Genomic DNA, 111,615 nt, shown 5'->3' on the forward strand with positions numbered 1-111,615 from the left:
GGGCGACGGCAGGCCGGAGCCGTTGCCGAAGCAGAAGATCCGGCTGTGCTCCAGGAAGCGCCCGACGATCGACTTCACGCGGATGTTGTCCGACAGGCCCGCGACGCGCGGGCGCAGGCAGCAGATGCCGCGCACCACGAGGTCGATCTCGACCCCCGCCTGGCTCGCCCGGTACAGCGCGTCGATGATCTTCGGATCGACCAGCGAGTTCATCTTCATCCAGATCTGGCCCGGGCGCCCGGCGCGCTCGTGCACGATCTCGTTCTCGATGAGCTCCAGGATGCGCTTCCTCAGCGTCAGCGGCGAGACAGCGAGCTTGCGCAGGTCGGACGGCTCGGCATAGCCGGTGATGTAGTTGAAGACGAGCGAGACGTCGTGCGCGATGTCCGGATCGGCGGTGAAGTAGCTGAGGTCCGTGTAGATCTTCGCCGTGATCGGATGGTAGTTGCCCGTGCCGATGTGGACGAAGCTCGCCATGCGGTTGTCCTCGCGGCGCACCACGAGGCTGAGCTTGGCATGGGTCTTCTTCTCGATGAAGCCGAAGACGACCTGGACGCCGGCGCGCTCCAGGTCGCGCGCCCACTTGATGTTGGCCTCCTCGTCGAAGCGGGCCTTCAGCTCGACCAGCGCCGTCACCGACTTGCCGGCCTCGGCCGCGTCGATGAGGGCGCGCACGATCGGCGAGTCGTTCGAGGTGCGGTAGAGCGTCTGCTTGATCGCCACGACGTTCGGGTCGGAAGCCGCCTGCCGCAGGAACTGCACCACCACGTCGAAGGACTCGTAGGGGTGGTGGACGATGATGTCCTTCTCGCGGATCGCCGCGAAGCAGTCGCCGTTGTGCTCGCGGATGCGCTCGGGAAAGCGCGGGATGAAGGGCGTGAACTTCAGGTCGTCGCGCGGCGCCTTGCAGATCTGCGAGACGGAATCGAGCGCCAGCATGCCGTCCATCACCGAGACGCGGGCTTCCGGCACCTCGAGCTCGCCGGCGACGAAGTTGCGCAGTGATTCCGGCATCACCGAATCGAACTCGATGCGGATCACCGAGCCGCGCCGCCGACGCTTCAGCGCCGACTGGAACATGCGCACGAGATCCTCGGCTTCTTCCTCCACCTCGATGTCCGAATCGCGGATGATGCGGAACGTGCCCGCGCCGCGCACGCGGTAGCCCGGGAAGAGCCGGCCGATGAACAGCGCGACGACGCTCTCCAGCGGCACGTAGCGCAGGTGCCCGTCGGCGCTGGCCGGCAGCTCGATGAAGCGCTGGAGAGCGGTCGGCAGGCGCAGCAGCGCGTTCATCTTCTGCGAATCGCGCTCGCGGATGAGCGCCAGCGCCATGGAGAAGCCGAGGTTCGGGATGAACGGGAAGGGATGCGCCGGATCGACCGACAGCGGCGTCAGGACGGGGAAGATCGTCTCGTCGAAGTGATTGGCGAGCCAGTTGCGCTCGTCGCGCTTCAGGTCGCCAGCCCCGACGATGTGGATGTTCTCCAGCCGCAGTTCCTTCACGAGCTCGGCCAGCGCGCCCTGCTGCTCGGCCTGCAGCGTCGACACGTCTTCGAGGATGCGGTCGAGCTGGCCCTGCGGGGTCAGCCCGTCCTCCGAGCGCAGCGTCAGCTTGGCGCGCACCTGCGCGGCGAGGCCCGCGACGCGCACCATGAAGAACTCGTCGAGGTTGCCGGCCGAGATCGACAGGAAGCGCACGCGCTCGAGAAGCGGATGCGCGCGGTTCTGCGCTTCCTGAAGGACGCGGCGGTTGAACTGCAGCCAGGAGATCTCGCGGTTGATGTACCTGTCGGCCGGCAGCTCGGCCGGCTTCTCCGCGGCCGGCGCGGGCTCCGGCCCTCCGATGATGACGGGCGGCGATTCGAGGATGACGGCCGCTTCCATCGCACCCGATTCGGCGATCGGGTCGGCCACGATGATTTCCGCCGCGAGCGGATGCTCGGCAGCGTTCCCGTCCGGCGCGGCGCTCGCCGCCGCCTGGGGCTCGACCTTGGGATGCGCCGCGCGCCGCGACGTGCGCTTCGCACCGCCGCCGGCCTTCGGCGTGACGCCGCCCTTGGATGCGGGCTCGACCTTCTGGGAATCAGACACGGGCGTCCTCGTCCTCCTTCGTCCGATCAGTCGTGCAAAGGCGCACGTCGTTCGCCTTTGCTCATAACGGCAGCCGGCTGACGGTCAAGCACCCGCTTGACGAGCGACAGGTTTACCCCGGACTTGGTGGAGAGCGCCTCCCGGTCAACCGCGTCGACCAGATGAACCGCCTCGGCGAGCGAGCGCTCCATGCGGGCGGCCAGAAACGTCAGGATGCGGTCCTCGACGAGGAGCTGCCGGTCGGCGAAGAGCTTGGCGAGGACGCCGATCAGGAGCTCGTCGTCGGGCGCCCGGATCGGCACCACGGTGGCCGCGCGCAGGCGCGAGGCGAGGTCGGGCAGGCGCACCGGCATCGCCGCCGGCATCTGCCGGGCGGTGGCGAAGACGGTGCCCTGCCCCAGCCGCGCCGCGTTGAGGATCGCGAAGAGCTGCGCCTCGCTGAACCGGCCGGAATCGACGTCGTCGAGCGTGGCCGCGAACGGCCCGGCGGCGAGCACGACGTCGACCGCGTCCGGCGTCAGGACGACCGCCTGCGCATGCTCTGTGAAGACCTCGGCGAGATGCGTCTTGCCCGATCCTTCCGGCCCCACCGCCACCACCACCGGGTGCGGCCAGGCGGGCCAGGAATCCACCGCGCCGACGGCGAGGCGGTTGGCCTCCGACACGACGAGGTCGTCGCGGGAGTTCGAGGGGCTGTGCGGCAGGTCGAGCGGGAGCTGGCGCGGGGTCATGATCATGCGGTCCGTCAGACGGGGTCGCCGCCGAGTCTCGGATCCTCCGGCGACGGAGACAGGTCGGCCTCCGCGATCGCCGGCGGCGCGGGGCGCCGCGCGGTCTCGATCCCGGTCCGGCCGAAATACATCTCGCTTTCGAGATACTTCACGATCGCGAAGCGGACGAGGACGCCGATCGCGGCCGAGGCCGGGACCGCGATCAGCAGCCCGACGAAGCCGAACAGCGCGCCGAAGGCGAAGAGCGCGAACATCAGCCAGACCGGGTGGAGTCCGACCGAGGCGCCGACCAGCTTGGGCTGGAGGATGTTGCCCTCGATGAACTGGCCGCTGAAGAACACGGCCGCAACCGCCACGATCCAGGGCCAGTCCGGCCAGAACTGCACCATCGCCACGCCGAGCGCGAGCACCAGCCCGACAAACGAGCCGACATAGGGAATGAACGAGATCAGCCCGGCGAAGAGGCCGATGAGGAGGCCGAAGTTCAGCCCGACCAGCGACAGCCCGACGGCGTAGTAGGTGCCCAGGATCAGGCAGAGGCTGCCCTGCCCGCGCAGGAAGCCGGCCACCGACCGGTCGATCTCGCGCGCCAGCCGCCGGACCGTCTGCGTGTGCTGGCGGGGCGTGAGGCCGTCGATCCCGGAGATCATCCGGTCCCAGTCGAGCAGGAGATAGAAGGCGACCACCGGCGTGACGACGAAGAGCGAGACGAAGTTGACCACTGCCAGCGACGAGGTCCACAGCCCCGCCACGAAGGTCGTGATCATGCCCGTGCCCTGCGAGACGAATCCCGTCACGTCCTCGCGCAGCGTCGTCTCGTTGTTCTCGAACAGGAAGGCCAGCGGCCCGGTGCGCAGGCCCGCCGCGAGAAGCTGCAGCCGATCGAGATAGTCCGGCAGCCGCGCGGCGAAGCTCGCCACCTGCGAGACGATCACGGGCACGAGCACCAGGATCACCGTCAGGATCAGGACGATGAAGATGAACAGGATCAGGATGCTGGCCGTCAGGCGCGACAGCCCGCGCCGTTCCAGCCAGTCGGCCACCGGATCGAGGAAGTAGGCGATCACCATGCCCAGCACGAAGGGCAGGAGAATGGAGGAGAACAGCCAGACGAAGGCCGCGAGGCCGACCGCGGCGGCGCTCCAGAAGGTCAGCTGCCGGCGAAGCAGCCGGCCGCGATCCCGAGTTCTCATGCCCGCTCGCCCTCTGCCGCCGCCTTCGATGCGCGGCACCCGTCGAGATAGGCGGCGGGTGCTCGGGCCGTCAAGCGCTTGCGCCGCTCGGCGCCCTTGCAGGTGCGGGCGGAACATGGCAGTCCGCCCGGCAAACCCTCGAACGGAAGCCCAGTGCTATGACCGACGAAGCCGAGACGAGCGGGCGCAACGGCCTCACCTACGCGGATGCAGGGGTCGACATCGACGCGGGCAACGAGCTCGTCCGGCGCATCAAGCCGCATGTGCGCTCGACCATGCGCCCCGGCGCGGACGGCGAGATCGGCGGCTTCGGCGGCCTCTTCGACCTCAAGGCCGCGGGCTTCACGGACCCCGTCCTCGTCGCGGCCAACGACGGCGTCGGCACCAAGCTGCGCGTCGCCATCGAGACCGGCCTTCACGACCGCATCGGCATCGATCTCGTCGCCATGTGCGTCAACGACCTCGTGGTGCAGGGCGCCGAGCCCCTCTTCTTTCTCGACTACTTCGCGACCGGCAAGCTCGATCCCACGCAGGGCGAGGACATCGTCAAGGGCATCGCGGCGGGCTGCCTCCAGGCCGGCTGCGCGCTGATCGGCGGCGAGACCGCCGAGATGCCGGGTCTCTACGCCGACAAGGACTACGATCTCGCGGGCTTCGCCGTCGGCGCGGCCGAGCGCGGGCGCCTCCTGCCCTCCGCCGACATCCAGCCGGGCGACGTCCTTCTCGGCCTCGCCTCCTCGGGTCCGCATTCCAACGGCTACTCGCTGATCCGCCGCATCGTCGAGCTGTCGGGCCTGTCCTACGACGCGCCCGCGCCCTTCGATGCGGACCGGACGCTGGGCGAAGCGCTGATCGAGCCGACGCGCATCTACGTCAAGCCCATCCTCCAGGCGATCCGCGAAACGGCCGGCATCAAGGCCCTCGCCCACATCACCGGCGGCGGCTTCACCGAGAACATCCCGCGCGTCCTGCCCGAGCGCCTGCGCGCCGACATCGACCTCTTCGCCGTCCCCGTGCCGCCCGTCTTCCGCTGGCTGGCGCAGACCGGGGGCGTCGCGCAGAGCGAGATGCTGCGCACCTTCAACTGCGGGATCGGCATGGTGGTGGTCGCGAGCGAAGCCGACGCCGCGACGGTCGGCGCCGTGCTCCAGTCGGCCGGCGAGACCGTGGTTCCGCTCGGCCGCGTCCTCGACCGCGGCGAGAACCCCGCCGTCACCTTCAACGGCGACCTCTTCGCCAAATGAGCGCGGCTCCGCGAAAGCGCGTCGCCGTTCTCCTGTCCGGCCGCGGCTCCAACATGGCCGCGCTTCTCGACGCGGCGAAGGACCCGGCCTACCCGGCCGAGATCGCCGCGGTCCTGTCCAATCGCCCCGATGCCGGCGGCCTCGACACGGCGCGCGCCGCCGGCATCGAGGCGGTCGCGATCGACCACAAGCTCTTCGCCTCCCGCGCCGCGCACGAGGCGGCGGTCGCGGCCGAACTGACCCGCATCGCGCCCGACATCGTCTGCCTCGCCGGCTACATGCGGCTGCTGAGCCAGGACTTCACGGATCGCTTTCGCGGCCGGATGATCAACATCCATCCGTCGCTGCTGCCGCTGTTTCCCGGCCTCCACACCCACGAGCGGGTGCTCGCCGCCGGCATGCGCGTTCACGGCTGCACCGTCCACTTCGTCACCGAGGTCATGGACGAAGGGCCGATCATCGCACAGGCGGCCATCGCCGTTCTGCCCGGCGACACGCCGGACGCGCTGGCCGCCCGCCTCATCCGGGCCGAGCACCGCCTCTATGCCGAGGCGCTCCGCCTCGTCGCGTCGGGGCGCGCGCGCATGAGCGGGGACCGCGCGGTCCTCTCCGCTCCCGAGACGCAGAGCGGACCGGGTGACATTCTGCTTGCCTCCGACGCGGGTCGCATCGTCGCCCTTTGACTTACCGTCAGGCCGCCTCAACTTGGCCGAGCGGGTCGGTCACAATAGCTCGGCGTGATTCGCAGCGAACAGCAAGGGAAAGCTCCAGCATGCGCCTGACGACGCTCCGCCGATCGACCGCCCTCGCCTTGACCTTGGCCTTCGCCCTGCCCGGCGCATCTGCGGTCTTCGCCCAGTCGCTGGACAAGAAGCCGGCCATCGCCGACCCGCTGGACCAAGACGAGGCGCCCGCCATCGCGCCGCCTGCGCCTCCCGCCCCGCCGGCTCCTCCTGCGCCCGCCGCGGCCGCAGCGCCGACCGCGCCCGTGCCGCCCCCGACCGACCCGGAGGCTCTCGCGTTCTACGAAGCCCTCGCGCCCTATGTCAGCCAGCAGCTCCTCGACAAGGGCGTCATCACCGTCGCCAAGGAGGGCTCGGGCTTCCGCATCGGCATCGACGCGGGGCGGCTCCTGGCGGACGTCGATCCGAGCTTCGGGCAGTTCACGATCTCGCCCTACACCATCCTGGTGGCCGAGCGGGCGGACGGCGACTGGGACGTTTCCGCCAACGATCCGCTGCGCATCGACGCCGCGGCCGTGGTCGAAGGCCAGCGCAACAGCCTCTTCTACGACATTCCCGAGAGCACCTTCACCGGCGTCTGGTCGCCCGCGCTCGGCACCTTCACCAGCGGCCAGGGCCGCGCCGGCGGCGGCACCGTGCGCCAGGACGATCCGACGGGGAAGAGCGACGCCACCTTCGGCGCGATCACCTACACGACCGAGGCCCGGCCGACCGGCGTCGGCGAAGCGGACCTGCGCACCGACCAGACGATCGCGTCGATGAAGCAGACGATCGAGACCCAGCCCGATCCCGCGACCGGCATGCCCGCCATGACGATCGGCATGGACATGGGCGAGGTCAAGCTCGCCGCGGATGCCAAGGCGACGCGCACCCGCGCCATCCTCGACCTCTGGGCCTTCGCGGTCAGCCGCATCGACTCCACCGGCGACAAGTTCAAGGCCGATCAGGAGGATCTGCGCCGCCATCTCCAGGCCGTGCTGCCGCTCTGGCGCAACCTGTCGGGCGACTACGTGGTGCGCGACCTCAAGGTCACCACGCCTTTCGGCGCGGGCGACATGCGCTCAGCCGGCCAGACCTTCTCCTTCGACGGCATTTCGGGCGGCGGCAGCTACACCTGGCGCTTCGACGTCGAGGGCCTGAACGTGTCCTCGCCCATGGCGCCGGACTGGGCCATCGCGCTCCTGCCGCAGGATCTGCGCATGTCCTTCACGGTGCGCGACGTCGACCTGAAGACGCCGGTGGACATCGCCATCCGCGAGTTCGACCTGAACAATCCCGACATCTTCCCGGCCTCCGCCACGGAAGCCATGTCGGCGAGCTTCGCGAACAACCTGCCGACCATCCTCGTCGATCCCGGGCACGTGCGCGGCAAGGACTACGAGATCACCTACGAGAGCACGATCGAGATCACCGGCCCCGAAGAGGCCGAGACGCGCTCGATCGTGACGGCCCGCGGCATCGACGTGATCATCGCCAATCTCCAGAAGGTCGGCACTAACGAGGCCTACAGCGCCGTCGGCGGACTGAACTTCGCCAAGGGCTTCGCGGAGACCCTGCCGGACGGTCGCCTGCGCTGGAACGTCGAGACCAAGGCCGACGGCGCCGTTCTGGTCAACGGCAACCAGGTCGTTCCGCCGGATACGGCTGCGACGGACGACGGCGCGGCCGATCCTTACGCCGACGACGGCATGACGCTCGATCCGCAACAGGATGGCGGCGCGACGCAACAGGACGACGGCGCGCCCCAGCAGCCCTGAGCCCGATCGGCGGGAGGGCCGAGGGACATGCCCCCTCACCCCTCCCGTCGCATCCAGACCTTGTTGTCGTGGAACGCCGCGCCCCCAAAGGGCGCGACCGGGTCAGCGCCCGTCAGAACGTTGATGCCTTCCCCGTCGAGGAAGTCGCCGTTCGCCCAAAGCCCCTCGTGGATCACGACGCCGGGCTTGGCGACGTCCGTCACCTTCGCGTGCAGGCGCACGCTGCCGCGCGCGTTGCCGAGCGCCACCACGTCGCCCTCGGCGATCCCCAGCCGCTCCGCGTCCTCGACGTGGATCATCGCCTCCGGACGGCCCTCCCGCGTCCTCGACCCCTTGGTTTCCGCGAAGGTCGAGTTCAGGAACTGGCGCGCTGGCGAGGTCGCGAGGCGGAACGGATGCTCGGCATCCGTTTCCTCGATGACGGCCAGGTGGTCGGGAAAGCCGCCGAGCCGGTCGTGCGGTCCCTGGAGGCCCATCGAGGGCGGCGGCCGGTTCGGCGCGGCCATGCCGGCCCAGTCCGGCTTGAAGCGGAACTTCCCGTCCGTCCAGGCGAAGCCGTTCAGGAAGTGCGCGTCGGCGAAGTCCGGCTGGCAGTCGATCCAGCGCCCCGCTTCCAGCTCCGCCAGCGTCCCGCGCCCGCTCGTCAGCAGCATCGCGTCGATCAGCTCGCGCTCCGTCCTGCCGAAGCCCGGCCGGTCCGCGACGCCGAGGCGCTTGGCCAGTTCCTCCACCACGAAGTGGTTGGTGCGAACCGTTTCCGGCGGCTCGACCACCTTGGGGCCGAGGAGGATGTGGTTCTGCCCGCCGCCGCGATAGATGTCGTCGTGCTCGGGGAACATGGTGGCGGGCAGGACGAGGTCGGCGAGCTTGGCCGTATCCGTCATGAACTGCTCGTGAACGCAGACGAAGAGGTCGTCGCGCATCAGTCCCGCCCGCACCTTGCGCTGCTCGGGGCAGACATTGGCCGGGTTGGTGTTCTGCACCAGCATCGCCGTGACGGGCGGCCCGCCGAACAGCGCGTCCGGCTCGTTCGTCAGCACCGGTCCGAGCCGGCTCTGGTCGAGGTGGCGCACGCCCGGATCGCGGTCGAGCGCGCCCATGATCTCCGACTTGTCGAGCCGGAAGATGTCGGAGTTCGAGTGGAACGCCCCGCCCCCCTCGTGCCGCCAGGAGCCGAGCACGGCGGGAAGCGACAGCGCCGCGTGCATGGCCGGGGCGCCGTTGCGCTGGCGCGTGAAGCCGTAGCCGAGGCGGAAGAAGGTGCGCGGCGTCGTGCCGACCAACCGCGCGAAGGCTTCGATCTCGTCGACCGACAGGCCGGTGATCCCCGCCGCCCAGGCCGGATCGCGGCTCGCCAGATGCGCCTCGAGCCCCGCCGGATCGTCGGTGTAGGTCGCAAGATAGTCGCGGTCCGCATGGCCGTCGCGGAAGGCGACGTGCATCGCCGCGCAGGCGAGCGCCCCGTCCGTGCCCGGCCGCAGCTTCAGCGCCATGTCGGCCTGGCGCATCGTCGCGTTGTCGTAGATGTCGATCGCGACGATCCTGGCCCCGCGCTCCTTCCGGGCCCGCACGGCGTGGGTCATCACGTTGACCTGCGTCGCCACCGCGTTGGTGCCCCAGATGACGATGCAGTCGCTCGAGGCCATTTCGCGCGGGTCGCTGCCGCGCAGCGTGCCGGCGCCCGCCACCCAGCCCGTCCAGGCCATGTTGGTGCAGATCGAGTCGAACTGGCCGGAATAGCGCTTGGCGTGGCGCAGGCGGTTGATGCCGTCGCGCTGCACGAGGCCCATCGTCCCGGCGTAGAAATAGGGCCAGACGGCCTCCGCCCCGTGCCGCTGCTCGGCTGCGACGAACCTCTCCGCCACAAGGTCGAGCGCGTCCTCCCAGGAAATCTCGCCCCAGGCGCCCTCGCCCTTGGCGCCCAGCCGCCGCATCGGCTTCAGGAGCCGGCCGGGATGGTGCAGCCGCTCGGCGTAGCGCGCGACCTTGGCGCAGATGACGCCGGCCGTGTAGCTGTTCTCCTCCGCCCCGCGCACCCGGCCGATCCGATCCGCCGCCAGCACCTCGATGTCGAGCGCGCAGGTCGAGGGGCAGTCGTGCGGGCAGGCCGAATGGGCGGTGTGCGGAAAGAAGGGCTTGTTCATGGAACTCTTCTAGCCCCGCCGGCGAAAACGCAAAAGGCCGGGCGTCGAGCCCGGCCTTCTTGTTCGATCCGATCGAGACGCCTCAGGCGGCCTCGGCCTGGCGCTTCTCCTCGTCCGTCAGCGCGGGATAGTCGATGTAGCCCTTCTCGTCGCCGCCGTAGAAGGTCGCCTTGTCGCCCTCCGCCAGCGGCGCGCCGATGCGAAGGCGGGTGACGAGGTCGGGATTGGCGATGAAGGGCCGGCCGAAGCAGACGAGGTCGGCCTCGCCGGCTTCCAGCTCCTTCTCCGCCAGTTCCCGCGTCAGACCGTTGTTCGACATGTAGACGCCGCCGAAGGCCTGGCGGAGCTTGGCGTAATCGAAGGGCAGGTCGCGCGAGCCGCCGGTCTGGCCCTCCACGACGTGGAGATACATGAGCTTGCGCTTGCCGAGCTCCTCCACGAAGCGGTCGAAGACCAGCTGCGGGTACGAGTCCGTCAGGTCGTTGGCCGGCGTCACCGGCGAGATGCGGATGCCGACGTGCTGCGCGTCCCAGGCCGCGATCACCGCGTCGACCACCTCCAGCGGGAAGCGGATGCGGTTCTCGATCGAGCCTCCGTAGTCGTCGGTGCGCTTGTTGGCGCCGTCGCGCAGGAACTGGTCGAGGAGGTAGCCGTTCGCGGCGTGCACCTCGACGCCGTCGAAGCCGGCGGCCTTGGCGTTCTTCGTCGCCTTCACGTAGTCGGCGACGACGCGCGGCAGCTCGTCGCGCTCCAGCGCTCGCGGCTCCTCGTGCGGCTTGAAGCCCTCTTCGGTGAAGGCCTGGCCCTTCGGCGTCACCGCGGACGGCGCGACGGGCTTGGCGCCGTTCTCCTGAAGGTCGGGATGCGAGATGCGGCCGACGTGCCAGAGCTGCAGCACGATCTTGCCGCCCTTGGCATGGACGGCATCCGTCACCTTGCGCCAGGCCGCGACCTGCTCCTCGGTGTAGATGCCGGGCGTCCAGGCATAGCCGCGGCCCTCGACCGTGATATTGGTCGCCTCGGTGACGATCAGCCCGGCCTCGGCACGCTGCGCGTAGTAGGTGACGTGCATGTCCTTGACGACGCCGTCGCTCGTCGCGCGCGAGCGGGTCAGCGGCGCCATGACGATGCGGTTGGCGAGGCGGATCGGGCCGAGGTCGAAGGGTTCGAAGAGTTTGGAATGGGTCACTCGAACAAGTCCTCTGGGAAGGCCGGCCGGCTTCGCGGCGCAGCAAATTCATGTGCGGCCTGCGAGATGGGCTGCGGGCGGGCGGTCGTAAAGGCGATGAACGCAGTGTTTTCGATGCCGACACCGCGACGGACCGTTCGATGAACTATCGCCACGCCTTCCACGCGGGAAACTTCGCCGACGTCGTCAAGCACGCGCTGGTGTGCCTCATCGTCGACTACCTCAAGCGCAAGGAGAAGCCGTTCCGCGTCCTCGACAGCCATGCCGGCCGCGGCTTCTACGACCTCGCCTCCGACGAGGCGCGGCGCACCGGCGAGTACCGCGAGGGCATCGCGCGCTTCCTCGCCGCGCCCGAATCGGCCGACCCGGTCTTCGCGCCCTATCGCGAGGCGCTGGGGCCGGAAGCGCTCGCCGACCCCCCTCTCGCCTATCCCGGCTCGCCGCTTCTCGTCCGGCGCCTCCTGCGCCGCCAGGACCGCCTTTCGGCCTACGAGCTGCATCCCGTTGACGCGGAAAGCCTCGCCGCCCTCTTCGCCGGCGACGTCCAGGTGAAGGCGATCGAGCTCGACGGCTGGCTGGCGCTCGGCGCCCACCTGCCGCCGAAGGAGAAGCGCGGCCTCGTTCTCGTCGACCCGCCCTTCGAGAAGCCGGGCGAGTTCGACCGCATCGCCGCCCATCTCGCCAAGGCGCAGGCGCGCTGGGCGGGCGGCATCTACGCCCTGTGGTATCCGATCAAGCGCCTGGCCGAGCGCGACGCCTTTCTCGCCGCGCTCGCCGGAAGCGGCGTTCCCGACATCGTGGCGGCCGAGTTCCTGCGCGAGGCGCCCGGCCCGGACGAGCGCTTCGTCGGCACCGGCCTCGCCGTGGTGAACCCGCCCTTCACCTTCGAAGCGGACGCGACGCGCGCCTTGCGCCTGTTTGAAGGGATTTTCGGCAACACCGGACGCGCAACGAGCAGGATCGAGCGCGTTTCGCCCGAGCGCGGCTGATGCAAAGCCGGGTGATCCGAACTATCCTGTCCGCAAATCGCGGGCGCGCGTTCCGCCAGCCCGCCGCCGATGGCTTTCGAAGGACCCGCTCCATGCGCCGCCCGATCCAGACCCTGCTCGCGAGCGCCCTCGCCGCCGTCTCGGCCTTCGTCGCGCTCGCGCCGGCCCAGGCGGCGGATCCGATCGCGCGTCGCGAGCAGCTTCGCGTGACGCAGAACCTGCCCTTCTGCGACGATGCCCGCGTGCTCGCCCAGATCGAGGATCAGTTCGAATACGGCGCGCCCAACATGCTGCGCACGCCGCTCTCGATCCTCGAGTTCAGCGACATGCGCGAGCGCGGCTACCTGCCCCGCATCGACGAGGCCCGGCCCTTCGAGCGGCGCTGGTGCCACGCCCAGGCGCTGATCTCGGACGGTCATCGCCGCCCGGTCTATTACATCATCGAATTCCCGATGGGGCTCGCCGCGATCGGCGGCTATGTCGGCCTCCTGTCGCAGACGACGCTCGGCTTCCGGGCAGAGGGCTGCGTCGTCGGCCTGGATCGCTGGCGGATCTACGGCGCCGAGTGCCAGTCGCTGCGCCGCATCGAGGATTCGGACAGCCGCCGGTTCCTGCCGCACTGAACCTCCGCTCGCTTCGCGCGGGCGGCCGGATCGGCTAAGCCTCGGCTCCGGACCCGAATCGGAGCCTCCTCATGCGTCTTCTCTACTCGCCCGCTTCCCCCTTCGCGGCCAAGGTGCGCATGGCCGCGCACCACGTCGGCATCCCGCTGGACACGACGATCGTCGACACCACGGCCGATCCCGCCGAGCTTCTCGCGGTCAACCCGCTCGGCAAGATCCCGACGCTGATCCTGGACAGCGGCGAGTCGATCTACGACAGCCGCGTCATCGTCGAGTACTTCGACCGCTTGAGCGGCAACCTCCTGATTCCCCAAACCGACGCGGAGTGGCTGAAGGCCCGCCGCATCGAGGCGACCGCCGACGGCGTCACCGACGGCGCCATCCTCACGGTGTACGAGAACCGCTTCCGCCCGGAGGACAAGCGGCACCAGCCGTGGGTCGACCGGCAGTGGGCCAAGGCGACGCGCGGCCTCGCCGTGCTCGAGCGCGAGGTTCCGACGCTCGCCCCCGAGCCCAACATCGCCCATTTCGCCGTCGCCGGCCTTCTCGGCTGGATGAGCCTGCGCTTCGCCGGCCGCTGGGAGTCGGATCACCCGGCGCTGACGACCTGGATCGGCGCGTTCGCGCAGACCTTCCCGGCCTATGCGGATCTGAAGAGCGCGGGCTGACGTCCGCTCACACGAGAACCGACGCAGACGCTGCTCCCTTCTCCCGCTGGCGGGAGAAGGTGCCGGCAGGCGGATGAGGGTGGTTCATCGCGGACGCGACGTTGATTTGTCATCGGCCGCTCATGCTGCCGACACCCGCACCCGCACCCGGTCGGCTTCGCCGCTCACCCTCTCCCGCAAGCGGGCGAGCGTTCGGCGCCCCCCCTCAGGGTCGGTCGTTCCGCCTCAGAACTTCAGCGCCACGCCCGCCCGCACCGAGTGCTCGTCGAAGCCGGACGAGATGCTCGTGTTGCCGAGATCGAAGGTCTGGTCGCCGAAGTTGGAGTAGCGGTACTCGATGCGCGAGGTGATGTTGTCGGTGATCTGCCCCTCGACGCCCGCGCCGACCGTCGCGCCGACGGCGGTCTGGGTGTCGGACGCGCCGCCGAGCGTGAGTTCCTGCTCGGACACGGCGAGACCGCCCGTGGCGAAGACGAGGAACGGATCCATCGCCACGCCCACGCGTCCGCGCAGCGAGCCGAAGATGTTGTTGTCGCCCTCGATCGGCAGGCCGAGCGCCGCGTTGTCGCCGCTGGCGTCGAAGCCGCCGCCGCCCACGTCCGCCTCGATGCCGTAGACGAAGTTGCCGTTCTGGACGTTCACGCCGCCGTAGACGCCGCCGACGAAGCCGTCCCCCTTGAAGTCCGCGCCGCCGCTCTGGTCGAACCGCGTGGAATTGTAGCCGACGAAGGCGCCGGCATAGGGGCCGGACCAGATATAGACCGGGCTCGCGCCGGTCGCCGTCGCATCCATCGGCGCCGCCGGCTCGACGAGATCGGCGGCGAGCGCCGGCGCCACCGTTCCGGCGGACAGGACCGCGAGAATGGGCAGAACCTTCAAGACACGCATCCGATGCACTCCATCACCTTTCGACCGCATCCTACACCTGTCTTCACGCGAATGCTTCAGGGCCGATACATTCGTGAGATGGTGTGATCGCCCGTCGCACAACAGGTTGAGGCTTCATCGGGTCGCAACCCCTAACGGATTCTGAAGACGCGTTGCACGCCCGCCACAGTCGGCGCGCGACCCCGTCCGGCAACGGCCGCCGCCGCGACGCGAAGGCCCGGTGCAAAGCGGCGGCGAAGAATCCTATATGGGAATCAACGGACAGGCCGGCCCGTGGCGGAGCCGGACGCAAGCATTCGAGGACGTGCCGCATGGGCCGGTCGAGGCCGCAGCGATTCTCCAGGCATAGCGGACGGGCGCTCGCCGCCCGCCCGGCCGGCGAAGACGACATTCCGGAGATCGAGGCTCCCCAGCCGGACATCGATCCGAGCTTCGACGACGAGGCCGAGGACGCCGACGACGCGGTCGCCGCCGGCGAGCCGGACGAGGCCGCCGCGCGCCTCGCCGCCATCGACTGGTCGGACGGAGGCGCAGGCGCCGAGGCGAGCAGCCTGACCGGCGCCGAGCTGATCGCGGCCTACGTGAAGAAGCTGCCCTTCCAGCCGGGCGTCTACCGCATGTTCGATCAGGCCGGCGAGGTGCTCTACGTCGGCAAGGCGAAGTCGCTGAAGAAGCGCGTCGCCAGCTACACCCGCACGACCGGCCACACCAACCGCATCGCGCGGATGATCCGCGAAACGCGGCACATGGAGTTCGTGACGACGCGCACCGAGACCGAGGCGCTTCTTCTCGAAGCCAACCTCATCAAGCGCCTGCGCCCCCGCTTCAACGTTCTGATGCGGGACGACAAGTCCTTCCCCTACATCCTGATCTCGGACGAGCACGAGGCGCCGGCGATCCTGAAGCACCGCGGCGCCCGCTCGCGCAAGGGCTCCTTCTTCGGCCCCTTCGCCTCGGCCGGCGCGGTGACGCGCACGATCAACGCGCTCCAGCGCGCCTTCCTGATCCGCACCTGCACCGACGCGGTCTATTCCACGCGCACGCGCCCCTGCCTCCTCTACCAGATCAAGCGCTGCTCGGGTCCCTGCACGCGCGAGGTCTCGCTCGACGACTACCGGACCCTCACGGAGGAAGCGAAGAGCTTCCTGTCCGGCCGCTCGACACAGGTGAAGCAGGGCATCGCCGAGGCCATGCAGGCGGCGTCCGAGGAGCTCGATTTCGAGCGCGCCGCCGTCTACCGCGACCGCCTTTCGGCGCTGGCCCACATCCAGAGCCACCAGGGCATCAACCCGCAAGGCATCGAGGAGGCCGACGTCTTCGCCATCCACGGCCAGGGCGACGCCATCTGCATCCAGGTCTTCTTCTTCCGCACCGGCCAGAACTGGGGCAACCGCGCCTACTTCCCCAAGGCCGACGTGTCGCTGGCGCTGGGCGACGTCCTCGGCGCCTTCGTCGCGCAGTTCTACGACGACAAGCCCGTGCCGCGCCTCGTCCTCCTCAGCCACGAGATCGAGGACCGCCCGCTCCTCGCCGAGGCGCTGGCGACGCGCGCCGGTCGCCGCGTCGAGATCTCCGTCCCCGCCCGCGGCGCCAAGAAGGACCTCGTCGACCACGCCGCCGGCAACGCCCGCGAGGCGCTCGGCCGCCGCCTCGCCGAGACCTCGACGCAGGGCAAGCTGCTCGAAGGCCTGAAAGAGACCTTCGGCCTGCCCCGCGCGCCCCGCCGCATCGAGATCTACGACAACTCCCACATCATGGGCACCAACGCCGTCGGCGCCATGGTGGTGGCGGGGCCGGAGGGCTTCGCCAAGAGTCAGTACCGCAAGTTCAACATCCGCGGCACCGACATCACGCCGGGCGACGACTTCGGCATGATGAAGGAGGTCATGCGCCGCCGCTTCTCGCGCCTCCTGAAGGAGCACGGCGACGCGATCGACGCCCCGGCCGAGGCCGCGGCACCCGAGGTCGACGCCGCCGCCGAGATCGAGGCGGAGACCGACGTCGCGCTCGCCGACGAGGCCATGCCGGCCTGGCCCGACCTCGTCCTCATCGACGGCGGCAAGGGCCAGATCTCGGCCGTGCGCGCGATCCTCGACGAGCTCGGCCTCGCCGAGAAGGTCATCACGATCGGCGTCGCCAAGGGCGTCGACCGCGACGCCGGCCGCGAGCGCTTCGTCGTGCCGGGCCGCGAGCCCTTCTCGCTGCCGCCGCGCGACCCCGTTCTCTACTTCATCCAGCGGATGCGCGACGAGGCGCACCGATTCGCCATCGGCTCGCACCGCGCCCGGCGCAAGAAGGAGATGGTCGCCAATCCGCTCGACGAGATCGGCGGCATCGGCCCCGCTCGCAAGCGTGCCCTCCTCCACCACTTCGGCACCGCCAAGGCCGTCGCCCGAGCCGGCCTCGCCGATCTCAAATCCGTCGAGGGCATCTCGGAAGCCATGGCGAAGTCGATCTACGACCACTTCCGCGAGGGGTGACGGGCGTGCGCCCGGTTTCCGATCAGGCGAATCGCGCCCTCGCGAAGTCCCGGGGCGCGAAAAGGTGCACCGCAGCGACGACGACCGCGGCCAGCATGCCGAGGGTGGGAACCAGAAGCATCAGCATCCCGGTGACGGCCAGGATCACCAACAGGAACCAGATGGGGAAGCCGATGCTGCGCGCCCGCTTCACCTGCAGGGCGAGGCTGGGCCAGAGCGTGACGGCGGCCACGGTCAGGTCGGCCTTGGCCATAGCGAGGCTCAGCTCGTAGCCGATCCAGTGCGTGCGATCGCCCAGATACGCATCCCTGATAATCGGCTCCAGGATCGCGGACACGAGCAGGCACAAGATGCTGCCCAGCAAATAGGGCATGCGGTCGATCCTGCCGCGGAACGAAAACAGGCACCACCAGACGTCGTTCATGCAGGACCCTCCGATGGCCGCATCCTAGCAGGCACAACGGGACGGCGAGCGCCACGATCGCGGCGATGATTAAGGAGTGCCGAAGAGGCGGGCTCCGCACTGATCCAACGACTTGTCGAGGCGGTCGCAGCGGCAGCCGGTTGACGCGAGCCCCGCCAGCGTCTTGAACAGGCGCGGCCGAGACCCCCACCGGACGACACCCTTCATGGCATCGCGCGCGTACAGCCTTCCCAACATCCTGACCTATGCGCGCATCGTCGCCGTTCCGCTCGTGGTGCTCTGCTTCTTCATCGAGGGAACGCTGCGCAGCCCGGACTATGCCCGCTGGTGGGCCTTCGGCCTGTTCGTCGCGGCCAGCGTCACCGACTGGCTCGACGGCTATCTCGCCCGCATCTGGCAGCAGACCTCGACCATCGGGCGCATGCTCGACCCGATCGCCGACAAGCTGCTGGTGGCCGCCGCGCTCCTGCTCCTCGCGGCCGAGGGCACCATTGCCGGCTGGACGCTCTGGGCCGCCATCATCATCCTGTGCCGCGAGATCCTCGTATCCGGCCTTCGCGAGTACCTCGCCGAGCTGAAGGTCTCCGTGCCGGTGACGCGCGTCGCCAAGTGGAAGACCTTCATCCAGATGCTGGCGATCGCCTTCCTGCTCGCCGGCCCCGCCGCCGACAACCTCGCGGCCCACTACTTCCTCGTCTCCGCCACGGCCACCGGCGCCGAGATCCCGATCGTCTCGCAGACGGGCCTCGTGCTCCTCTGGATCGCCGCCGTGATCACGCTCTATACCGGCTACGACTATTTCCGCGCGGGCCTGCGTCACATCGAGGACTGACGCGTTTCCCCTCCGCGCGGAAGGCATGGAGGCCAGTCCCATGAAGCTGATCTATTTCGCCTGGGTGCGCGAGCGCATCGGCCTCGCCGAGGAGGAGGTGGAGCTTCCCGCCGGCATCGAGACCGTGTCGGACCTTCTCCACTGGCTGCGCGGGCGCGGCGAGAACTACGAGTCCGCCCTTCAGGCGCAGGACATGATCCGCGTCGCGCTCGACAAGGAGCACTCCGATCATTCCGACGCGGTGGCCGGCGCCAAGGAGATCGCCCTCTTCCCGCCGATGACCGGAGGCTGAGCGTGGGCGCCGAACCGCTTGTCCGCGTCCAGGCCGGGCCGATCGACCTCGCCGCCGAGATCGCCGCGCTCGAAAGCGGCGGCGCGGCCGGCGCGCTCGTCACCTTCACGGGCACTTGCCGCGACGAGGGCGGGCGCCTCGAAGCGCTCGAGCTCGAGCACTATCCCGGCATGGCCGAGTCGGAGATCGCCCGCTTCGCGGCGGAAGCCGCGCGCCGCTGGGACCTTCTCGCCGTCGCCGCGGTCCACCGCTACGGCCGCGTGGCGCCCGGCGAGACGATCGTCTTCGTCGCCTGCGCCTCGGTTCATCGCGGCGCCGCCTTCGAGGCAGCACACTTCCTCATGGACTACATGAAGACCCGCGCCCCCTTCTGGAAGCGCGAGCATCTCAAGGACGGCACGGTCGGCGGCTGGGTCGAGTCCAAGGACACCGACGACCACGCGGTCGACCGCTGGCGTCACGTCCTCTGATCGATCACTCCTGCCCGGCCAGCGACGGCAGCGACGAGTAGCGCAGCCGCCGCCCGGCCAGCATCATCGGCACGCTGGCGAAGGACAGGATCAGCGCGATTCCCGCCAGCAGCGGGATCGAGGCGTTCTCCTCCATCGCGGTGGTGAAGAACAGGAGATACACCTCGTAGAGGAAGGCCGGCGGCGCCAGCGTGAACAGGATCGCCCCCGCCCAGCCCAGCGTCCGGAAGTTCGTGGTGACGTAGACGTCGGAAGTCGGGACCTGGGCCATGCCGCATTAAGCCTTTGTTAACAAACGAGAACGACCGCACTTGACGGCCGGCAGCTTGAACGAAGGCACCAGCCTCGGGTTTCAGTCACCGGAAAATAAAGCGGCGCGGTGGCCGGGAAGCCACCGCGCCGCGATCATGCGGACGAAAGACGCGGCCTCAGCCGACGATCTCGGTCTCCGAGAACCAGTAGGCGATCTCGACGGCCGCGGTCTCAGGCGCGTCGGAGCCGTGCACCGAGTTCTCGCCGATCGACAGGGCGTGGGTCTTGCGGATCGTGCCCTCGGCGGCCTGCGTCGGGTTGGTGGCGCCCATGATCTCGCGGTTCTTGGCGATGGCGTTCTCGCCCTGCAGGACCTGGATCACCGTCGGGCCGGCGGACATCGACTCGACCAGCTCGCCGAAGAAGGGGCGGTCCTTGTGGACGGCGTAGAAGCCCTCGGCCTCGCGGCGGCTCATCCAGACGCGGCGCGAGGCGATGACCTGGAGGCCGGCATCCTCGAGCATCTTCGTGATCGCGCCGGTGAGGTTGCGACGCGTCGCGTCGGGCTTGATCATCGAGAAGGTGCGTTCAATCGCCATCGGTTCGTCCTGCCTGGATAGAGTGTGTCGGGATGCGCGGCTCTATAGCCGCGAGGGTGCGCCGCGGCAAGGCGGGCGACCCCATTGTCAGCGCGCGGCGACCGCCACCGCGACGCCGCCCATGGTCAGGGCCGTGCCGCGTTGCATCCGCCGCACCGCCGTGGACGAGCGGAAGACGCGCCGCGCCCGGTCGGCGAGCAGCGCCACGGTCGTCAGCACCGGGACGAGGACGACCACGATCACGGCCGCCATCTCGGCGAAGGCGATCGGCCCCATGCGGTGGAGGTCGACGACGAGCGGCATGATCGACAGGAAGAACACGATCACCTTCGGATTGCCGATCGTCAGGAGATAGCTCGACAGGAAGGCACGCCCCGGCCCTTCCGGAACGGCATCGGCTGCCGCCTCCAGGGGCGCTGCCGGCGCGCGCCAGATCTTCCAGGCGAGATAGAGCAGGTAGGCCGCGCCCGCGTACTTCACGACGAGAAAGGCGCCGGCGAAGGTCTGCGCCACGAAGGCGAGCCCCGTCGCCGCGAGCACGAGCAGCGTCAGGTCGCCCAGAAGGAAGCCGAGGATGAAGAAGGGCAGCCCGTCCAGCCCCTTGGCGAGCGAGCGCGCGACGATCAGCGCGAAGCCCGGCCCCGGCGTGGCGACCGCGGCGAAGTAGACGCCGGCGAAGAGGAGGAGCGAGGCGAGGTCCATGGGCGGGTCACCGGGGGTCGAACGGTTGCGGATCGCCGAGCGGCGGCGCTATCCATGCGGCGCCCGGCAATGCGACGAGACGGCCCATGTATCACGAAACCTTCTCCATGTTCGCGGCCTACAACGCGTGGGCGAACGCCCGCCTCTACGCCGCCGCCGCGGCCCTTCCGGACGAGAGCCGGCGCGCGAACCGCGGCCTGTTCTTCGGCTCGCTGACGGGCACCCTCAACCACCTCCTCGCCACCGATCGCATCTGGATGAAGCGTTTCACCGGCTCGGGCGAGGCGCCGAACCGCCTCGACGCCATCATCCACGAGGAGTTCGGCGAGCTCTCCGCCGCCCGCCGCGCCGAGGATGAGCGCATCCGCGCCTGGATCGAGACCCTGCCCGAAGCCGCCTTTCCCGCGCCCTTCACCTACCGCCCGATCACCGATCCGCGGGAGATCACGCAGCCCCTCGCCCCGGCCCTCTTCCACCTCTTCAACCACCAGACCCACCACCGCGGCCAGTGCCACGCCGCCCTGACGGGCCTCGGCGCCGACGCGCCGTCGCTCGACATGATCCTCTTCCAGCGCGAGACCGGCCGCGGCCTCGGCCAGCCGGTTCAGGCATAGGCCCGAAGCCCGAGCTGCGCCTCCATGACGGCCATGTCGCGGTCGTTGTGGATAATCGCCGCGCCGTTCTCGATGCACCACGTCGCGATGATCACGTCGATCGTGCTGCGGATCGTGATGCCGCGCCGCCTCAGGCCTCGATAGTTGGCTGCAGCGAGAAGTCCGATCGCCGCGCCGCAGAGGCTTTCCCGCCGCAAAGCCTTGATGTCCACGAGAATGCGCGCGACCTCCTTGTCGAACCTGACACCTTGAAGAAGCTCGACCATAACGAGGTCGCCGACGATCACCTGCTCATCGTCCAGCGCTCGGCGCACGCGTTCGGCGGCGGGCGTGCCGCGACCGTTGAAGTGCTCGATCCATGCCGAGGTATCGATCAGGATCACGTCCTGTCCAGAGGCTGGTGGCGGTCGCGCCGCATCTCGTCGAGGTCGCCCTCCCACTCGATCTTGCCTGCGAGGTCGCGCAAGCGCCTCTGCGCCTCGCGCTGCCTCACCATGTCGCCGAGCGCCTTCTCGATCAGCGCGCGAGCATCGTCCGTTCGCGTCGCTTCCAAGGCCCGGCGTAGCAGGCCCTCGTCGATCTCTACGGTCATATCGGCCATAACGCCCTCTCACTTGAAACCCGCCGCCGCCTCGGTGACGAAAGGATGGCGGGAGCAACCATTCATTATGGCTTTCTTCCCCGTCTTCGCCATGCGAAAAGCCTGGCCATGCTGCAGATCAACGACCTGTCCGCCCGCGTCGCGGGACGCCTTCTCATCGAGCACGCCTCGCTGTCGCTGCCGGCCGGCACGAAGGCGGGCCTCGTCGGCCGCAACGGCGCGGGCAAGTCGACGCTGTTCCGCATCATCACCGGCGAGCTCGCCTCGGAGACCGGCGGCGTGTCGATCCCGCGGAACATGCGCATCGGTCAGGTCGCGCAGGAAGCGCCGGGCACGCAGGATTCGCTCCTGGAGATCGTGCTGCGGGCCGACGAAGAGCGCGTCGCCCTTCTCGCCGAAGCCGAGACCGCCACCGATCCGCACCGAATCGCGGAAGTCCACACCCGCCTCGCCGACATCGAGAGCCATTCGGCGGAAGCGCGCGCCAGCGCCATCCTCGACGGCCTCGGCTTCGACGCGGCTGCGCAGCAAAGGCCCGTCGCCTCCTTCTCCGGCGGCTGGCGCATGCGCGTCGCGCTCGCGGCGGTCCTCTTCTCGCGTCCGGACCTCTTGCTCCTCGACGAGCCGACGAACTATCTCGACCTCGAAGGCACGCTGTGGCTCGAGAACTTCGTGGCCCGCTATCCCTACACCGTGATCGTGATCAGCCACGACCGCGACGTCCTCAACAACGCGGTCAACGCGATCATCCACCTCGATCAGCGCAAGCTCGTCTTCTACCGCGGCGACTACGACAGCTTCGAGCGCCAGCGCGCCGAGAAGCTGGAGCTCCTCCAGAAGTCGATCGTCAAGCAGGAGGCCGCGCGCAAGCACATGGAGGCCTTCGTCGAGCGCTTCCGCGCCAAGGCGTCCAAGGCCCGGCAGGCCCAGTCGCGCCTGAAAGCCTTGGAGAAGATGAAGCCGCTCCAGGCGATCGTCGAGGAGCACGTGACGCCCTTCATCTTCCCCGCCCCGGAGAAAGTTCTGGCCTCGCCGATCATCCGCATGGAGAACGTCTCCGTCGGCTACACGCCCGAGCGCTCGATCCTGAAGGGCCTCAACCTTCGCATCGACGCCGACGACCGCATCGCGCTGCTCGGCGCCAACGGCAACGGCAAGTCGACCTTCGCCAAGCTCCTCGCCGAGCGCCTCCAGGCCCAGTCCGGCTCGATCACCCGCGCGCCGGGCCTGAAAATCGCGATGTTCGCCCAGCACCAGATCGACGACCTCCGGCCGAGCGAGACCGCCGTCCAGCACGTGCGCCGCTTCATGCCGGACGCGCCCGAGGCCAAGGTGCGCGCCCGCGTCGCCCAGATGGGCCTGCCGACGCAGAAGATGGACACGGTCGCCGACTCGCTCTCGGGCGGCGAGAAGGCGCGCCTCCTGATGGGCCTCGCCACGATCGACGCGCCCAACGTCCTGATCCTGGACGAGCCGACGAACCACCTCGACATCGAGGCGCGCGAGAGTCTCGTTCACGCGCTCAACGACTTTCCCGGCGCCGTCATCCTGATCAGCCACGACCGCCACATGGTCGAGGCGACGATGGACAGGCTGTGGATCGTCGGCGACGGGACCGTGTCGCGCTACGACGGCGACCTCGACGACTACAAGAAGCTGATCCTGTCGGGCGGCCGGGCCGGCGGGGGCAACCAGGGCGAGGCGGTCGCCGTGGTCGAGTCCGCGCCCGTCTCCAAGCTCGACCAGCGCCGCCTCGCCGCCGAGCGGCGCGAGCAGCTGAAGCCCCTGAAGAAGAAGATCTCCCAGCTCGAGATCCAGATCACGCGGCTGCAGAAGACGCTCGTCGACCTCGACGAGAAGCTGGCCGACGGCGCGATCTACCTGCGCGAGCCGGCCAAGGCGTCGGAGCTTGCCAAGCAGCGCGCGGACGCCGCCAAGACCCTCGGGGCCTGCGAAGAGGACTGGCTCGCCCTCACCGAGGAGCACGACGCGGCGATGGCGGCGGAGTAGCGCCCCGGCTTTCGCTTCGTCTTTCGCTCCGGTGCGAGGCCCTCGCGCCGGCCTGCGCCGCGAAACAAGCGCGAAACCCTTTTAACCGTCTTGTGTCGCGCTGAGGAAACGGTGCGTTTCTAAACCGTCTACCGACACGCCCGCCGGCCGAGGCCCCGGGCACCATTCGGGAGACGACCCATGCGATCCATCATCGCCGCCGCGGCCGCCCGCAGCCCGCGCCAGATCGGCCGCTTCTTTTCCGCCGTGACCCGCGCCGCCGGCCGGTCCGGCCGCAGGAGCCCGCTTCGCGACGCGGAGGGCCTGAGCGACCATCTTCTCGGCGATCTCGGCCTGGCGCCGCTCGCCCGTGCGCAGGACAGCCGCGCCCATCTGGTGCCCCGGCGAGCCCGGACGCGGGTCGGCGTCGTCCACGAGATCGACTTCGCCTATTACGGCGCTCTGACGCAAAGGAATGGCTGATCGGAGCCGCCCGGGGGCGACGCTCCGGGCGGCTCCCTTCGACTGGAGTGAAGCTTTAATCAGTGTATAAAAGCAAACGGCGCCATCGGGATCAGGGGGTCCCCGGCGCCAACGGGCCGCCGGGATGTCGAACGAGTTTCTTTCCTTTCTTCCTGCCGCCGAACCGCCCGGCCCGCAGGCCCACGCCGATCCTTGGAAGTTGGCCGTCATCGACGACGACCAGGCCGTCCACGACGGGACGCGCTTCGCCCTCAAGAACTTCTCGCTGAACGGTCGGAAGATGGAGCTTCTCGGCGCCCGCTCGGCCCGCGAAGGGCTCGACCTTCTGCGCCGTCACGACGACATCGCCGTGGTTCTCCTCGACGTCGTGATGGAGACCGAGGATGCCGGCCTCCGGCTCGCCCAGTCCATCCGCAACGATCTGAAGAACGAGCTCGTGCGCATCATCCTGCGCACCGGGCAGCCGGGCCAGGCGCCCGAGCATCGGATCGTGGTCGACTACGACATCAACGACTACAAGGCCAAGACCGAGCTCACCGCCGAGAAACTGTTCACGACGCTCACCTCGGCGCTGCGCTCCTACGAGCAGCTGAAGCGGCTCGACGACACCCGCGTCGGCCTCGAAATGATCGTCGCGAGCTCCGCGGAGCTGTTCAGCGAGCGCTCGCTCGCCACCCTCGCGCACGGCGTCCTCATCCAGCTCAACGCCCTTCTCGGCATCGACTCGGCCGGCATGCTCGTGATCCGCGAGGACGGCGCGGCCGATCATACGATTCTCGCCCGCATCGGCAGCTTCGCCGACGACGGCACGCAGGCGCTCGACTTCCACGCCCTGTTCGGCGCGGCGGCCGAGCACGGGCGGCCGCTCCACCGGGAGGGGCTGACGCACCTCTACGTGCGCACCGGCTCGGGCTCGGAGATCCTCGTCGTTCTCGACGGCTGCGCCGGCATGAGCGAGATGCAGTCCTCGCTCGTCTCGGTCTTCTCGGCCAAGCTCGCCGTCGCCTTCGACAATGCCCGCCTCCACGAGCAGCTGCGCGACGCCAACGTCGTCCTGGAGGACCGGGTGCGCGAACGCACGGCCGAGCTGGCCGCGATCAACGAGCGGCTGGAGGCGCAGAGCGCCCTTCTGCGCCGGGTGAACGCCTTCAAGAACGAAATGCTCGGCACCGTCGCCCACGACCTGAAGAACCCCCTCGCCGTGGTCCTCGGCCGCGCCGAGATGCTCTCGACGCTCGCACAGAGCGTCGACGAGCGCGTCGCCAAGCCTCTCCTCACCCAGATCGAGCACGTGCGCACCGCCGCCCAGCGCATGACGCGCATCGTCGACGTGTCGGTCGCCGACGCGCTCGCCGACGCCCTCGACATCTCGATCAACGAGCGCCAGACCGACCTCAAGGCCCTGGTCGCCGCGGCCGCGTCGATGAACACGCCGCTCGCCGAGGCGAAGGAGCAGACGCTCCACGTGGATCTCGGCGAGCCGTTGCCGGTCCGCTGCGACCCCGACCGCATGGCCGAGGCGATCGACAACCTCCTGTCCAACGCCATCAAGTACACCCCTGTCGGCGGGCGCATCGAAGTCTCGGCGCACCGGGCCGGCAGCGAGGCGCGCCTTTCGGTCTCCGATTCCGGCCCGGGCCTCAAGCCCGAGGACGTCGTGCGGCTCTTCGGCCGCTTCCAGCGCCTGTCCGCCCAGCCGACCGGCGGCGAAAGCTCCACGGGCCTGGGGCTTTCCATCGTTCAGAAAATCATCGACCTTCATCGCGGACACGTTTCCGTCCTGGAGAACGGGCCGCTCGGCGGCGCCAGCTTCGCGCTGGCACTGCCCATATCGGAGAAGAAGAGGACATGACGGAGCCGCTGGTTTTCGTCGTCGACGACGAGGCGCCGACGCGCGACATGATCGGCGACTATCTCGGCTTGAACGGGCACCGCGTCGAAACCTTCGACGGCGGCCCGTCCTTCCGCGAGGCCTTCGCGGAGCGCAAGCCCGACCTCGTCGTTCTCGACCTCAACATGCCGGGCGAGGACGGCCTGTCGATCGTGCGGTTCCTGAAGGCCGAGAGCGACGTGCCCGTCATCATGCTGACGGCCACCGCCAGCCTCGTCGACCGCGTCGTGGGCCTGGAGCTCGGCGCCGACGACTATCTCGCCAAGCCCTGCGAGCTGCGCGAGCTTCTCGCGCGCGCCCGCTCGGTGATCCGCCGCAGCACGGTGAGCCGCGCCGCGGTCGAGACGAACGGCGCCGCGCCGACGCCGGCCCATCCGCGCCGCGAGGTGCGCTTCGGCACCAAGTGGCTCGACCTCGACGCCCAGACGCTGCGCGACGAGGCGGGCGAGGAGCAGACCCTCGTCCAGAGCGAGTTCAGCCTCCTCAAGGCCTTCGCCGAGAACCCGCGCCGGGTGCTCTCGCGCGAGCGCCTCCTGGATCTGGCCAGCGCCCGCGATTCCGATCCCTTCGACCGCGCGGTGGACGTGCGCATCACCCGCATCCGCCGCAAGATCGAGCCCGATCCCGCCCATCCCACGATCATCAAGACCGTGCGCGGCGCCGGCTACATCTTCTCGCCGGAGGGGTGAGGCTCGGCCCGTCCCGTCCTCCCCGCGCAATCGACACGAAACAAAGCTCTGCCATCGGTTGAAGAGATCGGGCGCGGATGCGCTCTGCGGGAATGCGAGTGATGGCGGAAACGAGGGCGGGCGGCTCGAAAGGGCCCGCGGCAGCGAAGAAGGCAATGGAACGATGCCTCGGGCCGAGGCGTCGCGATGCGGCTTGAACCGGCCGCGTTCGGGCGTCGCGCCTTTGTCCTGCCCCATCTCTTCGAGGACATGCAGACGGCCGCGGGCGTCGCGCGGCTCTCGATCGCCAACCGCATCTTCCTTGTCGGCGCCATCCCGATCCTCGTCGCGACGATCATCGGCATCGCGTCGGTCTTTCTTCTGAACCAGGCCGACGACGGACGCCGCGGCGCCCTTGTCGTGTCCTCCGTCTACCGCAACGTCGTCGCCGCGATGAGCTCGCGCGACGCCTATGTCGAGGCGCAGCCGTCCGATCGCGGGCGCCACATGGCGGCCTTCGAGGCCTCCTTCGTCGGCGCCTACAAGGGCCTCAACACGCTCGGCCAGACGGTGGACGAGCTCGCCGCCACGGACGCCATCGCCTCCACCACGGCCTCGCTGCAGCGCTACCGCGCGGCCATGGGCGAGCTGGGCGTGGCGACCGAGAAGAACGACAAGCTCGTCGCCGACATGAACAAGCGGCTGGCGACGCTGATCGACTACACGGACGAGGCGCGGGCGCGCCAGCACGCCTCCAACATGGACGTGGTGACGACCCTCAAGGAGCGCGACGAGAGCCTGCGCCGCGCGCAGGACCTGACGGTCGCGGCCGAGGCGGCGCGCGCCTCCATGGCCGACCTCGCGCTGGAGCGCGCGGCCATCGGCTCGTCGGGGCTCCTCGCCGAGCGCGCCGCGACCTTCGAGACCGTGCGGCTCGACAACGCGGTCAACCGCTATGCCGAGAAGCTGGAGGCCGCGGGGCTTCGCGACGAGGCCTCGGCCTTCCGGGGCACCTATCGCTCCTTCCTGTCGGGCGGCGGCCACGAGGCGCTTCTCGGCTGGGTCGACCGGCGCCTGAAGATCGACGGCACCGCCGTGCGCGCCCTCCACGACCAGCTCGGCGAGCTCCTCGCCTACACGGTCCAGGCCAACGAGACCGAGCAGGCGACGCAGAACATCGCCATCGAGACGCTGAAGCTCGGCCAGTCCATGAGCCGCGCCGTCGCCACCCGCTCGATCCCCGGCATCGAGACCGTGATCGGCGACAGCCGCGACCTCGGCGATGAGATCGCCGCCCTGCCGATCTCGCCGCTCATTCAGACCGAGATGCTCGACGCGCTGAACCTTTGGCGCGAGGCGCTCGTGGTCATGAAGGACCGCCTTGCCGAGCAGAACGCCGTCCTCATGCGCATGAACGAGACCGCCGGCATCATGATCTTCGAGGTGTCGAGCCTCAACAACTCGCTTTCGCGCGACGCCGACGAAGTGTCCGAGCGCGTGCGCCTGATCCTGATCGGCGGCGCGGCGATCGCGCTTCTCGCCGCCTCGATCTGCGGCATCCTCGTCGCCCGCTCGATCACCAAGCCGCTGAAGCGCCTGGAGCGCGGCATGATCGACCGCGCCGCCAACCCGAATGCGGGTCCCCTGGTGGACAGCGGTCGGCGCGACGAGATCGGCCTCATGGCGCGCGCCACCAACTACTTCCTCGCCGAGCTGGGCAAGCGCGAGAGCGCCCTCACCAGCGCCAAGGAGCACACCGAGAAGACCCTGGAGGAGCTGAAGAAGACGCAGTCCGAGCTGATCCAGGCCGAGAAGCTCGCCTCGCTCGGACAGCTCGTCGCCGGCGTCGCGCACGAGATCAACACGCCGCTCGGCGTCGCGCTGACCACGGCCACGGTCGTCGGCGAGGAGGCCCGGCACTTCCGCGACGAGGTCGCGGGCGGGCGCGTGACGCGCGAGGCCTTCGACAGCTTCGTCGAGCGCATGAACGAGGGCGCGCGCCTCATCAACGCCAATCTCGAACGCTCGGCCCACCTCGTGCAGAGCTTCAAGCAGGTGGCGGCCGACCAGGCGAGCGGCGAGCGGCGCTCCTTCCGCATGGACGCCTTCGCCGACGAGCTCTTCACCAGCCTCGGGCCGATGAACAAGCGCGCCGGCCACCAGATCAGCGTCGAGTGCGATCCGGGCCTGGAAATGGTCTCCTATCCCGGCGCCCTCGCCCAGGTGCTCACCAACCTCCTGTCCAACGCCTATGTCCACGCCTTCGCCGGGCGCGAAGGCGGTCAGGTCGCCGTGCGCATCACCTCGCGCGGGCCCGGCTGGGTGCGGGTGCAGTTCTCCGACAACGGGCGCGGCATCCCGCCGAGGGACCGGCCGCGCATCTTCGACCCCTTCTTCACCACCGGGCGCGGTTCGGGCTCGACGGGCCTCGGGCTCCACATCGTCTTCAACCTCGTCACCGCCACGCTCGGCGGCACGATCGAGGTGGATTCGCAGCCCGGCCGCGGCACCCGCTTCGTGATCGACCTGCCGACCGAGGCGCCGGAACCGCAGCCGCCATTCGACGAGGCCGCCTGATGCGCCGACCGATCCTCGCGGCCCTCTCCGCCGCCCTTCTCCTGGCGGGCGCGCCGGTCGCGGCGGCGAAAACCCTCGTCTTCTGCTCCGAGGGCAATCCGGAATCGCTGAACCCCCAGCTCGTCACCAGCGCCACCGGCATCGATGCCGGCCGCCCGATGTTCGACTACCTCGTCGAGTTCAAGCCGGGCACGACGCAGCTCGAGCCCGCGCTCGCCGAGAGCTGGACGATCTCGGAGGACGGCCGCACCTACACCTTCAGGCTCCGCGACAACGTCCAGTTCCAGTCCAACGACGCCTTCGCCCCGACCCGGCCGCTCACCTCCGAGGACGTCGTCTTCTCGCTGGAGCGCCAGTGGAAGCCCGACCATCCCTTCCATTCCGTCGGCAACAGCCGCTTCGACTATTTTACCGACATCGGGATGGGCGAGCTCCTGGAGTCGATCGAGGCGCCGGACGAGCGAACGGTGCGCATCCGCCTGACGCGGCCCGAGGCCCCCTTCCTCGCCGACCTCGCTCTGCCCTTCAACAGCATCATGTCGGCGGAATACGCGGCGGCGATGATGAAGGCCGGCACGCCGGGCCGCGTCGACACCCAGCCCATCGGCACCGGACCCTTCCGGCTCGACAGCTACATGCCGGAGGTCGCGGTGCGCTTCCGCGCCTTCGAGGGGCATTGGCGCGGCCGTCCGGCGATCGACACGCTCGTCTTCTCCATCACGCCGACGCCCGCCGCCCGGCTCACCAAGCTGAAGTCGGGCGAGTGCCACGTTTCGGCCTTTCCAAGCCCCGCCGACGCGGCGCAGATCGAAGCCGACCCGCGCCTGCGGCTGCTGAAGGAGAACGGCTTCAACGTCGGCTATCTCGCCCTCAACACCTCGCGCCCGCCCTTCGACGACGTGCGCGTGCGCCGCGCGCTGAACTACGCGATCGACAAGGACGCGATCATCCAGGCCGTGTTCTCCGGCATGGCGACGGCCGCCAAGAACCCGATGCCGCCGACGCTCTGGGGCTATGACGACGAGATCCAGCCCTATCCCTACGATCCGGCGGCGGCCCGGCGCTTGTTCGAGGAGGCGGGCCTCACCGGCGGCGTCTCGGCGGACCTCTGGTACATCCCGATCTCGCGGCCCTACAGCCCGGATTCCAAGCGCATCGCCTCGATGATCGCCGACGATCTCGAAACGCTCGGCGTGCGCGTCGATCTGAAGACGCAGGACTGGAACACCTATCGCGAGAGCCTGATGCAGGGCGAGCCCGACGCCGCGCTCTATGGCTGGACGGGCGACACGGCCGATCCCGACAACTTCATGTCGACCCTTCTCAGCTGCACGGCGGCGCGCGTGGGCGGCAACAACATCGCCCGCTGGTGCGACAAGCGCTTCGACGCGCTGGTGACCGAGGCCAAGTCCATTCCCGACCAGGAGCGCCGGACGTTTCTCTACAAGCAGGCCCAGCGCATCTTCCACGACGAGGCGCCCTGGGTGCCGATCGCGCATTCGCTGTTTCTCGTCGCCATCCGCAAGGAGGTGGCGAACTTCACCATCGACCCGCGCGGCTATCACGACTTCTCGCGGGTCGACCTCCTCGGCGGGAACTGACGGGCCGGGTTCAGCCGGGGGACATGCCCCGCATCTTCTCGCCGCGGCGGCGGATGAGCTCCATCACCGTCAGGAGCAGGATCGACAGCGCGACGAGGATCGTGGCGAGCGCCAGGATGGTCGGGCTGATCTCCTCGCGAAGGCCGGAGAACATGCGCACCGTCATCGGCGTCTGCGCCGGGCCCGACAGGAAGGACACGACCACCACCTCGTCCAGTGAGGTGATGAAGGCGAAGAGCCCGCCCGCGATGATGCCGGGCAGGAGCAGCGGCACGATCACCTTGCGAAAGGTCGTGACGCCGTCGGCGCCGAGGCTCTGCGAGGCGCGGATCAGGCTCTGGTCGAAGTTCGACAGCGCCGCGGTCACCGTGATCACCACGAAGGGCGCGCCGAGAACGACGTGCGACATGATGATGGCGAAGAACGAGTTGCCGAGCTGGAAGCGCGCGTAGAACGCGAACAGCGCCGCCGCGGTGATGATCAGCGGCACGATCATCGGCGAGATCAGGATCGCGGTGATGAGCCCGCGCGCCGGCATCTGCGGACGCGACAGGCCGAGCGCCGCGAGCGTTCCCAGAAAGGTCGCGATGATCGAGGAGGAGGTCGCGATGAACAGCGAGTTGCGGATGGAGGACATCCAGGGCTCGCTGCCGAGCAGCGCGTTGTACCAGCGCAGCGAGTAGCCGGCCGGATCCAGCGAGAGCATCGCCTCGGTGAAGGTGAAGTAGGGCAGCGCGTTGAACGACAGCGGCACGATCACCACGATCGGAAAGATCAGGAACAGGAAGATCAGCGCGCAGATGAAGCGGAAGCCGTAGTACCAGGCGCGTTCGCCGGGGCCGGCATAGGCGGGCAGCGACATGGATCTCGTCTCCCTCGGCTCAGCCGAACTTCAGCCGGTCGACGCCGACGATCTTGTTGAACAGCCAGTAGAAGAGGAGCACCCCGACGAGCAGCAGCGTCGACAGGGCCGCCGCCAGGCGCACCTGCGCACCGGTGCCGCGCATGTTCTCGGCGATCAGGTTGGAGATGAAGATGCCGCTGTCGCCGCCGACCAGCGCGGGCGTGATGTAGTAGCCGACCGCCAGGATGAAGACGAGAAGCGTGCCGGCCGCGATGCCGGGGATCGTCATCGGCAGGTAGACCGTCACGAAGGCCCGGAAGTTGCTCGCCCCGAGCGAGCGAGCGGCCCGCATGTAGGACGGCGAGATCGTCTTCATCACGGAGTAGAGCGGCAGGATCATGAAGGGCAGGAGGACGTGCGTCATCGCCACGATCGTGCCGGTCTGATTGTAGATCATCCTCAGGCGCGAGCCGTCGCCGAGGAGCCCGGAGAAGACGAGAAGGTCGTTGATCACGCCCTGCTGCTGGAGGAGCACGATCCAGGCCGACGTTCGCACCAGGAGCGAGGTCCAGAAGGGCAGCAGCACCAGGATCATCAGGAGGTTGGACGTGCGCAGCGGCAGGCTCGCCAGGAGATAGGCGACGGGATAGCCGAGAAGGATGGTGAGGCCGGTGATGACGAGGCTCATCCAGGCCGTGCGCAGGAACAGCGGCTGATAGACCTGGTAGTTCGCCGGCCGCTTCACGATCGCGCCGTTGGAGTCGTACTCGTAGTCGAGCGCGAGAAGGTAGTAGGCCGGCGTGATCGAGCGGGTCTCGCGCTTGAGGAGGCGCCAGTAGCGCTCGTTGCCCCAGCCCTTGTTGGCCGCCAGCATCGCTTCCTTGTAGGGCGGCTGCAGCGTCGCCGCCTCGCGCGCCGTGCCCAGCATGAAGCCGCGCGCGCCCGGAATCTCGCGGTTGATGCGGGCGGTGACGCGCCCGACTGTGTTGTTCTCCTGCCCCGTCGCGAGGTCGCGCGCCATGGCCGCGAAAACCTCCTCGCCCGGCAGGCCCTCGCCGTCCCAGTCGTCGATCACGGCCGCCGTCTCGGGCGGGAACTCGGACACTTCCGGGTTCTGCACGGAGCGCGACATCATCATGGCGATGGGGATCGCGAAGGTGACGAAGATGAAGAGAAGCAGCGGCAGGACGAGAAGCACCGCCTGGAGGCGCAGCCGTCGCTGAGACCGCCGCAGGGCCGCCTTGAGCGGCAGGCCGTCGGCCGTGGTCAGCGGCGCGGCGCTCGGATCCCGGACGCGGCCGGCGTCGGCGAAGGAAGCGGGGCCGCTCATGGCCGTATCGGTCATCAGCCGATCCTCAAGTCGTCACGGACGAAGACGAACCGGGGCGGCGAGCCGCCCCGGTCTGGTCGGTTGAAGGTCAGGAGTTGACCCAGGCGTTCCAGCGCTCCTCCAGGGCGTCGCCGTAGGTCGCCCAGAAGTCGGTGTCGAAGCGCACCGCCGTCTTGAAGTTGTCCTCCTGCGTCGGCATGTGCGGCAGCATCTCCTCGCCGGTCGCCTCGTGCTTGCCCACGAGCGGGATCGAGGATTTGCGGGCCGGCGCGTAGGCGATGTACTTCGACTGGTCGGCGAGGCGCTGCGTATCGGTGGCGAAGAAGATGTAGTCCTTCACGCCCGCCTCGTTCTTGACGCCGGCCGGGATCGTCCAGCCGTCGACCTCGAACATCTGGCGATCCCACATGATCTTGAAGGGCTGCTTCTCGTCGACCTGGGCCGAGAAGATGCGGCCGTTATAGGCGGTGGCGATCGCCGCCTCGCCGTCGGCGAGGAGCTGCGGCGGCTGCGCGCCCTGCGTCCACCAGATGATGTTGGGCTTCAGCTCGTCGAGCTTCTTGAAGGCGCGGTCCTGGCCCTCTTCGGTGGCGAGCACCGTGTAGACCTCCTCGGCCGGCACGCCGTCGGCGATCAGTGCCCATTCGAGGTTCTTCTGCGGGATGTTCTCGAGGGCGCGCGTGCCGGGGAACTTCTGGACGTCCCAGATGTCCGCGATCGTCTGCGGGCCGCCGTTCGGGAAGTCGCGCGTGTCGTAGGCGAAGAGCGTGGCGTAGAGGATCTGCGGGATGAAGCACTCGCCGAGCGTGCCCTCGATGAAGTCCTGGCTGGCGGGGGTCCCGTCCGGCGCGGGGGCGAGCCACTCGTCCGGATTGATCTTCTGGAGGAGGCCCTCCTCGCAGGCGCGCTGAGCGTCCGACTGCAGCATGTCGACGATGTCCCAGGTCACCTGGCCCGCCTCGACCTGCGAGCGCACGCCGGCCAGTGCCTCGTTCGACTTGTCCTCGTTGAGGATCTTGATGCCGGTCTTGGCCGTGTAGGGCTCGCTGTAGGCCTTCTGCTGCGACATGGAATAGGCGCCGCCCCAGGACACGATGGTCAGGGGCTGCTTGTCCTGCGCGATCGCCGCGCCCGCGATGGCGACAACCGACGCGGCCGAGGCCAGAGCCAGACTTTTCAACAGTCTCATTTCGATGCGCTCCTTGGTCAAACCCGATGTTCGTTGATCAGGAGGCCCCCTCGGCCCCTTGTCTCGCCCGCTCGGCCCGGCCTCGCGCCGCGCCGAGCGGGGATCTCAGCCCACGGGGTCGAGGGCGCGGCAGTCGCGCGTGCGCCAGCCGAGCCGGACGCGCGCGCCCCGCTCGAGCGGCCGCATCTCGGCCCCGTTGGGAATCTTCACGATGAACTCGTCGTTACCGGCGACGTCCATCCGCACCCGGATGTGGTCGCCGAGATAGATCAGCTCGAGGATCACGCCGTCGAGGCCGTTGGGAACGTCGGGTCCCGGGTCCAGCACGACGCGCTCGGGCCGGATCGACAGGCTGGTGCGCGAGCCGATGCCCTGCACCGCGATCGGCACCGCGCCGACCGTTCCGCCGCCGTCGAGATCGACCCGGCAGGTGTCGCCCTCGATCGAGGCGATGCGGCCGGACAGGACGTTGTTCTCGCCGATGAACTTGGCGACGAAGGAGCTCGTCGGCGCCTCGTAGAGGTCCTTCGGGCTCGACAGCTGCTGGATTCGCCCGTCGTTGAACACGGCGACCCGGTCCGACATGGTCAGCGCCTCGGTCTGGTCGTGCGTGACGTAGACCACGGTGACGCCGAGCCGCTCCTGGATGTGCTTGACCTCGTACTGCATCTGCTCGCGCAGCTGCTTGTCGAGCGCGCCGAGCGGCTCGTCCATCAGAACGAGGTCGGGCTCGAACACGACGGCGCGGGCGACCGCCACGCGCTGCTGCTGGCCGCCCGAGAGTTGGGCCGGGCGCCGCCCCGCCATGCGCGGCAGCTCCACCATGTCGAGCGCGCGCTTCACCCGCGTCTCGATCTCGACTTTGCTCATGCCCCGCACCTTCAGCGGATAGGCGAGGTTCTCGGCTACCGTCATGTGCGGGAACAGGGCGTAGTTCTGGAACACCATGCCGATGCCGCGCTTGTGCGGCGGCAGGTTGTTGATCGGATGGCCGTTCAGGAAGATCTCGCCGTGCGTCGCCGGCTCGAACCCGGCCAGCATCATCAGGCAGGTCGTCTTGCCCGAGCCGGAGGGGCCGAGCATCGTCAGGAACTCGCCGCGCGGGATGTCGAGGTTGAGGTCCTTCACCACGAGGCTCTCGCCGTCGTAGCTTTTCTGGACGTTCTCGAAGCGCACATAGGATGCATCGCCGGCCCCGACGTTGCCATTCTGGTGGCCGTTCGGCGATGCAATCATGCGTGCTTCCCCTTATTCGCCATTCCGATCCGCGACTTAGCCGAGACTGCCGCTTTTCGTGGCCGTTTCAATGAAGCTCAGGGTATCGTCGAGGTCAACGCCGACACCGTTCCGATCACGACTTTTTTGCGCATGATCGCGTCACCGTCCCGCACTGCACAACGATCGGGCATCCTTGTGCCTGACGTTCAGTCAGCCGGCGCATTGACGCCGCTTCTCGATCCTTCGCCAAGCCCCCTCTTTGGTCGCAGCTAACTTCCAGGATCCCTTGGCGAATCATCCTCTTGCCGGCGCAGGGGGGCCGCCCGGCGCTTTGCAGCGCGCGCGCTTCGTCCTATGGATCATCGCCAACCGCCAGGGAGCAGCGTCCATGTCGCGAACCGTCTATGTCAACGGCGCCTTCGTCCCCGAAGAGGCCGCGACGATCTCCGTCTTCGACCGCGGCTTCCTGTTCGCCGACGGCGTCTACGAGGTGACCACGGTTCTCGGCGGGCGGCTGATCGATTTCGCCGGTCACATGGCCCGGCTGCGCCGCTCGCTCGCCGAACTCGCCATGGACGCGCCGGCCGACGAGGCCGAGATCCTCTCGATCCACCGCGAGCTCGTCGCCCGCAACGGGATCGAGGAGGGCATGGTCTACCTCCAGGTGACGCGCGGCGCCGCCGACCGCGACTTCGCCTTCCCGCCCGCCGGCACGAAGCCCTCGCTCGTCCTGTTCACGCAGGAAAAGGCCGTGTCGGACAATCCCGCCGCGGAAAAGGGCCTGACCGTCGTGTCCGTGCCCGACCAGCGCTGGGCGCGCCGCGACATCAAGACCGTGCAGCTGCTCTACCCCTCCCTTGCCAAGATGGAGGCGAAGGCGCGCGACGCGGACGATGCCTGGATGGTCGAGAACGGCCTCGTCACCGAGGGCACGTCCAACAATGCCTGGATCATCCTCGCCGACGGCACGATCGTCACCCGCCCGCGCTCGGAAGCCATCCTCCACGGCATCACCCGCTCGGCCGTGCTGCGCCTCGCCGAGGAGGCCGGCCACCGCTTCGTCGAGCGCCCCTTCAGCATCGAGGAAGCGAAGGGTGCGGCCGAAGCCTTCATCACCTCGGCCTCCGCCTTCGTGATGCCCGTGGTGCGCATCGACGGCGCGCCCGTCGGCGCCGGCGTTCCCGGCCCCCTCTCCCGGCGCCTGCGGCAGATCTACATCGAGGAAGCGCGGCGCACCGCGATCTGAGCCCTCTCGCGATCACGCGATCGCGTCGCCCCTCGACATGCGGCGGGGTGACGGCGCTCTTGCGACGTCCTATCCTCGATTCGGGCACCTCGGGACGATTTTGGGAGGATCGTTTTGAAGAGTTGGGTCCTTGCGGCCGTCGGCGCCGCAGCTCTGGCGCTCGGCCTCGCATCCGCGGCGCGCGCGCAGGAGCCGATCCGCGTCGGCGTCCTGCAATACGGCACCGTCAACTGGGAGCTCGACGCCATGGTGCGCAACGGGCTCGACGCGGCCAACGGGGTCGACGTCGAGATCGTGCCCTTCGCCGGCGAAGACGCGTCCAACATCGCCTTCCAGTCCGGCGACGTCGACATGATCGTGTCGGACTGGCTCTGGGTCTCGCGCGAGCGCCAGGCCGGCAGCGACTTCACCTTCGCGCCCTATTCCACCTCGGTCGGCTCCGTGATGGTGCCGCAGAGCAGCCCGATCAAAAGCCTCGCCGACCTGAAGAACAAGACGCTCGGCGTCGTCGGCGGACCGCTCGACAAGAACTGGCTCCTGATCCAGGCGCTGGCCAAGCGCGACCACGGGCTCGATCTCGCCGCCGAGGCGACGATCGTCTACGGCGCGCCGCCGCTCCTGACGGAAAAGGCGCGCTCCGGCGAGCTCGACGCCGTCCTCAACTACTGGCATTTCGCCGCGCGCCTGGAGGCCGCGGGCTTCCGGCCGCTGATCACCGGCGTCGAGGCGGAAATCGCGATGGGCACGACGGGCGCGGTCGCGGCGCTCGGCTGGGTCTTTCGCGATTCCTGGGCGACGGAGCACCCGGCCGCGATCGAGGGCTTCCTCAAGGCCGACGCCGCCGCCAAGGCGCTCCTGCGCGATTCGGACGAGGAATGGACGCGGCTCGAGCCGCTGGTGAAGCCGGGCGACGAGGCGACGCTGCACGCCCTTCGCGACCGCTATCGCGACGGCATCCCCTCCCGCGCGCCCGCCGAGGACCGGGCCGACGCCGCAAAGCTCTACGGCATCCTCGCCGAGATCGGCGGCGAGAAGCTGGTCGGGCCGGGCAAGGCCATGGCCGAGGGCACCTACTGGTCCGGCCTCGAGAATGGCACTTGAGGCGGCGGGCCTGAGCGAGGCGTCCTCGGCCCGGCCGGCGCGCCGGCCGGCCGGCACGGCGCTCCTGACGGTCCTGTCGCTCGCGGGTCTCGTCGCGCTCTGGGCGGTCGCGGCGAGCCTTGCCGACAGCCGCGTCCTTGCCTCGCCCGCGGCCGTGCTCGCCGCGGGCTGGGCGGATACGGTGACCGGCGAGCTGCCCTTCAACCTCGCCATGACGCTCGGGCGCGTCGCCGGCGCCTTCGTGATCGCCATGGTCGCCGGCACGGCCATCGGCCTCGCGATGGGCCTGCGCCCCCGCCTCAACCGCTTCTTCGATCCCTGGCTGATCCTGATCCTCAACGTGCCGGCGCTCGTCGTGATCGTGCTCGCCTATATCTGGTTCGGCCTGAACGAGGCGGCGGCGATCGGCGCGATCGCCGTCAACAAGATCCCCAACGTCGTCGTCACCATGCGCGAGGGCGCCCGCGCGCTCGACCCTCAGCTCGCCGAGATGGCGCGCGTCTACCGCTTCTCGGCGCTCGATCGCCTGCGCCATCTCATCCTGCCGCAGCTGCAGCCCTATCTCGCGGCGGCCGCGCGCTCCGGTCTCTCGCTCATCTGGAAGATCGCCCTCGTGGTCGAGCTCCTCGGCCGCTCCAACGGCGTCGGCTTCCAGATCCACCTCTACTTCCAGCTCTTCGACGTGGCGGCGATCCTCGCCTACACCCTCGCTTTCGTCGCCGTCATGCTCCTGATCGAGTTCCTGCTTGTCCAACCCCTCGAAGCCCGCGCCACCCGCTGGCGCCGGCGCCCCGCCTGAGCCCTCCGGCGCCCTGTCCGTCCGCATCGACGAGAAGCTCTTCCGCGCCGCCGACGGCGGGCTCGTGCGCGCCATCGAGAACCTCGCCTTCGAGGCGCCGAAGCACGGCTTCACCGTGCTCATCGGCCCCTCCGGCTGCGGCAAGACGACGACGCTGCGCATCATCCTCGGCCTCGATGCCGATTATCGCGGCGAGGTCCGCCTGCCCGAACGCGAAGGGCGCGTCGCCGTGGTGTTCCAGGAGCCGCGCCTCCTGCCCTGGCGCGACGTCGAGGCCAATGTCCGCCTCGCCCTCCCGCACGAGCTCAGATCGGCCGATCTCGACGCACTCTTCGCCACCCTCGGCCTCGAAACGATGCGCTCGCGCTTTCCCGGCGAGCTGTCCCTCGGCCTCGCCCGACGGGCGGCGCTCGCCCGCGCCTTCGCCACCGAGCCCTCGCTCCTCCTCCTCGACGAGCCCTTCGTTTCGCTCGACGAGATGACCGCGAGCCGCCTGCGCGCCCTTCTCGTATCCGTCTGGTCGGCCCGCCCGACTACCGCGCTGATGGTCACCCACAACCTGCGCGAGGCCGTGGAGCTCGCCGACCGCATCGTCTTCCTCACGGCCCGGCCGGGGCGCCTGCGCGGCGTCGTTGATCTCGACCGGCCCCGCGCGGCGCGCGATGCCGTCTGGCGCGAGGCGACGCTTCGCGCCATCGACGAGGCCTATCCCGGCATCCTTTGAGGCGGGCGCGGCGTCTTTCGCGCTGCACAACGCTTGACCCGGCCGCCGGCTCGGCCGAGTTTCAGCCTCATGCGAACGATTCAATCCATCTGCGTTTATTGCGGCTCGTCCCCGGGCAGCGACCCGATCTACCTCGACAGCGCCAAGGTGCTCGGCCGGGCCATCGCCCAGGCCGGCATCCGCCTCGTCTATGGCGGGGGCACGCGCGGCATCATGGGCGCGGTCTCCGACGCCGTGATCGAGGCCGGCGGCTCCGTCACCGGCATCATCCCGCGCTTCCTGATCGACATGGAGGCGACGGAAAGCGAGCTGACGCGGCTGGACGAGCTCGTCGTCACGAACGACATGCACGAGCGCAAGCACGCCATGTTCGAGCGCTCCGACGCCTTCGTGGCGCTGCCCGGCGGCATCGGCACGCTGGAGGAGCTGATCGAGATCATGACCTGGAGCCAGCTCGGCCGGCACAGGAAGCCGATCGCCATCGCCAACGTCAACGGCTTCTGGGACCCGCTCTCCGCGCTCCTCGACCACATGCGCGGCGAAGGCTTCATCCACACCGCGCACCAGGTCCGCCCGCTCGTCGTCGACGCGGTCGCCGACCTCGTCCCCGCCATCCTCGCCGCCGCCCCTCCTCCCGAGCGCGCCGAGGGCGAGGAAGCGGTGATCGAGCGGCTCTGAGATTATTGTCTCAGCCCGTCCCGCCCGCGGCCTGCACGGCCGCGGTGCGGCGGCGGCGTGCGGCGATGAGGGTCGTCGTGTAGAGGGCGAGCGCCGCCCAGATGAAGGCGAACGACACGAGCTGCGCGCCCGTGAACGGCTCGCCGAAGATGAAAACCGCGGTCAGGAACAGGAGCGTCGGAACCGCGTACTGCATGAGCCCGATCGTCGAGAAGTGCAGGAGCCGCGCTCCGGCCGCGAACAGGATCAGCGGGATCGCGGTCAACGGTCCGGCCCCCACCAGAAGCGCCGTTTCCAGCGCGTTGCGCCCGAAATGCGGCTGGGTCACGAAGACGGCCAGCACGATCAGGGCCGGCACCGCCAGGATCGCCACTTCCAGGAAGAAGCCCTCGCTCGCACCCGCCGGCACCACCTTGCGGATCAGGCCGTAGGTGCCGAAGGTCAGCGCCAGGACGAGCGAGATCCAGGGCAGCGTCCCCACGGACAGGGTGAGGATCACGACGCCGGTCGTCGCCAGCGCGATCGCGCCGAGCTGGACGCGGGTCGGCCGCTCGCCGAGAAAGATCGCCGCGAGCGCCACGTTCACCAGCGGGTTGATGTAGTAGCCGAGCGCCGCCTCCACCGCGCGGTGCTCGGCGATGGCGTAGACGTAGGTGCTCCAGTTCACCGAGATCAGCGTCGCCGTGATCGCCGCGAGCCCGAGCGTGCGCGGATCGGCGAGGAGCCCCACGGCCCGGCGCAGCAGGCCCTGGTGCCAGAGCAGCGCCACGGCGAAGGGGATCGACCAGAGGATCCGGTGCGCCACCACCTCCAGCGGCGACACGTGCCCGAGCATCTTCAGATACATCGGCAGAACCAGCCCCCACAGGAGGTAGGCCCCGCCGGCATAGAGAAAGCCGAGGCGAGGCTCCGGATCGCTGGACTGCATGGCATGGACCTTCGGGCGACGATTGCCAGCGCGGCTTAATGCATCGCGCGCGCCGCGCCCACCTGTTTCATGGTGGATGCCTCAGCCTTTGCGCACCCAGCGCCGGTCCTCGCTCTGCTGCCAATAGGCGAGGTCGTGCCCGGCCGCCTTGTCGATCGTCCAGCGCCGCCGCGCGCCGGCCAGCCGTTCCGGATCGTGCCCGTCGAACATGTAGATCGCCCGGACGTATCGCGAGAGATCCCCCGCCGGCTCCGCCCCGTCGACCAGGAAGCGCACCTGCGGGTCGTTGGCGTCCTGCGCGCCCTCGGCCGTCAGGAGGATCGGCTGCAGCGCGCCGGAGGAGTCGGCGTCCGTGCCGTGCGGCAGGAAGCTGTCGTCGCGATAGGTCCACAGATGGTGGTCCAGCGCGTCGCGCCGTTCCGGGTCGCTGGTCTGAACCACCACCCGCCAGCCGCGCGCCAGGCACTTCTCGAGGAGGTCGGGCAGCGCCTCCTCGAGCCGGCTTTCGGTCAGGTGGTAGAACAGGACCTCGGCCACGCGGCGCCTCAGCGGGTTTCGTAGCTTTCGGCGACGAAGCGGTCGAGGAGCCGCACTCCGTAGCCCGAGCCCCAGGACTGGTTGTACTCGCTCGCCGGCGAGCCCATCGCGGTTCCCGCCACGTCGAGATGCGCCCAGGGCACGTCGTTGACGAAGCGCTGCAGGAACTGCGCGCCGACGATCGAGCCGGCCGCCCGGCCGCCGCCGATGTTCTTGATGTCGGCGAACTTGCCCTCGATCATCTTGTCGTATTCCGGCCCGATCGGCAGGCGCCAGAGCTTCTCGCCGGTGGCGAGGCCCGCCGCCAGAAGCCGCTCGGCCAGCTCGTCATTGTTGGAGAAGAGGCCGGCATGGTGGTTGCCGAGCGCGACGATGATCGCGCCGGTGAGCGTCGCGAGGTTCACCATCAGCCGCGGCTTGAAGCGGTCCTGCGTGTACCAGAGCGCGTCGGCGAGAACGAGCCGCCCTTCCGCGTCGGTGTTCAGGACCTCGATCGTCGTGCCGGACATCGCCTTGACGATGTCGCCCGGCCGCTGCGCGTTGCCGTCGACGGCGTTCTCCACGAGACCGATGACGCCGATGGCGTCGACCTTGGCCTTGCGGCCCGCCAGCGCGCGCATGAGGCCGACCACGGCCGCGGCGCCGCCCATGTCGCCCTTCATCTCGTCCATGCCGGCCGCCGGCTTGATCGACACGCCGCCGGTGTCGAACACGACGCCCTTGCCGACGAAGGCGAGCGGGGCCGCGTCCCCGTCGGCGCCCGACCAGCGCATCACGACGAGCCGCGGCGGCCGGGGAGAGCCCTGCGCGACGCCGAGCAGCGCGTGCATTCCGAGCTCGCGCATCTTCGCCTCGTCCAGCACCTCGACGTCGACGCCGACCGCGGAGAGCGCCTGCGCGGCCTCGGCGAACTCGACGGGGCCGAGGACGTTGGCCGGCTCGTTGACGAGGTCGCGGGCGAGGCACGTGCCGTCCGCGATGGCGCGGGCCGCCTCGATCAGCGTCGCGGCCTGGGGCCCGTCGGTCAGGATGCGGAGGGCGGCGGGCTTGTCGGCCTCGTCCTCCTCCTCGCCGTTCCGCTTGCCACCTTTGGTTTTGTAGCGGTCAAATTCATAGCCGCGCAGCATCGCGCCGAGCGCGATCTCGGCGATCTGGGCGGCCTCGAACGGGGTGCCGTCCGGCATCACGCTCCAGAAGGCCGCCTTCTCGGCGCCCTTGGTCTTGGCCGCGATCGTGCCCCCGAGCTTCAGGAGCGAGTCGGGCGGCGTCGTCTTGCCGGGCACCGTGCCGACCAGAACGATCCGGTCGAGGTCGAGACCGGCCGGCGCGACGATGTCGAGCGTGGCGAAGGCCTTGCCCTTGAACTTGGCGATTCCCGCCGCCTTGCGGGCGAGCGTCGCCACCGCTTCCGGCAGCGTGTCCGCGACCTTGCCGTTCTCGCCGGTCGGAACGACCAGCACGCCCGATTCGGGCAGCGCGAGCGGCGAGACGTCGATGGTCGGTAGCGATGACATGGGAACTCCCGTCTGTCGCCGGCCCGCTTCGGGCCGGGTGCGTCCTCGGCCGTCCGGCCCGGTTGAGACCGGCGGCGGCGCGTTCGCGCTATGATGCCGCCCCGTGGCCATCTGGCAAGGGGCGCGCTCATCCACCGCGGCGATGCGCCGGCCGCCGCTTTTGCCCTTCTTTAGACACGTTCGTACGAAGTTTGACGACAGCACGCGGCGCCCTTACACGGCGGCTCGGGAGCGACAGAGGGGCTGCCTGGTTGAAGGACTCATGACGCTTCTCGAACGCTACATCTTCCGGCGCGCGCTGCTCTACACCTTCGGCTCCCTGCTCTCGCTCGTGACGATCGTCTGGATCGTCCAGGCCCTGTCGCGCATCGACATCGTCAAGACCAGCGTCTCGACCGTCGGCAACATCTTCTGGATCGCCTTCATGCTCCTGCCGGACCTCGCGTCCGGCGTCGTGCCCTTCGCCGTCGTGATCGGCTGCGTCCAGGCGCTCAACGCGCTGAACGCGGGCTCCGAGCGCGCGGTCATCGCCGCCTCCGGCGCCAAGCGCACGGTGATCGTCAAGCCGATCCTCATTCTCGGCCTTCTCGCCGCCGCCCTCGTCTTTCTCGTCAGCCACGTGATCGGGCCGGCCTCCTCGCGCGAGTTCCAGAACGGCATGCGCACGATCAACGCCGACGCGCTGACGCTCTTCCTCCAGCCCGGCCGCTTCGAGGAGGTCCAGGACGGCCTCGTGGTCTCGATCGCCGACGCGCGCGGCACGGAGATCACCGGCCTCTTCATCGCCGACACCCGCGACGAGGCGACGGAGCTCACCTATTTCGCCAGCCGCGGCAACGTCGTGGAGGAAGGCGCGCGCTCCTACCTCCTCCTGTCGAACGGCCAGCTCCACCGCCGCGACGCGGCGAACGGCGCCGTCTCCGTGATCCAGTTCGGCACCTACGCCTTCGACCTCGCCGATCTCCGGCCGAGCAACAACAACGACTGGACGCGCACCTCCGAGCGCTCCACCGCCAATCTCTGGGACCCGCATCCCAACGACAAGAAGGCGCAGGACGAGCCCGAGGAGCTGACGGAGGAGCTGGTGCAGCGCTTCAGCGACTTCCTCTACCCGATCGCCTTCGCTCTCTGGGCGCTCGTCGTCGCGGCCCGTCCTAGGACGAATCGTTCGGGGCCGGGCCCTGCCATGGCCTTCGGCCTCGGCGGCGCGCTGGTGCTCAAGGCGCTCGGCTTCGTCTCCCTCTCGCTGGTCGACCGCGACCAGAGCTTCGCCGTCCTGCCGATCCTGCTTCCGGTGTCGGCCATCGTCCTCAACGCCTGGATGGTCCGGCGCGACGTCGACCTCATGGAAAGCGGACCCGTGCGCGCCCTCGTCGACGCCTTCAGCAGTCTCGGCGAGCGCATCGCCGCCCTCATGCCCACGGGCTCGGCCTATTCGGGAGGGCGCGGCGCATGATGATGATGCGGCGCCCCACCCTCGACCGCTACTTCTTCCGCCTCTTCGTCGGCAGCTTCCTGTCGACGCTGGTGGCGATCTTTGCGCTCGTCTACCTCATCGACATGATCGAGATCAGCCGGCGCGGGCAGTTCGACGATTTCGGCTTCGGCACGATCGCCCTGGTATCCGCCCTGCGGGTACCGAGCTTCATCGAGCAGGCCTTTCCCTTCATCATCCTGTTCTCGTCGATCTTCACCCTCCTCACCCTCAACCGGCGGCTGGAGCTCGTGGTCGCCCGCGCCGCGGGCGTATCGGGCTGGCAGATCCTGACGCCCTTTCTCGTCGCCTCGCTCTTCCTGGGGCTCCTCGCGACCTTCGCCTACAATCCGATCTCGGCGCACGCCAAGGAGATGGCGACGCGCATGACCGGCGACCTGCGCGGCCTCGACGCCGCCGGGCAGTCCGACCGCGTCCCCTGGATCCGGCAGAGCGGCGACGGCGTCGAATCGATCATCGGCGCCAAGAGCATCGCCGAGGGCGGCCAGGCGCTTACGGGCGTCACCGCCTACATCATGCGCGGCGGCGTGCCCGCCGAGCGGATCGACGCGCCGTCCGCGCGGCTGGAAGAGAATGCCTGGGTCATCCGCGAGCCGACCGTGACGCGCGTCGGCTCTGCGCCCGAGCGGCTCGCCGAGTTCCGCGTTCCCACCTCGTTGCGCCCCGAATTCATCGAGCAACGGCTCGCCGATCCGGAAGCGATTCCGATCTGGAGCCTCGGCTCCAAGATCGGGATAGCGAGGACATTGGGTTACAATGCCGATGCTTTTTCCATGCAGTACCACACTTTGTTAGCAAAGCCGGCGCTGTTCATGGCTATGACTCTCGTTGCCGCGACCGTCGCGATGCGTTTCCAGAGGACGGGCTCGTCCGGCCGAAGCGTGTTCGGTGGTGTGGCGGCCGGTTTCGTGCTCTATGTCATTGCCTTCCTTGCAAAGGCTTTGGGGAGCAACGCGATCGTGCCGCCCATCGTGGCCGCGTGGTTTCCAGTTCTGGCGGCGGGGTCGTTCGGCGTGACGATCCTTCTGCATCAGGAGGATGGGTAGTCGATGGATTTCGAGGGGGTCGGGCGCTCGCGGAAGGGGACTCCGCAGCGCTCCTTACTGGCCGCACTGGCAGCGGGCACGGCGACGTGCGCGCTCGCCCTGGCCCTGACGACGGCGCCCGCGGCGGCGCAGGACGCCCTTGCCGAGCGGCTCGGCGGCATTGGTGCCGGCGTGCCCGACGACGCGCAGCTCTTCCTTGAGGCCGACACCGTCGTCTACGACAGCGATTCGCAGGTCGTGACGGCCAATGGCGGCGTGCGGATCGACTACGGCGGCAGCCGGCTCGTGGCCCGCCAGGTCGTCTACAACCAGGCGACCCGGCGCCTCGTCGCCAACGGCAGCGTCGAGCTCGTCCAGCCCGACGGCAACCGCATCTTCGCCGACACGGTCGACATCACCGACGACTTCCGCGAAGGCTTCGTGCGCGCCCTGCGCATCGAGACGCCCGAGAACACCCGCTTCGCCGCGGCCGACGCCGTGCGCGAGAACGGCAGCGTCACGACCTTCGAGCGCGGCGTCTACACCGCCTGCGAGGCCTGCCGCGAGAACCCGGAGCGCCCGCCGCTCTGGCAGGTGAAGGCGCGCCGCATCATCTGGGACCAGCAGGAACAGGTCGTGCGCTACTACGGCGCGCAGTTCGAGATGTTCGGCCTGCCGCTCGCCTACCTGCCCTACTTCCAATCGCCGGACCCGACGGTGAAGCGCAAGAGCGGCTTCCTCGCGCCCGACTTCCGCTCGGGCAGCGACACCGGCTTCGGCGTGCGCGTGCCCTACTTCTTCGCCATCGCCGACGACAAGGACCTCACCGTCGCCGGCACCTATTATTCCAAACAGGGCTTCCTCGCCGACGCCGAGTACCGCCAAGCCTTCGAGAACGGCGGCTTCTCCGTCACCGTCGCCGGCATCTCGCAACGCGACCCCGACGCCTTCGCCGAGAACGGCCCCTTCGACATCTTCGGCAACAGCACGAACCCGGGCGACACCGAGAATCGCGGCATGATCGGCTCGACGGGCCGCTTCGCGCTCAGCGACCAGTGGACCTTCGGCTGGGACGTCCTCGCCCAGTCCGACCAGAACTTCGCCGCCACCTACGACATCGAGAGCTACGACCAGGCGCAGCGCGTCTCGGAAGTCTACCTGTCGGGCCTCGGCGAGCGCTCCTTCTTCGACCTGCGGGCCCAGGCCTACCAGCTCCAGACCGAGAACGACTACGACCAGGACATCCAGCCGGAGATCCTGCCGCTCCTCGACTACCAGCGCATCGAGGACGTGGCCGGCGGCGAGTTGGAGGCCAACCTCAACCTGACGAACCTGCGCCGCGACCGCGCGCAGGACAACCGCCTCTGCGTCGAGAGCGTCTTCCTGTCCGACAAGGACAATGCGTGCGACGCGCCGGCGGGCTACACCGGCCTCCTGTACCGCGACGACGCCTTCCGCAATCTCGGCCTGAAGGGCGACTACACCCGCCTGTCGGGCGACGTCGAATACCGTCGCACCTACGAGACGGATTTCGGCCTTCTCCTGACGCCCTCGGGCGGCCTGCGCGGCGACGTCTACCGCGCCGACATGACCGGCGGCGGCTTCGACAATTACGGCTATGTCGGCGGCGTCCTCCAGCAGGTGATCCCGGGCTCGGAGTTCGACGTCAACGAGTCGGGCACGCGCGGCATGGCGACGGCGGCGCTCGAGGCGCGCTATCCCTGGCTGATCCAGACGGCCACGACGTCCCACGTCATCGAGCCGATCGCCCAGCTCCTGGTGCGCCCGGACGAGATGAAGGCCGGCGACCTGCCGAACGAGGACGCGCAGTCGCTCGTCTTCTCGACGGCGAACCTCTTCTCGAAGGACAAGTTCTCCGGCTACGACCGGATCGAGGGCGGCACGCGCGCCAATCTCGGCGTCGCCTATGTCGGCACCTTCGGCACCGGCTACCAGGTCGACGCGATGTTCGGCCAGTCCTACCAGCTGGCCGGCGAGAACCCCTTCGCCCAGCGCGACCTCGCCCTCACCGGCTATGATTCGGGCCTGGAAACGGACCGCTCGGACTACGTCGCCTCGCTCGCCTTCACGCTGCCGGTCGGCCTCACCCTCGGCACCGGTGCGCGCTTCGACGAGAAGACCTTCGAGGTCCGCCGCACCGACACCACCGCCGCCTTCGCCTACGAGCGGCTGGCGGTCTCGGCGACGCATTCGATCATCGACGCCCAGCCGGACCTCGGCTCCTATCGCGACCGCCAGCAGGTGCAGACCGACCTGTCGTTCCGCGTCACCGACAACTGGACGGCCTTTGGCGGCGTGTCCTACGACATCGAGAACGACGCCCTGTTCCAGAAGCGGGCGGGCATCGGCTACGCCGACGAGTGCTTCAGCCTGATCGTCCAGTACGAGGAAACGCTGGATCGCTACCAGCTCGAGCCGACCGAAACGACCTTGTCGTTCAAGATCGGTCTGCGCACGCTGGTCGACAACGCCGGCTTCGACTACGATCTCGACGACGACGGCTGAGCCGGAACGCGCCATCGACCATCCTTTCGCCAAGGATGGCTGCAAGAGCAGACGCCCGCGCCCGCCCGGACGCGGGCGCGTGTGCGTCCGGATCGCTCGGACGGCTTGCGGGACCTGGGAGCTAGATTACGACATGACGACCGCCAAACGGCTTCTCACCGGCGCGGCCTGCTTCATCGCCTTGGCCGCCGCTTTTCCCGGTCCGTCGATCATCGGCGCGACTCCGGCCCTGGCCGCCTCCGAGGTGCGCGTCGTCGTGAATCGCGAGGCGATCACGAGCTACCAGATCAACCAGCGCGCCGCCTTCCTGCGCCTGCGCCGCGAGAGCGGCAACCTGCAGCAGAAGGCGACCGACGAGCTGGTCGAGGAAGCGATCAAGAATCAGGAAGTCCGCCGCCGGGGCATCAAGATCCCCGACGAGGCGGTGGACGCGGCGTTCAACAACTTCGCCACCCAGAACAAGCTCACCGTCCAGCAGCTCGGCCAGGTCCTCGCCCAGGCCGGCTTCTCCTCCGACGCCTTCAAGGACTACATCCGCGCCCAGATGGGCTGGGGCCAGGCCGTCCAGGCCCGCCTGCGCTCCAAGCAGCGCATGAGCGAGCAGGACGTCGTGCAGCGCATGCTGGCCGAGGGCGGCAACAAGCCGACCACCACGGAATACGTCCTCCAGCAGGTGATCCTCGTGGTGCCGAAGGGCGAGCGCGGCTCGATCGCGCGGCGCGTGACCGAGGCCAACAACCTGCGCTCGCGCTTCCAGACCTGCCAGGGCACGTTCCAGCTCGCCAGCGCCCTGCGCGACGTCACCGTGCGCGATCTCGGACGCATCGCGGCGCCCGAGCTGCCGATGCTCTGGAAGGCGGACATCCAGCGCCTCCAGCCCGGCCGCACGACGCCCGCCAAGGAGACCGAGCGCGGCGTCGAGTTCATCGCCGTCTGCGACGCGCGCACCGTGTCCGACGACGTCGCCGCCGGCATGGTCTTCCAGGAACAGGACATGGCCAAACTCGGCAAGCAGGCCGAGCCGGACGCGGACTTCCTCGCCGAGCTGAAGGCGAAGGCGCAGATCAGCCGGCGATGAGGACCGGGACGGGGCCTGCGCCCCTCGCGGTCTCCGTCGGCGAGCCCTCCGGCATCGGCCCGGACGTCATCCTCATGGCGGCCGCGCGCCGCCAGGAGCCGTCCGCCCTGCCGGACTTCTTCGTCCTCGCCGACCCCGCCATGCTCGCCGCCCGTGCCCGGCGCCTGTCGCTGCCCGTGCCGCTCGCCGTGATCGACGCGGCCCGCGAGGCTCCCGAGGCGTGCCGGACCGGCGCCCTGCCCGTTCTTCCGCTCGTCAACCACCACGACGAGGCGCCAGCCAGGCTCGATCCCGTCAACGCACTCGCCACCGTCGAGGCGATCGACCGCGGAACCCGGCTCTGCCTCGAGGGCGAAGCCGCGGCGCTCGTCACCGCGCCGATCCACAAGAAGGCGCTCTACGACGCCGGCTTCCGCCATCCCGGCCACACGGAATATCTCGCCGACCTTTGCGCCGGCATCACCGGCGGCAGCTACCGCCCCGTGATGCTGCTGACGGGGCCGGACCTGTCCTGCATTCCCGTCACCATCCACGTGCCCTTCGCGCAGGTCCTCGACGACCTGACGACCGACCTCATCGTCGAGACCTGCCGCATCGCCGCGCGCGACATGCAGAAGCGCCTCGGCATCGAATCGCCCCGCCTCGCCCTGGCCGGGCTCAACCCGCATGCGGGCGAAGGGGGAGCGATCGGGCGCGAGGACATCGAGATCATCGCGCCCGCCGTCGAGATCCTGCGAAACGAGGGCATCGACGCCATCGGCCCGCTGCCGGCCGACACCATGTTCCACGCCGAGGCCCGCAGGCGCTACGACGTCGCCGTCTGCATGTACCACGATCAGGCGCTCATCCCGGCCAAGACCCTCGCCTTCGACGAGACCGTCAACGTCACGCTGGGCCTGCCGATCGTGCGGACCTCGCCGGATCACGGCACCGCCGCCGACCTCGCCGGAACGGGCCGCGCCCGGCCCGACAGCTTCGTCGCCGCCCTGCGGCTTGCCGCGCGCATGGGCGCCGCCGCCTCGTGAGCCTCGCCTTCGACGGGTTGCCCCCCTTGCGCGAGGTGCTGGCCGAGCATGGGCTCGACCCCAAGCGCAGCCTCGGCCAGAACTTCCTCCTCGACCTCAACCTCACGGGCAAGATCGCCCGCCAGGCGCTGCCGCTCGCCGGTCACGCGGTGATCGAGGTCGGCCCCGGCCCCGGCGGCCTCACGCGCGCGCTCCTCGCCGAGGGCGCCGACGACCTCACGGTGATCGAGAAGGACGAGCGCACGCTTCCCGCCCTGGAGGCCATCGCCGCCCGCTATCCCGGCCGCCTGCGCGTCCTCCACGCCGACGCTCTCACGGTCGATCCCGCCGAGCTCGCCCGCGGCAAGCCGGTGAAGATCGTCGCCAACCTCCCCTACAATGTCGGCACCCAGCTCCTGACCAACTGGGTGGCCTCGCCCTCCTGGCCGCCGCCCTGGGTCCAGGCCGTCCTGATGTTCCAGCGCGAGGTCGCCGAGCGGATCGTGGCCCGGCCCGGAACGGACCATTACGGTCGCCTCGGGGTTTTGTGCGGCTGGCGCACCCGCGCCCGCATTCTCTTCGACGTGCCGCCGCAGGCCTTCACCCCGCCGCCGAAGGTGACCTCGTCGATCGTCGACCTGCGCCCGATCGAGGCGCCGCTTTCCGCCGATCTCGCGACCCTCGAACGGGTCACCCAGGCCGCCTTCGGCCAGCGCCGCAAGATGCTGCGCCAGAGCCTGAAGGCGCTCGGCGGCGAAGCCCTCCTCGAGCGCGTCGGCATCGATCCGCAGCGGCGCGCGGAAACCCTGGACGTGTCGGAATTCGTGGCGCTGGCGAACGCGCTCTGAGCGCGCCGCCGCATGCGCGGCGGCGAGGCGGTTCGAACGGCCGCGGTCGGGTGCGGTTCTAGAACTCTTCCGCCAGAAGGCCGGCCGTGAAGTCGAACAGCCCCGGCCGGCGGTCCCGCCGCAGCCGCTCGGCCGCGATGATCGCGCGCACCGACGAGAAGGCCTGATCCAGGTCCTCGTTCACAACGACGTAGTCGTAGTCGCGCCAGCGCTGGATCTCGACCCGCGCGTTCTGCAGCCGCACGGCGATGGTGGCGGGCGAATCCTCCGCCCGGCGGAGCAGGCGCGTGCGCAACTCCTTCATCGAGGGCGGCAGGATGAAGATCGAGACGATGTCCGAGCGCGCCTGCTCCTGGAGCTGCCGGGCACCCTGCCAGTCGATGTCGAAGAGCATGTCCTGCCCGGAGCGCATCGCCTTCTCGGCCGCCGCCCGAGGCGTGCCGTAGAAGTTGCCGTGGACCTCCGCCCATTCGAGCAGCGCCCCGGCCTCGCGCAGGCGGTGGAACTCGTCCACGTCGATGAAGTGGTAATGGACGCCGTCGATCTCGCTCGGCCGGCGCTTGCGCGTCGTCACGCTCACCGACAGCGCGAAGCGCTTGTCGGTCTCGAGCAGCGTGCGGGCGATCGTGGACTTGCCGGCGCCGGAGGGCGAGGACAGGACCAGCATCAGGCCGCGGCGGGCGATGGGCTGTGACAGCTCTGCGTCGTGGATTGCGGTCATTCGACGTTCTGAACCTGCTCGCGGAACTGATCGATAACGGTTTTCAGGTCGAGCCCGATCTCGGTCAACGCCGCCGCGTTGGATTTGGAGCAGATCGTATTCGCCTCCCGGTTAAATTCCTGCGCCAGGAAGTCGAGCCGCCGACCGACCGGGCCGCCCTTGTCGAGAAGCGCGCGCGCCGCCGCCACGTGGGCGCGCAGCCGGTCGATCTCCTCGCGGATGTCGGCGCGGGTCGCGAGCAGCGCGGCCTCCGCGTGGAGCCGCGCCGGATCGAGCCCCGCTTCCGCGCCGAGAAGCTCGGCGACCTGAATTGCCAGCCGCTGGCGGATCGCCTCCGGGCGCCGCGACGGCTCGGCTTCGGCTCGGGCGACGAGCGTCTCGATCTCGTCCAGCCGCGCGGCGAAATGCGGGGCGAGCGCCGCTCCTTCCGCCGTGCGTCCGGCGACGAGCCCCTCCAGCGCCTCTTCGAACCCGGCGAACACCGCACTCCGCAGCTCCGGCTCCTCGGCGCCGCGCACTGAACCCGCGCCGTTCGCCGCGTCGGCCGGCTCGATCACGCCGCGCAGCGCCAGCAGCCCGTCGGCGCGGGGGGCCGTCGCCTCGTTCGCCGCCACCAGCCGCTGCGCCGCCTCCGCCACGAGCCGCAGCATCGCCTCGTTGACAACGTAGCCGCCCGCCGAAGCGCCGCCGGCCAGTTGGAGCGCCGCCTGGACGTTGCCGCGGGCGAGCCGCGCGCCGGCCGCGCGCCTCAGCTCCGGCTCCAGCGTTTCGAAGCCGGGCGGCAGGCGGAAGCGCAGGTCCAGACCCTTGCCGTTGACCGAGCGGATCTCCCAGGCGAAGCCTGCAGGCGCCGCCGCCTCGCTCCGGGCGAAGCCGGTCATGCTCTGGACGGGCATGGCCCGGCTCTCCTTGTTCTGCGCGCGATGCGGCGCCCGGCTACTCGACCACCGCCTCGGCCGCGCCCGTGCCGCCCGCCGGCTCGGTCGCCTGCGCCGCCTGGCTGCGTTCCCACTCGCGGTAGCGCCGGACGTTGCGGTTGTGCTCCTCCAGCGAAGACGCGAAGGCGTGGCCGCCCGTTCCGTCGGCGACGAAGTACCGGTCGTCGGTATCCAGCGGATTGGCCGTCGCTTCCAGCGCCGCGCGGCCCGGATTGGCGATCGGCCCAGGCGGCAGGCCGCGGACGCGATAGGTGTTGTAGGGCGTGTCGCTCTCGATGTCGGACTGGGTGATCGGCTTGTCGCTCGGCTTTCCCCGCCCGCCGTAGATCCCGTAAAGGAAGGTCGGATCGGACTGGAGACGCATGCCCTCGCGCAGCCGGTTCACGAACACCGAGGCGACGTGCGGCCGCTCCGAATCGACGCCCGTTTCGCGCTCCACGATCGAGGCCAGCGTCAGGAACTGGCCGATGTCGTCCACCGGCAGGTCGGGCGAGCGCTTCGCCCAGACTTCCTGGACGAGCTTGTTCTGCGCCTCTTCCATCTGCTCGATGAGCTCGGCGCGGGTCGTGCCGCGCTGGACGCGGTAGGTGTCCGGCCGCAGCGTGCCCTCGGGCTTCAGCGCCGGCAGGTCGCCGGTCAGCACCTCGTTCGCCGCCAGCCGGTCGTAGATCTGCTGGACCGTCCAGCCTTCCGGCACCGAGACCGAGTACATGATGGACTTGCCCGAGGCGAGCGTGTCCATCACCTCGCGCATCGAGACGCCCGGCGCGAAACCGTACTCGCCCGGCTTCAGCGCCGTGCTCTTGCCGGCGAGCCGCACGCCGTATTCGAAGACCTCGGCGCTGGAGATGATGCCGTGGCTTTCGAGCCCCGCCGCGGCGCTCGACCAGCCGGAGTTGCGCGGAACGACGTAGGTCGCCTCCTCGCGCAGCGGTCCCTGCCCCTCGAACTGCGACTTGCCCCAGTAGAGCACCGCGCCGACCGTCAGAAGGCCTAGAACCGCGCCCGACAGGAGCAGGTTGAAGAAGATGACGACCTGGCTGCGTGCGAGGCGGGATCGGCGACGCGGCTTGTCGCGCCGCCCGCTCCCGCCCGCGTCGCCGCTGCCGAGTGCGGTCTGGGGGCCGATCTGGCTGTCAGTCACGTCCGTTTCCCCGATTGGCTGCCTGCGGCGGTGCGCCCGCCCTCCGAACCATCATCGGAATATGGCGAAAGCCGGTTCGCCGGAGCGTCGGCGGCCTACAGGCCGCCGAGCGCCTCAGTCCTCAACGCGGCGCAGGACCAGCGAAGCGTTGGTGCCGCCGAAGCCGAAGGAGTTCGACAGGGCGACGTCGATGCGCTTCTCGCGCTTCTCGTGCGGCACGAGATCGATCTTCGTCTCGACGGAGGGGTTGTCGAGGTTCAGCGTCGGCGGGGCGACGTTGTCGCGAATCGCCAGCGCCGAGAAGATCGCCTCCACGGCACCGGCGGCGCCGAGAAGATGGCCGATGGCCGACTTGGTGGAGGACATGGTGAGCCCCGACGCCGCGTCGCCGACCAGCCGCTCGATGGCGCGCAGCTCGATCTCGTCGCCGAGCGGCGTCGAGGTGCCGTGGGCGTTGACGTAGTCGAGGTCGGACGGCTGGACGCCCGCCCGCTTCAGCGCGGCGGTCATGCAGCGGAAGGCGCCGTCGCCGTCCTCGGACGGAGCGGTGATGTGGTAGGCGTCGCCCGACAGGCCGTAGCCGATGACCTCGGCGTAGATCTTGGCGCCGCGCGCCCTGGCGTGCTCGTATTCCTCGAGCACGACGACGCCGGCACCCTCGCCCATGACGAAGCCGTCGCGGTCGCGGTCGTAGGGACGCGAGCCGCGGGTCGGCTCGTCGTTGAAGCTGGTGGACAGCGCGCGGCAGGCGGCGAAGCCGGCGAGCGCGATGCGGCAGACCGGTGATTCCGCGCCGCCGGCCACCATCACGTCGGCATCGCCGAGCGCGATCAGCCGCGACGCGTCGCCGATGGCGTGGGCGCCGGTGGAGCAGGCCGTGACGACCGAATGGTTCGGGCCCTTCAGGCCGTGACGGATCGAGACCTGCCCGCTGGCGAGATTGATCAGGCTGCCCGGGATGAAGAAGGGAGACACGCGGCGCGGCCCCTTCTCGGCGAGGATCAGCGAGGTCTTCTCGATGGTCTGGAGCCCGCCGATGCCCGAGCCGATCAGAACGCCCGAGGCGATCTGGTCCTCGTAGGTGGTGGGATGCCAGTCGGCGTCGTTCAGCGCCTCTGTGGCCGCGGCCATGGCGTAGACGATGAAGTCGTCGACCTTGCGCTGCTCCTTCGGCTCCATCCAATCGTCGGGATTGAAGGTGCCGTCGCTTCCGTCCCCGCGCGGGATCTGGAAGGCGATCTTGCAGGGAAGATCGTCCACTTCGAACGACGTGACCCGCCCGGCGCCGCTGGCGCCGGACAGGAGACGATTCCAGGTGACGTCGGCGCCGGCGCCCAAGGGGCTGACCATGCCGATGCCGGTGATGACCACGCGCCTCATGCGACGGACGGACTCAAAGGCTGGCGGAGAAATCGCCGAGCCTCAGGCCTGGTTCTTTTCGATGAAGCGGACGGCGTCGCCGACCGTGAGGATCGTCTCGGCCGCGTCGTCGGGAATCTCGACGCCGAACTCTTCCTCGAACGCCATCACGAGCTCGACCGTGTCGAGGCTGTCCGCGCCGAGATCGTCGATGAAGGAGGCGTTCTCCGTCACCTTCTCCTTCTCCACGCCCAGGTGCTCGACGACGATCTTCTTCACCCGTTCAGCGGTATCGCTCATTGCCGTTCCTTGTGTTGGCTGCGAAGGCTTTTCGCTCTCGTTAGACGGCGGCAGGCCCTGAATCAAGCCGGGGCCGGCCAAACATCGGTGGCCACCGCCGCTGCGGCGGCCGGGCCGGGGCCTCAGATCATCGCCATTCCGCCGTTGACGTGAAGGGTCTGGCCGGTGACGTAGCCCGCTTCGTTCGAGGCGAGAAACAGGACCGCGGCGGCGATTTCCGCCCCCTCGCCCATGCGCTTCATGGGAATCGCGCCCATGATGGCGTCGCGCTGCTTCTCGTTCAGCTTGTCGGTCATGGCGCTCTTGATGAAGCCGGGCGCGACGCAGTTCACGGTGACGCCGCGCGAGGCGATCTCCTGGGCGAGGCTCTTGGAGAAGCCGACCATGCCCGCCTTGGCGGCGCAGTAGTTCGCCTGCCCCGGATTGCCGGTGGTCCCGACGATCGAGGTGATGTTGACGATGCGCCCGAAGCGCTTCCTCATCATCGCGTGCGTCACCGCCCGCGTCAGCCGGAAGGCGGCCGTCAGGTTCACCTCGATGACGCGGTCCCAATCCTCGTCGGACATGCGCACGAAGAGCCCGTCCTTGGTGATTCCCGCATTGTTGACGAGGATGTCGATGCCGCCGAGCGCGGCCTCCGCGGCCTCGGCCAGCGCCTTCTGGTCGTCGCGGCTTCCAAGGTCCGCCGGCAGGACGTGGACGCGCTCGCCGCCGAGGCTCGTCGCCAGCTCCTCCAGCTTCTCGCGCCGCGTGCCGTGAAGGCCGACGGTCGCGCCCGCCTCGTGCAGCGTCCTCGCGATCGCCTCGCCGATGCCGCCCGAAGCGCCGGTGACGAGGGCCTTGCGGCCGGAAAGGTCGAACATCTCGTTGATCTCCTGAAACTTGGCGACTCAGCCGCGCACGGCTGCCAGTGCGGCTGCGATGTCGTCGGGACTCCCGACGGAAACGGTCTTCAGCGACTTGTCGATGCGCTTGGCCAATCCCGCCAGCACCTTGCCGTTCCCGACCTCGATCAGCGTGTCGACGCCGTTGGCGGCGAGGGACTCGACGCATTCGCGCCAGCGCACCTGCGCCGTCACCTGCTCGACGAGCCGGCGGCGGATCTCGCCGGGATCGGAGATGGCGGAGGCGAGGACGTTCGCCACCACCGGGCTCGACGGCTGCCGGATCGCCGCGTCCGCCAGCGCCGCGGCCATGCGATCGGCGGCCGGCTGCATCAGCGAGCAATGGAAGGGTGCCGACACCGAGAGCGGGATCGCGCGCTTGGCGCCCTTCTCCGGTGCCAGCGCCACCGCCCGCGCCACGGCCGCGGCGCTGCCCGACACGACGATCTGCCCCCCGCCATTGTCGTTGGCCGGCTCGCAGACGCCGCCTTCCGCCGCCGCCTCGCGGCAGAGCGCGGCGACCGCGTCCGAGTCGAGCCCGAGGATCGCGGCCATCGCGCCCTCGCCCGCTGGCACCGCCGCCTGCATCGCGTCGCCGCGAATCCGCAGGAGCCGCGCCGCGTCGGAGATGTCGAGCGCGCCGGCCGCGCAGAGCGCCGAATATTCGCCGAGCGAATGCCCCGCCACGAAGGCCGCCTCGCTTGTCGGAAAGCCCTCGGCCTCCAGCGCCTTCATCGCCGCCATCGAGACCGCCATCAGCGCCGGCTGCGTGTTCGCCGTCAGCGTCAGATCGGCCTCGGGACCGTCGAAGATCGTCCGGCTGAGCGCCTGCCCCAGCGCGGCGTCCACCGCCTCGAAGACCGCCCGGCTCGCGGGATAGGCGTCCGCCAGGGCCCGCCCCATGCCCACGCTCTGGCTGCCCTGCCCCGGAAACACCAACGCGAACGCCATGGCCACGCCTCCCGCTTTCTTGGTCTGTCGCGCCACGCCTACGCGTCGCGGCCCGAGCTGTCGTTGGCGCGGGTTGAAGGCGCATGCGAGGCGACGTGTCAAGGCGCAAGGCACCCAGCGGTGGTAGCGGGGGGACGCCGTCGAGACTTGCGCTTGCCCGCCATTTGCTTTATGCGCCGCCTCGTCATGCCCGGTCCTCGGCCGGTGGCTGAACGGAAGGCGACCGATTCTCCCCGGCTCGATCCGTGCCTCAAGGCGCGAAACTTCCCGTGTCTCCGCTCTCGACCGTTCCTTCGACGCGCCTTTCCCATCGGGTTAGTCGCAGAGGCTTAGCCGCCTTGGATCTCGGGCAAACGATTGGACAAGGAAAGGCGACGCCATGGCGCTCTATGAGCACGTGTTTCTCGCACGCCAGGACATCAGCAGCCAGCAGGTCGATCAGCTCGTCGAACAATATCGCGGCGTGATCGAACAGAACGGCGGCAAGGTCGGCAAGGTCGAGAATTGGGGTCTGAAGACCCTCTCCTACCGCATCAAGAAGAACCGCAAGGCGTACTACACGCTCATGAACATCGATGCCCCGGCGTCGGCGCTTCATGAGATGGAGCGTCAGATGCGCTTCAACGAAGACATCCTGCGCTACATCACCATCAAGGTCGACACCCACGAAGACGGGCAGTCCGCCATGATGCAGAAGCGCGACGATCGCGGCCCGCGCCGCGGCGAGCGTGGCGACCGCGGTGATCGCGGCGACCGCGGCCCGCGCCGTGACCGCGAGGACGATCGCGGCCCCCGCCGCCCCCGCGCCACCGACAGCGATTCGGAGTAAGCCACAATGGTCGACATCGCACAGCTCCCGACGCGCCGGCCCTTCCATCGCCGCCGCAAGTCCGACCCGTTCGCCGGCTCCGACGCGCCGAAGATCGACTACAAGGACGTCCGCCTCCTGCAGCGCTACATCTCCGAGCGCGGCAAGATCGTGCCCTCGCGCATCACGGCGGTCTCCCAGAAGAACCAGCGCGCCCTCGCCCAGGCGATCAAGCGCGCCCGCTTCCTGGGCCTCCTGCCCTACGTCCTGAAGTAAGTGCGCTCGTCGGGCGCCCCGATCGGGCGCCCGGCTCCCGGGCTCGTCCGCGAACAGGCGGCGGCGGGCGCGTTTTCCCAGATTCAGCCGAGTTGGGACAAGCGTCCCTAACTGCTCTTCCCGCAGGACAGCGAACCCCTTGATGACCCCCCAAGCCATTCTCGTCGGCATCGCCGCCGGACTCGCGGGCGGCCTGCTCTTCGCGGGCGTCGTCCTCGATTCGTCGACGGCCGTCGGCCTCGCCCTCGCCGCGCCGATCCCGGTGGCGATCGCGAGCCTGGGCTGGGGAACGGCCGCAGGCTTCATCGCCGCCTTCACGGCCGCGGGCCTGCTCTACGCCGCCACCGGCGCCGGCTTCAACGCGCTGTCCCTGCTTCTCACGATGATGCTGCCGACCGCCGTCGCCGGCCACCTCGCCGGCCTCGCGCGCCCCGTCGGCGACGCCGCGCCCGGCCAGACCCCGCCGCTCGACTGGTATCCGCTGCCGCGCGTCTTCCACGCGCTGGTCGGCATGAGCGTTCTGGCCTGCGTGGTCCTTGGCTGGCTCGTCGCCTACGATCCCGCCTCGGTCGCCGCCGACCTCGCCGCCGCCCTGACCGCCAGCGGCGCGACGGCGGAAGGGCTGACGCCCGAGCAGGTTTCGCAGTTCGCCCGCCTGATCGCCGACCTCGTGCCGATGGTCCAGCCGGCCATGCTGGTGGTGACGCTCGTCGTCGGCCTTTATCTCGGCGCGCTGGCCGCCCGCATCTCGGGCCGCCTGCCGCGCCCGCGCGACGACATCCCGGCGGCCGGGCGCCTGCCGCGCGTCGCCGTCACGCTGTTCGCGCTCGGCCTCGTCGCCGCCCTTCTGCCCGAACCGGTCGGGCTCGTCGGCGGCGTCGTGGTGGGCGCCTACTTCGCCGCCTTCAGCCTCGTCGGCCTCGCCGCCCTTCACCGGCGCACCCGCGGCCGGGCGGGTCGCGGCCTCCTGCTCTTCGCCGCCTACGCGGCCATCGTCCTCCTCTTGTTCCCGATCCTCGCCTTCACGGTGTTCGGCATCATCGAGACCGGTCGCGCCAATCGGCCGCCGGTCGCGCCGCCCGGCACCTGAGACCCCGCCAGACCTTCCAACACGAACCCAAGGAATCATCCCATGGAAGTCATCCTCCTCGAGCGCGTCGCCAAGCTCGGCCAGATGGGCGAGACCGTCCGCGTGCGCGACGGCTTTGCCCGCAACTACCTCCTGCCGACCGGCCGGGCGCTGCGCGCCAACGACGCCAACCGCGCCCGCTTCGAAGCCCAGAAGGCGCAGATCATCCAGCGCAACGAAGAGCGCAAGGCCGAGGCCTCGTCGGTCGCCGAGACGCTGAACGGCCGCTCCTTCGTCGTCGTGCGCTCCGCCGCCGAGACCGGCCAGCTCTACGGTTCGGTGTCCACGCGCGACCTCGCCGAGATCCTGCGCGAGCAGGGCTTCAAGGTCGGCCGCAGCGAGATCCAGCTGAACCAGCCGATCAAGACCATCGGCGTCCACCCGGTGACGATCGCCCTCCACTCCGAGGTCGAGGTCGAGATCTCCGTCAACATCGCCCGCTCGCCCGACGAGGCCGAGCGCCAGGCTCGCGGCGAGGACCTCACCTCGGCCGCCGCCATCTACGGCGACGACGAGGACGAGGATCTCGGCGACGAGGTCGAGGCCGAGGGCGACGAGGCCGAGGCCACCGAGACCGAAGGCGACGAAGCGGCCGCCGGCTGATCGTTGCCACGCTGTTGAAACATCGAGGGCCCCGGCATCGCCGGGGCCCTTTTCGCATGGGCGAGAGGGCATATCATCGCTCTCGGCCGCCTGTGTCGGTCGAGCCTTGCGCCAGGGCGGGCTCGCGGGCGCGCCCGGAGGCTCGATCCGCGATGAACCCGATCCTGTCCCTCTATGTCCGCCATCTCGTGCGCGAGGGCACCCTCCTCGTCACCGATTCCGCCGGACGCCAATCGCGCTGGGGCGACGGCAGCGGCAAGCCGGTCCACGTGCGCCTGAAGACCCGCGCCGCGGAGCGCGCCGTCGCGCTCAATCCCGGCCTTGCCTTTCCCGAGCGCTACATGGACGGCGAGATCGACATGGTCGAGGGCACGATCCACGACCTCCTCGCCCTCGTCTTCCGCAATGCCGGCACCCACGCCACCGACGAGCCCTGGATGCGGGCCGCCGAGACGCTCGGCGCGCTCCTGAAGCCGCTGCGGCTGCGCAACACGCCCGGGCGCTCGCGCCGCAACGTCGAGCACCATTACGACCTGTCGGGCGCGCTCTACGACCTCTTCCTCGACGCCGACCGGCAATATTCCTGCGCCTATTTCGAATCGCCCGCCGACGATCTGGAGACGGCCCAGCTCGCCAAGAAGCGCCACATCGCCGCCAAGCTCCACATCGACCGGCCGGACCTGTCGGTTCTCGACATCGGCTGCGGCTGGGGCGGCCTCGGCCTTTATCTCGCGCGCCACTGCGCGAGCGAAGTCACCGGCATCACCCTCTCGACCGAGCAGGAGGGCGTCGCCAACCGCCGCGCCGAGGACCAGGGCCTCGCCGCGCGGGCCCGCTTCCGCATCGAGGACTATCGCCACACGGCCGGCCGCTTCGACCGCATCGTGTCCGTCGGCATGTTCGAGCACGTCGGCCCGCGCTTCTACGCTGACTACTTCGGCGCCGCGCGCCGGCTTCTCGCCGACGACGGCGTCATGCTGCTCCACACGATCGGCCGCCTGGAGGGCCCGGCGGAAACCAACGCCTTCATCGCCAAGCACATCTTTCCCGGCGGAACGCTGCCGGCCCTGTCGGAGATCCTGCCCGCCACCGAGCGCGCCGGCCTCGTCGTCACCGACGTCGAGGTCCTGCGCCTTCACTACGCCGAAACGCTGAAGGCCTGGCGCCTGCGCTTCGCCGCCCGGCGGGAGGAGGCCAAGGCGCTCTACGACGAGCGCTTCTGCCGGATGTGGGAGTTCTACCTCTCGGCGGCCGAGTGCGGCTTCCGCTGGCAGAACCTCGTCGTCTTCCAGATCCAGCTCGCCCGGCGCATCGACGCCCTTCCCGTGACCCGCGACTATATCGCGCAAGCCGAGTCGCGGCTGCGCCTCCTCGACGGCGGCGCGGCGCGCCCGCCCGTCGCAGCCGTGCCGGATGCCCGGCTCGCCGGCTGATCAGGCGCGCCCGCTCCTCCCCTTCGCACAGCCTGTCCACACCGATCCCCGTCATTCACAGGGCCGACGACCGTTGCCGCCGCGTCAGCTTGCGGCGGGTTCGGCCGTGCTATTATGGACCCTTTCCGACTCAGGCCCCGGCCGGTCGGGTCCGATTTTGACGACATGGCATGAGAAGGAGCGGCACGGTGGCGGAGCCTGCGCGCAAATTTCAGGAGGAAGCCCCGCTCTATCGGGAGGCGCCCGCCAACATCGAGGCCGAGCAGGCGCTGCTCGGCGCCATTCTCGTCAACAACGACGCCTACTACGTCGTCCACGACTTCCTGAAGCCGGACCACTTCTTCGAGCCGCTCCACCGGGAGATCTTCGACAAGACCGGCGAGATGATCCGCATGGGAAAGCTCGCCAACCCCGTGACGATCAAGACCTTCCTGCCCGCGCAGGACCGGGTCGGCGACATCAGCCTCGCCCAGTACCTCGCGCGCCTCGCGGCGGAAGCCACCACCATCATCAATGCCGGCGACTACGGCCGCGCGATCTACGACCTGGCGCTGCGCCGCTCGCTCATCGGCATCGGCGAGGAGATGGTGAACCTCGCCTTCGACGCGCCCCTCGACATGGAGCCCAAGCTCCAGATCGAGGAGGCCGAGAAGCGCCTCTTCTCGCTCGCGGAGACGGGCCGCAACGACGGCGGCTTCCAGTCCTTCACCGACGCCGTCACCATCGCGGTGCGCATGGCCACCGCCGCCAAGGACCGCGACGGCGGCTTGTCGGGCGTGTCCTCCGGCATCATGGGCCTCGATCGGCGCATGGGCGGCCTCCAGCCCTCGGATCTCATCATCCTCGCGGGGCGCCCGGCCATGGGCAAGACCTCGCTCGTCACCAACATCGCCTTCAACGTCGCGGCCGCCTACGAGCCCGCCGAGCAGGCCGACGGCACCTTCCAGGCCAAGAACGGCGGCGTCGTCGCCTTCTTCTCCCTCGAAATGAGCGCCGAGCAGCTCGCCACCCGTATCATGTCGGAGCAGACGGAGATCTCCTCCTCCAAGATCCGTCGCGGCTCGATCAACGACCAGGAGCTCGTGAAGCTCGTCGCCTGCTCGGAAACGATGCAGCGCCTGCCGCTCTACATCGACCAGACCGGCGGCATCTCCATCGCCGCCCTCTCGGCCAGAGCCCGGCGCCTGAAGCGCCAGAAGGGCCTCGACGTCATGATCATCGACTACGTCCAGCTGATGCAGGGCTCGTCGAAGACCGCCGGCAACCGCGTCCAGGAGATCACCGAGATCACCACGGGCCTGAAGGCCCTGGCGAAGGAGCTGAACGTGCCCATCATCGCCCTGTCGCAGCTCTCGCGACAGGTCGAGAACCGCGAGGACAAGCGCCCCCAGCTCTCCGACCTTCGCGAGTCCGGCTCGATCGAGCAGGACGCCGACGTCGTCCTCTTTGTCTACCGCGAGGAATACTACCTCGCGGCCCGCGAGCCCAAGCCCGGCACCGACGAGCACCTCAAGTGGGAGCAGGCGATGAACGACGCGCGCGGGAAGGCCGAGGTCATCATCGCCAAGCAGCGCCACGGCCCCACCGGCTCCGTCCCTCTCGCCTTCCAGGCCGAGTTCACCCGCTTCTCCGACCTCGCCGAGGAAGCCTACCTGCCGGAGCGCTTCGAGTAGGCGCGCGCGGCGCGCGGCGCGCGGTCCGCGTCCTCCGCGTCCGTGTCCTGAGGATTTGCGCAGACGTCGAGGTCGAGCCGCCGCCCGCGCCCGCCCGGCATCACGGGAACATCCGGCTCGATGCTCTCGCCCGGATTGCACGTACCCAGGAACCACCTGCAGAACATTTCACATTCGAAACGCGCGGAAAGCCCGCGCCAAACGTCGAGATCGTCTGTCACCCGCCCCGGGCGATCGCGGATCCCGGTGCAGCGACATAACCGCCATTATGGGACCAACTGGCGACTTGAAAACGAATACGCTTTATCACCTTGCGACACGTTTTCTGGATAGCCAGACAGATCGGGCGCTTTCGTCTCGCCCGCGAACAACTTAGCGGCCAAGTTGCGGATAGGCGGCTTGCTGGCAACGCCGAGTGCACCATGCAGAAGGTGGATACCGAGGCGGCTGCGCGGATGCATCATGCGCGGAGCGATTTTGGGAACGCTTTGGCCGTCCTCGACCATCGGACGCATTGCCGCGTCGTAGGCATCAAGTGCGGCCGTCAGGTCGCGGTTGCGATGAAGTTCGCTTGCCAGGACATAGGCACCCGTCACTGCCAGCGTTGTGCCGATGCCGGCGAGCGGTGTAGCGCACCAAGCAGCATCGCCAGTCAGCACGACCCGGCCCTTCGACCAGCGCTTCATCCGCACCTGACGCAAAACATCGAAGTAGAAGTCCTGCGTGCCGTCCATTCCCGCAAGTATGCGCTTCGCTTGCCATCAAGCATCCGCGAAACGCTCGCGCATATAAGCTTTCTGGCGGTCGGCATCCCAGTCTTGCTCGCCGCCGGGTGCTTGCTGGATAGTCAGGTTCGCGCGGATGGTACCGTGATTGTCGGGCCGTAGCGAGAGGCTCCGCCCTCCCGTCGCATTGTACCAACGCCACATACGGTTATCGTCCGGCGTGCGCGGAATGGTAAAATAAGCGATCGTCAGGTCCATCCAGCGCGGATCGTTCTCGTCGGGAAACACGAGTTCGCGAGTCTTTGATCCGACACCTTCCGCGACGATGACCAGATCGTAGCTTTCGGTCTTGCCACTGGCGAACGTGACGCAGACCCTCTCGTTGTTATCGTCGATATGTTCGATCGTGTCGCCGAAGCGAAACGTCGCCCCCTCTTGGGCTGGCTCGTAGAGGAGGCGTGCAAGGTCGCCGCGCAGGATTTCCATCTCCGCCGTCGGACCATCGCCTTCCAGCTCGTCGGTCTCAAACGCCGCGACGACTTCGCCCATATCATCGACCCATGTTGTTCCCTTTTCGCCGGTACCTCTATCGAGCGCGGCCTGCTCCAGCCCCATGCGCCGTAGGACCTCACGGCCGACACCGCGCACGTCGATGTTCTGCCCACCGTCGCGGAACTCAGAGGCTCGCTCCACCAGGGTGACGTCGTTGCCGAGACGGCTCAACCACCAAGCTGCGGTGTTGCCAGCAATGCTAGCGCCTGAAACGAGAATGCGATGGGACATGAAAACCGGCTCCTCGAACCAAAAAATATCACGAATGATATATTCCGGTCTTAGCGTCGGTCAAGATTGACGATCAGCCTCTGAAGCAACCCGACCAGACAGGCGGCTTCCTCGCGTGAAAAGCCCTCGAGGGCTTTCGTGTTGCCGTCGATCAGCGCTTGGCCGCCGATCATGGCTGCCTCGCGTCCAGCATCTGTGAGCTCGACCACCGACGCGCGGCGGTCGTTCGACGATGGCGAGCGGGCGATCAGTGCCATCGTCTCCAGCCTGTCGAGAAGCGCGACCATAGCCGGCTGCCTGACAGCGGACGAGCGGACAAGGTCACGTTGCAGCAGTGGTCCTTTCCATGACAGGAGCAGGAGCGGTCCGATCAACGCCATCGTCAGGCCGTGGGGCTTGAGCGCCGCATCCACCTCGCGATTGAATGCACGGGCGGCATGGTTGGCAAGGTATCCGGGAGCAACCACAGCTTCGGGATGAATGTCGTCTTGGTCCTGCATAGAAAATCACCTGCTCCGACAGGGCAGTCCTTATCATCTTCGGCATTACATATTCTCAAACAACATTCCTCTCGATTGTGTCATTGGTGCAAAAATCCAGAATTTTGCACGCTGCAGGGTCGCCAGCTCTGCCAAGGGGTCAGGCGGCGCACAATCTAGGTGCAGAACGTAAGATGGCACCGGCACCGAAGAGGACGAAATGTCGGCCTTGAAGGTCGCTGACTTCAAAGCAGAACGGCAGCCCCCTTGCGCGCCAGCTCGATGCGTTTTCTGGAGCATCCGCTCCGGCCTGCACAGAAGCGAAATTTATCCACGCCCTCGCTCCCATCACCTACCTTGCCCTCACCGCCGGCCCGTTCGGATGGGCGCGAATGATCACCGGGATCGTTCGAGAGGGCCGGCGGGCGAGGTCCGGTTCAGTTCGCTTCTTCCGGAGGAGCGCTCACCCGGGCGGCGCGACGCGCGAGGATCGGTGCAGGCTGTAACGGCCCGCGCCGTGGAGTATCCCCGAAGGCAGACCCGGGACCCGGTTGGGACAGACCCGAACTCGGGAGGACGCCGTCAGGCACGGGTGAAGCCGCCCGTTTCTGGCTCCCACGCGCGCGGTGCGGGATGGCCCCGCATCGGAAAAGCGACGCAGTCCCTCGCGGTGGGCGCCGCAGGCGGACCCTTTCTGACGATTAGCATACGTCGCAGGTTCAGCCTGCGGCGCCCCCTAGCCCTCCTCGCAAGGGAGGCACCGACTGCTTCAACGCTCCGGCCGCTCCCCACGCGGCGCGGAATCGCGCCCGCGCGCCCTGGCACCGCTTTCGTCCCCTGCCGCGCGAAAAGACCGGCGGCACGTCGACCCGAAAAGGCGCCGATCCGCATCACACGCCTGGATTGCTGCCCCACTTGCGCCAGATTGTCTCATCGGGAGGAATCACCATGAGCGATGACGCCGCCGCCGCAGGTCCCCGCGCCGCAAGCCTGCCGAACCGGACCGACGCCGCATCCGCGGCGTCTCAGCGCGCCGACGACGGGATCTTTCCGATCAAGCCCGTTCCGATCGCCGTCGGCCTCGCGATCTTCCTGGGCCTTCTCGCCCTGCCGGCGCCCGAGGGTCTCTCGCCGGAAGGCTGGCGGGTCGTCGCCGTCGTCGGACTGATGTTCGCCTGGTGGATCACCGAGGCGATCCCCCTTCCGGTCACGGCGCTCCTTCCGGTCGCGCTCTTTCCCACCTTCGGCATCAACACCGTGCGCGAGGCGGCCGCACCCTTCGCCGATCCCGTCATCTTCCTCTTCATGGGCGGCTTCCTTCTCGCCCTCGCCATGGAGCGCTGGAACCTGCACCGCCGCGTGGCGCTCAACATCCTGCGCCGCACCGGCTCGCGCCAGCACAACATCATCGGCGGCTTCATGCTGGCGACGGCGCTCTGCGGCATGTGGGTCTCCAACGCCGCGACGGCGGTGATGATTTTCCCCGTCGCCATGTCCGTCGCCAAGCTCATCGAGGAGCGCGGCGGCAGCTCGCAGTTCCCCATGGCCCTGATGCTCGCGGTCGCCTACGCCGCCTCCATCGGCGGCGTGACGACGCTGATCGGCACGCCGCCCAACGCCATCCTCGCGGGCACGCTCAACCGGGCCTACGGCTACGACATCGGCTTCGCCCAGTGGATGATCATGGGCGTGCCGATCGCCGCGGTCATGCTGACCGGCACCTGGCTCATCCTCACCCGCCTCGCCATCCGGCTCGACCGCGGCGAGATCGAGGGCGCCGACGCCCTGTTCCGCACGCAGCTCGACGAGCTCGGCGGCTGGACGCGGGCCGAGATCCGCGTCGCCGCGATCTTCGCGCTGACCGCCGCGGCATGGGCGCTGCGCACCACGATCACACCTTACGTTCCCGGCCTCAGCGACGCCTCGATCTCGATCTTCGCCGCTCTCGCGCTGTTCCTGACGCCGTCCGGCGGCCCGAACGGGGGCGCGCTGATCGACTGGGACACGGCCAAGCGCCTTCCCTGGAACATCCTGCTGCTCTTCGGCGGCGGCCTCAGCCTTGCCGGCGCCATGGCTTCCACCGGCCTCGACGCCTGGATCGGCGATCAGATCGGCGGCTACGCCTCCGGCCTGCCGACGATCGGCATCGTGCTCCTGATCACCCTCGTCGTCCTCGTCATGACGGAGTTCACCTCCAACACGGCCACCGCCGCGGCCTTCGTGCCGCTCTTCGCGGTCCTCGCGATCGGCATCGGCGAAAACCCGCTGCTTCTCGCCTTCCCCGCGACGCTCGCGGCCTCCATGACCTTCATGCTGCCGGTCGCAACCCCGCCCAACGCCCTCGTCTTCTCCTCGGGCTACTTCACCATCGGCCAGATGGCGGCGAAGGGCATCTGGGTGAACGTCCTCGCTCTCGTGGTCATCACCTTCATGTCCTACTGGCTCCTCATCACCTTCTTCGGCGTCGTCGTCGGAGAGGTTCCGGACTGGGCGACGGGAGGCGCGACCTAGCCGGCCTGCACGCTTGTTTCCGCTTTGTTCGCGTGCCATCTAGGGCAACGTCACTCGCCCCTGGACCCGCATGGCCAAGCCCAAGATCTCCTTCATCTGTCAGTCCTGCGGGGCGGTCTATACGCGCTGGCAGGGCAAGTGCGACGCCTGCGGCGAGTGGAACACCATCGTCCAGGAGCAGGTGGATGCCGGCGGGGGCGTCGGCGGCGGGCCGATGATGGCGCGCGGCCGGCGCAAGGGCCGGGCCTCCGAGCTCCTGTCGCTGGCGGGCGAGAGCGACGAGGCGCCGCGCGTCGTGTCCGGCATCGACGAGCTCGACCGGGCGACGGGCGGCGGCTTCGTGCGCGGCTCGGCGTTGCTCATCGGTGGCGATCCCGGCATCGGCAAGTCGACGCTCCTGATGCAGGCCACCGCCGCGCTCGCCCGCCGCGGCCATTCCGTCATCTACGTCTCGGGCGAGGAGGCCGTCGCGCAGGTGCGCCTGCGCGCCCAGCGCCTGAAAGTCGCCGATACCGGCGTCAAGCTGATGGCGGAGACCAACGTCGAGGACATCCTCGCCACCCTCAACGAGGCGCGCCGCCCCGACCTCGTCGTGATCGATTCGATCCAGACCCTCTGGTCGGACGGCGTCGAATCGGCGCCCGGCACGGTCACGCAGGTGCGCACCGGCGCCCAGGCCCTGATCCGCTACGCCAAGGCGAGCGGCGCGGCCGTGATCCTCGTCGGCCACGTCACCAAGGAAGGGCAGATCGCCGGCCCGCGCGTCGTCGAGCACATGGTCGACGCCGTGCTCTACTTCGAGGGCGAGGGCGGCCACCACTACCGCATCCTGCGCACCGTCAAGAACCGCTTCGGCCCGACCGACGAGATCGGCGTCTTCGAGATGGGCGATTCGGGCCTGCGCGAGGTCGCCAACCCGTCCGAGCTGTTCCTGGGCGAGCGCAACGCCTCCTCGCCCGGCGCCGCGGTCTTCGCCGGCATGGAAGGCACGCGCCCCGTTCTCGTCGAGATCCAGGCCCTCGTCGCCCCCTCGGCCCTCGGCACGCCGCGCCGCGCGGTGGTGGGCTGGGACCAGCCGCGCCTCGCCATGGTGCTCGCCGTTCTCGAAGCCCATTGCGGCGTGCGCCTGGGGAGCCACGACGTCTACCTCAACGTCGCCGGGGGATTCCGCATCTCCGAGCCCGCGGCCGACCTCGCCGTGGCCGCCGCCCTCGTCTCCTCGCTCTCCGGCTCGGCCCTGCCGCCGGACTGCGTCTACTTCGGCGAGGTCTCGCTGTCGGGGGCCGTGCGCGCCGTCGCCCATGCCGGCCAGCGCCTGAAGGAGGCCGAGAAGCTCGGCTTTCGCCAGGCCGTCCTTCCCGCTCTCGGCCCCGATGTCGGACGCCCGCTCGATGGGCGGGCCTTCGAGGTCGAGACGCTGCCCCACCTCGTCGCGCGCGTGGCGGGCGGCTCGCTCGCCGCGGAGGACGACGAGACTTGATTTTGCCCCACCGACCGAGTGTAACCGCGCCATCGGGCGCTCTTCGCGCCGCCGCCTCCCGTTCCAAGGCCCCTTCCCGATGACGGTCACCCTCCTCGACGGCTTGCTTTTCGGCATCATGCTCGTCTCGGCGCTCCTCGCGATGGTGCGCGGCTTCTCCCGCGAGGTCCTGTCGGTCGTGTCGTGGGTCGTCGCGGCGGCGGCCGCCTTCTTCCTCTACGAGCCGCTGACGCCCTTCGCCCGGCAGTACATCTCCAGCGACACGGTCGCGATGGCCGCGGCCGCGCTCGGCGTCTTCGTCGTGGCGCTGATCATCGTGTCCTTCATCACGCTCAAGATCGCCGACTTCATCATCGACAGCCGCATCGGCGCGCTCGACCGGATGCTCGGCTTCGTCTTCGGCGCGGTGCGCGGCCTGCTTCTCGTCGTCGTCGCCATGCTGTTCTTCAACTGGCTGGCGCCCGAGGAGCAGCCGACCTGGGTCGCGCAGGCCCGCTCCAAGCCCTTCCTCGACGATCTCGGCGCCCGCCTCGTCGCGGCGCTTCCCGAGGATCCGGAAGCCACGATCCGCCAGCAGTTCGGAACCCCCGGCACCGCCGCGCAGCCCGAGGGCGGCGAGCCGGCGAGCGGCGAGAGCGCAGCGCCCGCCGACACGGCGCCGCCCCCGGCCAACTGACGGGCGCCCCGCCGTGCCGGCGCGAACCGGAAACGGTGCGTCATTCACTTTGTCGCGCGGCGGGGAGGACCGACGCGCGATTTCGTTCGCGCGGCGAGGAGGTTGCGCCTATATCGATGCTTTGCGGCCCATAAGCTGCCCGGCCATGGTGTGTGCCCCATGAACCTGATGCCCTTCGGCGATCCGGACGACGACAAGCTCCGCGAGGAATGCGGCGTCTTCGGCATCTTCAAGCGCAGCGAAGCCGCCGCGCTCGTCACCCTCGGCCTTCACGCCCTCCAGCATCGCGGCCAGGAAGCGGCGGGCATCGTGTCCTTCGACGGGTCGCAGTTCCACGTCGAGCGCCATGCCGGCCTCATCGGCGACACCTTCACCAAGCAGTCGGTGCTGGAACGCCTGCCGGGCGACGTCGCCATCGGCCACACGCGCTATGCCACCACCGGCGGCGGCGGCCTTCGCAACGTCCAGCCCTTCTTCGCCGAGCTGTCCTCCGGCGGCTTCGCGGTGGCCCACAACGGCAACATCACCAACGCCCTCACGGTCCAGCGCGAGCTGCAGCGCCGCGGCTCGATCTTCTCCTCGACCTCCGACACCGAGACGATCCTCCACCTCGTCGCGACCTCCGGCGCCCGGCACTTCCGCGACAAGCTGATCGACGCGCTCTCCCGCCTCGAGGGCGCCTTCTCGCTCGTCGGCATGTCATCGAAGAAGCTCGTCGGCGTGCGCGATCCGCTCGGCATCCGCCCGCTCGTCCTCGGCGACCTCGACGGCGCCTCGATCCTCGCCTCCGAGACCTGCGCGCTCGACATCATCGGCGCCACCTTCGTGCGCGACCTCGAGCCGGGCGAGATGGTGATCATCACCGACGAGGGGATCGAGTCGATCTTCCCCTTCCAGTCGCGCCGCCCGCGCTTCTGCGTCTTCGAATACGTCTACTTCGCCCGCCCCGACTCGAACATCGAGGGCCGCAACGTCTACGAGATCCGCAAGAAGATCGGCGCCGAGCTCGCCCGCGAGAACCATCTCGACGCCGACATTGTCGTGCCGGTGCCCGATTCGGGCGTGCCGGCCGCCATCGGCTACGCGCAGGAGTCCGGCCTCCCCTTCGAGCTCGGCATCATCCGCAATCATTACGTCGGGCGCACCTTCATCCAGCCCGGCGACGCGATCCGCCACATGGGCGTCAAGCTCAAGCACAACGCCAATCGGGGCATGATCGAGAACAAGCGCGTCGTTCTCGTCGACGATTCGATCGTGCGCGGCACGACCAGCCAGAAGATCGTCCAGATGGTGCGCGACGCGGGCGCCGCCGAGGTGCACATGCGCATCGCCTCGCCGCCGACCAAGGCGAGCTGCTTCTACGGCGTCGACACGCCGGAAAAGGCCAAGCTCCTGGCCTCGCGCATGAGCGTCGAGGAGATGGCCGACTTCATCCGCGTCGACTCCCTCGCCTTCCTGTCGATCGACGGCCTCTACCGCGCCACCGGCGAGCCGGGCCGCAACGCGCTGCAGCCGCAGTTCTGCGACGCCTGCTTCACCGGCGACTATCCCACCGCCCTCACCGACCAGGACGGCGCCGACAACGTGCGCCCGCTCTCGCTCCTCGGCGGGGCGGGCTGATTCAACGACCCGACACGCAGCCATGACCACCAAACACCTCGACGGCCGCATCGCCCTCGTCACCGGCGCCTCGCGCGGCATCGGCTACCAGATCGCCAAGGCGCTCGCCGCCGAAGGCGCCCACGTCGTCGCGGTCGCGCGCACCGTCGGCGGGCTGGAGGAACTGGACGACGAGATCAAGGCGGCCGGCGGAAAGCCGGCGACGCTCGTCCCCCTCGATCTCGCCGACATGGCCGCGATCGACCGGCTCGGCGGGGCGATCGATCAGCGATGGGGCAAGCTCGACGTCCTCGTCGCCAATGCCGGCATCCTCGGCGTCCTGTCGCCCATCGGCCACATCGAGGCGAAGGTCTTCGAGAAGACGATGACCGTGAACGTCACGGCGACCTGGCGCCTCATCCGCTCGGTCGACCCGCTGCTGCGCCGCTCGGATGCCGGCCGCGCGGCCGTGATGTCCTCGGGCGCCGCCCACTCGGCCAAGGCCTATTGGGGCCTCTACGCCGCGACGAAGGCGGCGTGCGAGGCGCTGGTGCGCTCCTGGGCCAACGAGACGATGAACACGCCGCTGCGCGTCAACTCCGTCAATCCCGGCGCGACCCGCACCGCCATGCGCGCCCAGGCCATGCCCGGCGAGGACCCGAAGACGCTTCCGACCTCCAAGGAGGTCGCGGCCAAGATCGTGCCCCTGCTTTTCCCCGCGGTCACCGAAACGGGTATGCTCTTCGACGTCCGGGAGAATCGCTTCAAGCGCTACCAGGACCCGGCCTGATCGTTCTTTGACATCGCCGATCGTGAAAATCCGCCGGAACCGAAGGACGGTCTGGCAAGGCGGAACCGGGTAGAACCGCGCCATCCGGCATTCGGGCGGGATGGAGACGGCGATGCCGGCGCGGCGCGAAATTCGCATCGATTTCATTCGCGGCCTGGCGCTTCTCGCGATCTTCGTCGGCCATGCCGGCTTCGACTTCTCCGACGCGTTCCAACAGGCGCGCGGTTTTTCCGACGCGTCGGAGATCTTCGTGCTCCTGGCCGGCGTGTCGGCCGCCCTCGCCTATTGGCGCCCGTCGGGCTTCGACCCCGAGGCGGCCTCGGCGAAGACGCTTCGCCGGGCGCTGCGGCTCTATCTCGTCCATCTCGCGATGGTGGCCGCGCTGCTCCTCTCCGTCGCCCTGCCGCCGATCGCCAGCCGTCCCGCCATCGTGGCGGAACTCGGCCTCGACACCTTCGGCGCCGCGCCGGTGCGCAACGCGGTCGAGATCGTTCTCCTGTCCTTCATGCCGGGCGACCTCGACATCCTGCCGCTCTACGTCTTCCTGATCGTCGCGACGCCCTTTTTCCTCGCGCTTCACGAGCGCTCGCGCCGCCTGCTTCTCGCCCTCTCCGGCGGACTCGCCCTCGCATTCGGCGCGCTCAAGCTCGACTTCGTCAACGACGCGATGCCGGCCGGGGGCTGGTACTTCGACCCGCTCTCCTGGCAGTTCGTCTTCGTCATCGGCCTGTGCATCGGCGTCGGGCTGAAGCGGGGGCGCGACCCGCTTGCCTATCGTCCCTGGCTCTTCCGGCTGGCGGCCACCTTCGTGCTCACCGCGATTCCCGCGAACCTTCTTCTGCACTTCGTCTTCACGGAGATTTCGAGCAGCCACCTCGTCCACGCCCTGGTGTCGAAGACCTTCGTCGGCCCGTTACGTCTCGCGAACGCCCTGGCGCTCCTCTACGTCCTGTGGAACCTGTCCGCCGTGAAGCGGCTCACCGCCGACGGCGCGCTCGCGCCGGTCTTCGCGGCGGGCGCCGCGAGCCTTCCCGTCTTCGTCTTCGGGCTGGCGCTCTCGACGCTCTGCCAGATGCTGATGGCGAGCGAGGTCGCGATTCCCCTGGCGGCGCAGGCATGCCTCGCGGTCGGCGGCTGCCTCGCGCAGCTCGTTCTCGCCACCCATCTGGGCGAGCGCAAGCTGAAGCGCCGAAATGCGTCCGTGCCCCTCGCGGCCTCCCTGCCGCAAGGCTGACGCGCCGCGGAGGTCAGGCGGCGCCGGCTTCCGCCTGCATGTCGGCCTTGGTCCGCCGGGCGAAGGCGCGCATCGAGAAGGGGATCGTCGCCATGTAGACGAAGGCCGTCACCGTCAGCGTCTCCCACAGAAAGCTGACGAGCAGCGCCACGTAGAGAACGACGGCCAGGATCACCGGGATCGCCCAGTCCCGCCGGACGCGCAGGTTGTCGCCCTTGCCCGAGAAGGTCGGCAGACGGCTCGCCATCAGGAGGCCGACCGCCAGGAGATAAAGACCGGTGAGCGTCGCGGTGGCGACCGGCGCGTCGAGGTCGATGCCGGTGAAGGAGATATAGGCCGGCAGCATGGCGAGCCCCGCTCCCGCGGGGGCGGGCACGCCGACGAAGAAGTTCGAATGCCACTTCGGCCGGTTCGGGTCGTCCAGCATGGTGTTGAAGCGCGCGAGGCGCAGGGCGCAGCCCGAAGCGTAGAGGAGGACGCAGATCCAGCCGATCGCGCCGGCATTGTGGATGATGTGGGCGTAGAGCACGAGCGCCGGCGCGATGCCGAAGTTCACGATGTCGGCGAGCGAATCCATCTCGGCGCCGAAGCGGCTCTGGCCCTTCAGGTAGCGCGCGACGCGCCCGTCGACGCCGTCCAGCACCGCCGCGCCGATGACGAGGCCCACCGCCAGCTCGATCCGCCCCTCGAAGGCGAGGCGGATGCCGGTCATCCCGGCGCAGATCGCGAGGATGGTGATGAGGTTCGGCACGATCTGCCGGATCGGGATGCGCGGCGCGGCCTGGGCTTCGGTGTTGTCGGGGCGGCCGGGCGCGAAGGGGGGAAACGGGGATTCCATGCCGCCCATCAATCCCGACGTGCAGGCCAGGTTGCAAGCCCCTCGCCGAACTCGGCGATGACCGTCTCGCCGGCGATCGCCTTCTGCCCTTCCGCGACGCGGGGATGCGCGCCGTCCGGCAGGTAGACGTCGAGGCGCGAGCCGAAGCGGATCAGCCCGAAGCGCTCGCCCGCTTCCAGCCGGTCGCCCGTGCCGCGAAAGGGCACGATGCGCCGCGCGACGAAGCCGGCGATCTGCACGACGCCGAAGGGACCCCGCGGCCCCTCGATGACGATGGAGTTGCGCTCGTTGACCTCGCTCGCCTTGTCGAGCTCGGCGTTCTGGAACTGCCCCTCGCGATACGCGGTGCGCAGGATGCGGCCGCGCATCGGCGCCCGGTTCACGTGGCAGTCGAAGACGTTCATGAAGATCGACACGCGCAGCATCGGCTCGAAGCCGAGCTCCAGCTCGGCCGGCGGCACGACGTGGCCGACGAGGCTGACGCGCCCGTCCGCCGGCGAGATCACGAGGTGCTCGGCCACCGGCGTCACGCGCTCGGGATCGCGGAAGAAGTAGGCGCACCAGCCGGTCAGGATGAAGAAGATCCAGAACAGCGGCTGCCAGACGAAGCCCAGCACGACAGCGACGACGAAGAAGGCCGCGATGAACGGGTATCCCGCGGGATGAACGGGCACGAGCGCGTTGCGGATCGAGTCGAGGATGTGCATGGGGCGGCGGAGATCCCGTTGTTCGAAGGGCGCATTAGGCATGGAGATGGTGGCCGCGCCACCGTTTTCGAGCGCGCGGCGCCTCAGACCTCCACGGGCCGCCGCCGCTCGACGACGCCGAGGGCATCCTCCTCCCGGGCCCGGCGCAGCGCTTCCTCCGCCTCGGTCGCCGCGCGTTGCATGCGCCACATCTCGGCGTAAAGGCCGCCTTGGCGCAGAAGCGCCTCGTGCCCGCCGCGCTCGACGATCTCCCCGGCCTTCAGGACGATGATCTCATCGGCCCCGACGATGGTGGACAGGCGATGGGCGATGGTGAGCGTGGTGCGGTTCTTCGAGACGAGGTCGAGCGCGGCCTGGATGCCCTGCTCCGTATGGGTATCGAGCGCGCTCGTCGCCTCGTCGAGGACGAGGATCGGCGGGGCCTTCAGGATGGTGCGTGCGATCGCCACGCGCTGCTTCTCGCCGCCCGACAGCTTGAGGCCGCGCTCGCCGACCATGGTCCGGAAGCCGTCCGGCAGCTTCTCGATGAAGCCGGCGATCTGGGCGAGCTCGGCGGCGCGCCGCACCTCGTCCTCGGAGGCGCCCGGCCGGCCATAGGCGATGTTGTAGGCGATCGTGTCGTTGAAGAGCACGGTGTCCTGCGGAACGATGCCGATGACCTTGCGCACGCTTTCCTGCGTGACGGCCGCGATGTCCTGCCCGTCGATGGTGATGCGCCCGCCCTGGATGTCGTAGAAGCGGAAGAGGAGGCGCGAGATGGTCGACTTGCCCGCGCCCGACGGCCCGACGATCGCGACCGACTTGCCAGCCGGCACCTCGAAGGACACGCCTTTGAGGATCTGCCGGTCGGGATCGTAGCCGAAGCGCACGTCCTCGAAGCGGATCGCGCCCTCGTGCACCACGAGGTCCGGCGCGCCCGGCCGGTCGGTCACCTCCTGGCGCACGCCGAGAAGGTCGAACATCGCCTCGATGTCGGTGAGGCCCTGGCGGATCTCGCGGTAGACAAAGCCGATGAAGTTCAGCGGCACGGAAAGCTGGATCATCATGGCGTTGATGAAGACGAAGTCGCCGAGGGTCTGCGTGCCCGCGCGCACTTCGAGCGCCGACATGACCATGACGATCGCCGTTCCGACGCCGTAGATCAGGCCCTGGCCGAAGTTCAGCCAGCCGAGCGAGGTCCAGGTCTCGGTCGCCGCCTTCTCGTAGCGCGCCATCGAGGCGTCGAAGCGCCGCGCCTCGATCTCCTCGGTGCCGAAGTACTTCACCGTCTCGAAGTTGAGGAGCGTGTCGATCGCCTTGGAGTTCGCGTCCGTGTCGGAATCGTTCATCTCCTTGCGGATGGCGATGCGCCAGTCGCTGGCGCGGATGGTGAACCAGCCGTAGAGCCAGACCGTGACCGCGACGACCAGGAGGTAGGAGACGCCGTAGGCGAAGCCGAAGATCGCGGCGACCAGGGCGAACTCGAAGATCGTCGGAACCGTGTTGAGGATCGTGAAGCGCACGATCGTCTCGATGCCCTTGGTGCCCCGCTCGATGATGCGCGACAGGCCGCCGGTGCGCCGCTCCAGGTGGAAGCGCAGCGACAGGGCGTGGAGGTGGCGGAAGGTGATCAGCGCGAGCCGCCGGACCGCGTACTGCCCGACGCGGGCGAAGAGCGCGTCGCGCAGCTGGTTGAGGCCGACCGAGACGAGGCGCACGAGGTTGTAGGCGACGACGAGCGTCACCGCGCCGGTGAGGATCAGGGGCAGCCACTCCGTCGCCGTGTTCTTGCCGTCGAGCGCGTCTGTCGCCCACTTGAAGAAGTAGGGAATGACGACGGTCGCGAGCTTGGCGAGGATCAGGAAGGCGGAGGCCCAGACCACCCGCATGCGCAGGTCCGGCCGCTCGGCCGGCCACATGAAGGGCCACAGGTGCTTCAGCGTCGAGAGCGTCGCGCCGCGATCGCCGGAGACGGTTTTGGTGGGAGGAACGGCCACGCGGCCTCCTGGAGCATGTCGAGGATCGGAACGGACGACATGACTCGCAAAGGGCCTGCCGGGCCCCCGCATATAAGAACGTTTCCAGGTCTTGTCTGCGCCCCTGCGCGTGCGCCGCGCGGCGACTCAGCGTTCGGTGAGCTTGAACTCGATGCGCCGGTTCCGCGCCCGCGCTTCCACGCTATCGGCCGGGTCGATCGGCGAGAACTCGCCGAAGCCGGTGGCGGCGAGGCGCTGCGGCGGGATGCCCTGGCTGACGAGGTACTTCACCACGGAAGCCGCGCGGTCGGTCGAGAGCTGCCAGTTGTCGGCGAAGCGCCCGCCGGTGATCGGCACGTCGTCGGTGTGGCCGTCGACGCGCACGATCCAGTCGATGTCGGGCGGGATCTCGGCGATGAGCTCCTTGATGGCCGTCGCGAACTTGGCCATCTCGGCCTCGCCTTCCGGCTGGAGGACGTCGGAGCCCGAGGGGAACAGCACCTCGGACTGGAACACGAAGCGGTCGCCGACGACGCGGATGTTGTCGCGGTCGGACAGGATCTCGCGCAGTCGGCCGAAGAAGTCGGATCGGTAGCGCGACAGCTCCTGGACGCGCTGGGCGAGCGCCGTGTTGAGGCGCGAGCCGAGATCGGCGATGCGGGTCTGGCTCTCGCGGTCGCGGACCTCGGAGGCGTCGAGCGCGGCTTCGAGCGCGGCGATCTGCCGGCGGAGCGCGGCGAGCTGCTGGTTGAGCAGCTCGACCTGGGCCTGCGCGCGCTCGGACAGCTGGCGCTGGCTGGCGACCTCCCCTTCCAGCTCGGACACCCGCGCGCCGGCGCTCGCCGCCGCGCCCTGCCCGCTGTCGAGCGCACCCTGAAGGCGCGAGCGTTCGGCTTCGGTCTCGCCCAGCGTCGTTTGCAGGGCGGCGATCTGGTCCAGCCGGTCCTGGCCGGTCGAGCGCTCGAGCGCCAGAAGCTCGGTCAGCTCGTCGATCTGCGAGTTCAGGCGGCTGAACACCTCGTCCTGGCCGGACAGCTCGCGCGACAGGAGGAATTGCGCCAGCACGAAGACCGACAGGAGGAACATGATGGCGAGGAGCAGCGTCGACAGGGCGTCGACGAAGCCCGGCCAGTAGTCGACGTGGCGGACGGTGCGGCGGTTGCGCGACAGGGCCAAGGCTCAGGCCCCGCTTCCCGGCCGCGTGGGGCCGCCGACGGCCTGGCTCAGCCGGTCGAGGACGCCGCGCATCTCGCGCTGCTCGCTGGCCTGCGCTTCGACGAAGTCGCGCAGGATCTGCTGCTCGGAGCGCATGTGCTGGACGAGGCCCTGGATGCTCTCGGCCAGGTTCGCCATGGCCGTCGAGGTGCGCGGCTGGATGCCGCCCTCGGCGACCAGCCGGCCGAGCCGCTCGGACAGGAGCCGCAGCTCCTCCACGCCCGCGACGCCGAGGCCGCCGGCGGCATGGCCGGCGTCCGAGCCGACGTCGGTGATCGAGGACAGCCAGTTCTCGAGCTCGGTGTAGAAGCGGTTCTGCGCGCGGCCGAGCTGGAGGTCGAGGAAGCCGAGGACGAGCGATCCCGACAGGCCGAAGAGCGAGGAGGAGAAGGCCGTGCCCATGCCGGACAGGGGTGCGGCAAGGCCGGTCTTCAGCGCGTCGAGGATGCTCGCCGTGTCGCCGCCGGTGGGATTGAGGCCCTGGATGGTCGCCGAGATCGAGCCGATCGTCTCCAGGAGGCCCCAGAAGGTGCCGAGGAGGCCGAGAAAGACCAGGAGGCCGATGAGGTAGCGCGAGATGTCGCGCGTCTCGTCGAGACGCGTGGCGACCGAGTCGAGGATCGCCCGCGTCGACTGGGTGGACAGGGTGACCTGCTTGCGCCGTCCGATCAGCGCGCGCATCGGCGCGAGCAGGACCGGATCCTTCATGTCGTCGAACTCGGCCGAGCCGTCGCGATACGCGTTGACCCAGCGCACCTCGCGGAAGAGGCGCATCACCTGGAGGAGCGCGAGCAGCACGCCGATCAGGAGAACGCCGCCGATCAGGCCGTTGAGGCCGGGATTGGTCACGAAGGCGCGGGCGATCTGGCGCCCGAGGATCAGCGCGACGAAGCCCACCAAGCCGAGAAAGACCAGCATCGTCCACAGAAAGACGAGCGGGCTCGACAGATTGGTCGCGGCGACGCCTTCCGCGCGCCCCACCTGGTCACTCGCCGAACTGAACACCTGCATCGCGCCCGTCGACCCTCGCCCGTTTCCGCACCCGCTTCGATGAGACGATAGGGGCGTTCGTTCACGGAAACTAAGCGACCAAGCGGTGTTTTGAATGCCGGCCGGGGTTTTCCAGAGGTTTTCGCGCCTTTTCCCTGGACAGGGTTACGCGTCGACCCCTCCGGCGCTGCCGCCGCGCGCCGCCCGGCGGGCCGCATTGGCCTTGGCGAGCTGTTCAAGCACCGCCTTGTGGATCAGCTCGTTGCCGCAGGCGACGTTGCCGGAGAAGAGATCGAAGGCGCTGCCGTCGGTCGAGGTCACGAAGCCGCCGGCCTCGCGCACGATGATCGAGCCCGCCGCCACGTCCCAGGCTTTGATGCCGTTTTCCCAATAGCCGTCGAAGCGCCCTGCCGCGACGTAGCAGAGGTCGAGCGCCGCCGCGCCCAGGCGCCGGATGCCGGCGGTCTCGGCCATAAAGTTGCGCGCCTCGTAGAGGAAGCCGGGATGGTCGCCGTGGCCCATGAAGGGGATGCCCGTCGCGATCACGCATTCCGGCAGGGCGCGGCGGGCGGCCACGCGCAGGCGGCGATCGTTGAGGAAGGCGCCGCCGCCGCGCTCGGCGACGTAGAGCTCGTCCATCGCCGGGTTGAAGACGACGCCGGCGACGACCTGCCCCGCCCGCTCCAGGCCGATGGAAACGGCGAAGATCGGAATGCCGTGGAGGAAGTTGGTGGTGCCGTCCAGCGGATCGACGATCCAGCGGTGCTCGGGATCGCGTCCCTCGACGACGCCGCGCTCCTCCATGACGAAGCCCCAGTCCGGCCGGGCGCGCGAGAGCTCCTGGTAGAGCACTTCCTCCGAGCGCCGGTCGGCGTTGGACACGAAGTCCGCCGGCCCCTTCAGCGAGACCTGGAGGTTCTGCACCTCGCCGAAGTCGCGGGTCAGCGCCCGGCCGGCCTTCATGGCGGCCTGGATCATGACGTTGAGAAGGGCGGAACGGGCCATGGAGGATCGTCTCTCGATGAAGGCCGCCGCGCCGGCGCGGCGCCGGGCGCGAACAGGATCGGGCTGGGTCAAATAGCGGGGGATGCGGCGCGGTCGAACCGCACCACCCCGATTACGCGTCGCGACCAAGGCCGCGGGGACGGGCAAGCGCGTCCAGAACCACACTTCCGATGCGGCTTCAAGCCGCCGGCGAACCTCTCAGCCCGACCGGAAGCGGTTCGCGGCCTCCAGCGCCGCCTTCTGCGCCGGCTCGTCGAGGCCGCGGAAGAAGTCTTCGAGAACGAGGTCCGAATTGCCGAAGCGCTTGGCGAGGACGTACCACTTGGCGGCTTCGGCCGTGTTCGGCTCGGTGCCGACGCCGTCCTTGTAGAGGTGCGCGACGCGGTTGATGGCGATCGGGTTGCCGCGCTCGGCCGCCCGGCGCAGCCAGTGGAAGCCGTTCGACAGCTCGGCCGGGCCGCCCTTGCCGTTGATCAGCCAGATCCCGTACTCGATCTGCGCCGTGTCGTGGCCGCCGGCGGCGGCCTTCTCCAGCCAGCCGCGAGCCGCCGGGAGGTCGATGCCGGTGCCGTCACGCCCGTAGGCGAGGAGCTGCGACATGGCGTATTCGGCGTCCGGCAGGCCGGCCTCGGCCGCCTTGCGGAAGTAGCTCTCGGCCTCCGAGAAGCCACCGGAGGGCGAGGCCTGGATCACCATCTGCGCGTAGTTGAACTGGGCGAGCGGCAGGCCGCCGTCGGCGGCGAGCTTCATCAGGTCACGCGCCTGCGCGAGGTCCTGCGTCACGTCGCGCCCATCGAGCAGCATCATGGCATAGCGGAACTGGCCTTCCGCGCTGCCGGAGCGCGCGGCGGCCTGATACCAGTGCGCCGCCTGCTTCATGTCGACGGGAACGCCCAGGCCCCGCGAATGGATCTCGCCGAGCAGGACCTGGGCGGCCGGATCGCCGAGATTGGCAAGCGGCTCGGCAAGCTTCATCGCCGTGAGATAGAAGCCGCGCTGGAAGGCGCCGAAGGCGAGGTCGGCGGGCAGAACGTCGGCGCCGGGCGCCGGAGCGGCAGCTGCCGCGCGCGTCGGAGCGGTCGGCACGGCCGGCGCGACCGGCACGCTGCGGGTCGGGCGCGGAGCGGCCGTGGGGACCGGGGGCGCCGCCGGCGGGACGAGCTCCTGCGCGAGGCTCGGCGCGACCGCCAGGAGCGAGAGCGCGGCGGCCAGCGCTCCCCATCGCCGCGACCGCCGCAGGCTCATGCCGACGCTCCCTCGCCCGCCGCGGCGTCGAGGATGGCGTTCGCCCGCGCGACGGCCGCAGCCGGATCGGGCGCCTCGAAGACCGCGCGGGCGAGCGCGACGAACTCGGCGCCCGTCGCGGCGACGGCGCTCAGGCTCTCCACGCTGGATCCGCCGAGCGCGATGCAGGGCACCTCGACGATCGCCGCCCACCATTCCGCCATGTCCAGCGTCTTGCGATGCGGCGCTTCGTCGGTGTCGCCCGCGAAGCGGCCGAAGAACAGGTAGTCCGGCAGCGCCTCGCCCGCATCGAGCGCCTCGTGGCGCGTTTCGAAGCCGGAGCCGCCGACGATGAGCTTGGGCGAGAAGCGCTTGACCGTCTCGGCGAGCTCCTCCGCGTCGCCGGCGGTCAGGTGGATGCCGTCCGCCTTGACCCGGCCGGCGCAGCGCGTGTCGTCGGCGACGATCGCGGCGGCGCCCGCCTCCTGGATCAGGGGCACGAGCCGTTCCGCCGCGGCCTGGAACCGCGCCTCGTCGAGCCCGGCGCCCGCCAGGATCACGGAAGCGACGTCGCCCCCCGAAAGCGCGGCCTTGAGGCGCTGTTCGGCATCCTCGTGCCCGGGCTCGGTCATCAGGAGTACCAGACGGGGACGGATGGTCTCGGTGTCGGACATGCTTCGCTTCGCTTCGATCTCGGCGCGCCCGCATGCGCCCGCTTCTGGGCGGGTTTGGGGCCGTCCCTGCCCTATGGAAAGCCGGGGGCCGGCGCAAGTCGCGCCAAACGTCGGAACCGGTGACGCCCCCGGCCCGATCCGCTATGGATTTTTCCGCAACGCGAAGATCGGGTGGGCACGCGATGGGCATCTACGACGAGCATCTGGACCGCAACGCGGCGAACTACCAGCCGCTGACGCCGCTGTCGCACCTCGCGCGGGCCGCTCTCGTCTTTCCCGACCACACCGCGATCATCCACGGTTCGCTGCGGCGCTCCTATGCCGAGTTCTACGCCCGCTCGCGCCAGCTCGCCTCGGCGCTGGAGAGGCGCGGCATCGCGCCGGGCGAGACGGTCGCGGTGATGCTGTCCAACACGCCGGCCATGCTGGAGGCCCATCACGGCGTGCCGATGTGCGGGGCGGTGCTGCTCTCGATCAACACGCGCCTGGACGCTGCGATCATCGCCTTCCAGCTCGACCATTCCGAAACCAAGATCGTGATCGTCGACCGGGAGTTCTCCGGCGTCATGGCCGAGGCCTTGACGCTCGCGAGCGTCAAGCCGCTCGTGGTCGACTACGACGACCCCGACTTTCCCGCCGACGCCCCGGCGAGGAAAGGCGCGCTCATCGGCAGCCTCGAATACGAGGCGCTCGTCGCCGAGGGCGACCCGGCCTACGAGTGGCGGATGCCGTCCGACGAGTGGGACGCGATCTCGCTCAACTACACCTCCGGCACCACGGGCAATCCGAAGGGCGTCGTCTACCATCATCGCGGCGCGGCGCTGATGGGCTACGGCAATGTCATCGCGGCCGGCATGGGCAAGCATCCCGTCTATCTCTGGACGCTGCCGATGTTCCACTGCAACGGCTGGTGCTTTCCCTGGACGCTCGCCGTCCAGGCCGGCACGCATGTCTGCCTGCGCTGGGTGCGGGCGAAGGCGATGTTCGACGCCATCGCCGACCACGGTGTCACGCATCTGTGCGGCGCGCCGATCGTCATGTCGACGCTGATCAACGCGCCGGCGGCGGAGAAGCGCGACTTCACCCAGACCGTCACCTTCAACACCGCCGCCGCCCCGCCGCCGCAGGCGGTGCTCGCCGGCATGCGCGACGCCGGCTTCGAGGTGACGCACCTCTACGGCCTGACGGAGACCTACGGGCCGGCGGTCGTGAACGAGTGGAAGCGCGAGTGGGAGGCGCTGGAAGGGCCGGAGCGCGCCGCGCAGAAGGCGCGCCAGGGCGTGCGCTACACCGTGCTCGAAGACCTGACCGTCATGAACCCGGACACGATGGAGAAGACGCCGGCCGACGGCGAAACCATCGGCGAGGTCATGTTCCGCGGCAACATCGTCATGCGCGGCTACCTGAAGAACCCGGAAGCGAGCGCCGAGGCCTTCCGCGGCGGCTGGTTCCACTCCGGGGACTTGGGCGTCATGCACGAGGACGGCTACATCGAGCTGAAGGACCGCGCCAAGGACATCATCATCTCAGGGGGCGAGAACATCTCCTCGATCGAGGTCGAGAACGCGCTCTACCAGCATCCGGCGGTGCAGACGGCGGCCGTGGTCGCCAAGCCGGACGAGAAATGGGGCGAGACGCCGCTCGCCTTCGTGGAGCTCAAGCCCGGCCGCGAGGTCACGGCGGACGAGCTGATGGAGCACTGCCGGGCGCGCCTCGCGCGCTACAAGTGCCCGAAGGAAATCGTCTTCGCCGAGATCCCGAAGACCTCGACCGGCAAGGTGCAGAAATACGTGCTGCGGAAGATGACGACCTGACCCGGTCGGCTCGACGGGCGGGACGTGACCCGGACGCGGCGATGCCGCGCCCGGGAAGGAATGCTACTCAGTCGCCTAGTGGCGGGACGTCTTCAAACGCTCCATCTCGTCCTTGAGCTGAAGCTTTCGCCGCTTCAATTCGCGGATCTCCTCGTCCGGGACCGCGGGCTTTTGGTGGACTGCCGACAGTTCCGCCTCCAGGGCGGAGTGACGCTGTTCCAAAGTCGCGATGTGGGCATCCAAGGACATCTTAGCTCCCTTCCTTCCAGTGGAATTCCGGCCGCCGCTCCGGCATGCCGGACGTAGTGAACCTGTCACAAACGGCTCCAGGTGTCGAACGGGTTCCGCTCGCCGCGGTGCGAAAATTCGACACCGCACCGCGAGACGGGCGTTGCCCGCGCGCATCGCCGGACCGGCAAATCCGCCGCTTCTCCGGGGAAAACCCGCAGGAAACCGCAGCGGATAGCAGGCCCGGGTTCAAACCGTTATCAACTTGTCTTAAGCGTAGGGCGGCGAGCGCAAGGCCCGGCCGGATGCTTCGCGCGGCGGCGTGTCGAGGAGAACGGATGTTGGATCAGGAACAAGCGTCGCTGCGCCTCCTGGCGGCGCGGCTGCGGCAGGAACATGCGGACTTCGACGCGGCGGTCAACGCCATGGAAGCCATGGGCTGCGACCGGCTGCAGGTGCAGCGCATGAAGAAGAAGAAGCTCGCCATCAAGGACAAGCTTCAGGACATCGAAGACCAGGTCATTCCGGACATCATCGCGTGAGCACGACGAAGGCCGCAGACGTCGCCGTCATCATGGGCAGCCAGTCCGACTGGCCGACCATGCGCTTCTGCGCCGACACGCTGGCCGAGCTCGGCGTGTCCTTCGAGGCGCGGATCGTCTCGGCGCACCGCACGCCCGAGCGGATGTTCGACTTCGCCCGCACCGCGCGGGACGCGGGCTTCAAGGTCATCGTCGCGGGCGCCGGCGGCGCGGCCCATCTGCCGGGCATGGTCGCGTCCATGACCATCCTCCCCGTCTTCGGCGTGCCGGTCGAGACCAAGGCGCTGGGCGGCGAGGACAGCCTGCTCTCCATCGTGCAGATGCCGGGCGGGATCCCGGTCGGCACGCTCGCCATCGGAAAGGCGGGTGCGATCAACGCCGCCCTTCTCGCCGCGAGCGTCCTGGCGCTTTCCGACGAGGGCCTCGCCGCCCGCCTCGCCGACTGGCGCCGGGCGCGGACGCAGGCCGTGGCCGAGCGGCCCGTCGACGAAGAGAGTTCGGCGTGAGCGCGCCCGCGCCCGGCCCGCTGCCGCCCGGCTCGACGATCGGCATCGTCGGCGGCGGCCAGCTGGCGCGCATGCTGGCCATGGCGGCGGCGCGCCTCGGCTACCGCGTGGCGATCCTCGATCCGGATGCCGACTGCCCGGCGGCGCAGGTTGCGACCCGGGTGATCGCCGCCCCTTACGCGGACAAGCTCGCCCTTCGATCGCTGGCCGAGATCTCGGCCGTCGTCACCTACGAGTTCGAGAACGTGCCGGTCGAGCCGCTGCGCGAGGCCGTGGTGGGCGTTCCGATCCGGCCGCAGCCCGACGCGCTGGAAGTGTCCCAGGACCGCGTCGTCGAAAAGGCCTTCCTCAACGGGATCGGCGTCGCGACCGCCGAATGGCGCGCGGTCGACGGCGAGGAGGAGATCGACCACGCGCTGCACGAGCTGCGCGGCGACTGCATCCTGAAGACGCGCCGCATGGGCTACGACGGCAAGGGCCAGGCGGTGATCCGCCACCGCTCGCCCGAAAGCGGCGTCTTCGAGGCTCTCGGCTCGGTACCGGCCATCCTCGAAGCCAAGGTGCCCTTCGCCTACGAGCTGTCCGTGATCGCCGCGCGCGGCCTCGACGGATCCTGCCGGGCCTATGATCCCGCCGTCAACGTCCACCGCCTCGGCATCCTGCGCCGGTCCACCGTGCCGGGCGAGATCGCGCCCGCGGTCGCGGCCGAGGCCCAGGCCATCGCCTTCCGCATCCTCCAGCGCCTCGACTATGTCGGCGTCATCGGCGTCGAGTTCTTCGCGCAGGCCGACGGCGGGCTCCTCGTCAACGAGATCGCGCCGCGCGTCCACAATTCCGGCCACTGGACGGAAGCGGCCTGCGCGGTGTCGCAGTTCGAGCAGCACATCCGCGCCGTCGGCGGCCTGCCGCTCGGCGACACGACCCGCCATTCGGACGCGGTCATGGAGAACCTCATCGGCGCCGAGGTCGAGACCGCCGCCGCCCTCCTCGCCGAGCCGAACGCCGTTCTCCACCTCTACGGCAAGCGCGAGGTCAAGGCCGGCCGCAAGATGGGGCACGTGACGCGCATCGCCCCGAGGGGATGAGCGATCCGGCGGGCTCCGCCGCGCCGGCCGATCCGAAGCGCCCGACTGAGGCGGAGACGGAGCGGATCAAGCTCAGCGCCTGCTTCATGAACGGCGTCGCCATCGCGATCCTGGCGATCGGAGGCTTGGCACCGTTCTTCTCCTGTCTCTACGGCTCGACGCCGAGTCCGCAGTCGCTCCTCTTTCTCGCGACGGTCGGCACGGTTTGCGCCCCGACGAGCGTCGCACCACGTTTGGCCGCGAGGCACACGCTGAACGGGCTGTTACGATGAGCCAAGACGTCGAGATGTTCCTCGCCTTCTTGACGATGCCGGTGAGCGGCCTCTTGATCGGTGCCTTCGTTTCCTGGATCAACATGCGCGAGATTTGCAGGATCAACCGCCGCTAAGCGCCCTGCCCGCCGGCCTTTCGGTTGACACAAAAGCGTCGGGCGGCTATCTCGCCATGCATCTGGAGGCGCGCCCTTGCGGCGCGTTTTTCTTTGGAAACCGGCGAAGCGAAGGATCCTCCCGCGTCGCCAGACGATCGTGGTGGAACCGATGAAGATCAAGAACTCGCTGAAGTCGCTGAAGGGCCGTCATCGCGCGAACCGCATGGTCCGCCGCAAGGGCCGCATCTACATCATCAACAAGGAAGCCCCGCGCTACAAGGCGCGCCAGGGCTGAGCCGGCGCGGCGGAGGCTCGATCCTCCGCTTCACGGCAACGTCGATTGCCGCATCGGGCGCGTGCCTCTAGCTTGGAGGCATGCGCCTTTTTTCGTCTCCCCTCCGCCAGCTTGCCGCTTTCGCCGTTCTGACGCTCGCCGCGACCGCCGCCGGCGCGCAGGAGCCGGCGCCGCCCTCCCCGTCGCCGCCGGGCGTGATCCAGCCCGGCGAGCCGCCGGGGGGCTCCGGCCGCTCGCCGATGATCGTCCCCGCTCCCGACGACCGGGCGCCCGCCGCGCCGGAAACCTTCGGTTCCGGCGCCTCGCCGGTCGTTCCCGGCGGCGCGCCGCCCCTCGATCAGGCGGCCGAAGCCGGCACGAAGGACGAGCGTCTCGACGCGCTGTTCACCGAGCTGCACCGCCAGCCCGTGGCGCTCATCGCGGAAAAGACAGCGTCGCGAATCGAGCAGGAATGGGTCCATAGCGGCAGCGCGACGGTGGACCTCCTGATGAGCCGCGCGGCGTCCGCCATGGCGAAGAACAACAACGCCGCCGCGCTCGATCTCCTCGACCAGGCGCTCGTCCTCGATCCGGACTTCGCCGAGGCCTGGAACCGCCGCGCGACGCTCCACTTCGCGATGGACGCCTACGGCAAGTCGATCGTCGACATCGAGCAGACCCTGCAGCGCGAGCCGCGCCACTTCGGCGCCCTGATGGGCCTCGCGCTGATTCTGGAGCGCACCGACCGCAAGGCGCAGGCGCTCGACACCTACCTGCGCGTTCTCGCCATCTACCCGACGCTGCGCTCGGCGCAGGAAGCCGCCGGACGCCTCGCCGACGAGTTGACCGGCCCGACGATCTGAGACGCCCCGGCTTGACCTTCGCTGGCGAACCGGCTCCGACTGCGCCCCGGCAAACACGGAGTGCGACGGCGATGGCGGCCAAGTGGGACTTCTGGATCGACCGCGGCGGCACCTTCACCGACATCGTCGCCCGGCGCCCGGACGGCTCGCTCAAGGCGCACAAGCTCCTGTCGGAAAATCCCGAGAGCTACCGCGACGCCGCCGTCCAGGGCATCCGCGAACTCCTCGGCCTTCCGGCCGGCGCGGCGATCCCGCCGGACACGATCGCCGGCGTCAAGATGGGCACGACGGTCGCCACCAACGCGCTCCTGGAGCGCAAGGGCGAGCGCACGCTTCTCGTCACGACCCGCGGTTTCCGCGACGCGCTCGCCATCGGCTACCAGGCGCGCGCCGACATCTTCGCCAAGCGGATCATCAAGCCGGAACTCCTGTATTCCGACGTGGTCGAGGTCGACGAGCGGGTCCGCGCCGACGGAACGGTCGAGGCGGCGCCCGATCTCGACGCCTTGCGCGGCGCCCTGGAAGCCAGGCGGGCGGAGGGCTACGGCTCCGTCGCGATCGTCTTCATGCACGCCTTCCGCTACCCCGCCCACGAGGCGATGGTCGGAGCGCTCGCTCGCGAGATCGGCTTTCCCCAGGTGTCGGTCAGCCACGAGGTCTCGCCGCTGATCAAGCTTGTCGGCCGCGGCGACACGACGGTGGTCGACGCCTACCTGTCGCCGATCCTCCGGCGCTACGTCGACCAGGTGGCGGGCGAGCTCGGGCTGGGCGCGGGCGAGGACGCCCCGCGGCTGATGTTCATGCAGTCGTCCGGGGGCCTTACCGAGGCGCACCTCTTCCAGGGCAAGGACGCGATCGTCTCGGGGCCGGCGGGCGGCGTCGTCGGCGCGGTGAAGACCTCCGAGATCGCCGGCTTCGGCAAGGTCGTCGGCTTCGACATGGGCGGCACGTCCACCGACGTTTCCCACTATGACGGCGCCTTCGAGCGCTCCTTCGACACGGAGGTCGCGGGCGTGCGGATGCGCACGCCCATGATGTCGATCCACACCGTTGCGGCCGGCGGCGGCTCGATCCTCCACTTCGAGGCCGGGCGCTTCCGGGTCGGCCCCGATTCGGCCGGCGCCAATCCCGGCCCGAGGAGCTATCGCCGCGGCGGGCCGCTCACCGTCACCGACGCCAACGTCATGGTCGGCAAGCTCCGGCCCGACCTCTTCCCGCCGATCTTCGGGCCGAACCGCGACCAGCCGCTGGACGAGGCGGCCGTGCGCGAGGGCTTCGCGGAACTTGCCGCGCGGATCGGCGACGGACGATCGCCGGAAGAGGTCGCGGACGGCTTCCTGCGCATCGCCGTCGAGAACATGGCGAACGCGGTGAAGACGATCAGCGTCCGGCGCGGCTACGACGTGTCGGACTACGTGCTCACCTCCTTCGGCGGCGCAGGGGGACAGCACGCCTGCATGATCGCCGATACGCTCGGCATGCGGACCGTGCTGATCCATCCCTTTTCCGGCGTCCTGTCCGCCTACGGCATGGGGCTCGCCGATACGCGCAGCGTCCGCCAGCGCACCGTCGGCCTGCCGCTCGCCGAGGCCGGCGAAGCGCTCGATCAGGCGCGCGGGGAGCTCGGCGCGGCCGTTCTCGACGAGATGGCGGCGCAGGGCCTCGAAGCCGGCGCGGTGACGCTCGAAGCGCGGGCGCACCTGCGCTACGACGGCACGGACACGGCCCTGCCGGTGGACCTCGCGGAGGCCGCCGGCATGGCGGCGGCCTTCGAGGCGGCGCACGAGAAGCAGTTCGGGTTTCGCTTCGAGAACCGCCGCATCGTCGCGGAATCGCTGGAGGTCGAGGCGGTCGGGGGCGGAACGCCGCTGCCGGAAACGGCGCGGGATACGACAAACGAGCCGCCGCGCCCGAGCCGGCGCGTGCCGGTCTTCTCGGCGGGCGCCTGGCGCGAGGCGCCCGTCTTCCGCCGCGAGGACCTGTCGCCCGGCCAGGGCACTGAGGGCCCTGCCCTTCTCGTCGAGGCGCACCAGACGATCGTCGTCGAGGACGGCTGGCGCTTCGAGGTGACCGCGCTCGACCACGTGGTCCTGACCCGCGCGCGGGCGGCCGAGCGCGAGCAGGCGGTCGGCACGCGGGCCGACCCGGTGCTCCTGGAGGTCTTCAACAACCTTTTCATGTCGATCGCCGAGCAGATGGGCGTGACGCTCCAGAACACGGCGTCGTCGGTCAACATCAAGGAGCGGCTCGACTTTTCCTGCGCCGTCTTCGACGCGGACGGCGCGCTCGTCGCCAACGCGCCGCACATGCCGGTGCATCTCGGCTCGATGGACCGCTCGGTCGAGAGCATCATCGCGCAGAACCGGGGGACCATCCGGCCCGGCGACGTGTTCGCGCTGAACGCGCCGTACAACGGCGGCACGCACCTGCCGGACATCACGGTCGTCACGCCCGTCTTCGACGATGCGGGCGAGACCATTCTCTTCTACGTCGCCTCGCGCGGCCACCATGCCGATGTCGGCGGCGTCGCGCCGGGCTCGATGACGCCGCTCGCGCGCACCGTCGAGGAGGAAGGCGTCCTCTTCGACAACGTCAGGCTGGTCGATCGCGGACGCTTCGACGAGGAGCGCATCGTGCGCATCCTCAGCGACCATCCCTACCCCACCCGCAACGTCGCCCAGAACGTCGCGGATCTGCGCGCCCAGATCGCCGCGAACGAGAAGGGCGTCCACGAGATGCGCCGGATGATCGCGCAGTTCGGGCTGGAGACCGTGCGCGCCTACATGGGTCACGTCCAGGACAATGCCGAGGAGAGCGTGCGCCGCGTCGTGGAGCGGCTGTCCGACGCCGAGTTCGAGTACCCGACCGACCAGGGCGCGACGATCCGGGTGAAGCTGACCGTCGACCGGACCAAGCGCGAGGCGACCGTCGACTTCACCGGTACGAGCCCGCAGGGCGACAACAACTTCAACGCACCCGAGCCGGTGACGCGCGCGGCCGTCCTCTACGTCTTCCGCGTCATGGTCGAGGGATCGATCCCGATGAATGCCGGGTGCCTGCGCCCGATCCGCATCGTGGTGCCGGAAGGCTCGATGCTGAAGCCCGCCTACCCCGCCGCGGTCGTCGCGGGCAACGTCGAGACCTCGCAGCACGTCACGAACGCCCTGTTCGGCGCGCTCGGCGCGCTGGCGGCGAGCCAGGGCTCGATGAACAACCTCACCTTCGGCAACGAGACCTACCAGTACTACGAGACGATCTGCTCCGGCTCACCGGCCGGCCGCTTCAACGACGGAACGGGCTTCGCCGGCACCGACGCCGTCCACACGCACATGACGAACTCGCGGCTCACCGATCCGGAAATCCTGGAAACGCGCTACCCCGTGCTCCTGGAGGATTTCCGCATCGTCGAAGGCTCGGGCGGACGCGGCACTTATCCCGCCGGCGACGGCACGCGTCGCACCATCCGCTTCCTCCAGCGCATGGACTGCGCGATCCTGTCCTCTCACCGGACATTGCGTCCGCACGGGCTGGAGGGAGGCGAGCCGGGCCGGATCGGCCGCACCAGCGTGCGCCGCCTCGACGGGCGGATCGAGGAGTTGAAGGGATGCGACCAGACGGTTCTGGAGCCGGGCGAAGCGGTGACGGTGGAGACGCCGACGGCCGGCGGCTACTGCCGGCCGGCATGAGCGCGCGCGGCATTCGGGCCGTCCTCTTCGACAAGGACGGCACCCTTCTCGACTTCGACGCGACGTGGGGGCCGGCCACCGCTTCGGTGCTCTCGACGCTGGCAGCGGGCGACGCCGCCTGCTTCGCCGAACTCGCCGACATCGGCGGCTTCGAGCCGGCGGCGCTGACCTTCCGGCCGGCTTCGCCGATCATCGGAGGCGACATCCCCGACTTCGCGCCGGCCTGGGCGGCCCGGATCGGCGTTCCGTTCGACGACGCCTTCGTGGCGCGGGTGGACGAACTCTTCCGCGCGGCGAGCCTCGCCTCGCTGACCGGCTACGCCGACGTTTCGGTCTGCCTCGATCGGCTCGCCGAGGCGGGTCTGCCGATCGGTCTGGCGACGAATGATTCGGAAAAGACCGCGCGAGCGCATCTCGACAAGCTCGGGCTCCTCGGCCGCTTCGCCTTCGTCGCGGGCTTCGACAGCGGCTGGGGCGGCAAGCCGGGGCCCGGCATGGTCGCCGCCTTCGCCGACGCCGTCGGCTTGCCGGCCTCGGCCGTCTGCCTCGTCGGCGACTCGCCGCACGACGTGGAGGCGGCACGGCGCGCCGGCGCCCGCCCGGTCGGCATCGCCCGCACGCCGCGCGCGGCGCAGGTGCTCGGCACGTCCGCCGAGCACCGCGTCGCATCGCTCGACGAGTTCTGCGCCTGGCTCGAACGTCCCGCTCTTGAAGCGGAGCCCGCGCCGGGCGCATAAGCGCGCGGACCAGCGGGAGGAGAGCCATGGCCGACGACGATCTGAAGGGTTCCTGGCTGGAGCGCCCGGCCCATCGCGAGTGGCTCGAGGACGAAAGTCGCCGCCTCTTGCGCTTCGCCGCGGCCTCGCGCCTCGAGCGCGGCGGCTTCGGGATGCTGGACGAGGCGGGCCGCCTGCCGCCGAGCGCCGAGGCCGACACCCTCTTCACCGCCCGCGCCGCCCATTGCTACGCCGTTGCCGCACTGCGCGGCGTTCCCGGCGCCAAGCCGCTTGCCGATCACGGCGTCGCGTCCTTGCGCTCCGGGCTGTTGCGCGACGAAGCGCGCGGCGGCTGGTTCGAGAGCGAGCGCGCCAAGCGCGAGAACGGCCGCAAGACGGCCTATATCCAGATGTTCGTCGCGCTTGCCGCGTCCTCCGCGCTCCTGGCGGGCTGCGACGGCGCGCGCGCTCTCCTGGACGAGGTGCTGACGCTGATCGAGGCGCGCTTCTGGTCGAACGACGAAGGCCGCGTCCTCGAAAGCTACGCCGACGACTGGAGCGACCTCGAGGACTATCGCGGCGGCAACAGCAACATGCACGCGACCGAGGCCTTCCTCGCGGTCGCCGACGCGACGGGCGACGAGGTCTGGCTGGAGCGCGCCCTCTCCATCGTCCGGGAGCTGATCCACGAGGGCGCGAGCGCGAGCGGCTACCACGTCACCGAGCATTATCGCGCCGACTGGACGCCCTGGCCGAACTACAACCAGGACGATCCCGCCCATTCCTTCCGCCCCTTCGGCATCACGCCCGGCCACGCCTTCGAATGGAGCCGGCTGGCGCTCGGCGTCGAGGGATCGCTTCGTCGCGCGGGCCGCGACGCGCCCGATTGGCTGGCGAGCGACGCGCGGGCGCTCTTCGAAGCGGCGCTCGCGGTCGGCTGGGCGCCCGACGGACGGCCCGGCATCGTCTACACGGCCGATTGGGCCGGGCGCCCCGTCGTCGACGCGCGCCTGCACTGGCCCGTGACGGAGGCGATCTCCGCCGCATCCATGCTGCTTCGCCGCACGGGCGACCCGCTCTTCGAGCGCTGGTACCGCCGATTGTGGGACTACGCAGAGACCTATCTCATCGACCGCGACAAGGGTTCGTGGCGGCACGAGCTGGACGCGCTGAACCGGCCCGCCGCGGCCATCTGGCCCGGCAAGCCGGATCTTTATCACGCTTATCAGGCAACGATCCTGCCGCTGCTCGGGCCAGCGCCGGCGCTCGCGCGGGCGGTGGCGGACCAAGGCGGCGCGTGAGACCAGGCGGCCGCGCCCGTTCGGTGCGGCCGGCTTCCCTGCCGATCAGGCGTTGGGATCGGTCTCGGTGCTCGGAGCGGGAGGAGCGCGGTCGTTGGAGACCATCTGGTCCAGCAACCGGTGCAGCGCCTTGCGCACGTCGGGCTGGAGAGAACGCATGCGCATGAGAAGCTGGAGCTCGCCGGGGCTCAGCGACGGCGACTCGGTCGAGCCCTGCGGATCACCGAAGAAATAGGAGATGTCGCAATCCAGCACGGCGGCGATCTGATGAAGGCGGCCGGCGCTGACGCGATTGACGCCTTTTTCGTACTTCTGAACCTGCTGGAACGTGACGCCGAGCGCTTCGCCGAGCCGTTCCTGCGACAAACCTTTTGCCAGGCGAGCGAGACGGATCCGCTCGGCGATAATCTTGTCGAAATCCGACACAGCCCTCGTGTTCTGCACGGGTTCGATCTTCGGTGAGGTTTTCATCGGGAATTCTGCAACACTGACACGACCCTTCTGGTCGGGTACCTACAAGTTCGGTTGTAGATCGTCCACCAGACGCGTCAAGCAGTTGTTTGTTGCCATGCCGGCCATTCTTGGGGCCATAAAAATCGATACAATGAAGCAATGGATCGATCGACGCTTGCCATGAGCGGCCCCAAATCCTCGCGACATAAAGACCTTTCGTTTTGCGTGTGAGCGATGGAATTGGACGGTCGGTGTTTTTTCGTAGCGCAAAATGAAAACTATACGCTGGCTACCGGCATGCTCTGGGTACCGCCCGATAGGTGTCGAGCCTGCCGAGAAGTGGAGGCCGGCCGAGCCGCCCGCCGAAACCCGCAACCCGCCGGCGAGCCGGCTCGGGCCGGCGGACGGCCCGTGACGAAGACTCGCGCCAGGGCCGACGAAGCGCTGGATAGTGGGCGGATGCGGCTTTTCTATCGCCGCAAGGGATGCGATGTGTGGCGCCGCAAAAAAGTTTCGCGGCGCGTTCCGCCCGCCACGCTGCCGGCTTCCGCCATCTCGACGGTGACACCATGCAGAACCCCCTGACTCGTCTTGCGAGACTCGGCCGCGCGACGGCCGCGGCCCTTGCGCTTCTCGGCGTCGGCACCGGGGCGACGCTCGCCCAGCCGCGCAGCGACATCGTTGTCGGGATGGCCATCGAGCCCGCCGGCCTCGACCCGACCGTCGCGGCCCCCGTCGCGATCGGTCAGGTCGTCTGGCAGAACGTCTTCGAGGGGCTGACGCGCATCGACGGCGAGGGCCGGATCCAGCCGCAGCTCGCCAAGTCCTGGACGGTCTCGCCCGACGGGCTCGTCTACACCTTCGACTTGGCGGAGAACGTCACCTTCTCCAACGGCGTGCCGTTCGACGCCGGAACCGCCAAGTTCTCGCTCGACCGCATGCGGGCGACCGACTCGACCAATCCGCAGAAGCAGTTCCTGGCGAACGTCGTCTCGACCGAGGCCCGCGATCCGAAGACCCTCGTCGTCACGCTGTCCAAGCCGGCCGCCAATCTCCTCTTCTGGCTGGCCTGGCCGGCCTCCGTCATGGTGGAGCCCGGTTCGGCGGCGACCAATCGCACCCAGCCCGTGGGCACCGGCCCCTTTAAGCTCGGAGAGTGGCGCCAGGGCGACCGGCTGACGCTGGTGCGCAACGAGACCTACTGGAACGCGGCGGACGCGCCCAAGCTCGACGGCGCGACGTTCCGCTTCATCGCCGATCCCCAGGCCCAGGCCGCGGCCCTTCAAAGCGGCGACGTCGACGCCTTTCCCGAGTTCGGCGCGCCGGAGCTCTACGCGGGCCTGGAGACCGACGACCGCTTCGAGACCGTCGTCGGCGTGACGGAACTCAAGGTCGTCGCCGGCCTCAACAACCGCATCAAGCCGCTCGACGATCCGCGCGTTCGCCAGGCCCTGATGATGGCCGTCGACCGCGCGAGCCTCGTCGAGGGAGCTTACTCCGGCTACGGGACGCCGATCGGCAGCCACTACACGCCGAACGATCCGGGCTTCCGCGACCTGACCGCCGTCCATGCCTACGATCCGGAGAAGGCGCGGGCGCTCCTGGCCGAAGCCGGCTATCCCGACGGCTTCGCGCTCTCCATCAAGACGCCGCAGATGGCCTACGCGACCCGTTCGGCCGAGATCCTGCAGGCCATGCTCGCCGAGATCGGCGTGACGCTGACGATCGTGCCGACCGAGTTTCCCGCTGCCTGGGTGGACCAGGTGCTGACGCGGCACGACTTCGAGATGACGATCGTCGCCCATGCCGAGCCGCTCGACATCGCCATCTATGGCCGCGACAACTATTACTTCGGCTACGACGACGCGCAGTTCAAAGCCGCGATCGCCTCGGCCGAAACCTCGCTCGACGAGGAGAAGCGGCTGGAGGCCTATGGCACCGCGCAGGAGATCCTGGCGCGCGACGTGCCGGCGCTGTTCCTGTTCGTGATGCCCAAGCTCGGTGTCTGGGACGCACGGATCGAGGGCCTCTGGCACGACGAGCCGATCCCCGCTAACGACCTGACAAGCGTGTCCTGGCGCGAATAGCTGGGCTCGCGCCGCCCCGCCATGGCCGGTCTGATCGCCGGCCGGCTCGCCGGTCTCCTGCTGACGCTGTTTCTCGTCTCCGTCGCCGTCTTCGCCGCCATGGAGGTGCTTCCGGGCGACACGGCGTCGGCGCGCCTCGGCACGCAGGCCACGCCCGAGGCGCTCGCCTCGTTGCGCGCCGAGCTCGGCCTCGACCGGCCGGCGCCCGAGCGGTACCTCCGTTGGATCGGCGGCGTCCTCACCGGCGATCTCGGCACCTCCTTCACCTATGGCGTTCCGGTGGCGAAACTGGTCGCCGACCGCCTGGCCGTGACCCTGCCCCTGGCGGGCCTCGCTTTGGCGCTCGCGATCCTCGTCGCCCTGCCGCTCGGAACGCTGGCGGCGGCCCGCGCCGACCGGGCGCCGGACGCGGCAGCGGCCCTCTTCGCGCAAGGGGCCCTGGCGCTTCCGAACTTCTGGATCGGGCTTCTTCTCATCCTCGTCTTCGCGACGACGCTGCGCTGGATGCCGTCCGGCGGCTTTCCCGGCTGGGAGGCCGGGATCGGCGCGGGGCTGCAGGCGCTGGTCATGCCAGCGGTGGCGCTCGCCCTGCCCCAGGCCGGGGTTCTGACGCGGGTCACCCGCTCGGCCGTCCTCGACATGGCGAACGAGGACTTCGTGCGGCTCGCCCGCGCCAAGGGTCTGTCGCGCCGGCGCGCCATCCTGCGCCACGCCCTCCCCAACGCCCTGCCGCCGATCCTCACCGTGCTCGGCTTCCAGTTCACCTTCCTCGTCGCCGGCGCCGTTCTGGTGGAGAACGTCTTCAACCTGCCTGGCCTCGGCAGCCTGGCGCGCCAGGCGCTGGTGCAGCGCGACGTCGTGGTGATCCAGGATGTCGTCCTGATCTTCGCCGCGCTCACCATCCTCGTGAACTTCGCCGTCGATCTCTCCTATCTCCTTCTCGACCCGCGGCTGAGGGCGCGGCGGTGAGCCGGCGGCTGCTGATCGGCGGTTCGATCGTCGGGGCCCTCGCGGGCGCGGGCCTCCTGTCGCTCGCCTGGACGCCCGGGCGCGTTTCGGGCTTCCGCGTCGCCGACCGGCTGAAGGCGCCCCTGGAGGCGGGCCTGCTCGGCACGGACCAGCTCGGACGCGACGTCCTGTCCCTCCTGATGGCGGGGGCTGCGAACTCGCTCGGCATCGCCTGCGCGGCCGTCGCCGCCGGCCTCGTGGCCGGCGCGGCGGTTGGTCTTCTCGCCGCCGCGCGCGGCGGCATCCTCGACGCCGCGCTGATGCGCGTCATGGACGTCGTCTTCGCCGTGCCCCCCATCCTGTCGGCCATGATGCTGGCCGCCTTTCTCGGCGGCGGTCCGGAAACGGCGACGATCGCCATCGCGGTCTTCACCGTACCGGTCTTCGCGCGGGTCGCGCGGGCCGGCGCGATGCGCGTCCTCAAGCGGGACTTCGTCCTCGCCGCCCGCGGCGCCGGCAAGTCCTCCGCCCGCATCGCCGCCGAGCACGTCGCGCCGAACGTCGCGGGCGACCTCCTCGTGCAGGCGACCCTGCAGCTCGGCCTCGCCATCCTGACCGAAGCGGGCCTGAGCTTCCTCGGCCTCGGCCTCGCGCCGCCCGCACCCAGTTGGGGGCGCATGCTGGCGGATTCGCAGACCTTCTTTCTCCAGGCACCCTGGCTGGCGCTCGCGCCGGGGCTCGCCATCGCGCTCGCCGTCCTCGGCTTCAACCTCCTCGGCGACGGTTTGCGCGACCGCTTCGATCCCCGGCGGTCGCCATGACGGGCGCCTCGCTCCTGTCGGTGCGCGGCCTGTCGATCGCGCTGCCCCTGCCGGGTGGCGAAACGCGCTCGCTCGTCTCCGACGTTTCCTTCGACCTTCGAGCTGGGGCGAGCCTCGGCATCGTCGGCGAGAGCGGGTCGGGCAAGACGCTGACGGCCCTCGCCCTCATCGGCCTCGTGCCGGACGGGTTGGCCGTCGAAGGCGAGATCCGCTTCGAGACCACCGACATGGTGTCCGCCCCCGAACGGCAGCGGGATGCCGTGCGCGGCGCGGGGATCGGCATGGTGTTCCAGGAGCCGAGCGCGGCGCTCGACCCGGCCATGCGGATCGGCGCGCAGGTCGCCGAGGCGCTGCGGATCTCCGGCCGGCTCGCGCGCGACGAGGAGCGCGAGCGGGTGCTCGACCTCCTCGCTGCCGTCCGGCTCGACGATCCCGCCGCGCGTGCGGGCGCCTTTCCGCACGAGCTGTCCGGCGGCCAGCGCCAGCGCGCGGCGATCGCGATCGCCCTTGCCCGCCGGCCGCGCCTCCTTCTCGCCGACGAGCCGACGACGGCGCTCGACGCGGCCGTGCGCGGCGAGATCCTCGACCTTCTCGCCGAGCTGACCGCGCGCGAGGGCATGGCGCTGATCCTCGTCAGCCACGATCTCGCCGCCGTCGCGCGGACCTGCACCGACCTCCTCGTCCTCTATGCCGGCACGCGCTTCGAGGCGGGCGCCGCGGCCGAGGTTCTCGCCGGGCCCGTCAATCCCTATACGCGGGCGCTCCTGTCGGCCGTGCCGCGTCCCCGCCCCCGCGAGGCCGGGCGCCGGGCGCGGCTGACGGCGATCCCCGGCGCCGTGCCGCGGCCGGGCGCCCTGCCGCCCGGCTGCCGCTTCGCGCCGCGCTGCGCCTTTCGCACCGATGCCTGCGATGCCGGCGAGCCGACGTGGCGCCGCGTCGTCGCCGACCGGGGCGTGCGCTGCATCCGCGTCGACGCACAAACGGGCGAGATCCGATGATCCCGGCCGCGCCCCAGCCGATCGCCGAAGCCGTCGAGGTCTCGCGTATCCACAAGCCCGGCCTGTTCGCCCGCCGGCCGCCCTTTCGGGCGCTCGACCGCGTGTCGCTGGAGGTGCGGCCGGGCGAGATCCACGGCCTCGTCGGGGCGAGCGGCTCGGGCAAGTCGACGCTGGCGCGGCTCCTCGCGATCCTCGACCGGCCGGACGAGGGAACCGTCCACCTCGGCGGCAGCGACCTGTCGGGGCTCGATCGTCGCGCGCTGCGGGCGCGCCGCCGCGACGTCCAGATGATCTTCCAGGACCCTCACGGCTCCCTCAACCCGCGCCACCGCATCGGCCGCAGCGTCGCCGAGCCGCTGCACCTCGTGCCCGGCCTGTCGCGCGCCGAGCGGCGCGAGCGCGTGGGCGAGGCGCTGCGGCGAGTCGGGCTCGATCCGGCCGATGCCGGGCGCTACCCCCACGCCTTCTCGGGAGGCCAGCGGCAGCGCATCGCCATCGCCCGCGCCCTGATCTGCGGTCCCAAGCTTCTCGTCGCCGACGAGGCGGTTTCCGCGCTCGACGTGTCCGTTCAGGCGCAGATCCTCAACCTCCTGATGGACCTCAACGAAGCGGACGGCTTGTCCATCCTCTTCATCAGCCACGACCTGTCGGTCGTCGCCGCGCTCTGCGACCGGGTCAGCGTCATGGAGGCCGGGCGGATCGTCGAGAGCGGCAGCGCGCGAGGTGTCCTCGAAAACCCGCAGGCCGCCTACACGCGCCGGCTCGTCGCCTCGGCAGAGCTCGGCCCGCGCAGCGTCACCTCGCAGACCAGCGGCAGGTGGTCCGAGGCCTCGACCGACAGCGCGTCGACCCCGCCGGACAGGAGCGACACGCCGCCATTGGCGTAGAGCCGGTCCATCGCCGCGACCGGGCGCCCGGCGGGCCAGGAGCGCGGCCGCGCGAAGGCCGGAAGCACGGCGCTCAGCGTCCGGTGCACCGCGCCGTCGGCGCGCCATTCGTTGAGGTCGCCGAGAAGAAGCGCCGGCCCCGGCTCGGCCGCGAGGCGCTCGGCAAGGAGCCGCGCCTGCGCGCGGCGGCCGCGCGGGTTCAGCGAGAAGTGCGTCGAGAGGATGCGCAAGGGGCCGTGCGGCGTCTCGACCCGCGCGTCGATCGCGGCGCGGGGCTCGACGCCGCCGGGCAGCCTCACCATCTCGGCCTCGAGAATGGGCCAACGCGACCAGAGGACGTGGCCGTAGTCCGTGCCGGGCCGGCGCCCGCGCAGCGTGCGGGCCTCCGCGAGATGGTAGCCGAGCCCCTCGGCGAGGCGCTCGAACGCGAACGGGCCGCGCCCGAGCCGCGTTCGGCCGTCCACCTCCTGGAGGGCCGCGATGTCCGGCGACAGCCGCGCCACGGCCGCCAGGGTGCGGCCGAGATCGGGCGCCCGCCCCCGCCCGATGAAGCCGTGAAGGTTCCACGACAGGAGGCGGATCGGAGCGGGAGGATGGATCTCGGTCATCGAATCCAAAGGCATGCGGTGAGACACTGGCGCGTCAATCGATCGAGCCGCCGGCCGTTCCCCGGCCGGCGCCGGACAGGACAACGGATGCGACGGGCATGAGCAACGACAAGAGCGCGCGCCGGCTGAAGCTGGAAGCGGAACTGCGCGAAAACCTGAAGCGCCGCAAGGAGCAGGCCCGCGGGCGCCGCGACCGCGAAGCCGCGCCCGACTCTGATCCTGGCCACGATGCTCCGGCCCCGCCGGACACGCCGTCCGAGGCGTGATCCCGCTCCCGGAGCGGCGGGACCCTTGGACAATTCGTCCCGCCCCGATCATGGACTTTCAGGCCCCTCGTCCTTAGAACCCTTCTCGAAAGGGAGTCATCGCATGATCGACTACAAAGGTCATTTCGAAGCTGCGATCGAAGCGCTCCACGCAGAGAAGCGCTATCGCGTCTTCGCCGACCTTGAACGCATCGCCGGCCGCTTCCCCGCCGCCGTCTGGCGTCACGACGGGACGGCCGAGGAGATCACCGTCTGGTGCTCCAACGACTATCTCGGCATGGGGCAGCACCCCGACGTGATCGGCGCCATGCGCGACACGGTCTGCGCCATGGGCTCGGGCGCCGGCGGCACGCGCAACATTTCCGGCACCAACCACCCGCTGGTCGAGCTTGAGCACGAGCTCGCCGACCTGCACGGCAAGGAAGCCGCCCTCGTCTTCACCTCCGGCTTCGTGTCGAACGAGGCGTCGATCTCCACCATCGCCCGGCTGCTGCCGGACTGCCTGATCCTGTCGGACGAGTTGAACCACGCCTCGATGATCGAGGGCGTGAGGAAATCCGGCGCCAAGAAGCAGATCTTCCGCCACAACGATCTGGCCCATCTCGAAGAGCTGCTCAAGGCCGCGCCCCCGGAGCGCGCCAAGCTGATCGTCTTCGAGAGCGTCTACTCGATGGATGGCGACGTCGCGCCCATCGCCGAAATCTGCGACCTCGCCGAGCGCTACGGCGCGATGACCTATATCGACGAGGTCCATGCCGTCGGCATGTACGGCGCGCGCGGCGGCGGCATCTCGGAGCGTGATGGCGTCGCGCATCGGATCGACGTCATCGAGGGAACGCTCGCTAAGGCCTTCGGCGTTCTCGGCGGCTACATCACCGGCTCCAAGGCGGTGATCGACGCGGTGCGCTCCTACGCGCCCGGCTTCATCTTCACCACCGCCCTGCCTCCGGCCCTCGCCGCGGCCGCTGTCGCCTCGATCCGCCACCTCAAGACGTCGCAGAACGAGCGCGACGGGCAGCAGCGGCAGGCCGCCCGCACCAAGGCGGTGTTTGCAGAGGCCTGCCTTCCGGTCATGCCCTCCGACACGCACATCGTGCCCGTGCTCGTCGGCGATCCCGACCTGTGCAAGAAGGCGAGCGACCGGCTGCTGGCCGAGCACGGCATCTACATCCAGCCGATCAACTATCCGACCGTGCCGCGCGGAACGGAGCGCCTGCGCATCACCCCGACGCCGCTTCACGGCGACGCGCTGATCGACACGCTGCGCGACGCCCTGGTCGAGACCTGGAACGCGCTCGGCATCCCCTTCGCGGGCGAGCGGCCGGCCGTTCCCGAGCGGGGCGAGAACGTCACGCCCCTGGTGGTGAGCCAGGCCGGCGGCTGACGGCCGGCGGCAAGGCGGGTGAAGGCGGGAAACCATTTCGCCTTCGCCGCCGTTCGGGGCGGACATCCACGTTCCCCCGGAGCCGCCCCGATGAAGACCTCCCTCACCGAGCTCCTCCAGAAGCTGCCGCACGCCACGCCCGCCGAACAGCCGGGCGCGGAAGGCTTCGCGCACGGAACGATGAGCTTGCATCTCGTGGGCGGCAAGGCGAGCGGCGCCGCGCGGCCGGGCCTGCAGGACGCCGTCCTGATCGTCGCCGCCGGATCGGGCCGCCTCGCCTACGAGGGCGAGGAGCACGAGCTCTCCGCGGGCGATGCCGTGTTCCTGCGGGCCAGCCACCCCTACGAGCTGTCGGACACCGGGGACGATTTCGCCGCCTGGCTCGTCGCCTGGGGCCCGGCCGGCGGCGAGGCCCCGGCGCCCGCCCCTTCCGTCTTCGCTGCGATCGACGCCTGAGGGCGTCCCTTATTCCGGGTCGCCCAGCCCGTTGCGGCCGGAAGACGCCCTCCGCGCCAGGAACGGCACAGCCAGTGCGATGCACATGAAGCGGACCACGTGGTGGGCCGCGACATAGGCCGGGTCGAGGTTGAACTGGAAGGCGAGGATCGTCAGCGCTTCCAGGGCGCCCGGCGCATAGGCGAGCGCGATCGTCCCGAAGTCGATGGCGAGGAGGGCGACGCCGGCAAGGCCGGCGAGACCCGAGGCGAGGAGCCCGAGCGCGAAGACGCCGAGCGAGGCCGGCAGAAGGCGGCCCGCCATCGCCCGGTCGATGCCGCGCAGGCGCGAGCCGATCAGGACGCCGAGGAGCAGGAGCGAGGGGATCGCGACGATCGGCGGCAGCGTCGCGTCGACGAGGCTGGTGCCGTGAAGGACGGCGCTGCCGATCAGCGCTCCGAGCATCAGGCCGCCCGGCAGCCGCAGCTTCACGCCGGCGACGGCGGTGACCGCGCAGATGCCGAAGAGCAGCGCAAATTCGAGGAGCCCGCCCTCGGCACCGCGGGCGGCGCCCGCCTGCTCGGCGGCTCCGCCTTCGAGCCAGGCGAGCGTCGGCGTCAGGGCGCCGATGAGAAGGATCAGCCGGACGCTCTGGACCACGGTGACGCGCGCGATATCCGCCCGCGTCTGCGTCGCCGCGACGAGCACGAAGGACAGGGCGCCGGGCAGCGAGGCGAAGAGCGCGGTGTCCTTGTCCCAGCCGAAGACACGGCGCAGGAAGGCGACCGACAGCACCACCGTCAGGCCGACACCGAGCATCTGGATCGCGAAGGAGAGCGGCCAGAGCGCGATCTGCTCGGCGACCGCGGGGGTCACGCCCGATCCCGCCTGGATGCCGAGCAGGAAGAAGACGAGGTCGCGCAGCTTCGGCGGCAGGTCGGTGTGAAGGCCCGCCAGCGTCGCGACGGACACGAGCAATGCCGGGCCGAGCAGCCAGGCGACCGGCAGGTTCGCGAAGGACGCCGCGGCCCCGCCGGCAAGCCCGATCGCGAGCGTCGCGGCGAAGGACAGGATGCGGCGCCGGTCGGCCGTCACGCCGCCCGGCCGATCCAGCGGGCGAGGCGCTCGGCGGACGCCTCGACCTCGTCGAGCCGGCGGTGGAAGCAGGCGCGCAGGAAGCGCCGGCCGGCCGGGCCGAAGGCGGTGCCGGGGGCGAGGCCGACGCCGGCCTCGTCGCAGATGCGGAAGGCGGCGGCGCGGGTGTCCTCCAGTCCGTCGACGGCGAAGAAGGCGTAGAAGGCGCCGGCCGGCGGCACGATCTCGACGCGGTTGGTGGACAGGAGCGCGTCGGTGAAGATGTCGCGCGCGCGGTGCGCCCGCTGCACCTGTTCCTCCACGAAGTCCTCGCCGTGCCGGATCGCGGCGAGCGCGCCGCGCTGCACGAAGGCCGGCACGCCCGAGGTCGAGTACTGGACGAGGTTCTCGATGACGTCGCCGAAGGCGGCCGGAGCCTCGATCCAGCCGACGCGCCAGCCGGTCATCGCCCAGTTCTTCGAGAAGGAATTGACGTAGATCACCGGGTCGTCGGGCGTGGCCACGTCGTGGAAGGACGGCGCCCGCGCGCCGGCATAGAAGAAGCGGGAATAGATCTCGTCAGCGATCACGAAGATCCCGGCGCTCCGCGCGAGATCGAGGACGGCTGCGAGGTCCTCGCGCGTCGCCGTCCAGCCCGTCGGGTTGGACGGCGTATTGAGGAAGATCGCCTTGGTGGCGGGGCCAACGGCCGCGCGCAGCTTGGCCATGTCGAGGCTCCAGCCCTGCGCCGTCGACCAGTCGAGCGAGACTTCGCGCGCCTTGGCGCCGTTGACCTCGGCCGCCGCCGCGAAGTTCGGCCAGGCCGGGCCGACGAACACCAGCTCGTCGCCGGCGCCCGCCAGCATGGCGCAGACGATCTGGATCGCGTGCATGCCCGAGCTCGTGACGAAGAAGCGGTCCGGGCCGAGCGAGGTGCCGTAGAGCCGCGTGGCGTAGTCGGCGATCGCCTGGCGCAGCTCCGGCAGGCCGCGCTGCCAGGTGTAGAAGGTCTCGCCGGCCTTCAGGCTCTCGGCCGCCGCGCCGGAGATGAAGTCCGGGGTGGCGAGATCGCCCTCGCCCGCCCAGAGCGGGATCAGGCCCTCGCGGCCGCGGGCGTAGTTGATGACGGCGACGATGCCGCTTTCCGGCGCGTCGAGGGCTTCGCGACGCAGGCGCTGGAGATCGCTCATGGGGGACGGGACTTTCGGCGAAGGGTCGGCGCGCCGCAGGTCGGAGCGGTCCCGCCAGGAGACCATCAACCCCGGTCGAGGCGCGCCCATGCCGTCCGTTTCGCCCGTTCCGGACCGAGAATCAACCCTCGCCGCGGGCTCCTCCGGCGCTCAGGCCGGAGGCACGCCGCCGGCCGGCCGGGAGGTCGCGGCGACCGATGCCGCCGCCGCTGCCGGAGCCGAGCGTCCGGAGGCGAGGATGTCGCGGATCTCTTCCAGGAGCTTCTCCTCGCGCGGCACCTCCGCCGCGGCCGCGGGCTTCGCTTCTTCCTTGCGCTTCAGCCGGTTCATGCCCTTCACGACGAGGAACAGGATGAAGGCGACGATGAGGAAGTTGATCGCCAGCGTCACGAACTTGCCGTAGGCGAGCACCGCGCCTTGCGTGCGCGCCTGGTCGAGGCCTGTCGCCGTGACGCCGCCGGTCAGGGGCACGAACTTGTTGGTGTAGTCGATGCCGCCGGTCACGACGCCCACGACCGGCATGATGATGTCGGTGACGAGCGAGTTGACGAGGCCGGAAAAGGCCGCGCCGATGATGATGCCGATGGCGAGGTCGACCATGTTGCCCTTGAGGGCGAATTCCCGAAATTCCTTGAGGATGGCCATTTGCGCTCCTTCACGTCCCGTCTAGGGCTGCCGCAAAGGTTGAGAATAGGCGCGGCCCGGGCGCCGCCGAGGCTTTCGCTCCGCTTTTCCTCACCGATCTGTGAGCGCACCAACGAAATGCAGCACGACCTCGCGCCGGTGCGGACGAGCCCGGTGCTCGGCGACGTAGATCCCCTGCCACGTGCCGAGCAGCATCCGCCCTTCCGCGACGGGCACCGACAGGTTCGTGCCGGTGACCGCCGTCTTGACGTGCGCCGGCATGTCGTCCGGCCCTTCGCTGTCGTGGCGGTAGGGCGCGTTCTGCGGCGCCAGCCGGTCGAGCGCGTCGAGGAGGTCGGCGCGAACGTCCGGGTCGGCATTCTCCTGGATGAGGAGAGAGGCCGAGGTGTGCCGGATGAACAGCGTGAGGAGGCCCTCCCGCGCGCCCTCCTCCGAGAGGATCTCCGCGACGCGCCGCGTCACGTCGAGGAGCGAGCGGCCCCGCGTCTCGACGGTCAGGCGGGCGATGAACTGCTGCATGGTGGTTGTTCTCCCGTTGCGGGGCTCGCCCTTCGTTGACGCGCGCCCGCGTCTCCGGCAAAGCCCATGGCATGGACGCCATCATCTACAAGATCGTTCCGCGGCCGCTCTGGGTCGAGGCCGAGGCGGCCGGCGCCTTCGCCGGCGCGCCCGTCGATGCCCGCGACGGCTACATCCACTTCTCGACCGCGTCGCAGGTGCGGGAAACGGCGGCGAAGCACTTCGCCGGCGAGGCCGACCTCCTCCTCGTCTCGGTCGACGCGGCGGCGCTCGGCTCGGCCCTGCGCTGGGAGCCCTCGCGCGGCGGCGCGCTGTTCCCGCATCTCTACGACCCCATGCCCCTCTCGGCCGTCCGCGCCGTCGAGCCCCTGCCGCTCGGCGAGGACGGCGTCCATCGCTTTCCCCCGGATCTCGCATGAGCGACCTCTACGGGCTCGCCCGCCCCTTCGTCTTCCGGCTCGATCCGGAGACCGCGCACGGCCTGTCGATCCGGGCGCTGAAGAGCGGCCTCCTGCCGCGCCGGAACCTGCCCGTCGACCACCGGCTGGGCACCACCGTCGCCGGCATCCGCTTCCCCAATCCGCTGGGCCTTGCCGCCGGCTACGACAAGAACGCCGAGGTTCCCGACGCGCTCCTGCGCCTCGGCTTCGGCTTCGTCGAGGTGGGAACGCTGACGCCCAAGCCGCAGGCCGGCAACGACCGGCCGCGCATCTTCCGCCTGGCGGACCAGCACGCGATCATCAACCGGCTCGGCTTCAACAACGAGGGCCATGCCGACGCCTTCGAGCGGCTCTGCGCGCGCGCGCGCAAGGCCGGCATCGTCGGCGTCAACATCGGCGCCAACAAGGACTCGGCCGACCGCATCGGCGACTACGTCGAGGGCGTGAACCGCTTCGAGGAGGTGGCGCGCTACCTCACGATCAACATCTCCTCGCCCAACACGCCGGGCCTTCGCAAGCTCCAGGAAGGCTCGGAACTGAAGGACCTCATCGAGGCGGTGGTCGCCGCGCGCAACGGCTACGCGGCCCTCGCCGCCATGCCGCGCCGGCCGGTGTTCCTGAAAGTGGCGCCGGATCTCGAGACCTATCAGATCGAGGCGATCGCCCACGCCGCGACGAGCTACGGCCTCGACGGGCTCATCGTGTCGAACACGACGCTGTCGCGCCGCGGCGTCGAGCGCACGTCCTTCGGCACGGAGAAGGGCGGGCTGTCAGGACGTCCGCTCTTCGAGCGCTCGACCTACGTCCTCGCGGCCTTCCGCAAGGCGGTGGGCAAGGATTTCCCGCTGATCGGCGTCGGCGGCGTCGACAGCGCGGAAACAGTGGTCGCCAAGATCGAGGCCGGGGCCGACCTCGTCCAGATGTATACGGGCCTCGTCTATGGCGGCCCCGAACTTCCCCTTCGCATCCTCCACGGCCTCGTCCGCCTGCTCGACCGCACCGGCGCGGCCTCGCTCGCCGAGTTCCGCGACAGGACGGTGGACGCGGTGCTGGCGCGGGGCTCGAAGGTGTTCTGAAGGCGGCAGGGCGCGACGACGGCGCCCCTGCCGCGAACGGCCGGCCTCCCCTACATTGCGGGCGATGCCGCTCCCCATCGTCCACCATCCCGCCTTCGACGCGCGCTTCGATCCCGCGCATCGCTTTCCCATGTCGAAGTTCTCGCGGCTCGCCGAGATCCTGGTCGAGGACGGCCTCGTTCCGGCCGACGGCTGGCAGGTGCCCGTTCCCGCGCCGGCCGCGTGGCTGCGCCTCGCCCATTCCGCGACCTATGTCGACCAGGTGCTGAACGCGGCCGTGCCGCGGGAGATCGAGAAGGCGATCGGCTTTCCCGTCGACGAGCGCGTGGCGCTGCGCTCGCGCGCGGCCTGCGGCGGCACGGTGCTGACCGCCCGCCTCGCGCTCGAGCAGGGCCTTGCCTGCAACACGGCGGGCGGCAGCCACCACGCCCGCCGCGAGGCAGGGGCCGGCTTCTCCGTCTTCAACGACGTGGCGGTGGCAGCGCGGGTGCTCCTCGCCGACCGCGAGGTGAACCGCGTCCTCGTCGTCGACTGCGACGTCCACCAGGGCGACGGCACGGCGCGCATCTTCGAGGACGACGAACGCGTCTTCACGCTCTCGATCCACGCGGCGAAGAACTATCCCAGCGAGAAGGCTCGCTCCGACCTGGACGTCGAGCTGTCGGACGGCATCGGCGACGCGACCTATCTCGACGCCCTCATGCCGGCCCTCGCGCAGTCCTTCGACGCCAGCCTTCCCGACCTCGTCTTCTTCAATGCCGGCGTCGATCCGCATGCCGAGGACCGGCTCGGCCGGCTGTCGCTCTCCGACGAAGGGCTCATGGCCCGCGACCGTGCGGTGATCGGCTTCTGCCGCGAGGCCGGGGTGCCCGTCGCCTGCGTCCTGGGCGGCGGCTATTCGCGCGACATCGACGCCCTCGCCCGCCGCCACTCCATCGTCCACCGCGCCGCGACGGCCGAGTTCAGCGCGCCGTCCGCAGGAGCACGACGCCGAGAAGCGTGAGGAAGGTCGAGCCGATCTTGCGCCAGTTCATCCGCTCGCGAAGAACGAAGGTGCCGATCAGGATGGCGAAGACGATGGAGACCTCGCGGATCGCCGAGACCATCGCGATCGGCGCCTGCGAGAACGCCCAGGTGACGAGGGCGTAGGCGACGAAGGAGATCGATCCGCCGAAGATCAGCGAGCGCGGGGCCCGCGTCAGGCCGGCGGTGACCGCGCCGGGCTTCAGGAAGCGGATCACCAAAGCGAGAAGCGCGCAGTTGAGGATGGATGAGGCGCCGTAGAAGGCGGCGCTGTTGCCGGCGAGCCGCGCGCCCGCCCCGTCGTTCAGCGAATAGGTCGCGATGGCCGCGCTCGTCGCGAGCGCCCAAGCGAGCCCCGCGCCGCTCATGACGCGCGTGCCGCGCGCGGCGAAGACGAGGCTCATCACGCCGCAGGCGATGACCAGGACCGCCGCTGATTGGAGCGGCGACAGGATCTCGCCGAGCAGCGCCGCGCCGAACACGGCCGTCAGCACGGGCGCCGCCCCGCGGGCGATCGGATAGACCTGCGTGAAGTCGGCCGCGCGATACGCGTTGAGCAGGCAGAGGAAGTAGACGGTGTGGATGACGCCGGACGCCGCGACGTAGGGCCAGGCTTCCGGCGCCGGCAGGCCGAAGACCGCGAGGCAGCCGGCGGCGAGCGGCAGGCTGCCCAAGGAGACGGCCATCGAGCCGGCATACTTGTCGCCCTCCGACTTCAGGAGGGCGTTCCAGAGCGCGTGAAGCAGCGCGGCGAGGATCACCGCGCCGAAGACCGTCGACGACATGGGGGCTGCCTGCGGACGAGGGGCGAAGCCCCGAGGCTATCGGCGCCCGCATACCGCCGCAAGCCGGATCAGCCCCGATTGGCGGTCTTCAGGAGGCGCGACAGGAGGAAGAGCGGCACGACGATCACCGCGCCGAGCAGGAAGTAGTCCACCGCGCGGTTCAACGAGCCGAAGATCGACGTCCACGCCCATTCGAACAGGCCGACGATCCAGTCGACGAGTTCCATCGGGCGGATGTCGAGCCAGGCCAGGATGAAGCCGACCACCACCGACAGGATGACGAGCCGGATCAGAACCGAAAGCGGCGAGCCGCCCAGGAATTGCGTGACGCCGTTCATCTCAGGGTTCGACCTTTCGTGTCCGCGACCGCTCATCGAGGTAGGATCGCCCGACGCGCCGCGCAAGCGAGCCTTCTCCGACGCTTCTATGACGGGAGCATGGCCTGAAGCGTTTCGATGCGGTCGGCTTCGAAGGCCGGCTTGTCCCAGCGCAGCCGGTTGACGCGGGGAAAGCGCATGGCGACGCCCGACTTGTGGCGGGTGGAGCGGGCGAGCCCCTCGAAGGCGACCTCGATCACGAGGCCGTGGTCGGGCTCGGCCCGCACCGAGCGGACCGGGCCGAAGCGCTCGATCGTGTTGTCGCGGATGTACTTGTCGAGGACCTTCAGCTCCTCGTCGGTGAAGCCGAAATAGGCCTTGCCGACCGGCACCAGCTCCGGCGCATCCGCCGGCCCCGACCAGACGCCGAAGGTGTAGTCGGAATAGAAGCTCGACCGCTTGCCGTGGCCGCGCTGCGCGTACATCAGCACGGCGTCGATGAGGTGCGGGTCCTGCTTCCACTTGAACCAGGGGCCCTTCGGCCGCCCGGGCACGTAGGCGCTGTCCCAGCGCTTCAGCATCAGCCCCTCGATCACCGGATGGGGCGGCTCCGCCCGCAGCCGCGCCAGCGCCTCGAAGCCGTCGAAGGGCACGAAGGGCGACACGTCGAAGCGCGAGGGCTCCAGATTCGTCACGAAGGCGTCGAGCCGCTTGCGCCGTTCCGCGAAGGGCAGCGCCCGCAGATCCTCTCGCCCGTCCTGCAGGAGGTCGTAAGTGCGCAGGAACACCGGATGCTGCTTCAGGACCGCCGCCGAGACGGTCTTGCGGTTCAGCCGCTGCTGGAGGTCCGAGAAGGTGCCGACGACGATGTCGTCCTCCGGCGGGCCGTTATGCGGCTTCACCTTCGGCCGGCCGGACTTCGGCGCGGTCGGCCGGGCGACGAGAAGCTCGCCGTCCAGCGAGCCCTCGTAGGTCATGAAGTCGAGGAGGTCGGGGAAGGCACCGGAAATGTCGTCTCCGGTGCGCGAATAGAGCCGCCGCACGCCCTTCTCGGCCGTCGCCTGGACGCGGATGCCGTCCCACTTCCATTCGGCGGCATAGGTCTCCGGCGAGATCAGCCCGTAGTCTGGCTCCTCCAGCGGCTGCGACAGCATCACCGGCCGGAACGGCGAGAGCGCGGCCGAGACCGGCTTCTCCGCCCGCCCCTCCAGCCAGGCGAAGAGCGGCTCGTAGGGGACCGACAGCCCGTGCCAGAGCTCCTCGATCTCGACGATGTCCTTATGCCCGAAATCGGCCAGCGCCTGCTTGGCGAGGCGCGAGGACACGCCAATGCGCATCGATCCCGTCACGAGCTTCAGGAGCGCGTAGCGGCCGGAGGAATCGAGCTTGTCGAGCCATTCTTCGACGAGGCGCGGCCCCTCTGCGCGCGTCGCGGCATCGAGCGTCGTCACGATCCCGGCGAGCGTCGGGAGGTCGTTGCGCAGCCGGCCGGCCTCCCGCTCGCCGTCGTGCGGCGAGGGCCAGACGAGAGCGATGGTTTCGGCGAGGTCGCCGACATAGTCGTAAGACATCTCGAACAGGAGCTCGTCCATGCGCTCCGCCATCAGCGCGCGCAGCATGGCCGGCTTGACGCTGCGCACCTCCAGCTCGCCCGTGATCGCCGCCAGCGCGTAGCCGCGCTCGGGATCGGGCACGGCGGCGAAGTAGTCCGCCATCAGCTTCAGCTTGCCGTTTCGCGAGGGCGTGAGAACGAGGCGATCGAGGAGGTCGGCGAAGCGCTTCATCGGGCACGGGGATTGGTGTGGCGTTGCACCCGGCAGATAGCGCCGCGCGACCGCGTTTCAGCCGAGAACGGCGTTCTCCGGCAGCGACCGCTGGCCGCGCACGGCGCGGCGCGTCAGCTGGCGCTCGGCCGTGAAGCGCGCGTCGGCATCCATGCCGGGCTCGGCGACGAGCCATTCGAGGTAGTCCGTCGGCACCTGGGCCAGCGGCACGCCCTTGTGCCGGCCGAAGCGCAGCTTGGCGAGAAGCGCCGGCTCGGCCGACACCTGCTCGGCCCGCCCCAGGAAGTCGGCGAGCCCGTCGCAGCGCGGCTCCAGCCGCTCGGCGATCGTCCTGAGAAGAACCGCCGTGCAGGCCGCATCGTAGAGCGCGCGGTGCGGGTGCAGCGTTTCGAGGAGGTCCGCCACGGGCGACAGGTCGAGCGGGACGTACTTCACGAGGCTCTGCAGTCCGTGCGCCCGCACGTCGGGAAAGGCGCGCAGCGCCAGCTTCCAGGTGCAGAGCCACCGGCCGGAGAAGCGCAGGCGCGAGCGATCGAAGCTCGCCCGCTGCGCCGCATAGGCGGG

Annotated in this window: 106 protein-coding genes and 2 pseudogenes (2 of these 108 cut by a window edge); 61 read left to right on the top strand and 47 right to left on the bottom strand. The window is 69.6% G+C overall.

The window, feature by feature from the left end; genetic code table 11:
- The 3 genes from FZN60_RS04690 to FZN60_RS04700 all read right to left on the bottom strand — a co-directional run.
- A protein-coding gene (locus tag FZN60_RS04690) for an RNA degradosome polyphosphate kinase (protein WP_158871885.1) crosses the window boundary here: on the bottom strand, positions 1-1,887 show its 5' portion. The gene continues 330 nt to the left of window position 1, outside the view; the window shows 1,887 of its 2,217 coding nt (coding positions 1-1,887); it begins with the start codon at positions 1,885-1,887; the stop codon falls past the left edge of the window.
- A 233-nt stretch (positions 1,888-2,120) separates the two neighbouring features.
- Positions 2,121-2,831 carry a P-loop NTPase family protein gene (locus FZN60_RS04695; RefSeq protein WP_158871602.1) on the bottom strand — a complete coding sequence of 237 codons (711 nt, stop codon included), beginning with the start codon at positions 2,829-2,831 and terminating at the stop codon, positions 2,121-2,123.
- Positions 2,832-2,839: 8 nt separating this feature from the next.
- On the bottom strand, positions 2,840-4,018 hold the full coding sequence (locus FZN60_RS04700; RefSeq protein WP_158871604.1) for an AI-2E family transporter: 1,179 nt from the start codon (positions 4,016-4,018) through the stop codon (positions 2,840-2,842).
- A gap of 158 nt (positions 4,019-4,176) precedes the next feature.
- Here FZN60_RS04700 and purM point away from each other — a divergent pair, with 158 nt between their 5' ends.
- The 3 genes from purM to FZN60_RS28575 all read left to right on the top strand — a co-directional run bounded on the left by purM (position 4,177) and on the right by FZN60_RS28575 (position 7,762).
- Positions 4,177-5,262 carry a phosphoribosylformylglycinamidine cyclo-ligase gene (gene purM, locus FZN60_RS04705; protein WP_158871606.1) on the top strand — a complete coding sequence of 362 codons (1,086 nt, stop codon included), beginning with the start codon at positions 4,177-4,179 and terminating at the stop codon, positions 5,260-5,262.
- On the top strand, positions 5,259-5,945 hold the full coding sequence (purN, locus tag FZN60_RS04710) for a phosphoribosylglycinamide formyltransferase (protein WP_158871608.1): 687 nt from the start codon (positions 5,259-5,261) through the stop codon (positions 5,943-5,945). The genes purM and purN overlap by 4 nt, the downstream gene beginning before the upstream one ends.
- An 89-nt stretch (positions 5,946-6,034) precedes the next feature.
- Positions 6,035-7,762, top strand: a complete 1,728-nt coding sequence (locus tag FZN60_RS28575) for a hypothetical protein (RefSeq protein WP_199266484.1) — start codon at positions 6,035-6,037, stop codon at positions 7,760-7,762.
- Between the two features lie 35 nt (positions 7,763-7,797).
- Here FZN60_RS28575 and FZN60_RS04720 read toward each other — a convergent pair whose 3' ends face one another.
- On the bottom strand, positions 7,798-9,906 hold the full coding sequence (locus tag FZN60_RS04720) for a molybdopterin oxidoreductase family protein (RefSeq protein ID WP_158871610.1): 2,109 nt from the start codon (positions 9,904-9,906) through the stop codon (positions 7,798-7,800).
- 82 nt (positions 9,907-9,988) lie between these two features.
- The gene (locus FZN60_RS04725; protein ID WP_158871612.1) at positions 9,989-11,095 is read right to left on the bottom strand and encodes an alkene reductase; all 1,107 of its coding nucleotides are present in this window, start codon (positions 11,093-11,095) and stop codon (positions 9,989-9,991) included.
- A gap of 140 nt (positions 11,096-11,235) precedes the next feature.
- Between FZN60_RS04725 and FZN60_RS04730 the strand changes: the two genes are divergently transcribed.
- The 3 genes from FZN60_RS04730 to FZN60_RS04740 all read left to right on the top strand — a co-directional run bounded on the left by FZN60_RS04730 (position 11,236) and on the right by FZN60_RS04740 (position 13,375).
- A complete protein-coding gene (locus tag FZN60_RS04730; protein ID WP_158871614.1) occupies positions 11,236-12,084 on the top strand; it encodes a 23S rRNA (adenine(2030)-N(6))-methyltransferase RlmJ in 849 nt (282 codons plus the stop codon).
- Positions 12,085-12,176: 92 nt separating this feature from the next.
- Positions 12,177-12,707 carry a hypothetical protein gene (locus tag FZN60_RS04735; RefSeq protein WP_246726591.1) on the top strand — a complete coding sequence of 177 codons (531 nt, stop codon included), beginning with the start codon at positions 12,177-12,179 and terminating at the stop codon, positions 12,705-12,707.
- A 71-nt stretch (positions 12,708-12,778) separates the two neighbouring features.
- The gene (locus tag FZN60_RS04740; RefSeq protein WP_158871616.1) at positions 12,779-13,375 is read left to right on the top strand and encodes a glutathione S-transferase family protein; all 597 of its coding nucleotides are present in this window, start codon (positions 12,779-12,781) and stop codon (positions 13,373-13,375) included.
- A gap of 225 nt (positions 13,376-13,600) precedes the next feature.
- On the opposite strand, the gene FZN60_RS04745 is transcribed toward FZN60_RS04740, so the two are convergent.
- On the bottom strand, positions 13,601-14,263 hold the full coding sequence (locus FZN60_RS04745) for an outer membrane protein (protein ID WP_158871618.1): 663 nt from the start codon (positions 14,261-14,263) through the stop codon (positions 13,601-13,603).
- 311 nt (positions 14,264-14,574) lie between these two features.
- Here FZN60_RS04745 and uvrC point away from each other — a divergent pair, with 311 nt between their 5' ends.
- On the top strand, positions 14,575-16,743 hold the full coding sequence (gene uvrC, locus FZN60_RS04750) for an excinuclease ABC subunit UvrC (protein ID WP_158871620.1): 2,169 nt from the start codon (positions 14,575-14,577) through the stop codon (positions 16,741-16,743).
- Positions 16,744-16,765: 22 nt separating this feature from the next.
- Here the strand turns inward: uvrC and FZN60_RS04755 are convergent, their stop codons facing one another.
- Complete coding sequence (locus FZN60_RS04755) at positions 16,766-17,167, bottom strand: DUF805 domain-containing protein (RefSeq protein WP_158871622.1); 402 nt, start codon at positions 17,165-17,167, stop codon at positions 16,766-16,768.
- A gap of 205 nt (positions 17,168-17,372) precedes the next feature.
- Here FZN60_RS04755 and pgsA point away from each other — a divergent pair, with 205 nt between their 5' ends.
- The 3 genes from pgsA to FZN60_RS04770 are packed head-to-tail and all read left to right on the top strand — an operon-like array spanning position 17,373 to position 18,761.
- Positions 17,373-17,999 (top strand): CDP-diacylglycerol--glycerol-3-phosphate 3-phosphatidyltransferase, encoded by a 627-nt coding sequence (gene pgsA, locus FZN60_RS04760; RefSeq protein ID WP_158871624.1) that lies wholly within the window; start codon positions 17,373-17,375, stop codon positions 17,997-17,999.
- A 40-nt stretch (positions 18,000-18,039) separates the two neighbouring features.
- Positions 18,040-18,291, top strand: a complete 252-nt coding sequence (gene moaD / locus FZN60_RS04765) for a molybdopterin converting factor subunit 1 (protein ID WP_158871626.1) — start codon at positions 18,040-18,042, stop codon at positions 18,289-18,291.
- Positions 18,288-18,761: a molybdenum cofactor biosynthesis protein MoaE gene (locus tag FZN60_RS04770; protein WP_158871889.1), complete on the top strand. Its 474-nt coding sequence runs from the start codon at positions 18,288-18,290 to the stop codon at positions 18,759-18,761. Before moaD ends, FZN60_RS04770 begins: the two co-directional genes overlap by 4 nt.
- Positions 18,762-18,765: 4 nt before the next feature.
- On the opposite strand, the gene FZN60_RS04775 is transcribed toward FZN60_RS04770, so the two are convergent.
- The 3 genes from FZN60_RS04775 to FZN60_RS04785 form a co-directional block, all read right to left on the bottom strand.
- Positions 18,766-19,032, bottom strand: coding sequence for a hypothetical protein (locus FZN60_RS04775; protein ID WP_158871628.1), 267 nt, complete (start codon positions 19,030-19,032; stop codon positions 18,766-18,768).
- 157 nt (positions 19,033-19,189) lie between these two features.
- Positions 19,190-19,612: a nucleoside-diphosphate kinase gene (gene ndk, locus FZN60_RS04780; RefSeq protein WP_158871630.1), complete on the bottom strand. Its 423-nt coding sequence runs from the start codon at positions 19,610-19,612 to the stop codon at positions 19,190-19,192.
- A gap of 87 nt (positions 19,613-19,699) precedes the next feature.
- Positions 19,700-20,314 carry a LysE family translocator gene (locus FZN60_RS04785; protein ID WP_158871632.1) on the bottom strand — a complete coding sequence of 205 codons (615 nt, stop codon included), beginning with the start codon at positions 20,312-20,314 and terminating at the stop codon, positions 19,700-19,702.
- Positions 20,315-20,400: 86 nt separating this feature from the next.
- Here FZN60_RS04785 and FZN60_RS04790 point away from each other — a divergent pair, with 86 nt between their 5' ends.
- Complete coding sequence (locus tag FZN60_RS04790) at positions 20,401-20,928, top strand: DinB family protein (RefSeq protein WP_158871634.1); 528 nt, start codon at positions 20,401-20,403, stop codon at positions 20,926-20,928.
- On the opposite strand, the gene vapC is transcribed toward FZN60_RS04790, so the two are convergent.
- Positions 20,919-21,311: a type II toxin-antitoxin system VapC family toxin gene (gene vapC / locus FZN60_RS04795; RefSeq protein ID WP_158871636.1), complete on the bottom strand. Its 393-nt coding sequence runs from the start codon at positions 21,309-21,311 to the stop codon at positions 20,919-20,921. The two genes, FZN60_RS04790 and vapC, sit on opposite strands and share 10 nt — an antisense overlap.
- A complete protein-coding gene (locus tag FZN60_RS04800) occupies positions 21,308-21,529 on the bottom strand; it encodes a type II toxin-antitoxin system VapB family antitoxin (protein WP_158871638.1) in 222 nt (73 codons plus the stop codon). Before FZN60_RS04800 ends, vapC begins: the two co-directional genes overlap by 4 nt.
- 108 nt (positions 21,530-21,637) lie before the next feature.
- Between FZN60_RS04800 and FZN60_RS04805 the strand changes: the two genes are divergently transcribed.
- The 6 genes from FZN60_RS04805 (at position 21,638) to FZN60_RS04830 (ending at position 30,738) form a co-directional block, all read left to right on the top strand.
- A complete protein-coding gene (locus tag FZN60_RS04805) occupies positions 21,638-23,539 on the top strand; it encodes an ABC-F family ATP-binding cassette domain-containing protein (RefSeq protein ID WP_158871640.1) in 1,902 nt (633 codons plus the stop codon).
- Between the two features lie 180 nt (positions 23,540-23,719).
- A complete protein-coding gene (locus FZN60_RS04810) occupies positions 23,720-24,001 on the top strand; it encodes a hypothetical protein (protein WP_158871642.1) in 282 nt (93 codons plus the stop codon).
- 199 nt (positions 24,002-24,200) lie between these two features.
- A complete protein-coding gene (locus FZN60_RS04815; RefSeq protein ID WP_246726593.1) occupies positions 24,201-25,853 on the top strand; it encodes a sensor histidine kinase in 1,653 nt (550 codons plus the stop codon).
- A complete protein-coding gene (locus tag FZN60_RS04820; protein WP_158871646.1) occupies positions 25,850-26,581 on the top strand; it encodes a response regulator in 732 nt (243 codons plus the stop codon). Before FZN60_RS04815 ends, FZN60_RS04820 begins: the two co-directional genes overlap by 4 nt.
- Before the next feature lie 186 nt (positions 26,582-26,767).
- A complete protein-coding gene (locus tag FZN60_RS04825) occupies positions 26,768-29,137 on the top strand; it encodes a sensor histidine kinase (protein ID WP_158871648.1) in 2,370 nt (789 codons plus the stop codon).
- Positions 29,137-30,738, top strand: a complete 1,602-nt coding sequence (locus tag FZN60_RS04830) for an ABC transporter substrate-binding protein (protein WP_158871650.1) — start codon at positions 29,137-29,139, stop codon at positions 30,736-30,738. Before FZN60_RS04825 ends, FZN60_RS04830 begins: the two co-directional genes overlap by 1 nt.
- A gap of 10 nt (positions 30,739-30,748) precedes the next feature.
- On the opposite strand, the gene FZN60_RS04835 is transcribed toward FZN60_RS04830, so the two are convergent.
- From FZN60_RS04835 to FZN60_RS04850, 4 genes are all read right to left on the bottom strand, one after another.
- On the bottom strand, positions 30,749-31,600 hold the full coding sequence (locus FZN60_RS04835) for an ABC transporter permease (protein ID WP_158871652.1): 852 nt from the start codon (positions 31,598-31,600) through the stop codon (positions 30,749-30,751).
- 19 nt (positions 31,601-31,619) lie between these two features.
- Positions 31,620-32,927, bottom strand: coding sequence for an ABC transporter permease (locus tag FZN60_RS04840; protein WP_158871654.1), 1,308 nt, complete (start codon positions 32,925-32,927; stop codon positions 31,620-31,622).
- Between the two features lie 73 nt (positions 32,928-33,000).
- Complete coding sequence (locus FZN60_RS04845) at positions 33,001-34,101, bottom strand: ABC transporter substrate-binding protein (RefSeq protein ID WP_158871656.1); 1,101 nt, start codon at positions 34,099-34,101, stop codon at positions 33,001-33,003.
- Positions 34,102-34,206: 105 nt separating this feature from the next.
- Positions 34,207-35,337, bottom strand: coding sequence for an ABC transporter ATP-binding protein (locus FZN60_RS04850; protein WP_158871658.1), 1,131 nt, complete (start codon positions 35,335-35,337; stop codon positions 34,207-34,209).
- A 370-nt stretch (positions 35,338-35,707) separates the two neighbouring features.
- Between FZN60_RS04850 and FZN60_RS04855 the strand changes: the two genes are divergently transcribed.
- The 5 genes from FZN60_RS04855 to FZN60_RS04875 all read left to right on the top strand — a co-directional run bounded on the left by FZN60_RS04855 (position 35,708) and on the right by FZN60_RS04875 (position 39,867).
- Positions 35,708-36,565 (top strand): D-amino-acid transaminase, encoded by an 858-nt coding sequence (locus FZN60_RS04855; RefSeq protein ID WP_158871660.1) that lies wholly within the window; start codon positions 35,708-35,710, stop codon positions 36,563-36,565.
- A gap of 114 nt (positions 36,566-36,679) precedes the next feature.
- Positions 36,680-37,666, top strand: a complete 987-nt coding sequence (locus FZN60_RS04860; protein WP_246726595.1) for an ABC transporter substrate-binding protein — start codon at positions 36,680-36,682, stop codon at positions 37,664-37,666.
- Positions 37,656-38,465, top strand: coding sequence for an ABC transporter permease (locus FZN60_RS04865; RefSeq protein WP_158871662.1), 810 nt, complete (start codon positions 37,656-37,658; stop codon positions 38,463-38,465). Before FZN60_RS04860 ends, FZN60_RS04865 begins: the two co-directional genes overlap by 11 nt.
- The gene (locus FZN60_RS04870; RefSeq protein ID WP_199266485.1) at positions 38,413-39,189 is read left to right on the top strand and encodes an ABC transporter ATP-binding protein; all 777 of its coding nucleotides are present in this window, start codon (positions 38,413-38,415) and stop codon (positions 39,187-39,189) included. The genes FZN60_RS04865 and FZN60_RS04870 overlap by 53 nt, the downstream gene beginning before the upstream one ends.
- A gap of 69 nt (positions 39,190-39,258) precedes the next feature.
- Positions 39,259-39,867, top strand: coding sequence for an LOG family protein (locus FZN60_RS04875; RefSeq protein WP_158871664.1), 609 nt, complete (start codon positions 39,259-39,261; stop codon positions 39,865-39,867).
- A 10-nt stretch (positions 39,868-39,877) separates the two neighbouring features.
- Here FZN60_RS04875 and rarD read toward each other — a convergent pair whose 3' ends face one another.
- From rarD to FZN60_RS04890, 3 genes are all read right to left on the bottom strand, one after another.
- Positions 39,878-40,795: an EamA family transporter RarD gene (gene rarD / locus FZN60_RS04880; protein ID WP_158871666.1), complete on the bottom strand. Its 918-nt coding sequence runs from the start codon at positions 40,793-40,795 to the stop codon at positions 39,878-39,880.
- Between the two features lie 81 nt (positions 40,796-40,876).
- The gene (locus FZN60_RS04885; RefSeq protein WP_158871668.1) at positions 40,877-41,332 is read right to left on the bottom strand and encodes a DNA polymerase III subunit chi; all 456 of its coding nucleotides are present in this window, start codon (positions 41,330-41,332) and stop codon (positions 40,877-40,879) included.
- A gap of 8 nt (positions 41,333-41,340) precedes the next feature.
- Positions 41,341-42,846 (bottom strand): leucyl aminopeptidase, encoded by a 1,506-nt coding sequence (locus FZN60_RS04890; RefSeq protein WP_158871670.1) that lies wholly within the window; start codon positions 42,844-42,846, stop codon positions 41,341-41,343.
- Between the two features lie 262 nt (positions 42,847-43,108).
- Here FZN60_RS04890 and FZN60_RS04895 point away from each other — a divergent pair, with 262 nt between their 5' ends.
- The 6 genes from FZN60_RS04895 (at position 43,109) to rsmA (ending at position 50,822) form a co-directional block, all read left to right on the top strand.
- On the top strand, positions 43,109-44,302 hold the full coding sequence (locus FZN60_RS04895; RefSeq protein ID WP_158871672.1) for an LptF/LptG family permease: 1,194 nt from the start codon (positions 43,109-43,111) through the stop codon (positions 44,300-44,302).
- On the top strand, positions 44,299-45,387 hold the full coding sequence (lptG, locus tag FZN60_RS04900) for an LPS export ABC transporter permease LptG (protein WP_246726596.1): 1,089 nt from the start codon (positions 44,299-44,301) through the stop codon (positions 45,385-45,387). The genes FZN60_RS04895 and lptG overlap by 4 nt, the downstream gene beginning before the upstream one ends.
- A 3-nt stretch (positions 45,388-45,390) precedes the next feature.
- The gene (locus FZN60_RS04905; RefSeq protein WP_158871674.1) at positions 45,391-47,892 is read left to right on the top strand and encodes an LPS-assembly protein LptD; all 2,502 of its coding nucleotides are present in this window, start codon (positions 45,391-45,393) and stop codon (positions 47,890-47,892) included.
- A gap of 133 nt (positions 47,893-48,025) precedes the next feature.
- On the top strand, positions 48,026-48,970 hold the full coding sequence (locus FZN60_RS04910; RefSeq protein ID WP_158871676.1) for a SurA N-terminal domain-containing protein: 945 nt from the start codon (positions 48,026-48,028) through the stop codon (positions 48,968-48,970).
- On the top strand, positions 48,967-49,995 hold the full coding sequence (pdxA, locus tag FZN60_RS04915; RefSeq protein WP_158871678.1) for a 4-hydroxythreonine-4-phosphate dehydrogenase PdxA: 1,029 nt from the start codon (positions 48,967-48,969) through the stop codon (positions 49,993-49,995). Before FZN60_RS04910 ends, pdxA begins: the two co-directional genes overlap by 4 nt.
- Positions 49,992-50,822 carry a 16S rRNA (adenine(1518)-N(6)/adenine(1519)-N(6))-dimethyltransferase RsmA gene (rsmA, locus tag FZN60_RS04920; RefSeq protein ID WP_158871680.1) on the top strand — a complete coding sequence of 277 codons (831 nt, stop codon included), beginning with the start codon at positions 49,992-49,994 and terminating at the stop codon, positions 50,820-50,822. The genes pdxA and rsmA overlap by 4 nt, the downstream gene beginning before the upstream one ends.
- Before the next feature lie 58 nt (positions 50,823-50,880).
- Here the strand turns inward: rsmA and gmk are convergent, their stop codons facing one another.
- The 7 genes from gmk to fabD all read right to left on the bottom strand — a co-directional run bounded on the left by gmk (position 50,881) and on the right by fabD (position 57,119).
- Positions 50,881-51,543 (bottom strand): guanylate kinase, encoded by a 663-nt coding sequence (gmk, locus tag FZN60_RS04925; protein ID WP_158871682.1) that lies wholly within the window; start codon positions 51,541-51,543, stop codon positions 50,881-50,883.
- Positions 51,540-52,439, bottom strand: a complete 900-nt coding sequence (locus tag FZN60_RS04930; RefSeq protein ID WP_158871684.1) for a YicC/YloC family endoribonuclease — start codon at positions 52,437-52,439, stop codon at positions 51,540-51,542. The genes gmk and FZN60_RS04930 overlap by 4 nt, the downstream gene beginning before the upstream one ends.
- A gap of 40 nt (positions 52,440-52,479) precedes the next feature.
- Positions 52,480-53,625, bottom strand: a complete 1,146-nt coding sequence (gene mltG, locus FZN60_RS04935; protein WP_246726597.1) for an endolytic transglycosylase MltG — start codon at positions 53,623-53,625, stop codon at positions 52,480-52,482.
- A gap of 114 nt (positions 53,626-53,739) precedes the next feature.
- Positions 53,740-55,005, bottom strand: coding sequence for a beta-ketoacyl-ACP synthase II (gene fabF / locus FZN60_RS04940; RefSeq protein WP_158871686.1), 1,266 nt, complete (start codon positions 55,003-55,005; stop codon positions 53,740-53,742).
- 42 nt (positions 55,006-55,047) lie between these two features.
- Positions 55,048-55,284: an acyl carrier protein gene (locus tag FZN60_RS04945; protein ID WP_158871688.1), complete on the bottom strand. Its 237-nt coding sequence runs from the start codon at positions 55,282-55,284 to the stop codon at positions 55,048-55,050.
- A 122-nt stretch (positions 55,285-55,406) separates the two neighbouring features.
- Positions 55,407-56,147: a 3-oxoacyl-[acyl-carrier-protein] reductase gene (gene fabG / locus FZN60_RS04950; protein WP_158871690.1), complete on the bottom strand. Its 741-nt coding sequence runs from the start codon at positions 56,145-56,147 to the stop codon at positions 55,407-55,409.
- Between the two features lie 27 nt (positions 56,148-56,174).
- Positions 56,175-57,119 (bottom strand): ACP S-malonyltransferase, encoded by a 945-nt coding sequence (gene fabD / locus FZN60_RS04955; protein WP_158871692.1) that lies wholly within the window; start codon positions 57,117-57,119, stop codon positions 56,175-56,177.
- A gap of 379 nt (positions 57,120-57,498) precedes the next feature.
- Here fabD and rpsF point away from each other — a divergent pair, with 379 nt between their 5' ends.
- The 6 genes from rpsF to FZN60_RS04985 all read left to right on the top strand — a co-directional run bounded on the left by rpsF (position 57,499) and on the right by FZN60_RS04985 (position 63,041).
- Positions 57,499-57,948, top strand: coding sequence for a 30S ribosomal protein S6 (gene rpsF, locus FZN60_RS04960; RefSeq protein WP_158871694.1), 450 nt, complete (start codon positions 57,499-57,501; stop codon positions 57,946-57,948).
- A gap of 6 nt (positions 57,949-57,954) precedes the next feature.
- On the top strand, positions 57,955-58,203 hold the full coding sequence (gene rpsR / locus FZN60_RS04965; protein WP_158871696.1) for a 30S ribosomal protein S18: 249 nt from the start codon (positions 57,955-57,957) through the stop codon (positions 58,201-58,203).
- A gap of 142 nt (positions 58,204-58,345) precedes the next feature.
- Entirely contained in the window at positions 58,346-59,293 is a 948-nt protein-coding gene (locus FZN60_RS04970) for a hypothetical protein (RefSeq protein ID WP_158871698.1), read from the top strand.
- Positions 59,294-59,335: 42 nt separating this feature from the next.
- On the top strand, positions 59,336-59,935 hold the full coding sequence (gene rplI / locus FZN60_RS04975) for a 50S ribosomal protein L9 (RefSeq protein ID WP_158871700.1): 600 nt from the start codon (positions 59,336-59,338) through the stop codon (positions 59,933-59,935).
- A gap of 152 nt (positions 59,936-60,087) precedes the next feature.
- Positions 60,088-61,368: a cyclopropane fatty acid synthase gene (locus tag FZN60_RS04980; RefSeq protein WP_158871702.1), complete on the top strand. Its 1,281-nt coding sequence runs from the start codon at positions 60,088-60,090 to the stop codon at positions 61,366-61,368.
- Positions 61,369-61,538: 170 nt separating this feature from the next.
- Positions 61,539-63,041, top strand: coding sequence for a replicative DNA helicase (locus FZN60_RS04985; RefSeq protein ID WP_500786069.1), 1,503 nt, complete (start codon positions 61,539-61,541; stop codon positions 63,039-63,041).
- Positions 63,042-63,307: 266 nt separating this feature from the next.
- On the opposite strand, the pseudogene FZN60_RS04990 reads toward FZN60_RS04985, so the two are convergent.
- Together FZN60_RS04990 and FZN60_RS04995 are read right to left on the bottom strand one after the other, a co-directional pair.
- A pseudogene (locus tag FZN60_RS04990) lies at positions 63,308-64,549 on the bottom strand (FAD-dependent oxidoreductase).
- A gap of 50 nt (positions 64,550-64,599) precedes the next feature.
- Positions 64,600-65,049 carry a MarR family winged helix-turn-helix transcriptional regulator gene (locus FZN60_RS04995; RefSeq protein WP_158871706.1) on the bottom strand — a complete coding sequence of 150 codons (450 nt, stop codon included), beginning with the start codon at positions 65,047-65,049 and terminating at the stop codon, positions 64,600-64,602.
- A gap of 927 nt (positions 65,050-65,976) precedes the next feature.
- Between FZN60_RS04995 and FZN60_RS05000 the strand changes: the two genes are divergently transcribed.
- The 6 genes from FZN60_RS05000 (at position 65,977) to opgC (ending at position 73,318) form a co-directional block, all read left to right on the top strand.
- Entirely contained in the window at positions 65,977-67,539 is a 1,563-nt protein-coding gene (locus tag FZN60_RS05000) for an SLC13 family permease (RefSeq protein ID WP_158871708.1), read from the top strand.
- Positions 67,540-67,609: 70 nt separating this feature from the next.
- A complete protein-coding gene (gene radA, locus FZN60_RS05005) occupies positions 67,610-69,019 on the top strand; it encodes a DNA repair protein RadA (protein ID WP_158871710.1) in 1,410 nt (469 codons plus the stop codon).
- Positions 69,020-69,098: 79 nt separating this feature from the next.
- Positions 69,099-69,695, top strand: coding sequence for a CvpA family protein (locus FZN60_RS05010; RefSeq protein ID WP_158871712.1), 597 nt, complete (start codon positions 69,099-69,101; stop codon positions 69,693-69,695).
- A 159-nt stretch (positions 69,696-69,854) separates the two neighbouring features.
- On the top strand, positions 69,855-71,315 hold the full coding sequence (gene purF / locus FZN60_RS05015) for an amidophosphoribosyltransferase (protein WP_158871714.1): 1,461 nt from the start codon (positions 69,855-69,857) through the stop codon (positions 71,313-71,315).
- Positions 71,316-71,337: 22 nt separating this feature from the next.
- A complete protein-coding gene (locus FZN60_RS05020) occupies positions 71,338-72,084 on the top strand; it encodes an SDR family NAD(P)-dependent oxidoreductase (protein ID WP_158871716.1) in 747 nt (248 codons plus the stop codon).
- A gap of 112 nt (positions 72,085-72,196) precedes the next feature.
- Positions 72,197-73,318 (top strand): OpgC domain-containing protein, encoded by a 1,122-nt coding sequence (gene opgC, locus FZN60_RS05025; protein WP_158871717.1) that lies wholly within the window; start codon positions 72,197-72,199, stop codon positions 73,316-73,318.
- Between the two features lie 13 nt (positions 73,319-73,331).
- Here the strand turns inward: opgC and FZN60_RS05030 are convergent, their stop codons facing one another.
- The 8 genes from FZN60_RS05030 to FZN60_RS05065 form a co-directional block, all read right to left on the bottom strand.
- Positions 73,332-74,156 (bottom strand): CDP-alcohol phosphatidyltransferase family protein, encoded by an 825-nt coding sequence (locus FZN60_RS05030; RefSeq protein WP_158871718.1) that lies wholly within the window; start codon positions 74,154-74,156, stop codon positions 73,332-73,334.
- A gap of 8 nt (positions 74,157-74,164) precedes the next feature.
- Complete coding sequence (locus tag FZN60_RS05035) at positions 74,165-74,863, bottom strand: phosphatidylserine decarboxylase (protein ID WP_158871720.1); 699 nt, start codon at positions 74,861-74,863, stop codon at positions 74,165-74,167.
- Positions 74,864-74,946: 83 nt separating this feature from the next.
- Entirely contained in the window at positions 74,947-76,911 is a 1,965-nt protein-coding gene (locus FZN60_RS05040) for an ABCB family ABC transporter ATP-binding protein/permease (RefSeq protein WP_158871721.1), read from the bottom strand.
- A 54-nt stretch (positions 76,912-76,965) separates the two neighbouring features.
- Complete coding sequence (locus FZN60_RS05045) at positions 76,966-77,994, bottom strand: peptidoglycan -binding protein (protein WP_158871725.1); 1,029 nt, start codon at positions 77,992-77,994, stop codon at positions 76,966-76,968.
- A gap of 3 nt (positions 77,995-77,997) precedes the next feature.
- Complete coding sequence (locus FZN60_RS05050; RefSeq protein ID WP_158871727.1) at positions 77,998-79,044, bottom strand: MotA/TolQ/ExbB proton channel family protein; 1,047 nt, start codon at positions 79,042-79,044, stop codon at positions 77,998-78,000.
- A 144-nt stretch (positions 79,045-79,188) separates the two neighbouring features.
- Positions 79,189-80,028 carry an inositol monophosphatase family protein gene (locus tag FZN60_RS05055; RefSeq protein WP_158871729.1) on the bottom strand — a complete coding sequence of 280 codons (840 nt, stop codon included), beginning with the start codon at positions 80,026-80,028 and terminating at the stop codon, positions 79,189-79,191.
- Positions 80,029-80,226: 198 nt separating this feature from the next.
- Complete coding sequence (locus tag FZN60_RS05060; RefSeq protein ID WP_158871731.1) at positions 80,227-81,273, bottom strand: tetratricopeptide repeat protein; 1,047 nt, start codon at positions 81,271-81,273, stop codon at positions 80,227-80,229.
- Entirely contained in the window at positions 81,270-81,926 is a 657-nt protein-coding gene (locus FZN60_RS05065; protein WP_158871733.1) for a thiamine phosphate synthase, read from the bottom strand. Before FZN60_RS05065 ends, FZN60_RS05060 begins: the two co-directional genes overlap by 4 nt.
- Positions 81,927-82,108: 182 nt before the next feature.
- Here FZN60_RS05065 and FZN60_RS05070 point away from each other — a divergent pair, with 182 nt between their 5' ends.
- Positions 82,109-83,740 (top strand): acyl-CoA synthetase, encoded by a 1,632-nt coding sequence (locus tag FZN60_RS05070; protein WP_158871735.1) that lies wholly within the window; start codon positions 82,109-82,111, stop codon positions 83,738-83,740.
- A gap of 75 nt (positions 83,741-83,815) precedes the next feature.
- Here FZN60_RS05070 and FZN60_RS05075 read toward each other — a convergent pair whose 3' ends face one another.
- Positions 83,816-83,989 (bottom strand): YdcH family protein, encoded by a 174-nt coding sequence (locus tag FZN60_RS05075; RefSeq protein ID WP_158871737.1) that lies wholly within the window; start codon positions 83,987-83,989, stop codon positions 83,816-83,818.
- A gap of 317 nt (positions 83,990-84,306) precedes the next feature.
- Between FZN60_RS05075 and FZN60_RS05080 the strand changes: the two genes are divergently transcribed.
- The 9 genes from FZN60_RS05080 to FZN60_RS05120 all read left to right on the top strand — a co-directional run bounded on the left by FZN60_RS05080 (position 84,307) and on the right by FZN60_RS05120 (position 93,311).
- Positions 84,307-84,510 (top strand): YdcH family protein, encoded by a 204-nt coding sequence (locus FZN60_RS05080; protein ID WP_158871901.1) that lies wholly within the window; start codon positions 84,307-84,309, stop codon positions 84,508-84,510.
- A gap of 32 nt (positions 84,511-84,542) precedes the next feature.
- A complete protein-coding gene (gene purE / locus FZN60_RS05085; RefSeq protein WP_158871899.1) occupies positions 84,543-85,016 on the top strand; it encodes a 5-(carboxyamino)imidazole ribonucleotide mutase in 474 nt (157 codons plus the stop codon).
- Positions 85,013-86,101 carry a 5-(carboxyamino)imidazole ribonucleotide synthase gene (locus tag FZN60_RS05090; protein ID WP_199266486.1) on the top strand — a complete coding sequence of 363 codons (1,089 nt, stop codon included), beginning with the start codon at positions 85,013-85,015 and terminating at the stop codon, positions 86,099-86,101. Before purE ends, FZN60_RS05090 begins: the two co-directional genes overlap by 4 nt.
- On the top strand, positions 86,098-86,373 hold the full coding sequence (locus FZN60_RS05095) for an amino acid transporter (RefSeq protein WP_246726598.1): 276 nt from the start codon (positions 86,098-86,100) through the stop codon (positions 86,371-86,373). The genes FZN60_RS05090 and FZN60_RS05095 overlap by 4 nt, the downstream gene beginning before the upstream one ends.
- Before the next feature lie 267 nt (positions 86,374-86,640).
- Positions 86,641-86,766 (top strand): type B 50S ribosomal protein L36, encoded by a 126-nt coding sequence (gene ykgO, locus FZN60_RS05100; protein ID WP_062017685.1) that lies wholly within the window; start codon positions 86,641-86,643, stop codon positions 86,764-86,766.
- Between the two features lie 80 nt (positions 86,767-86,846).
- Positions 86,847-87,608 carry a tetratricopeptide repeat protein gene (locus FZN60_RS05105; protein WP_158871739.1) on the top strand — a complete coding sequence of 254 codons (762 nt, stop codon included), beginning with the start codon at positions 86,847-86,849 and terminating at the stop codon, positions 87,606-87,608.
- A 71-nt stretch (positions 87,609-87,679) separates the two neighbouring features.
- Positions 87,680-91,294 carry a hydantoinase B/oxoprolinase family protein gene (locus FZN60_RS05110; RefSeq protein ID WP_158871741.1) on the top strand — a complete coding sequence of 1,205 codons (3,615 nt, stop codon included), beginning with the start codon at positions 87,680-87,682 and terminating at the stop codon, positions 91,292-91,294.
- On the top strand, positions 91,291-92,031 hold the full coding sequence (locus tag FZN60_RS05115; RefSeq protein ID WP_158871743.1) for an HAD family hydrolase: 741 nt from the start codon (positions 91,291-91,293) through the stop codon (positions 92,029-92,031). Before FZN60_RS05110 ends, FZN60_RS05115 begins: the two co-directional genes overlap by 4 nt.
- 26 nt (positions 92,032-92,057) lie before the next feature.
- The gene (locus tag FZN60_RS05120) at positions 92,058-93,311 is read left to right on the top strand and encodes an AGE family epimerase/isomerase (RefSeq protein ID WP_158871745.1); all 1,254 of its coding nucleotides are present in this window, start codon (positions 92,058-92,060) and stop codon (positions 93,309-93,311) included.
- A 45-nt stretch (positions 93,312-93,356) separates the two neighbouring features.
- On the opposite strand, the gene FZN60_RS05125 is transcribed toward FZN60_RS05120, so the two are convergent.
- Entirely contained in the window at positions 93,357-93,782 is a 426-nt protein-coding gene (locus FZN60_RS05125; protein ID WP_158871747.1) for a helix-turn-helix domain-containing protein, read from the bottom strand.
- Positions 93,783-94,333: 551 nt separating this feature from the next.
- Here FZN60_RS05125 and FZN60_RS05130 point away from each other — a divergent pair.
- From FZN60_RS05130 to FZN60_RS29395, 5 genes and pseudogenes are all read left to right on the top strand, one after another.
- On the top strand, positions 94,334-95,851 hold the full coding sequence (locus tag FZN60_RS05130; protein WP_158871749.1) for an ABC transporter substrate-binding protein: 1,518 nt from the start codon (positions 94,334-94,336) through the stop codon (positions 95,849-95,851).
- Positions 95,852-95,872: 21 nt separating this feature from the next.
- Positions 95,873-96,820: an ABC transporter permease gene (locus tag FZN60_RS05135; protein WP_158871751.1), complete on the top strand. Its 948-nt coding sequence runs from the start codon at positions 95,873-95,875 to the stop codon at positions 96,818-96,820.
- Positions 96,817-97,620 carry an ABC transporter permease gene (locus FZN60_RS05140; RefSeq protein WP_246726600.1) on the top strand — a complete coding sequence of 268 codons (804 nt, stop codon included), beginning with the start codon at positions 96,817-96,819 and terminating at the stop codon, positions 97,618-97,620. The genes FZN60_RS05135 and FZN60_RS05140 overlap by 4 nt, the downstream gene beginning before the upstream one ends.
- Positions 97,617-98,618 carry an ABC transporter ATP-binding protein gene (locus tag FZN60_RS05145; protein WP_158871753.1) on the top strand — a complete coding sequence of 334 codons (1,002 nt, stop codon included), beginning with the start codon at positions 97,617-97,619 and terminating at the stop codon, positions 98,616-98,618. The genes FZN60_RS05140 and FZN60_RS05145 overlap by 4 nt, the downstream gene beginning before the upstream one ends.
- A pseudogene (locus FZN60_RS29395) lies at positions 98,615-99,154 on the top strand (ATP-binding cassette domain-containing protein); the annotation flags it as partial. The gene FZN60_RS05145 and the pseudogene FZN60_RS29395, both read left to right, overlap by 4 nt.
- Positions 99,155-99,366: 212 nt before the next feature.
- On the opposite strand, the gene FZN60_RS28820 reads toward FZN60_RS29395, so the two are convergent.
- A complete protein-coding gene (locus tag FZN60_RS28820; protein WP_158871757.1) occupies positions 99,367-100,113 on the bottom strand; it encodes an endonuclease/exonuclease/phosphatase family protein in 747 nt (248 codons plus the stop codon).
- A 98-nt stretch (positions 100,114-100,211) separates the two neighbouring features.
- Between FZN60_RS28820 and FZN60_RS28580 the strand changes: the two genes are divergently transcribed.
- The 3 genes from FZN60_RS28580 (at position 100,212) to FZN60_RS05165 (ending at position 102,219) form a co-directional block, all read left to right on the top strand.
- Positions 100,212-100,379 carry a hypothetical protein gene (locus FZN60_RS28580; protein WP_199266487.1) on the top strand — a complete coding sequence of 56 codons (168 nt, stop codon included), beginning with the start codon at positions 100,212-100,214 and terminating at the stop codon, positions 100,377-100,379.
- A gap of 106 nt (positions 100,380-100,485) precedes the next feature.
- The gene (hemA, locus tag FZN60_RS05160) at positions 100,486-101,763 is read left to right on the top strand and encodes a 5-aminolevulinate synthase (RefSeq protein WP_158871909.1); all 1,278 of its coding nucleotides are present in this window, start codon (positions 100,486-100,488) and stop codon (positions 101,761-101,763) included.
- A 90-nt stretch (positions 101,764-101,853) separates the two neighbouring features.
- A complete protein-coding gene (locus FZN60_RS05165; RefSeq protein ID WP_158871759.1) occupies positions 101,854-102,219 on the top strand; it encodes a cupin domain-containing protein in 366 nt (121 codons plus the stop codon).
- Between the two features lie 9 nt (positions 102,220-102,228).
- On the opposite strand, the gene FZN60_RS05170 is transcribed toward FZN60_RS05165, so the two are convergent.
- The 4 genes from FZN60_RS05170 to FZN60_RS05185 all read right to left on the bottom strand — a co-directional run bounded on the left by FZN60_RS05170 (position 102,229) and on the right by FZN60_RS05185 (position 105,626).
- Positions 102,229-103,293, bottom strand: coding sequence for an AbrB family transcriptional regulator (locus FZN60_RS05170; protein ID WP_246726602.1), 1,065 nt, complete (start codon positions 103,291-103,293; stop codon positions 102,229-102,231).
- The gene (locus tag FZN60_RS05175) at positions 103,290-104,462 is read right to left on the bottom strand and encodes a pyridoxal phosphate-dependent aminotransferase (RefSeq protein WP_158871761.1); all 1,173 of its coding nucleotides are present in this window, start codon (positions 104,460-104,462) and stop codon (positions 103,290-103,292) included. Before FZN60_RS05175 ends, FZN60_RS05170 begins: the two co-directional genes overlap by 4 nt.
- A 150-nt stretch (positions 104,463-104,612) precedes the next feature.
- Positions 104,613-105,101, bottom strand: a complete 489-nt coding sequence (mscL, locus tag FZN60_RS05180) for a large conductance mechanosensitive channel protein MscL (protein WP_158871913.1) — start codon at positions 105,099-105,101, stop codon at positions 104,613-104,615.
- A gap of 96 nt (positions 105,102-105,197) precedes the next feature.
- Complete coding sequence (locus FZN60_RS05185) at positions 105,198-105,626, bottom strand: secondary thiamine-phosphate synthase enzyme YjbQ (RefSeq protein ID WP_158871763.1); 429 nt, start codon at positions 105,624-105,626, stop codon at positions 105,198-105,200.
- 71 nt (positions 105,627-105,697) lie between these two features.
- On the opposite strand from FZN60_RS05185, the gene FZN60_RS05190 reads away from it, so the two are divergent.
- The 3 genes from FZN60_RS05190 (at position 105,698) to FZN60_RS05200 (ending at position 108,145) form a co-directional block, all read left to right on the top strand.
- Complete coding sequence (locus FZN60_RS05190) at positions 105,698-106,045, top strand: DUF952 domain-containing protein (RefSeq protein ID WP_158871765.1); 348 nt, start codon at positions 105,698-105,700, stop codon at positions 106,043-106,045.
- Positions 106,042-107,142: a quinone-dependent dihydroorotate dehydrogenase gene (locus tag FZN60_RS05195; RefSeq protein WP_158871767.1), complete on the top strand. Its 1,101-nt coding sequence runs from the start codon at positions 106,042-106,044 to the stop codon at positions 107,140-107,142. The genes FZN60_RS05190 and FZN60_RS05195 overlap by 4 nt, the downstream gene beginning before the upstream one ends.
- Before the next feature lie 64 nt (positions 107,143-107,206).
- A complete protein-coding gene (locus FZN60_RS05200) occupies positions 107,207-108,145 on the top strand; it encodes a histone deacetylase family protein (RefSeq protein WP_158871769.1) in 939 nt (312 codons plus the stop codon).
- On the opposite strand, the gene FZN60_RS05205 is transcribed toward FZN60_RS05200, so the two are convergent.
- From FZN60_RS05205 to FZN60_RS05220, 4 genes are all read right to left on the bottom strand, one after another.
- Positions 108,105-108,950 (bottom strand): EamA family transporter, encoded by an 846-nt coding sequence (locus tag FZN60_RS05205; protein WP_158871771.1) that lies wholly within the window; start codon positions 108,948-108,950, stop codon positions 108,105-108,107. The genes FZN60_RS05200 and FZN60_RS05205 overlap by 41 nt on opposite strands.
- A gap of 68 nt (positions 108,951-109,018) precedes the next feature.
- Positions 109,019-109,288 carry a DUF6460 domain-containing protein gene (locus FZN60_RS05210; RefSeq protein WP_246726604.1) on the bottom strand — a complete coding sequence of 90 codons (270 nt, stop codon included), beginning with the start codon at positions 109,286-109,288 and terminating at the stop codon, positions 109,019-109,021.
- 86 nt (positions 109,289-109,374) lie between these two features.
- On the bottom strand, positions 109,375-111,051 hold the full coding sequence (locus FZN60_RS05215; RefSeq protein WP_158871775.1) for a cisplatin damage response ATP-dependent DNA ligase: 1,677 nt from the start codon (positions 111,049-111,051) through the stop codon (positions 109,375-109,377).
- Positions 111,052-111,108: 57 nt separating this feature from the next.
- A protein-coding gene (locus tag FZN60_RS05220) for an exonuclease domain-containing protein (protein WP_158871915.1) crosses the window boundary here: on the bottom strand, positions 111,109-111,615 show its 3' portion. Its footprint extends 309 nt past the window's final position; only the last 507 of its 816 coding nucleotides appear in the window; the start codon falls outside the window, past its right edge; its stop codon occupies positions 111,109-111,111.

The organism is Antarcticirhabdus aurantiaca (assembly GCF_009765365.1).
Classification (GTDB): domain Bacteria; phylum Pseudomonadota; class Alphaproteobacteria; order Rhizobiales; family Rhizobiaceae; genus Antarcticirhabdus; species Antarcticirhabdus aurantiaca.

Bases quoted from the DNA above. Each gene is read 5' to 3' on its own strand.
- ndk (WP_158871630.1), bottom strand. From the start codon at position 19,612: ATGGCGATTGAACGCACCTTCTCGATGATCAAGCCCGACGCGACGCGT.
- FZN60_RS04810 (WP_158871642.1), top strand. From the start codon at position 23,720: ATGCGATCCATCATCGCCGCCGCGGCCGCCCGCAGCCCGCGCCAGATC.
- FZN60_RS04695 (WP_158871602.1), bottom strand. From the start codon at position 2,831: ATGATCATGACCCCGCGCCAGCTCCCGCTCGACCTGCCGCACAGCCCC.
- FZN60_RS04820 (WP_158871646.1), top strand. From the start codon at position 25,850: ATGACGGAGCCGCTGGTTTTCGTCGTCGACGACGAGGCGCCGACGCGC.
- FZN60_RS04910 (WP_158871676.1), top strand. From the start codon at position 48,026: ATGACGACCGCCAAACGGCTTCTCACCGGCGCGGCCTGCTTCATCGCC.
- FZN60_RS04985 (WP_500786069.1), top strand. From the start codon at position 61,539: ATGAGAAGGAGCGGCACGGTGGCGGAGCCTGCGCGCAAATTTCAGGAG.
- FZN60_RS05110 (WP_158871741.1), top strand. From the start codon at position 87,680: ATGGCGGCCAAGTGGGACTTCTGGATCGACCGCGGCGGCACCTTCACC.
- FZN60_RS05175 (WP_158871761.1), bottom strand. From the start codon at position 104,462: ATGAGCGATCTCCAGCGCCTGCGTCGCGAAGCCCTCGACGCGCCGGAA.
- FZN60_RS04970 (WP_158871698.1), top strand. From the start codon at position 58,346: ATGACCCCCCAAGCCATTCTCGTCGGCATCGCCGCCGGACTCGCGGGC.
- FZN60_RS04740 (WP_158871616.1), top strand. From the start codon at position 12,779: ATGCGTCTTCTCTACTCGCCCGCTTCCCCCTTCGCGGCCAAGGTGCGC.
- FZN60_RS05210 (WP_246726604.1), bottom strand. From the start codon at position 109,288: ATGAACGGCGTCACGCAATTCCTGGGCGGCTCGCCGCTTTCGGTTCTG.
- FZN60_RS04775 (WP_158871628.1), bottom strand. From the start codon at position 19,032: ATGGCCCAGGTCCCGACTTCCGACGTCTACGTCACCACGAACTTCCGG.
- fabD (WP_158871692.1), bottom strand. From the start codon at position 57,119: ATGGCGTTCGCGTTGGTGTTTCCGGGGCAGGGCAGCCAGAGCGTGGGC.
- FZN60_RS04745 (WP_158871618.1), bottom strand. From the start codon at position 14,263: ATGCGTGTCTTGAAGGTTCTGCCCATTCTCGCGGTCCTGTCCGCCGGA.
- FZN60_RS28575 (WP_199266484.1), top strand. From the start codon at position 6,035: ATGCGCCTGACGACGCTCCGCCGATCGACCGCCCTCGCCTTGACCTTG.
- FZN60_RS04825 (WP_158871648.1), top strand. From the start codon at position 26,768: ATGCGGCTTGAACCGGCCGCGTTCGGGCGTCGCGCCTTTGTCCTGCCC.
- FZN60_RS05135 (WP_158871751.1), top strand. From the start codon at position 95,873: ATGGCCGGTCTGATCGCCGGCCGGCTCGCCGGTCTCCTGCTGACGCTG.
- pgsA (WP_158871624.1), top strand. From the start codon at position 17,373: ATGGCATCGCGCGCGTACAGCCTTCCCAACATCCTGACCTATGCGCGC.
- FZN60_RS04785 (WP_158871632.1), bottom strand. From the start codon at position 20,314: ATGGACCTCGCCTCGCTCCTCCTCTTCGCCGGCGTCTACTTCGCCGCG.
- FZN60_RS05035 (WP_158871720.1), bottom strand. From the start codon at position 74,863: ATGCACATCCTCGACTCGATCCGCAACGCGCTCGTGCCCGTTCATCCC.
- FZN60_RS04720 (WP_158871610.1), bottom strand. From the start codon at position 9,906: ATGAACAAGCCCTTCTTTCCGCACACCGCCCATTCGGCCTGCCCGCAC.
- FZN60_RS05145 (WP_158871753.1), top strand. From the start codon at position 97,617: ATGACGGGCGCCTCGCTCCTGTCGGTGCGCGGCCTGTCGATCGCGCTG.
- FZN60_RS04995 (WP_158871706.1), bottom strand. From the start codon at position 65,049: ATGCAGGACCAAGACGACATTCATCCCGAAGCTGTGGTTGCTCCCGGA.
- FZN60_RS04890 (WP_158871670.1), bottom strand. From the start codon at position 42,846: ATGTCATCGCTACCGACCATCGACGTCTCGCCGCTCGCGCTGCCCGAA.
- FZN60_RS05020 (WP_158871716.1), top strand. From the start codon at position 71,338: ATGACCACCAAACACCTCGACGGCCGCATCGCCCTCGTCACCGGCGCC.
- pdxA (WP_158871678.1), top strand. From the start codon at position 48,967: ATGAGGACCGGGACGGGGCCTGCGCCCCTCGCGGTCTCCGTCGGCGAG.
- opgC (WP_158871717.1), top strand. From the start codon at position 72,197: ATGCCGGCGCGGCGCGAAATTCGCATCGATTTCATTCGCGGCCTGGCG.
- gmk (WP_158871682.1), bottom strand. From the start codon at position 51,543: ATGACCGCAATCCACGACGCAGAGCTGTCACAGCCCATCGCCCGCCGC.
- FZN60_RS04845 (WP_158871656.1), bottom strand. From the start codon at position 34,101: ATGAGACTGTTGAAAAGTCTGGCTCTGGCCTCGGCCGCGTCGGTTGTC.
- FZN60_RS05075 (WP_158871737.1), bottom strand. From the start codon at position 83,989: ATGTCCTTGGATGCCCACATCGCGACTTTGGAACAGCGTCACTCCGCC.
- FZN60_RS04945 (WP_158871688.1), bottom strand. From the start codon at position 55,284: ATGAGCGATACCGCTGAACGGGTGAAGAAGATCGTCGTCGAGCACCTG.
- FZN60_RS04835 (WP_158871652.1), bottom strand. From the start codon at position 31,600: ATGTCGCTGCCCGCCTATGCCGGCCCCGGCGAACGCGCCTGGTACTAC.
- FZN60_RS28580 (WP_199266487.1), top strand. From the start codon at position 100,212: ATGAGCAACGACAAGAGCGCGCGCCGGCTGAAGCTGGAAGCGGAACTG.
- moaD (WP_158871626.1), top strand. From the start codon at position 18,040: ATGAAGCTGATCTATTTCGCCTGGGTGCGCGAGCGCATCGGCCTCGCC.
- rarD (WP_158871666.1), bottom strand. From the start codon at position 40,795: ATGCAGTCCAGCGATCCGGAGCCTCGCCTCGGCTTTCTCTATGCCGGC.
- FZN60_RS04855 (WP_158871660.1), top strand. From the start codon at position 35,708: ATGTCGCGAACCGTCTATGTCAACGGCGCCTTCGTCCCCGAAGAGGCC.
- FZN60_RS05200 (WP_158871769.1), top strand. From the start codon at position 107,207: ATGCCGCTCCCCATCGTCCACCATCCCGCCTTCGACGCGCGCTTCGAT.
- FZN60_RS05000 (WP_158871708.1), top strand. From the start codon at position 65,977: ATGAGCGATGACGCCGCCGCCGCAGGTCCCCGCGCCGCAAGCCTGCCG.
- fabF (WP_158871686.1), bottom strand. From the start codon at position 55,005: ATGAGGCGCGTGGTCATCACCGGCATCGGCATGGTCAGCCCCTTGGGC.
- FZN60_RS05120 (WP_158871745.1), top strand. From the start codon at position 92,058: ATGGCCGACGACGATCTGAAGGGTTCCTGGCTGGAGCGCCCGGCCCAT.
- FZN60_RS04790 (WP_158871634.1), top strand. From the start codon at position 20,401: ATGTATCACGAAACCTTCTCCATGTTCGCGGCCTACAACGCGTGGGCG.
- FZN60_RS05215 (WP_158871775.1), bottom strand. From the start codon at position 111,051: ATGAAGCGCTTCGCCGACCTCCTCGATCGCCTCGTTCTCACGCCCTCG.
- lptG (WP_246726596.1), top strand. From the start codon at position 44,299: ATGATGATGATGCGGCGCCCCACCCTCGACCGCTACTTCTTCCGCCTC.
- purN (WP_158871608.1), top strand. From the start codon at position 5,259: ATGAGCGCGGCTCCGCGAAAGCGCGTCGCCGTTCTCCTGTCCGGCCGC.
- FZN60_RS05060 (WP_158871731.1), bottom strand. From the start codon at position 81,273: ATGAGCCTGCGGCGGTCGCGGCGATGGGGAGCGCTGGCCGCCGCGCTC.
- FZN60_RS04875 (WP_158871664.1), top strand. From the start codon at position 39,259: ATGCGAACGATTCAATCCATCTGCGTTTATTGCGGCTCGTCCCCGGGC.
- FZN60_RS05040 (WP_158871721.1), bottom strand. From the start codon at position 76,911: ATGCGGGGGCCCGGCAGGCCCTTTGCGAGTCATGTCGTCCGTTCCGAT.
- rplI (WP_158871700.1), top strand. From the start codon at position 59,336: ATGGAAGTCATCCTCCTCGAGCGCGTCGCCAAGCTCGGCCAGATGGGC.
- FZN60_RS04755 (WP_158871622.1), bottom strand. From the start codon at position 17,167: ATGAACGACGTCTGGTGGTGCCTGTTTTCGTTCCGCGGCAGGATCGAC.
- FZN60_RS04735 (WP_246726591.1), top strand. From the start codon at position 12,177: ATGCGCCGCCCGATCCAGACCCTGCTCGCGAGCGCCCTCGCCGCCGTC.
- FZN60_RS05165 (WP_158871759.1), top strand. From the start codon at position 101,854: ATGAAGACCTCCCTCACCGAGCTCCTCCAGAAGCTGCCGCACGCCACG.
- FZN60_RS05185 (WP_158871763.1), bottom strand. From the start codon at position 105,626: ATGCAGCAGTTCATCGCCCGCCTGACCGTCGAGACGCGGGGCCGCTCG.
- FZN60_RS04895 (WP_158871672.1), top strand. From the start codon at position 43,109: ATGACGCTTCTCGAACGCTACATCTTCCGGCGCGCGCTGCTCTACACC.
- FZN60_RS04905 (WP_158871674.1), top strand. From the start codon at position 45,391: ATGGATTTCGAGGGGGTCGGGCGCTCGCGGAAGGGGACTCCGCAGCGC.
- FZN60_RS28820 (WP_158871757.1), bottom strand. From the start codon at position 100,113: ATGACCGAGATCCATCCTCCCGCTCCGATCCGCCTCCTGTCGTGGAAC.
- FZN60_RS05125 (WP_158871747.1), bottom strand. From the start codon at position 93,782: ATGAAAACCTCACCGAAGATCGAACCCGTGCAGAACACGAGGGCTGTG.
- FZN60_RS04865 (WP_158871662.1), top strand. From the start codon at position 37,656: ATGGCACTTGAGGCGGCGGGCCTGAGCGAGGCGTCCTCGGCCCGGCCG.
- fabG (WP_158871690.1), bottom strand. From the start codon at position 56,147: ATGTTCGACCTTTCCGGCCGCAAGGCCCTCGTCACCGGCGCTTCGGGC.
- FZN60_RS04830 (WP_158871650.1), top strand. From the start codon at position 29,137: ATGCGCCGACCGATCCTCGCGGCCCTCTCCGCCGCCCTTCTCCTGGCG.
- FZN60_RS04930 (WP_158871684.1), bottom strand. From the start codon at position 52,439: ATGCCCGTCCAGAGCATGACCGGCTTCGCCCGGAGCGAGGCGGCGGCG.
- FZN60_RS05050 (WP_158871727.1), bottom strand. From the start codon at position 79,044: ATGCAGGTGTTCAGTTCGGCGAGTGACCAGGTGGGGCGCGCGGAAGGC.
- FZN60_RS05190 (WP_158871765.1), top strand. From the start codon at position 105,698: ATGGACGCCATCATCTACAAGATCGTTCCGCGGCCGCTCTGGGTCGAG.
- FZN60_RS04850 (WP_158871658.1), bottom strand. From the start codon at position 35,337: ATGATTGCATCGCCGAACGGCCACCAGAATGGCAACGTCGGGGCCGGC.
- FZN60_RS05030 (WP_158871718.1), bottom strand. From the start codon at position 74,156: ATGGAATCCCCGTTTCCCCCCTTCGCGCCCGGCCGCCCCGACAACACC.
- FZN60_RS04840 (WP_158871654.1), bottom strand. From the start codon at position 32,927: ATGACCGATACGGCCATGAGCGGCCCCGCTTCCTTCGCCGACGCCGGC.
- FZN60_RS05130 (WP_158871749.1), top strand. From the start codon at position 94,334: ATGCAGAACCCCCTGACTCGTCTTGCGAGACTCGGCCGCGCGACGGCC.
- FZN60_RS05115 (WP_158871743.1), top strand. From the start codon at position 91,291: ATGAGCGCGCGCGGCATTCGGGCCGTCCTCTTCGACAAGGACGGCACC.
- FZN60_RS04800 (WP_158871638.1), bottom strand. From the start codon at position 21,529: ATGGCCGATATGACCGTAGAGATCGACGAGGGCCTGCTACGCCGGGCC.
- FZN60_RS05195 (WP_158871767.1), top strand. From the start codon at position 106,042: ATGAGCGACCTCTACGGGCTCGCCCGCCCCTTCGTCTTCCGGCTCGAT.
- FZN60_RS04700 (WP_158871604.1), bottom strand. From the start codon at position 4,018: ATGAGAACTCGGGATCGCGGCCGGCTGCTTCGCCGGCAGCTGACCTTC.
- FZN60_RS05070 (WP_158871735.1), top strand. From the start codon at position 82,109: ATGGGCATCTACGACGAGCATCTGGACCGCAACGCGGCGAACTACCAG.
- FZN60_RS05010 (WP_158871712.1), top strand. From the start codon at position 69,099: ATGACGGTCACCCTCCTCGACGGCTTGCTTTTCGGCATCATGCTCGTC.
- purF (WP_158871714.1), top strand. From the start codon at position 69,855: ATGAACCTGATGCCCTTCGGCGATCCGGACGACGACAAGCTCCGCGAG.
- FZN60_RS04805 (WP_158871640.1), top strand. From the start codon at position 21,638: ATGCTGCAGATCAACGACCTGTCCGCCCGCGTCGCGGGACGCCTTCTC.
- FZN60_RS05055 (WP_158871729.1), bottom strand. From the start codon at position 80,028: ATGGCCCGTTCCGCCCTTCTCAACGTCATGATCCAGGCCGCCATGAAG.
- FZN60_RS04980 (WP_158871702.1), top strand. From the start codon at position 60,088: ATGAACCCGATCCTGTCCCTCTATGTCCGCCATCTCGTGCGCGAGGGC.
- FZN60_RS05205 (WP_158871771.1), bottom strand. From the start codon at position 108,950: ATGTCGTCGACGGTCTTCGGCGCGGTGATCCTCGCCGCGCTGCTTCAC.
- FZN60_RS04730 (WP_158871614.1), top strand. From the start codon at position 11,236: ATGAACTATCGCCACGCCTTCCACGCGGGAAACTTCGCCGACGTCGTC.
- purE (WP_158871899.1), top strand. From the start codon at position 84,543: ATGGGCAGCCAGTCCGACTGGCCGACCATGCGCTTCTGCGCCGACACG.
- rpsR (WP_158871696.1), top strand. From the start codon at position 57,955: ATGGTCGACATCGCACAGCTCCCGACGCGCCGGCCCTTCCATCGCCGC.
- rpsF (WP_158871694.1), top strand. From the start codon at position 57,499: ATGGCGCTCTATGAGCACGTGTTTCTCGCACGCCAGGACATCAGCAGC.
- FZN60_RS05080 (WP_158871901.1), top strand. From the start codon at position 84,307: ATGTTGGATCAGGAACAAGCGTCGCTGCGCCTCCTGGCGGCGCGGCTG.
- radA (WP_158871710.1), top strand. From the start codon at position 67,610: ATGGCCAAGCCCAAGATCTCCTTCATCTGTCAGTCCTGCGGGGCGGTC.
- uvrC (WP_158871620.1), top strand. From the start codon at position 14,575: ATGGGCCGGTCGAGGCCGCAGCGATTCTCCAGGCATAGCGGACGGGCG.
- purM (WP_158871606.1), top strand. From the start codon at position 4,177: ATGACCGACGAAGCCGAGACGAGCGGGCGCAACGGCCTCACCTACGCG.
- FZN60_RS05095 (WP_246726598.1), top strand. From the start codon at position 86,098: ATGAGCGATCCGGCGGGCTCCGCCGCGCCGGCCGATCCGAAGCGCCCG.
- FZN60_RS05065 (WP_158871733.1), bottom strand. From the start codon at position 81,926: ATGTCCGACACCGAGACCATCCGTCCCCGTCTGGTACTCCTGATGACC.
- ykgO (WP_062017685.1), top strand. From the start codon at position 86,641: ATGAAGATCAAGAACTCGCTGAAGTCGCTGAAGGGCCGTCATCGCGCG.
- FZN60_RS05105 (WP_158871739.1), top strand. From the start codon at position 86,847: ATGCGCCTTTTTTCGTCTCCCCTCCGCCAGCTTGCCGCTTTCGCCGTT.